We start from the raw sequence: 115,343 nt of genomic DNA on the forward strand, positions 1-115,343 counted from the left end.
GATGTCAACGTCACCGAAGACCACATTGGGAGACTTGCCGCCGAGCTCCATCGAGCAGGGAACAAGGTTCTCGGCCGCATTTCCAGCGATGCGCCGGCCAGTGGCCGTGCTGCCCGTAAAGACATACTTAGCGACACCGGGATGACGGGTCAGCGCCTCGCCGGCGCTTTTTCCCGTACCCGTCACGATATTGACGACACCGGCCGGGAAGCCCGCATCGTGGATCAATTCAGCAAGCGCCAGCGTCGAGACCGTTGCGTGTTCCGAGGGCTTGATGACGACGGTGTTGCCGATCGCAAGGCTAGGCGCCAGCGTGCCGGTCAAGAGCATCAGCGGCGAGTTCCACGGCGTGATCATGCCGACGACGCCCAAGGGCTCGCGAAGATTGAAGTTCAACGTATCGAGCCGGTTGATCGGGATCGTTTCGCCCTGCAGCTTGTCGGCCATTCCGGCGAAGTAGTAGTAGCTGTCGGGCATGGCGCGCATCTGCGCCCGGGTTTCCTTGAGCAGCTTGCCATTGTCGCGCGTCTCGATTTCAGCGAGCGTATCGGCGTTGGCGCGGACGAGTTCGGCAAGCCGGCGCATCAGCGCGCCGCGATCGGTCTGTGTCATGCGCCGCCAGTCCGGGTTGCGAAAGGCGGCGTTGGCGGCGGCCACGGCGGCCTCGACATCATCAGCATCCGCCGCGGCAAAGTGATACCAGGGCTCACCCGTCGTCGGATCGAAGCTAGGTATGTACTTGCCGTTCTTCGGCGCCACGAACTGCCCGCCGATAAACAGGGGCTGGCGCGAGCCTTCAATGGAACTGACTGTCGTTTTCATGTCATTGTCCTTGGTCTTGGGAGGCCTGAAGCCAGGCACGGGCTTCACCGTCGATCATCGCGACGCGGCCGCCGTCATTGCTATCCATGTAGATGCCAAAGCGTCCCGCCTGCCGCTCACGCACATAGCGCCGCAGCATGGATCGCAGTTCGTGGGTGCCGATCGCGTCGTAAGGCAGATCGTCGAGAGAAAAGAACCGGAGATCACCGGGCACATTTGTCCCCTCACCGGCGAGCCGCGCGCGGTAGACGAGATAGCCAGGATCGCTGTCGGCGACGTCGAAGACGGAGTAGAGGAAGGTCTCCTCCGGCACGAGACTAAGCGCATCGCCACCATCGACGACGAGCTGGCTATCCGCCTTGCGACGCCGCGCCGAGGGCAACACCCATCCCCCCTTGCCGTCCGCGCGCAGCAACAGGCGATCACCCGCTTCGATCAGGTAGCCGATGATCATTCCATGAGAAGCAAGCCAGCCGTTCGGCAGCGGATCCTTGACGCTCGCATAGCGGCCGCGACAGAAACCGAGCGGCGCGGTCGGGCTCGTCCCGAAAGCACGCACCTGGCCGATCAGAACCGCATGGTCGCCGGCATCGACCGTGCTGAAGGTGGTGCAGTCGAACCAGGTCAGGCTATCGGTCAGCACCGGCGCGCCTGTGTGAATGTTGTCGTGCGTCACCGACTGGAATTTGTCTTGCGCCTTGGAGGCAAAGGTACCGGAGACGTCGACCTGTCCCTCGTGCAGTATGTTGACTGCAAAACATCCCGCTCTGGTGAAGGCCTGGTAGCTCGATGCAGACTTCGCGACGCAGACCAGAAGCAACGGCGGATCGAGTGAGACGGAGGTAAAGGAGTTCGCCGTCATGCCGCGAGGCATGCCATCCTCGTCGCGGGTCGTGATAACAGTGACACCGGTCACGAAAGTCCCGAAGGCGCGGCGCAGCGCAATGGGATCTATCGGCGTGTCCGTCGATGCATCTTCGATCACCATGCGTTCGTACCTCCTCTCGATCACATTGAGAGGAGGCTATCGTGGCGATCACGGCTGTTCTTCCGTGACTTCATAGGAAGAGATCGAGAACTTCTTCACCGATCCCTAGCAGGGCAACGGAAGCCAAAAAACAGCATGGCGACCCTATCGCAAGGGGTACTTCAGCGGGATGAGAAATATCAGGCGCGTGCCGAGGAACGGTTGTCGATGACACCGTGCAGGCGAAGGGCGAGTTCGACGGCAAATCGCTTTTCCGGCGTCTCGATATCGATGCCGAAGAGTTCCTGAATCCGCGTCAGGCGGTAGCGCAGCGTGGTGACGTGCAGACCCATCGTATCTGCGCAGGCCTGGCTACGGCACCCCTCCTGCAGATAGATCGACAAGGTCTCGAGATAGGGCGTTCCGTTTTCGCGATCGTGGTCGGCGATCGCGCCGATGCTTTCTTGGACGAAGCCGCGCACATCGCCCGCGTCGCAGGCTGCTACCAGCATCGGAAGGGGACCGAAATCCTGGGCCGATATCGCCCCGTTCAAGCCGAAGGAGCGACCGATCCCGATCATGCGCGTGCAACGCTCCCAGGCGGCAGGATAGTCACCAAGCGTGGAGCAACGATTGCCGACCACTACGATCGGTTCCTCGTCGAAGTAACGACCGAGTTCTTCGGCAATGCGGCGCGTGAGCTTCGCCATACGCTCCTGTCGCTTGCCGGTTTCCGGCGGAACCAGGCAAACCACTCCGCCGTCGATGGCAACAAGGTTCGCTTGCATCGACGCCTGCTGCAGGATGCGTGATAGCGTGTGCTCGACATCGACGGACGCGCCGCCGAACGCCTTGGTCTTTTCCGGGAAATCGACGACGATCATCTGCTGCGGGGCGGCGAAACTGAACCCCAGACGCTGCGCACGCTGGGATATGTCGTTCGCGTTGCGCCAACGCCCTTCGACCACCTCGAAGAAGAGCTCGGTCTGCGTCCGTGTCTCGAAACGGAAGCGAATAAAGCTGCGCATCATCTGCACGCTCAGCGCAAACTTGGCGCTGTCGAGCATCAGGAGGTCGAGTTCGCTGAACTCCCGCAATGTCGGAAAGATGATCAGCGCCCCGACGAGCTGCATATCGACCATCAGCCCCTCGATACGCGCGCTGATCCGGAAACGCTGCTTGCCGTCATCCAGAAACAGGCTCGTTCCCTCGGTCGTCCCCTTCTCGACAGCGTCACGCGCTGCTTTCATCAGCGGCCGGGCAAGGACGGTCGAGGCCGCTTCCTGCCAACCAGCATCGTCGAACAAGGTCACATTCGGCGACTTGCCCGCCATGACCTGGTTCGCGGTGAAATCGACGACGACCGTCGGATTGGGAAGCATCGTTCCAACCATGGCCGAGAGCGACGAAACCGAACCGTCGGTCAGCACATGTTCCAGAAGCGACGTATGCGCCTTCAGTGCGCGCTCCAAACGCTGGGCCGAGACCTTCTGCGCTTCCAGCTGATGTTCGCGCTCGACGGCGACGGCGCCCAGGTGAATAATCGTGCCGAGAAAAGCGAGATCGTCCTCGGTAACATCCGTCACCTGCCTTGCGATGACGCTCAGGACCATCGGCCGGCCTTCCGCATCGCTGCAGTTCATCGGCATGACGAGAACGGTGCGGTAGTCGCGCTCGAAGGCTTCCTTGCGGTAGCCTGGAAACTCGGCGGTTTCGCGCGCGTCGCGGATGTAGACGGGTTCGTTTCGTTGCAGCGCGATCAGGGACGGACTTGTCGCCAGTTCCCATTTGTCGGGCAGCGCCCGCTGGATCAACGTCGGATCGTAGCGCACGATGACATGCGCATAACCATGAGCGGCATCGATGCCCATGATCGACCCCAGAGACCAGTTCGCATGGCGACAGGCGGCCGCAATGAGCTGCTGCAGCACTGTCTGAAGATCGCCGCCACTGTTGATCTGACTGGCGACGTCGCGGAGCGCCAGTATCCGGGACTTCTGATCCAAGTCGTCTCGCCTCTTGACATTCATCAAGCAACCATGCGCGTGCCGAAGGCCAAAGTCTACTCTGCTTCGTTGAAGCCGCTGCGCACATCATCCGACGAAACGTAGGAAGCGTCATTCGGCGATCCCGCTAGGGTGCGAGACAATCCCAACAAACAGCAACGGCACATCCCATGACGATCGGCATTCGAAAATTCTACACTTTCCTGGAAGAAACATTGGTGGAAGGCGGCAAGGCAGCGCCCCGTCCCGTCAATATCGTCGTGGTCGCGGCGGTGATCCACAACCCCTGGGCCGGCCGCGGATTTGTCGAAGACCTCAGGCCAGAAATCATTCGCATTGCCAGTGAGCTCAGCCACGAAATGACGAGCCGGCTGCTTCGGCAAATGGAGCCCGAGCGGATCGAGGCTTGCGGCAAGGCAGCTGCAGTCGGCGTTAACGGTGAAATCGAGCACGCCTCGGCGATGATCCATACGCTGCGCTTCGGCAATCCCTTCCGCGAGGCGATCGGCGGTACGAACTATCTAGAATTCGCGAACACCCGCAACGCAGCGGGCGCGCTGCTTTGCCTGCCGATGATGCACAAGAGCGAGAGCGGCAAACGATCGCATTTCCTGACGGCCAATTTCCAGATCGCCGACGCGCCGGGTCCCGATGAGATCATCGTTGCAATCGGTGCCTCAGACAGCGGCCGCGCCCATGCCCGCATTGCCGACCGCTTCCAGGACATCGCCGAAATGGATGCCGAAAAGGCCGCGCTGCGCGCCAAGGTCTGAAGTGAGCTGACAGGCAAGTTGCGTGGGAGTTTATGATGAGGCTTGATGCGACCGACCTGCGCATTCTCGATGCCATCCAGCGAGACGGCCGCATCACCAAACTTGCGCTCGCCGATAAGGCGGGCCTGTCTCCCACGGCCTGCTGGATGCGGCTGCGCAAGTTCGAAAAGGCTGGCATTATCAGCGGCTATCATGCGCATGTGGCATTGCGGCGGCTGGCCCCGGTTGCAAGCTTATTGGTGGAGCTGACGCTCGCCAACCACCGCCAGGCTGACTTCGACCGGTTTGAACGAGCCGTCCGCGACGTTCCAGAAATCGTCTGCTGCTGGTCGGTTGGCGGCGGCGTCGACTACATCCTGAAAATCGTCGCCGCCGACATCGACGCCTATCAGCGCATGATCGATGCGCTGCTTGACCGCGAGCTCGGCATCGCTCGCTATTTCACCTACATCGTTACCAAGACGGTCAAGGAAGAACCCGTACTTCCCTTGGCTATGCTGGTGGACGAGGCCTAGAACGGGTCGTAGGCACACGCACCATTGATGAAGACAGTGACATGTCAACGCCGTTTGAGAACGCCCACCTCGCCGAGCGCGGGGCAAAGCGCGGCCGCGGCCCTGTCTATTGATCATGATGGACACCCCGACGTTACGATCCCCAGTGGTCGGCACGCAGGAATAGGTGCAATCACCTCTCTGGAGATGCCGGGGAATTTTATATTGTAGAAAATTACCAATCTGTTTTACTGCGGCTCGCTGCTTGGCTTTTCGGGGGATATTGCCGATGGAATGCACCCGCAGGGATATTATGCTTGGTGGTCTAGCCCTGCTAAGCGCCGGCGCAATCCAAAAACCGGTCTTCGCTGCGGCGACGTCCTATTTTTCCGGCTCTGCAGTCGACAATGGCGTGACCTACCGAAGCACGAATTTCGCCAAGATCGACAGGAAATGGCAGCGTCAGGTCGTCAAATATTTCAGCACCGAGCCGATCGGCACGGTCGTTGTCGATACAAGGCACCATTTTCTCTATCTGATCATGGAGAACAAGACTGCCATCCGTTATGGCGTCGGCGTCGGGCGCGAGGGCTTCAAATGGTATGGCCGCGCTACGATCGACCGCAAATCGCTCTGGCCGCGCTGGACACCGCCGCCGGAAATGCGCGAACGTCACCCCGAACTGCCTGAGTTCGTTGACGGGGGCTCGCCGAAGAACCCGCTTGGCCCGCGCGCCATGTACCTGCTTCGTGATGGTATCGACACCGGCTATCGCTTCCACGGGACGTTGGAGCCGGGTAGTATCGGCAAGGATGCCTCCAGCGGCTGCATTCGCATGTTCAACGAAGATGCGATTGATCTTTATCAGCGCTGCCCGATCGGCACCGCCGTTCAGGTCCTGCCACACATTGCCGACAAGGCCCCCGAGGTCAGTCAAGCAACTCCGGTCGCAACCCCCGTCGAATGAGGAACACCGCCCTGATGCCCGCTATGCCTGGCTATATGAGGCTGCTTTCTGCTGCGGCCATTCTCCTGACGCTGACCGCCTGCAACACCACCGAGATTGCTGCGGTCGAAGAACCAGCCGCGGTGCCGATGACCGGAAGAACCGACGATCCGGCTCCCGGCTTCGAGACTGTCTCGGCCGGCAGCGAGGAGGATTTCATCCTCAATGTCGGCCGCCGAACCTATTTCACGCAGGATTCGGCCGCGCTCGACCCCGTCGCCAAGGCAACTCTGGACAAGCAGGCGACCTGGCTCAACAGCAATCCGCGCTGGCTGGTCAAGCTGCAGGGCTTCTCCGACGACAGCGGCTCCGCCTCGAAGATGGCGGATCTATCGCAGCAGCGCGCCGATGTCGCGATGGCCTATCTTGCCTCGAAGGGCGTTGACCCCAGCCGCATGTGGGCCAAGGGCTATGGCAACGACCGCGAGGTGCGCGACTGCGCGGAGCGTTCCTGCAAGGTGCAGAATCGGCGCGTGGTCTCAAATCTTCGCACAGAACGGGACACACTCTGAAAGGCGGGTGTCCAGGAGGTGTCGCCTTATTAACTACCTTAGTAGAGAGGCAAAGGTACTACCGGCAAACCCCCACGGCTCATTCCCGGAGCGAGAGGCGTCCTGATCACTAATACGGCGACACACATTCCTGGCGTGGTCCATAATAGGGCTGGAAGGTGTTGTCGTAGGCTCTGTATGACCGATACCGGTCAAAGCACCATTCGACATGCGCTGATGGCGCGTTGGAATAGACCCTGCGGGGAGGTGAGGCGATCGCACCACCGATAACCACTCCAACTCCGAAAGCAGCGAGAGGGTACCACCACCCGTCACTGTGTCGACGATACCCGTCCCGACGGTAACGGTAACCCTGGTGGCCATTGTAATAGCCGTATCGCGGGCCCACATCGTAACGATAGCCATTGTACCCCCGTGAGCGCGGCGGGCCACCGTAGTGACCTGGCTTGTGGTGGACAAACTCGACGGACTGAGAGAGAGACTTGCCGCCCGTAACAGGAGACATAGGCACGGCCTGAGCCGAGACCGCCGACAATGCCGTAGCGGCTGCTACGAATATTGTACCTATTGTTTTCATGACTTCACCCAAAAGCTTCCTGCTAAGAGATGTCTGTGATTAGTACGCGCCACTAACGGGCTGCGCGTGGAATTCAGGCTGACTTCCGATGGTGAACAGAGCGAAGCCGCTTACCCAATCACTTAGCGCCAAGAATATCGCGTGCCATAGGACCTCAGTCCTATGGCCGCCCCGCAAAGGTCCTATATGCCGCTCGAGCCGGTCGGCTCTACGAGGGTGGAGGCGATCTCGCTTGGTTGCGCCGAATTCGGGCGGGATCCGGAGATTTCAGTGCGGAGCCTACGCCCGCATATCGACAACGTCGCGACGGGATTGTCCTCACTTCGTGGGTTTCTCGTACATGTATTCGCGCTCGCTTCGTGAAGTGCTCGGTGCCGTTACATAGTATCGGGAACTATATGCAAATCTGCGCTCCCTCAATCAGAAGTACTATAACTTTAGTGATAGGAAACCATCCAATTCTCTATTTGAGGACGTTGCGCCACTTGGTGACTTCGGCGCACAACGTGGAGCCAATCTCCAGCCCTGACGAGGGAGCGATCCTGGCGGTGCATGTCGACCCGTCGAGCCTGCACAAGCTGACCCGTGGTGGCCCTGACTGGACACATAGTTCCCCCGGTAGAGGCACTCGGCCCATCGACGATGATCCCTGACGGCGAGGCGGCGGTGCTCGTCGATGTCGGCAGCGGTTGTTGCAGGCGCCGCTCGGCGGCCGGGCTGCAAGCGTATCCGCGGTGAGCCGCCACTGAACTTTGGAGTTAAACGAAGCTTCGCCAGACCATCGTCTGAAAGGCCCGCAGACTAGGGTCGCCCCCCCATGCGACTGAAGTCTGGCCATGGAACGGCCAGAGGGTAGCGACTGGCTGGTTGGTGACAAACGCCTGTCAGAAAAAGTCGTCGGCCGACTGGAGCAGTCTCATCTCGTCGAAGAGAGCTTCGTGCGTGGCGAGCCGTTGCTGACGATCGTTGGACAGGCGATCAAGGTTCGGCCGCAAAAGTGTTCTCGCGTGCGATTGCTGCCAGCCGAATGAAAGGTGGCCTCCATGCAGAACTTGTCTCCCTCGGAGAAGAGATTGGTTGCAGCTCCAACACGCGTATGAGATGAAGCGTGGCAGCGAAATAGCTTGTCCTGCAGGAACATCCTCGCGATCGGAGCGATGATAGCGGCGATGCGGGTTGAAGCAACCAATAGCCCGGCTCCTTCGAAGCCCCCATTCGCGGGTAATGCCTCATCGGGCCAGTCGTGAAATGGCGCGCAGACGCTGCCTCAGAAGTCAGTACAGCATCCGAGCTCGGCGTTGCGCTCAGCCGAGGCGCGGGCAACCAGGCCTATTGGCAAATGCCACGGTCACGAACCGCCCACGTCGCTCACCGTCAACAACGATCTGTCGGCGTGTTACCGCCTGGATTTCAGGATCTCGTACACCAAGTCGCGATGCGCGACGAAGCGCCTGCCGTTCGCTACAACCCGGCCGCTCATATTCCTCGTCGTAGTATCGGCGGTCTCGGTCTTGATCGCGGAACTGCATGTCCGATCGCCCATCCGGACCGATATAGAGATCCAATGATTGCGCCGATGACGTCGATGAAAGGAGAAAGGGCGCCCACTGCCAGCAGGCCCGCTGCCAGAAAATTGTGAAGGGACTTTCGCATGTCCGCCTCCTCAGTAAAGTTCAATTGACCATTGAGAACTGAACGATGAAGGACCGGTAAGGTTCCCGATATCTCTGGCGCTTCGTTCCCCGTCGCAAAGACTGGGAACGCAAATCTCGTCGACCGCGTGAGCAGCCGCTCCGGTCAACGCCTTTCTTCCGCCTTTTCCCGCGCTAAATCCTAGATGCAACAACAGCGCCGGCAGGAAATGAACAATTCCTCAGACAACTCAAATCGGACCGATGAGCAAAATGCCGCCTCCGGCGCCGAACCAGAACACCTTGGAGTGTCCGTTGAGGCAGGTCTCAGCTCCAATGACGACAGAACAGAAAACGGGTCTTCTCCGCAACGAGGTGCGGATATCACGGCGCCGCATCCTTTGGCGTTCACGGAAAGCAAGCTCGCGCTTCGCCATCTCGCATCTGCATTTCGACGTGATCTCGGCACGATCGGACGACATTTCGAGACAGTTTCATCCGCGCTGATCAACACGATCAAATCGGCAGCGAGCGCTCTGGGCGCACGAATGCCGCACGGTATGAAGTTGAAGGCGGCGACCACGCTGTCTTCCGTGACCAGAGGCATACCCGGTGCGATAGGCGCCATCACCACGCCGGTATGGTTTCGTTCCCTGCGAGCTCCGCTACGGTCATGGAAGGTCGGTATTGCGACGGTGCTGCTGAGCGTCTTGATCTTGGCGATCGGAACGATGACGTGGGCACTGAAGGACGTGCCCTGGAGAGAAATCGCCGATGGCTCTCTGAAGCCGATTGTGGTCCTTGAAGCCGCTGACGGCAATCCGATCGTAAGGCAAGGCCCCTTCCAGGGTCGCTACGCCCGATACGAGGAATTCCCCGTACATTTGCTCGATGCAGTGCTTTCAACCGAAGATCGCCGGTTCATGGATCACTACGGCGTCGACGCTAGAGGGATCATGCGGGCGATACTCAGAAACTTCCAGGCCGGCACGGTCGTCCAGGGCGGCAGCACCATTACCCAGCAGCTCATCAAACTGCAGTATCTTGAAAGCGATCGTACGCTGAAGCGCAAACTGCAGGAGTTGGTCGTCGCATTCTGGCTCGAGTGGAAGCTGGGCAAGCGCGAGATCCTGACGCGGTACCTGAATTCCGTTTACCTTGGGGCAGGCGCGACGGGAATGCCGGCGGCGGCGCGGATCTACTTCAACAAGGATATCGCCGCACTCAGCGTGCAGGAGGCCGCCATGCTTGCCGGTCTCCTGAAGGCGCCGAGCCAATTGAATCCGATCGACAATTTTGACGCCGCACGTGAACGGACGGCAACGGTCCTGGACGCGATGGTGACAAACGGAAAGTTGGGGTCAGAGGACGCGATCGCCGCGAAAGCAGAATTTGCTGAGTTGCACCCAACCAGCCCGACCCCGCGCCTGGGCAGCTGGTTCGCAGACTGGATCTCACCCCAGGCCGGCGAAATTGCGGGAGCCTCTCCAGGTTTGACAACAGTGCGCACGACGCTGGTACCCCACCTTCAACAGCTCGCCGAGGAGGTGGTGGCCCGCAATCTTGACAAGGACGGGAAAGCGGTAGGTGCGTCGCAGGCAGCGCTTGTGGCGATGACGCCGGATGGAGCGGTGGTCGCCATGGTCGGTGGACGAGACTACAAGATCAGCCAGTTCAATCGCGCCGTCTCCGCCAAGCGGCAGCCCGGCTCAACATTCAAGCTATTCGTCTTTTATGCAGCCCTCAAGAACGGGCTTACCCTGGGTGATAGGGTCTTCGATGGTCCGATTGAAATCGACGGTTGGTCGCCGCAAAACTCGACCGGCCGCTACCGCGGTTGGGTGACACTTGCCGAAGCCTTCGCCCGATCCTTGAATGGCGCGACCGTCGCGCTGGCGCAGGACGTGGGCGTCGAGAATGTTATCGCCGCCGCGAGGGACCTTGGTATCGACGCTCCACTTAATCCGGTGCCGGCATTGGCGCTTGGATCATCCGAAGTCAATTTGCTTGATCTGACGGGCGCCTATGCCTCGATCCGTCTTGGCAAATCTCCTGTCGAACCTTGGGGCGTCATCGACTTTCAGGCGTCCGGCCAAACCAGGGCCTTCCGCGTCGGGCCGCTGGTTCCGGCAACTATCGATCTCGCCTCCTACCAACAGGACTTGGTGAGCCTACTGCAGCTCGTGGTCGAGCGCGGCACTGGCCAAGACGCTTCGCCGGGCGCATTTGCTGCCGGAAAGACGGGCACCAGCCAGAACAACCGCGATGCCTGGTTTGTAGGTTTTACGGAGGATCTCGTTGCGGGCGTCTGGGTCGGCAACGATGACGATACACCAATGAAGGGCGTGACCGGTGGAGCGCTTCCGGCACGCATCTGGCGGGACTTCATGCATGCGGCTATGTCGCAACCGGCACAGCCGATTGATCCGGAGACCGGGCTCATGACAAGCCAAAGAACGCCTGCGGCATCCTGCAACATCAGAGCTTGCGCCCGGAGTTATCGATCGTTTCGGGCTTCCGATTGCACCTACCAACCCTATCGGGGAGAGCGACGGCTGTGTGAGAGGTAACGGCCAGGTTGCCACTTGGCCTGGACCCATTCTGTACCAAATACGCTCTACGCAACCCAGACCCGATCCTGACATCGACACCCCTCACCTTCCTGCCCTGGAAATTGCGGTTCTGCTGTTCGAGCGTCCAAACGGGCGCGAGCCGAACGCCAAGGCCCGCCGAGCCGGGCAGGCCATTGGCGTTAAAGTTGAAGGTCAGACATAAAGCGTCGCATCTGAGCGGCAAATCGCTGGCATCGGGCTGGACTCTGTCAGGCACCATCGAAGGATACTCGCGCGCTGTTGCGAAGTCAGTGCTCAACGGGTCGCTGTGGGCGCGCATTCGCAGTCACATGAAATCATTTGCTACTGCCACTTCGGGACTACGCTAAGCGCAGCAACGGCTGCCTCTACCATCAGATCAACCTTGATCGAGTGATCGCCAAGAGTGCGCTGGCACCCAATGCTGCAACTAGGCTTGGGTGCTCGGCAGAACGGTGTCGGCAATCAGATGTGGAGCTCACCAGGTTGCTCCGGTTGAAACCGAGGCGAGACGTCGTAAATGGGTCCTGTTATGCAGATACATTTTGCGATGTTCTGAGATTTGCTCGGCCCGCGCGCAATTCCATCCGGTGACCCTCCCTCACTTTACGCGTCCCCCTCCAAGCATGTCACCCGCGAGTCCCTAAGGACGAGTTCCGGCCCCACCGCTTCGCGATCTATCGCGAGATCAGCCAAATCCGCCTGCGACACCCTTCCACTTCCAGCTCTATTTGTCGGTCGATCCGAACAACAACATCGCCAACACTTGACGCATCCGCACACTGCAATACCTTCCGTGAAGGGGGGAACAAGTATGCTCAATGAAACAGTTGATCAAAGTAACGTCGAGGACGTCATTGAGCCTGGCACCCGCTGGCTTGTGCCACAAAGCGTCGCGATAGAGATCCTTCATCCTTCGTTGCTTACAGCGCTCGAGCAACGAGGCGATACGAATGACTTTCAGGGCTTTATCACGCGGATCTACGACATGCCGCACGATATTGCGAATGGCTCCTTTCACATTGCCGTCAATCTGACAACGTCTGAGGCCGTGGGGGTGCACACCGTCAGTATGGTACTGGGCGAGAAGTATCGCGAAGAAATCGAGCTTGCGATCGGACCAATCTGGCTCGATGCCGGCGGAGAAAACGAGGCGGCGGCGGAACTCTACGAAATTCTGAAAGATGTCGGACGCCTCGCCTGAACTCCATCATGAAATGTGAGCGGTCCCGCGGAACTCGCAGAGTGCGCGCATCTCGTGTCCGCGTCGCCGGATAGTCTGGCTGATCACAACAATCACTTGATCGCTCACTTGCCAGCTTTGTGGTGCCTGCTGCCTGTGCTGCGGCACTTCGCATCTCTCAAGATACACAACCACCACTAGCCGATTGTCGTCGTAGCATTGGCGAACGCTTGAACAAACCACCCTTGCGTGACGAACAAGACTGACACATGGGCCTGAGAGAGTTGAAATGAAAGGCGCTGTTTTCGCGCACGTAGACGCAAAAAATCTGCTCCTGCGCGAGCCCGCGCTATGAAACGCTGACGTGAGCAAGCAGCAGCCCGCCGCGAAATATGAAATGGAAAAGGGCGGACATTGCCGCCCTTGTTATTACTATGCGGCTTTGGAGCGCGCCGAGGTCCTGTTAATCGATGTGACGGCCAAATTGGTGAGCTTGTTGTTGGTCGCCTTCTCCTGGTCGAGGATCTCGCTCAAAAGTTTGTGCGCCTCATCATGGCCGAGGTCCTTTGCCCATTCGCGAAGCGAACCATAGCGGGCGATCTCATAGTGTTCGACAGCTTGGCAAGCAGCCAGAAGACCGGCGTCAAGTGCCGTCCCTTCAGCCTCTTTCATCAAGCCGTCGGCCTCCTTGATCAGACCTTCGATGGCATCGCATTTTTCGCCGGATGCCGTCTTGCCGATTGACTTGAAGACCTGCTCCAACTTCTTAATCTGCTCTTTCGTTTCCGAAAGGTGGTCCTCGGCTGCCTTCTTCAGTTCGGCGCTGTTTGCGGCCTTGGCGACCTTTGGAAGCGCCTTGGTGATGGCGTTCTCGGCAAAATAGACGTCCTGCAGCGTGTGTTCGAAAATATCAGCCAGCGATTTCATAAACGTTCTCCCTTGATTGTATGCAGGGGAGAAAGCATCCAAATGCGAAATCGTTCCAGTTCGCCGGTCTAAAATGCTGTGCGCCAGGGCGACGGGGGGCAAACCGGAGCAATGCCAGAACGCCGAGCCCCAGTTGTCCACCACGACAACTGGGGCTCGGCGAATATCGGCTAAGGTCTACCTGGTTGGCCAACCGGCCTGTTAATCCACGGTCGGGGGAGGAAGCGTGTCGCGGATCTGGTCTATCTTGCCAACCTCGGGTCCAACTCCAAGAATATCCTTGGCTTCGTCAAGCACCTCATCGGTAACGATGCCATCCTTCGTGAAGCTGGCCAGCGCATCGCGCAATGCCTCGTCGCTGAGAGCCGGGTCACTTGGGATGGCGTCGACGCCGTTCTCCGCTTCGAACTCGGCGTAGGCCATCGCGTACGCAGAAACCGCAGCCATACGCGGATCGTTCGAGTTGATATAGGCGTGATAGTTGCGGTTCAGCGAGCGTAGCCCCGGAGTGCCGACGCCGGCACCGACCGGTTCCGCCTTGGCCAGCTTGTCCGCTTTGGCAGGTTTTCTTGTTGTCTCGGGTGATTTGTCGCGTGTGAAGAACGACTTCAACGTCGACTTGTCGCTGGCTTTGCTGGACCGGGCGTCCTTGTTTGCGCGCGCGGCTTCCGATTTCCCATGGCTGGAACCTGAGCCCCCGCCGTGGCTGCCGCCATTTCCGTTGCCGCTCCCACCACCTCCACCGCCACCGGAATTGCCATGGCCGTCCTTGGCAAGGGCAGTGCCCGGCGCGCCGACCATCCCGCCCACCGGAAGAGTTACGGCCAAACTCAGCGCCACGACGCCACGAGCGATTGCTTTGTTGAAAACCATTAGAATTCCTCCTAGGATCGCCGCGGCACAGGGGGTTGACAAAGGCCGGGCTTGTAGACGGTCCGAACTTATCTTGGGCAAAAGTGAGCGGATATGCCCCCCGGACCATTGCTGCAGCCGATCGGACCTTGGTCCTATCCGGCAGACAGCCAAAGGTCTGACAAGCATTGAGAACCGATCCACAGCATTGACCGGCCTGTCCAAGCGGTTAGGCTATCGTGGGTTTGTTGTCCTACAACGACGCTGGCAACCCAGCGGTCGATCCCGGGAAGTCTCTTGCGCGCCAACCAACTCATCAAAAATTGGAACTCCCGATCGCTGGCGAGTCAGTTCCTGCTGATAGGTGGCCTCGTTGCAATCTCTGCAATGGTGCTGGTCGGTGCGTTTGTTTCACGCATTATCGAGGAGGCGGTCACGCGGAACTCCGCCGCAACCACGGCTCTTTATGTGGACAGTGTGATCGCACCGCTATTGCCCGATATGCAACGGACACAGGTGCTTGACGGTGCAGTTGCGCGCGCACTCGACGAAACGCTTGGCCAAGGAGCACTGGGGGACCGCCTTTTGTCCTTCCGGCTGTGGCGGGCAGACGGGACGGTCCTCTATTCCAGCGACGAGGCTCAAGTTGGAAAAAGGCTCGAACTCAGCGACGAGCTTCGAACGGCGTTTTCGGGCAGCATGGTGGCGCTGTTCGATCAATCAGGGGAGCAGCCCGACAGACGCCCAGCCGACATGCCGGTCCTTGAGATCTATAATCCGGTGCTGCAACCGTGGTCGGGAGCCGTCGTCGCCGTCTCGGAGTTTCATGAAGTCTCCTACGACTTTCAACACGGCCTGAAGCAAGCGCGGTTCTATACCTGGCTGGCGGTCGCGGCATTTACCCTCGCCTTTTTCGTGGTCCTTTCCGCGATCGTGCTGCGAGGCAGCCGGACGATCGAAAGCCAGCGCCACGCGCTCAAGGAGCGGATCGCGGAGCTTTCGACGCTTCTTGAGCAGAACGAAGGGTTGCGCGCGAGACTTCAGCGCGCCTCGCAACGCACGACTGCGCTCAACGAAAGCCATCTGCGTCGCATCGGCGCTGATCTGCACGATGGGCCGGCTCAGTTGCTGGCCTTCGCTTCCCTGCGGCTCGACAGCGGTGCTTTCACCAACCCGAAATCGGCACGCGCCGCACGCGAGCGCGTCATAGGCGAAATCAAGGAAAGTCTGGACGAGGCGATGCAGGAGATCCGGACGATCTGCAGCGGCCTCGTCCTGCCGCAGATTGAGACCGCGACCCTGCCCGAGATCTTGAAGCGGGTGGTTCACGCTCATCAACAGCGAACGGGGACGATGGTGCAGCTGTCGATTGTCGACCCACCGGCTGATATCTCGCTTTCGGCAAAGATCTGCATATACCGGTTCGTACAGGAAGCCCTCAACAACGCCTATCGTCATGCCAGAGGCGCCGGACAACGCGTCTTACAATCGGTGACGGGTGACTACGTGACGATCGAAGTCGGCGACAATGGACCCGGCTTCGACCCCGATCGCGTCGAGCCAACCGGACTTGGTCTTGAGGGATTGAGAGAGCGCATCGAGAGTTTGGGCGGAACCTTCGAGATTATGGTCTCTACCTCCGGCACTCTCGTTCGTATGACAATCAGCACCGAGGAGACAAAAGCGGCATGACGACAGCGATACGCGTGGCCGTGGTCGACGACCATCCCTTGTTTCGAGAGGGTGTGACAAGGAGTCTGCTGGAGATCGGTGGCTTCGAGATCGTTGCTGAGGGGAGTTCCAGGGACGAAGCCCTGCTTATTGCCGAGAACCTGCGTCCGGACGTCTTGCTACTGGACATCTCGATGCCCGGGGGCGGTTTGAACGCAATCCTCCCGATCCTCGAGTTGTCGCCATCACAGAAAATTATAATGCTGACCGTTTCCGAGACCAGCGACGATGTTACCGCGGCCCTTGACCGAGGCGCGCTCGGATATGTCCTTAAGGGGGTCGGCGGTCGAGCGCTTGCGGAAATCATTCGCGGCGTCGCGACGGGCGAAAGCTACGTCACTCCCGCACTCTCGGCCAAACTCCTTTCCAACCGGGCACGCGCGACAACAAACCTGACGGCCCTGGTCGCCAGCCTGACCCCGCGCGAACACGAAGTGCTGCAGTTTGTCGCCGCAGGCATGAGCAACAAGCACGTCGCCCGGAAGCTCGACCTTCAGGAAAAAACAGTAAAGCACCATATGACGCAGATCATGGCCAAACTCGGTGTCACAAACCGGACTGAGGCCGCCATGCTACTGCGCGACGCGGCCGATTGGCGTCCTCTCACGGAGTGAGGGACTTAATTCGTTTCATGTCGGCCAGCGTCGCCCTTCGGTTGATGATCATGCGCCCACGTGCATCCTTCATGATGTAGCGGCCGTCACTGATCTCCTCGCTCATGCCATCGGCATGACGCACGCCGATCCTGGCAGCACCGCCGCCGAGAGCGGCTCCCCCACCCTTGGCGCCCGCCGAACTGCCACGAGCATTGCCCCCGCTCGATTTTTCATTTCCGGATCTGCCCCCTCCGTTACCTCCGCCATTTCCTCCGCTATTGCCTCCACCGTTTCCACCACCGTTGCCCCCACCGTTACCGTTGCCACCGCCGTTGCCGTTGTTGTCCCCGCTCTTGGCGAAGGCCTCCTGGGGAACAAGCTGAAGAAGCGAACCAGCGGGCTGGAGCTTATAAGGAAACGCAAGGGTAGACAGACAAACAGCCGTCGAACAGGCTGCGGCAAGTAACTTCCGACGCGTAGACATGGCACTTCCTCAGATCAGAATTTCACCCGGCCTTCGACAGGTTGTCGCGATTGTGCGATCTCCGCTATCTGACCAACCCCCGAATATGCCCGTCCCAAATACCCGCCTCGATAAACCAGGGCAATGAAGGCACGACGTTTCAAGGCTCCCCCGACCAATGCAATCCAGCAGGCAGTTGCCCCGATCCATCCGTGCTTCCGGCCCGATCCTTCATGTCGAGGGCTGACATCAACCGTTCTTCAATAAGGCGGCAGAGGATTTCAAACTCGCGGATCGTTTCTTGCCGCGGCGGTTTTTCGGCATGCAGTCTGTGCAGTTCCATCACTGCCACGCTATAGGCTTGCCATACGTCGAGAAAGGACTCCAAATCATGGATTTTGCTTGCTGGCGCTTGTCGAACCGGCAGACAAAGAAATTGGCGCAGTGATTTCTTGATCGACATGTTCGCGACACCAGCCCAGCAGTGTACTCAGCGTGCGTAAGAAGCGGGTTGCTGTCAAAGCGGACTGAAGTCGGATGATAGATAGGACCAAAGTCCGCCAGCGCGGTACGCCCGACATTTTCGCAATATAGGTTGCGCGTCGACACCGGATTGTCTGGACGGCGTCATCGTCTGGGTTCCCTAGGGTCGATCGACATTCAGCCGCTGGTGCCATGCCGGCATCTGGGAGCAGGTGTTCGAGACGCTGACGGCCGATCGGGACAATCAATATCTGATGATCGACAGCACAATCGTGCGTGCTCATCAGCAGGCAGCATCAGGAAAAGGGGGGCCAAAGATAAGGCGCTGGGGCGTTCCCGAGGCGGGCTGACCACCAAAATCCACATGCTGGCCGATGCCTTGGGCAGGCCGCTGCGTTTTATCGTTACCGCTGGCCAGGTCGGCGACATCACCCAAGCACGGGCACTTCTGGAGGGACAGAGCGGTGATGCTGTGCTGGCCGACAAAGCCTATGACAGCAACGCTTTGCGGCAAATCATTGCCAGCATCGGAGCCGAAGCGGTCATCCCGTCAAACCGCTCGCGCAAGATCATCATCCCCCAAGACGAAGCCGCCTATACACATCGCAACCGCATCGAGCGGTGCCTCAACCGAATGAAGCACTTCCGCCGCTTTGGCACCCGATACGACCGCAGAACAATCCACTTCGAAGGTTTCCTCTATCTCCTCGCCGCTATGCTTTGGCTGAGGTGAATGTCGATTCGTCCTAAGCCACGAGAACTCCGCAGTCGTTCCCGTCGATACATTATGCGATCAAAGTGGCCCCGAGCGAGAAGGAGCGCGGTGGCCTGCTACTCTCATCCCTGCTGGCTATGCCTTACTACCCGAAACACCGCCGCCGATCCCGCCACGACGAGGAAGACGCGAACGATATGATGCAGGACGACGAAAGGCACTTCAATGCCCAGCGACAGAGCGATGATGCTCATCTCCGCGACGCCGCCAGGTGAGTAAGCCAGCACCAGAGCGATGAAGCGGACCTCGGTGAAGTAGGCAAGAATGCCTGCAAACGCCAGCGAAACGCAAAGCAGCAAGAGCGTTGAGCCGATCGACAGGCTGATGACCTTCACGATCTCTTTCGGCGACGCCATGGCGAAGCGGCAGCCGACCGTCGCTCCGATCACGATCTGCGCTGCCGCCAGCGCAGCGCTCGGCATCTGGAAGGTCGTCACGCCTGAAAAATGCAGGAGCGCACTGACCACCATCGGTCCCATCAGGTAGCGGGCGGGAAAGCGCAGGCGGATGCCGATCGCGACGCCGATAACCGCGGCTGCCGCAACCCATGCAAGATCGGCGAAGGCGAGGTTTGACAGCGGCACATAACTCGCCCCGCTGCGGCTGATCGGCGACCCGGTGAAGGTCTGGATCAGAAACGGCAAAGTGAGGACCACCAGGAAGATCCGTGACGCGTGGATAAGGGCGATCGTCTTTTCGTCGCCGCCGCGCTCAGACCCCAAGGTCACCATCTCCACCAAGCCACCGGGCATTGCCGAGAAAAATGCCGTGGGGTGATCGAGCCCGGCTACCTTGCGAAAGTAGACATACACCATCGCGCCTGCTGCCGTGATGAAGACGGCAAGTCCGCTGAGCGAAACAAGCCACAGGCCGAGATGCTCGAACACAGCGGGCGAGAACGACGTTCCGAGCATCGCACCGATCAATGCCGTCATCGGCGGCCTGGCAAAGGCCGGCATCGACAGTGGCAGGCGCAAAAGCGCGCCAAGACCCGTGGCAATCATCGCGCCCAGCAGCCAGGCGAGCGGCATATGGAAATGCCACATCACCCAGCCGCCGGCGGCCGCAATCGATAGTGTCAGAGCAAAACGGAGGGCGGCCGCACGCTTTCTACGCATGGTCAGCCATGACTTGCGATGCACTCCGAATGGGTGACGCGCGGCGCGCCGTCGAAGAAGGCGCCGACAAGCGCCCGCCACGCCTGAAAATCATCGGAGTTACGGAAATCGACCATGTGGTTCTCGACCGTCTCCCACTTCACCACGAACCGGTAGACCGCCGGAGTTTCGATGACCCGATGTAGCGAGAGACCGTGGCAACCCTTGGCACGAAGGAACAGGGGCGCGGCCCTGCCGACGCCCTCTTCAAACGCCGGCTCTGTGCCCGGCTTGACCGTGATTTCGGCAACTTCGAGGATCATTTTTTTCCTCCCGCCTGATGCCCGTGCTCGGCGTCGATCGCCCTCTCCTCGCCGGTCTCGATCATCGTGCGCGTCGCATCGATGGAAGCATAAATCCAGAAGATGCGCATGGGCTCGCTCGAAGAGGCGTTGATGAAGCGGTGCGGAACATTGGCGGGGATCCAGGTCGTATCATTCGGTCCCAGTTCGTGCCTGACACCGTCGATCTCGGCAATGGCATTGCCGTCCAGCACCATGACGCTCTCTTCGCAATTGTGCTTGTGCAGACCAATCGCGGCGCCCGGATCGAACGCCGTGATCCCGTTGATCATGCTGGTCGATCCGCATTTGCGTGTAACAAGCGGCGTGGTACGCGCACCGCCGCCACGGTCGTTGGTTTTCAGGTCGCGCGGGCGCAGGATCGCAGGCTGTGCAGGTGAGGACATCGGTTTCATTCCTTATTTTGCGGCGATCGCCGGACCGATCCAGATGGTCTTGATGTTTACGAATTCACGGATGCCGTAGACGCCGAGTTCGCGGCCATATCCCGACCGCTTGATACCGCCAAAGGGATAGCGCGGATCGGACGCCACCATGCCGTTGATGAAGACGGCGCCCGCATCAAGATCGCGCGCAAGCGCCCGGGCACGCGCGACGTCCTTGCTCCAGATTGCCGAACCGAGCCCGAATTCCGTCTGGTTGGCGAGACGGATCGCTTCTTCGGCATTTTTCACGCGGATGATGGCGGCGACCGGTCCGAAGGTCTCCTCCCGGAAGGCAGTCATCTTCGGCGTCACATGGTCGAGAACGGTCGGCGGATAGTAGAAGCCGTCGCCGTCGATCGGCGCCCCTCCCATCCTCAAGGTCGCGCCGGCCGCAATGGTCTTTTCCACCTGGGCATGGAGCCCGCTCATCAGATTGGCCCGCGCCATCGGACCGATATTGGTGTCCCGCTCCATCGGATCGCCGATCTTGAGCTTGGCAACACCGGCGCAGAACAGTTCGACGAAGCGGTCGGCGATACCGTCTTCGACGATGAACCGCTTGGCATTGACGCAGGACTGACCGACGTTGATGTACCGCGCCTTGACCGCAACGGCTGCCGCCTCCTCGAGGTCGGCATCGGCAAGAACGATGAACGGGTCGGACCCTCCAAGTTCCAGCACCTGCTTCTTCAAGGCCTTGCCAGCCTGCGCGGCGACGATTGCGCCGACTTCTGTCGACCCCGTCAGCGTCACGGCGGCGATGCGGTCATCTCCGATCAGGCTTGCAACCTTCTGCGGCTCGATCAGCAGCGTCCGAAACAGGCCGTCAGGGCACCCGGCCTCCATCATCACCTCCTCGATCGCCAGCGCGCATCGAGGAACATTGTTTGCGTGCTTCAGGATTGCACCGTTGCCGGCCGCAAAGGCGGGCGCCGCGAACCGGAAGAACTGCCAGAACGGATAGTTCCACGGCATGATGGCGAGCACGACACCGAGCGGATCGAAGGCGACGACGCTTTCGGATGCATTGGACTGCAAATGTTCGTCGGCCAGGTAGCGCGGAGCGTGCTCGGCATAGAAGTCGCAATTATAGGCGCATTTCTCGATTTCGGCCTCCGCCTCGACGATCGGCTTGCCCATTTCAAGCGTGATCATTTCGGCATAACGGGACTTGTTGGCGCGAAGGGCCTTCGCCATTCCATGCAGCAGCCCGACACGGTCCTGGACAGAGACCTTCCGCCAGGCTTTCTGCGCCGTTGCGGCGGCGGAAAGAGCAGCATCGACAAAGGCGTCGTCATGCGGTTCGTAGCGCGCGAGCTCGCTTCCGTTCGTCGGATTGATCGCCGTAATCATGCAGGTCTCCTGTCTTGCCATATGGGATTGGCGCTAGCCGCCATGTGTTCTTTCCAGCGACCCAGGAAACCGACGCTGTCGATCGTGGTTATCGATGGGATGTACTCGAAGCCGATCGCGCCTTCGTAGGCGTGGTCCACAAGCGCGTCGAGGACGGATCTGAAGTCGATGCCGCCGGTTCCCGGCTCATGCCTGCCGGGATGATCGGCGATATGAACGTGGCCGATGCGGTGGCTGTTTGTCGCGATCCAGGCCTCAAGCCCGATGCCGGTCGCCTGAGCGTGGTAGGTATCGACCAAAAGCGCGATGTTCCCCGGCCCGAACATGTCCTGAATGGTCGCGGCCTGCGCGAGCGTCGACATGGCATAGCCAGGAACCGCAGCCACGCTGATCGCCTCGATCAACACCTTGACCGATGTGCCTGCCGAGCGCTCCACCGCGTAATCAAGGTTGCCATGGTAGGTGTCGGCGACGGCAGCTTTGTCAGACGTCGAGGGAACACCCGCCATCGGGTGCAAAAAAGGGCATCCGACTGCGACGGCATAGTCGAGCGCCCGGTTGAATTCTTCGCGAAAGTCCGGCTCGCGCCCGGGCATGGCCGCAAGCCCCTTCTCGCCCTTGGCCGCGTCACCGATGGCCGCTGCAATCTGCGAAATGACGAGGCCACGGCGCGCAAGTTCCGCCCGCATCTCTGCCGCCGGTATCGCAAACGGCTGTGGATGCTCGATCGCGGTGAACCCGGCAGCCGCGGCAGCTGCAATCCGTTCGAACAGCGGCAACTCGGTAAACAGGTAGCCGATATGAGCGGACCATCGGTTTGCCACCATCACGCCGCCTCGCCTTCTGACCGCGCACCAGGGAATACGGCTCCGACCCGCTCGCCTTCCTTCACGAGGTCGGAGATGACGTTGGCGGTGATCGGAACGCCGGTCTTCAGACGCTCCTCCTCCCGCCTCTGTTCCGGCTCGCCCGGCATCATGATCTCGTTGACGCCAGCGGCCTTGGGAAGCGTCTTGATACGCTCGTAGAACTCGTCCATGCGCGCCTCGAAATCATCGAGTGACAGGAACAGGTCTGGCTTGATCGCAAAAAACAGATGGCCGACATTCTGCGGCTCGCTGTGATCGAAGTAGAGGCTCTTGACGTCGCCGCCGAAGTTCGCGCCGGTCAGGACGCCTGACATCAAGTCCATCAGCGTGGCGAGCACAGAACCCTTCACGCCCCCGAAGGGAAGGCAGACGCCTTCGAAGGCCTTGGCCGCGTCGGTGGTCGGATTGCCTTCGACATCGAGCGCGAGGCCCTCGGGAATGGCCTCTCCCTTCATGGCCGCCAGGCGGATCTTGCCACGGGCGATAACGGTCATCGCCATGTCCATGACGTAAGGCGCATGCCTGCCGCCCGGGATGCCTGCCGCAATCGGGCTCGCACCGAGAAACGTGGTGCGGCCGCCCCACATCGGGATGGCGGGCGACGAATTGGTGAAGATCATCGAGATATAGCCGGCTTCGATGGCCTGAAGCGCGTAGAGCGCGCCCATGCCGAAGTGGGTGCTGCGGTGAACGCCGACGAGGCCGATGCCATTCCGGCTGGCGAGCGAGACCGCCTCATCCATTGCCCGGTGCGAAGCGATGAAGCCCATGCCATTGTCGCCGTCGACGATAGACACAGCGCCGGCAACCTTCGCAACCGTCACGTTCGGCCGCGGATTGACGAGACCGCGCTGCAGTCGCTCGACATACATCGGGATACGCGAGACCCCGTGGGAATCGATGCCGCGCAGGTTCGCCTTCACGAGATCCGCAGCAATGATGGCCGCGTCAGCATCGGTCATGCCTGTGCTGGCGAAGATCTTTGTCGCGAAGGCTGCGAGTTCGTCCGCTTGGAAATATTTGACTGTCGACATGGCAAGCTTCCTGAATGTTGACTGGCGATGTTTGCTCAGGCGTGGGGGACGATTTCGCGTTCGTGGCGCGCTGCACGCCAGCGAAGGACGGTCGGGATGACCACGAGGGTTGCGGCAATGACCAGCAGCGCCAGCGATATCGGGTGGGTGAAGAAGACGCTTGCGTCGCCTTGGCTGATCGTCAGCGCACGGCGGAACTGCTGTTCGGCAAGCGGTCCGAGGATCAGGCCGACGATGCACGGCGCAACCGGCACGTCGAGGACCCGCATGCCGAAGCCGATGACCCCGATGATCCAGAGGATCGCGACATCGACGATATTGTTGTTGAGCGTGTAGGCCCCCATCGTCGCAAACAGCAGAATGCCGGAGTAGAGCCACGGACGGGGGATGTTCAAGAGCTTCACCCAGACGCCGGCGAGCGGAAGATTGAGCATCAGCAGCATGACGTTGCCGATGTAGAGGCTGGCGATAAGACCCCAGACGAGATCAGGATTGTTGTCGAACAAGAGCGGTCCGGGCTGGATGCCGTATTGCTGAAAAGCGGCCAGCATGATCGCAGCCGTCGCCGAGGTCGGCAGCCCCAGTGCTAGCAGCGGCGCGAGAACGCCGGCTGCCGAAGCGTTGTTGGCAGCCTCCGGCCCGGCCACAGCTTCGATGGCGCCGTGCCCAAACTCCTCCGGGTTCTTGGAAAGGCGCTTTTCCGTCAGATAGGACAGAAAGGTCGGTATTTCGCTGCCGCCCGCCGGAAGCGCGCCAATCGGAAAGCCGAGCGCGGTCCCGCGCAGCCACGGTTTCCAGGAACGCCGCCAGTCTTCGCGGCTCATCCACTTGGAACCTTTAAGCTGGTAGATCTCCTCGGTCTCGAAACAGTGGCGCGCAACGGTGTAGAGCGTCTCGCCGACGGCAAACAGCCCAACAGCGACCACGACGACGTCGATGCCATCCAGAAGTTCGGAGATGCCCAGCGTGAAGCGTGCCTGCCCGGTCTGCAGGTCGATGCCGACGAGCCCGAGCGCCAGACCGAAGAGAAGGCTGGCAAGGCCGCGCGAGAGCGAGTTGCCAAGCACCGCTGTTACCGTGGTAAGGGCCAGCACCATCAGCGCGAAATATTCGGTCGGCCCGAACAGCAGCGCCATCTTGACCATCAGCGGTGCAACGAAGGTCAGCGCGATGGTGGCGATCGTTCCTGCCACGAACGAGCCGATCGCCGCCGTCGCCAGGGCCTGCGCGCCTCGCCCTTTTCTAGCCATCGCATGACCGTCTAGCGCCGTCACGATCGAAGCGGATTCACCCGGCGTGTTGAGGAGGATCGAGGTGGTGGAGCCGCCGTACATCGCACCGTAGTAAATGCCGGCGAACATGATGAATGCGCTGGTCGGCTCAAGCCCGTAGGTGACGGGCAGCAACAGGGCCACCGTCAGGGCCGGTCCGATACCCGGCAGGACACCGATGGCCGTGCCGAGGGTCACGCCGACGAGCGACCAGAACAGATTGTAAGGCGTTACCGCGACGGCAAAGCCATGAAAGAGTGCTGCTATTGTATCCATGATCAGTCCGCCCTTCGGGCATGGGGTCGCGTTGATGTGGTTCCGCCGGGATCAAACCGCGGCCGTCACACCGTCCCGCCCAAAGCGATGATGAGATCCTCGATGTAGCTGCCGATCGGCAGATCGAGATCGAGCCCGTAATCGAAAACCACGTAGGTGATCGAACTCAGCATGATGCCGATCACGACGTTCCAGACATGGGTCCGGCTGCCGAACGCCATGGCTGATACGGCAAAGAGAAACGTGCCGGAAATGATCCAGCCGAAGCGCTCCAGGATCACCAATTGCGCCGCGAAGGCGGCGGCAACGATGATGACGGCCTTCCAGTCGAGTTCCGGAAACTCCTCGATGTCGAAGCGATGGATGACGGCCTCATAAAGCAACTGGGATCCGACGAGGGTAAGGCCGCCCGCAATCAATGCCGGGAAAAGTCCCGGCCCGATCACCGCTTGAGCCGCAATGGGAGGCGTCATCCAGGTTTCAATCGCGAGGAACAGCCCGAGGCCTAACGAAGCAAGCCCGAGGATCGTTTCGCCGATACGGAAACTGGCCGATTTCAACATGATGATGCCTCCCAATGCACTGGTCTCTAGAGCAGTCCGACTTCCTTCAGAGCGCTTTCGACGCGCTTCTGCTCTTCGGCCAGAAACGCACCGAACTCCTTGGCGGGCAGGTAGGTATCGATCCACCCGCGCTTCTGGAGGGCGGCCTTCCACTCGTCCGTCTTCACGAGAGCTGCAATCGCCTCGTCCAGGCCCAGGCGGTCCGCGTCGGAAAGCTTGGGATGCGCCATGATCCCGCGCCAGTTCATGACGGCAAGGTCGACGCCCGCTTCCTTCAACGTCGGCACATCGACGCCCGGGATCCTGGTGTCGCCGGTCACCGCAAGCGCGCGAAGCTCCCCAGCCTCGACCTGGGCACGAAACTCCTCGTAGCCGCTGATGCCGACCGTCGCATGCCCGCCGAGCGTGGACGCCAGCACTTCGCCGCCACCGGCGTGCACGACGTAGTTGATCTTCTTGGGATCGACCCCGACGGCCTTGGCGATCAGGCCTGCCGCTACGTGGTCGATGCCGCCGATCGAACCGCCGGCCCAGGACACCTTGCCGGGGTCCGCCTTCAGGCGGGCGACAAGATCGTCCAAGGTCTTGATGTCGGAACTTGCGGGTACGACGATAGCGTCCGCCTCTCCCATCAATCGGGCAACCGGAACCGTCTGGTCGAGTGTGACGGCCGACTTTGTCGTCAGAACGCCACCGACGAGCGCGAAGCCGATCACCATCGCGCTCGGATGGCGGGGCTTGGACGTGACGAACTGCGCCAGGCCGACAGTACCGCCACCGCCCGCGACGTTCTGCACCTCGACCGGGCCGGTCAGTTTCTGGCCCTGAAGAATGCCCTGGATTGTGCGGGCAAGTTGGTCGTAGCCGCTGCCGGGGCTGCTCGGCGCCATGATATGGAGAGACTTGAGCTGGTCTGCGGCCAAGGCCGGAACGGTCGTTTGGTGGACAAGCATTGCCGTTGCCGCCGCAGCGAGCAAGGTCGAGAAAACGCGTCTGGTCACAGTCGTCATGGAAGATCCTCCAATCCATGGTTTGTACTATTCGATCCCAGGGACTGCCGATCAGCCCCCTCCTCCAGGATCACCGGAGCACATGCCGGCCAGCCCCTTTCGGGAATTGATGCGCAGCCGCTAGGCCGCGGTGCTGGCGGTCGCTCCAGCCCGGATCGCCTCGACGACCTTCATTGTGAATGCATCGGTATCGAGCGTTCCGCCGACGTCGCGGGTGCGCATGACGGGGCGACTCAGGACCGCCTCCACCGCGTTTTCGATGACCGCAGATGCGCGCAGAAGCGTGGGGTCGTTCCTCCGCCGGCCAAGCCATTCCAACATCATGGCCGCCGACAAGATGAGCGACGTCGGGTTGGCGATGTTCTTGCCGGCGATATCGGGGGCCGAACCGTGTTGGGCCTGGGCCACGCAAATGTTCTCGCCGGCATTGATCGAACCGCCGAGCCCCAGGCTACCGGAAAGTTCGGAAGCCTCGTCGGACAGGATATCGCCGAACATGTTTGTCGTGACGATCACGTCGAACCTGTCCGGGGAGCGAATGAGATGGGCAGCGGCAGCGTCGACGATGAGCTCGTCCAGAGTAACATCGGGGTAGGCCTCGGCGACTTTCCGCACTTCCCGCAGAAACAGGCCATCCGAGAGCTTGACGACATTGGCCTTGTGCACGGCCGTCACTTTCTTGCGGCGGCCCCGTGCGATCTCGAATGCGGCCTTTGCCACGCGCGACGACGCCTTGGCGGTTACCTTGCGGATGGAAAACGCCATGTCAGGGTCGGGCATGAACTCGCCCGAGCCGGCAAACATGTTCCGGTCGGAATAAAAGCCCTCGGTGTTCTCGCGAACGATGACGAGATCCATCGGTTTGCGCAGGATGGTCAACCCTTCCCTCGAGCGGCAAGGGCGCACATTGGCAAACAACTCGAACTTCGTCCTGAGTTCGCCCGACGGATTGATGCCGCCCTTGTCACGCGCTGGATACTCGTAGTGCGAAACCGGACCGAGAATGACGCCGTCGGCCTTCGGCACTTCGGCGAGCACAGCTTCGGGCAGCGTTGTGCCCACCTCTGCCAGGGACTTCAGTCCGATGTCGAACGCCTTGAAGTCGAAGTTCAGCCCAAGCACCTCGCCGGTGGTCTTGAGCACGTTCAAAGTCGCAGCAGTGATCTCTGGTCCGATCCCATCGCCCGGCAGCACGAGTAGCTTGAGCATCATTTTTTCCTCACCCGTTCAGGAGGCAATTGAGGGCACATGAGATCGTTCGCCGGCCGGTGCACCAACGTTGGAAAGCAGCGATCAAGTTGGAGCCCTCCAGACCAATCCTGGTCTTTTTCTCCTCATAAATACCAAGTACCGAAGCCCATGGTATTTTGCAAGCCAAAAAAACCAGATTCTCTTGGCGAAATCGTTGGCCTGTGGCATAGGTGAATGAAATCGGGAGTTTAGCCGTGCAGACCACGCCGTTGATTGCCAATCTCGCAGACCAGATCGTCGCCCATATCCGCACAGACGGGCTCGCTGAAGGTGATCGCCTTATCGAACGGAAGCTCGCCGAACAGTTCCGCGTCTCGCGGTCGCCGGTCAGAAACGCCATGAAATTGCTGCACGACATCGGCGTGTTGAAGCAAAGCGAGGGCGGCGGCTACATCATTGCCGATGTTCTGGCGGCCGAGAAACACTCTCTGGAATCGGCGGCCGCGGAAGACGATGAGCATATCTATCTCACGATTGCCGACGACCGCCTGCACGGAAGGCTCCCGGAAAGGATCACGGAAAGCGAGTTTCTCCGACGCTATGGCCTGACCAAAGGTCGTCTCTCCAAGATCCTGCTGCGAATGGCCAACGAAGGATGGATCGAACGGCTTCCGGGCAACGGCTGGGCTTTCCTGCCTGTGCTGACGTCGCTTCAGGCCTATGAAGACAGCTATCGCTTTCGATTGCTGATCGAGCCGGCGGCCCTTCTGGAGCCAACCTTTAAACTCAACCGACCGGCCCTCCTTCGCTGCCGGGATGAGCAGCAGTGGCTGGTCGACGGCGGAATCTGGACGGTATCCGATGCGAAGCTGTTCGAGCTGAACAGTGGCATGCATGAGGCGATCATCGAATGCTGTCAGAACAGCTTCTTCATTGACTCATTGCGTCGTCTCGACCGCCTGCGTCGCCTTATCGATTATCGGCAGATGCTGGAGCGAAAGAGCGCCCGCGAGCGCAGCCGCGAGCATTTGCACTTGCTCGACCTTATTCTCGCCGGAAGAAATGAGGAGGCTTCCCGCTTCATGGCACAGCACCTTGAAGACCTCAGCCGATTGAAAACGGTTGCACGGGAACAGAGGGAATAGAGCTCCTCCCGACACCTTTTCGTTCTTCAGTCAACGTCCTCTGCGCCGACCGGGAGCGCATCAGCATCATCGCAAGCGAAGTGAGCTGAGGTAGCGAAGCTGGCTTTGATGCCTTGCTCGCCGACCCCTCCTTGCTGGGTAATGCGCCCGTTGCGGGCAGGTGTCCTTCTTCAGTCCGCGCCCCTGCCCGATGAACAGCCCTAGCATTTCCGATTGTGCCCTGCCGCCCACACGAGATTGGGAGCTCAGGCCATCCGCCGCCTGCTTTACGAAGATGCTGAACGGCGCCGGCCGGCCTGTTATGAGCGCTCGCATTTTTTGCCACGAAACGCCCATTCGCGCGGTTTCGCATCAACCACCGGACCGAGCCGAGCCCATGCCTACCCATCCCGAGCCGCTTCCGCTCGCCGCCCCCTCGAGTCCGAAATTCTCAGTGCTGGCGCATGCGTGATTGCCGCCAGGGCCGTCGCTGGATAAGGTTCTGCGGTAAAACGCAGAACACTCAAGCTGACAAGGATGACTATGGCAACCGGTACTGTTAAATTCTTCAACCAGGACAAGGGTTTTGGTTTCATCACGCCCGATAACGGTGGACAGGACGTTTTTGTCCATGTCTCGGCGCTTGATGGCGCAACCTCACTGCGCGACGGCCAAAAGGTCAGCTACGAGCTTGGCCAGGACCGCAAGACCGGAAAATCGAAGGCCGAAAACGTTCGGTCAGCCTGAACATCGTATCCTACACCTCGGGAATTCGCTTCTTTACGTTCCCTACCTGCCCGGCCGCGCGAGCGGCCGGGCCTTGGGACACCTCTTCGCAGGTTCTCAATCTCGTAAGTAAAGGTTGGGCGGGCCTGACACGTCCCAGCCAACCGCATCAGTCTAGTGGCTGCGATGAATCGAAGTCGGGGACTAGGAAGCGTCCGTGCCTGGTGCTCCGGCGCGGTCGGCCCCGTTCCCGCCAGGGCTGAAAGCGGACATTGTTTCCGCTTCGCGCCCTTATAATGGTCGTCGCGCCGCCGGCCGCCGTTGTGGCAACGCGGTTCGCAGTTGCGCCAAGCCGCCATTCCGCCCCGTGCGAGTGATTAGATCACGAATTCCTCCTCATACGTCTGTGGCTCCGGAACGACCGTAACCTCCACCGGAACGATCCAATTGGCCGCGTAGCTCTCGCAGTCGGAACGCTGCAGGTCGGGCTGCACGCACCCCGCCCCATCGATCGCGCGACATCGCAGTTTATATGGCCCCACTTCTTCAGGGGTCCACGTGTACTCCCACAAGCGCCATGCAAAGGGACGCTCTGTTTCGAGAAGCTTTCCCTCGCGCCAACCCCTACCATCTCCGGTGCAGACCTCCACCTGCCGGATAGCAGCCTCGCCGCTCCAGGCGGCTCCGAAAATCCGATACGGTTGGCCGGCGATGAGACGCGCCCCCTGCACGGGTCGCGCGATCTGCGCTTTGACCTCCATCTCCGCGAGAGGGACCAGCCTGGGTTCCCCGAGGTTGCGCTCCCAACGGAAGTAGTCCCGCGCCTGCCAGTAGCCAAGGAACGGTTGTTCCAGAACCGTGATATGCGTGATCCACTTGACCCAAGCCATGCCGTACCAGCCACCCACGACCGCGCGTAGCGGGTAGCCGTGATCGCGCGTAAGCGGCTCCTCGTTCATCGAATAGGCAAGGATCGTGCTGTCCGCGATGGCCTTCTCAAGCGGTAAACTGCGGGCAAAAGCGATGGGGCCGGGAGAAGCCGTCTTCCTGTTCGTGTCGACGACGCCGCTGTCTGCGCCCACGAGCAGAACCTCACGTGCGGTTCGCTTAACGCCCGCCATTTCCAAAATCTCGCGCAGAAAAACGCCTGTCCACGTGGCGTTGCCGACGGCACCGTTCTGCCACTGCAACCCCTCCTTCGGGGGCACATAGTAGACGCGGCCGTTCCCTGCGCACTCGACGACGGCGGTAGAAGTCGTGCTCCGCATCGCCTTGATGCTGTCGAGGTCAAGTTCGATCGGCCGCTCCACCGCCCCGCCAACGTGTAATCTCCAGTCTCGCGCATCGAGGTCCGGCGCGGGGAAATGGTTTCGCACGAAGAACAGCCCCGTTGGGATCAGCCAATCGGAGAGCGATGCAAACGGAAACTCGGTGTTCTGTGGGGATTTCTGTCGAACGATCAGACTGGGTTGCTCTTGTGTCGACATAGTCCTGGTCTCCCCTTCCAAGAGCACACACAACGCGGCACTCGCTCGCGCGAATTCCGGTTCGATGACACCGCCCCTCGTAGTGCGTCTCGCGTTCCGCCTTCGGCCGCACTCTAGCACATACCGCGCGGTCCTCGGATCGACCTCGAACGGAACCAAAGGGCGCGAATGCTGCTATAGGCCCACGTCTCTTTTGCGCCCACTTGTCGTTCAAGCACTACCGCTGGCGAAGACCAGCAACCTATTGTTGGTAGGCATCTCGATCGTCTCGCGGAGAGTAAGTCCAACGGCCTCACCAACTTGTTCAAGATCAGCGATATCACGCACACCCCAAGATGGGTTGCGCTCCTTTAGAGCCGCATCGAAAGCAGCGTTCGAGGGGGCGTTGTGTGCCCCCTTGCACATGAATGGGCCGTAGAGAAGAAGAAGCCCACCAGCGTGAAGCAAACGGCCAGCTCCTGCGAACAATCCTAAGCTTGCCGCCCATGGCGCGATATGGATCATATTGATCGACACGATGGCGTCAAAATGCCCCGCTTGTTCGACGCCCCATTGTCCTGAGCACACATCAATATCCCGCGGTGCCAGCACATTCTTCAGCCCTGCGTATCTGATCCAGCTAGACGTGCTGGTGCGGGCGTCGGCATCCGGATCGCTCGGCTGCCAGGTGAGGTTGGGCATTGCTTCCGCAAAACACACGGCGTGCTCGCCGGTCCCGCATCCAATCTCCAGCACGGCGCCACCTGCAGGAAGGATACGTTTCAGGACCGCTAGGATCGGCGCCGAATTCCGCGCAGCGGAAGGTGAGAACATGCGCTGGTCGGCGCTTACGTCGCGCTGTTCCAGCGCAACAGGCGAACGGTCCTTCTGCTCTGGGGGCATTGGCCTTGAATCCCCTTTGGGCGATGTCCCCCATCTTATAACTGAAATGATGGGACTGAAACCAAGGAGTTCGGGCTAAAGAATGATGTCGTCAGCACGCGCGTACACCTCGGAGAATGTGACATTCTCGTGAAAGATGCATTCTGCATCGCCTGCTCCGGTCAACAAGGAATAACCGGTCCTAAGCGAACAGGTTGTCGAACGACCGGGATGGGTTTACCTTACCCGTCCTGATGACGGTGCCAACAAGTCCTATCGGGGGTTGGATCGACATGCTCGCCCAGGATGTGATGACGACAGTTGTCGTCAAGCTTTCACCAGACAACAGTGTCAGGCAAGCAGCACAGATCATGCTCGACAATCACGTTAGCGGTCTCCCGGTCGTTGACGATGACGGGCATTTGGTGGGCCTGATCACGGAAGGCGACCTGATCCGCCGGATTGAGCTTGGCGGCGGTGTGCCTGTTATAGATGCCTCCCTAACGACCGAAGTCAGGGCTAACGCCTATCTGCGGCGGTCGTCGTGGAGGGTTGGCGACGCGATGACCGCTGATCCCGTAACGGTCAATGAAGACGCGTCCGTTTCGCGGGTGGCGGCGCTGATGCAGGAACGCGGCATCAAGCGCATTCCCGTCCTTCGAAACGACGTTCTTGTCGGCATCATCAGCCGCGCCGATCTGTTGCAGGCAATCCTGTCAGCAAGACATGACGAGACCGCATTGGGCGACGATGCGATCCGCCGCAGCATTCTGGTGCGACTCGGAGAGAACACGGGCCTTGAAGGGCTGGATGTCACAGTCGCGGTCAGCGATGGCGTCGTGCACCTGTGGGGCAACGTCGAAGCACCCGAATGCCGAAGGGCCGCACGCATACTCGCAGAAAACATTCGCGGCGTCAGAGGCGTGGTCGAGCACTTCCCGGAACCGTATCCGCACTAGCACTGTACCTTCCCTTCCTATCCTCAATGCATCTTCGGGGTCTACCAAGCTGGAGGAACATGGAAATGGCAAAGACGATGAAAGCGGCTGTCGTACGGCAGTTTCGCGCTCCGCTCGTTATCGAGGAGATGACAGTTCCAACGCCCGCACCGGGGCAGATACTGGTCAAGTACGAAGCGACGGGCGTGTGCCATACGGATCTGCATGCGGCAAACGGCGACTGGCCGGTAAAGCCGTCGCCACCCTTCGTACCCGGGCACGAAGGTGTCGGCTTCGTCGCGGCCACAGGCACCGGCGTGAAGAGGGTCAAGGAGGGTGACAGGGTCGGCGTCCCCTGGCTGCACTCCGCGTGTGGCTATTGTCCCTATTGCAGAACCGGCTGGGAGACCCTTTGTGGCTCGCAGACCAACACCGGATACTCCGTCAACGGTACGTTTGCAGAGTTTGGATTGGCCGACCCTGATTTTGTCGGCAGCCTTCCTAGGAGCCTGGAATTCGGCGCTGCCGCGCCCGTCCTCTGCGCGGGGGTGACCGTCTACAAGGGGCTGAAAGAGACGGAAGTTCGCCCGGGCGAATGGGTGGCCGTCTCAGGCATCGGAGGGCTTGGCCACATGGCAGTGCAGTATGCCAAGGCCATGGGCATGAACGTTGTCGCCGCCGATATTTTTGAAGAGAAACTGGCCCTGGCCAAGCAGCTTGGCGCTGACATCACCGTCAACGGCAAGGCGGAGGATGCCATCGAGCAGGTAACGCGCGCCACGAATGGCGGCGTTCATGGGGTCCTTGTGACCGCGGTGTCTCCCATCGCCATGGAACAGGCCTTCGGCTTCCTGCGGTCGAAGGGAACAATGGCACTTGTCGGCCTGCCTCCGGGAATGATGTCTCTGCCTGTGTTCGAGACGGTGCTCAAGCGCATCACCGTGCGTGGATCGATCGTCGGCACCCGCCAGGACCTGGAGGAATCCCTGCTTTTTGCGGCGGAAGGAAAGGTGAAACCTCATTTTTCCTGGGAGAGCCTCGAGAACATCAACGACATCTTCCATCGGATGGAAGCAGGCAAGATCGACGGTCGCATCGTTCTGCGACTGCACTAACGCGTCACAGTCAGCCGAAAGTCCAAGCAAAGTCTTGTCGATCAGGAGGGTCAGATGGTCACGCCAGACACAGCATCGATGAACGAGGCAGCATCCGCAAAACCGGCAAAGCCACTAACGGCAGACGAACTTCGCCTGATGGATGCCTATTGGCGGGCCTCGAACTATCTTTCGGTCGGCCAGATCTATCTGCTCGACAATCCGCTCCTGAGGAAGCCCCTGAAGCGAGAAGACATAAAACCACGCCTGCTCGGCCACTGGGGGACTTCGCCCGGCCTCAACATGCTCTACGTGCATCTCAACCGGATCATCAAGCGCGACGATCTCAACATGATCTACGTGATCGGTCCGGGACATGGCGGGCCGTCACTTGTGGCCCATGCCTATCTGGAGGGGACTTACAGCGAGTTCTATCCCAACGTCAGCCAGGATAGCGAAGGCCTGCAGCGGCTCTTCAAGCAGTTCAGCTTTCCCGGCGGCATTCCGAGCCATGTGGCGCCGGAAACGCCGGGCAGCCTCCATGAGGGCGGCGAGCTCGGCTACGCGCTCAGCCATGCCTATGGCGCAGCTTTCGACAATCCCGACCTCATCGTTGCCTGTGTCGTCGGTGACGGCGAGGCCGAGACCGGTCCACTGGCGACGGGATGGCAAAGCAACAAGTTCCTGAACCCCGCTCGCGACGGCTGCGTCCTGCCGATCCTGCATCTGAATGGCTACAAGATCGCCAACCCGTGCTTCCTCGCCCGCATCCCGCATGACGAGCTCCGCAAATTCTTCGAAGGCATGGGCTACAAGCCATATTTCGTCGAAGGCGATGACCCGGCGAGCGTTCACCAGCAGCTGGCAGGCGTGCTCGACACGGCCATGGCCGAGATCCGGCTGATCTGGGATGACGCTCGAAAAAGAGGGAATGTGAAACGACCTGCCTGGCCGATGATCGTCTTCCGCACACCGAAGGGGTGGACCTGCCCGGAAGAAATCGACGGCAAGAAATGCGAGGGCTACTGGCGATCGCATCAGGTTCCGATGGGCGAGATGAGCAAGCCGGAACACATTCGAATCCTGGAACAATGGATGAAAAGCTATCGCCCGGACGAACTCTTCACCGACGAAGGGCGACTGAGGCCGGAACTTGCCGCGCTTGCACCCTCGGGACACCGCCGGATGAGCGACAACCCGCATGCCAACGGTGGCTTGCTGCTGCGCGATCTGAAGATGCCGGCCTTCCGCGACTATGGCGTCGATGTCCCGCAACCCGGCGCGACCACGGTGGAGGCCGCCCGCGTCATGGGCACGTTCCTAAGAGACGTGATGAAGGCCAACATGGACAGCCGCAACTTCCGCCTGTTCAGTCCCGACGAAAACAATTCCAACCGCTGGCAGGACGTGCTCGAGGTCACCAACCGGTGCTACATGGCCGAGATCTACCCCGAGGATGATCATCTCTCTCCGGATGGCCGTATCATGGAGGTGCTCAGCGAGCACCAGTGCCAGGGCTGGCTCGAAGGCTACCTGCTCACCGGGCGCCACGGGTTCTTCTCCTGCTACGAGGCCTTCATCCACATCATCGATTCGATGTTCAACCAGCATGCCAAGTGGCTGAAGGTCTGCAACGAGATCCCGTGGCGCCGGCCGGTGGCGTCGCTGAACTATTTCCTGAGCTCACATGTGTGGCGTCAGGATCACAACGGCTTCAGCCATCAGGACCCCGGCTTCATCGATCACGTCGTCAACAAGAAGGCAGAAGTCGTGCGTGTCTATCTGCCGCCGGATGCCAATACGCTGCTTTCCGTCACGGATCATTGCCTGCGCAGCCGCAATTACATCAACGTCGTCGTGGCGGGCAAGCAACCAGGGCCGCAATGGCTGACGATGGAACAGGCTGTGCGCCATTGCGCCATGGGCGTCAGCATCTGGGATTGGGCGAGCAACGACGAAGGCAGCGAGCCGGATGTCGTCATGGCCTGCTGCGGCGACGTCCCGACGCTCGAGACCTTGGCGGCGGTGCAATTACTGCGCGAGCACCTGCCGGAAGTGAAGGTGCGTGTCGTCAATGTCGTCAACCTGATGAAGCTACAGCCTGCCGAAGAGCACCCCCATGGCCTTTCAGACCGGGATTTCGATGGCATCTTCACCCGGAACAAGCCGATCATCTTTGCCTTCCATGGTTACCCATGGCTGATCCATCGCCTCACCTATCGCAGGACCAACCACGGCAACCTGCATGTGCGCGGCTACAAGGAGGAAGGCACGACAACGACGCCGTTCGACATGGTCGTCCTCAACGAGCTCGATCGTTTCCACCTGGTCAGCGATGTCATCGACCGCCTGCCGCAACTCGGCGCCCGCGCCGCCTATTTCAAGCAGGCCATTCAGGCCAAGCTGTTCGAGCACCGCGACTACATCGAGAAACATGGCGACGACATGCCGTCGATCACCGGCTGGAAATGGGGCGTCAAAGCTTCGGGACAAACAAAGGCATCGACGTCGACGGAAGGTGACAATGTCTAGTTTTGATTGAAGGGTCGGTTTGATGGTTCATCCGGTTGGCAAGAGTGGTGTCAGCGCAAGCCGCGAGGCAGGTGCGCTGCCGAATGTCTCCCTCCTGTCGAACGGTCGATACAGCGTCCTTCTTACGGAGGCCGGCTCTGGATATGGATCCTGGCGCGGCCTCGACATCACCCGTTGGCGAGAAGACGGTACGCGCGACTGTTGGGGCCAGTTTTGCTACATCCGAGACCTTGACAGCAACGAAGTCTGGACAATCGGGCGACAACCGATCCGTCATCCAGCGGCTGCCTACCAACATTCTTTTCACGTCGATCGCGCCGAATACCACTGTCATTACGGGGACATAGACATCCGGTGGGAGGTTTGCGTCGCGCCCGATTGCGATGCGGAGGTTCGCGTGCTCTTCCTGCGCAACACCGGAAGCAAAACGAAAAGGATCGAGCTGACAAGCTACTCCGAAATATGCCTCAACAGCCGACGCGCCGACAGCGCACACCCGGCATTTGCCAAGCTTTTCATTGAAACCCGCTTCGACACTGAGAAAACAGCATTGTTCGCGCGGCGCCGACCGCGCAGTGGGGCGGAGAAGCCGATCTGGGCGGTGCACGTATCGGCTTCAAGCGACGAAACCCATCGCAGGGTGGAGTACGACAGCGATCGATACAGATTTCTCGGCCGGCAGAGGGCACCGACAAATCCAGACGCCCTGGTGCCGGGAAAACACCTATCAGGTACGACTGGCCCCGTACTCGACCCTATTTTCAGCTTGCGCCGAGTGGTCGTTCTCGCTCCGGCCGAAATGCAACAGGTTGCGTTTACAACTGGGGCTGCGGAGGATGAGGAAACGGCAGCAACGATAGCAAAGCGGTTCGCCGACATCGGTGCCGCTCGTCGCGCCTTGTCTGACGCCACTGCCAGCCGCGCCGATGACGGCGGCCTTCCATCCCCCTCCCCCGAAGAGGCAACCCTCTACAATCGGCTGGCGGGGCAATTGTTGTTTTCGCACTCGGGCCCTCATGACATGACCGCTCAGGTGCATACCGATGACAGCAGCTTCCAGTTATCGGGCATCTCGGGACACTTCCCTATTCTGCTCCTGCGCATGGACAAACAGGGTGAATCCTCCCTGCTAGATACCGCCGTCAACGCCCACGCGTTCATCACCGGTCGCGGATTTCCCTTCGATCTTGCCATCCTCGACGAGACGGGGGCGAGTGCAATATTGCCACTGAGCACGAAGGCATCTGTCCATATGAAAGCGACGCTGGGCAAAGCCGGAGGTATCCATGTGCTGGACACCAACAACGTGGGGGATGCCATCGCGGCCAGGGCTCGTGCGGTACTATGTTGTGGTCGCGGGTCGCTTGCTGAGCAACTCGCTCCAGCGCCCGCGATCGCTTTGCCGATCTGGAAACCGACGAAAACGCCCCTTGCCGGCGTGGGTGCAAAACGTCGAGCGGGGCCAGACGGCCTGCACTTTTGGAATGGTCGCGGAGGTTTCTCGAAAGACGGGCGCGAATACGTAATCGCGACAGGCGGCGATCGCGCGACACCGATGCCGTGGTGCAACGTCATTGCCAATCCCGCATTCGGCTGCATGACGAGCGACAGCGGTCTTGGCTACACCTGGGCAGGCAACAGTCAGTTGAACAGACTGACGCCCTGGTCAAACGATCCGGTTTCAGATCAGCCCGGCGAAATTGTCTACTTGCGCGACGAGTCGACAGCGACGTTGTGGACGCCGACGACTTTGCCTCTCGGGCAGGCCTCAGCGACGACAGTGCGGCATGGGCAGGGTTACACGCGATACGAGAGCGATCTGGGGCTCCTTCATCATGAACTGACCGTCCATGTGCCGGTTGCAGCCACGGTCAAGATCGTCCGCCTCTCCTTGCGCAACGATGGAAGATATGCACGCAATCTCACCGCCACCTATTTCGTTGAATGGGTGCTCGGCATCTTGCGGGAAGACGGGCACGCTCTGATCGAATGTGAATTCGACATCGAAAGCAGTGCCATCGTCGCTGCGCGCCGCGGGGCGGGAGAATTTTCCGGAGACCTGGCATTTGTGGCATCGAGTGCGCCGGTGCGATCCTTCACATGCGACCGGCTCGGGTTTCTTGGCAGAGAGGGGTCAATTTCTCAGCCGGCGGGATTGGTAGGCCTGGAGCTCGACGGGCGCCTCGGATCCCCGCTCGACCCGTGCGCCGCCCTCATGGTCGACGTTTCAATCTCACCGGCATCAACCGTCGAACTGGTCTTCGTGCTGGGACAGGCAAAAGATCACGAAGAGATCCGCAGGCTCGTCCGAGAACACGCCGAACCGGGGAGTGCAAAGCGTTCGCTGGCAGAGGCTTCCCGCCAATGGGACCAGTTGCTGAACTCCGTCACGGTTCGTACGCCCGACAAGGCCTTTGACCTCATGATGAACCGCTGGCTGCTCTATCAGGTGCTGTCTTGCCGCATCTGGGCTCGAACAGGGTTCTACCAGTCCGGCGGCGCCTACGGATTTCGCGACCAACTCCAGGATGTCGCCGCCCTCGTCCATAGCGCGCCTGAAGAAACGCGCGCTCACATCCTTCGCGCGGCCGCCCGCCAGTTCACCGAAGGAGACGTTCAGCATTGGTGGCATCCACCATCGGGCGCGGGCGTGCGCACCCGCATGACCGACGATCTGTATTTTCTGCCATACGTCGTCCATCGTTACGTGACGATCTCTGGCGATTACAAGCTCCTGAACGAGCTGGTTCCTTTCATCGTATCCCCAACCCTTAATAACCAGGAGGAGGAACGCTTCGAGGTCCCCGGGGTCAGCCAAGAGCGCGGCACCGTCTATGATCACTGCTGCCGGGCGCTCGATCAAGGTTTGAGACTGGGCCGCCACGGGCTTCCACTCATGGGAACGGGCGACTGGAACGACGGCATGAACCGGGTCGGCGCCGAGGGCAAAGGTGAGAGTGTGTGGAACGGGTGGTTCTTCCTGACCGTGCTCGGATCATTTGCCGCGATCGCGAAAGTCATGGGAGACAAAGATCGGGTCGCCTGGTGTACTGGCGCAGCCGAGGCATTGCGCGTGTCGTTGGAGCGCCATGCCTGGGACGGATCCTGGTACCGCCGTGCCTACTTCGACGACGGCACTCCCCTTGGTTCATCCCTCAACGACGAATGCCAGATTGACGCCATACCTCAGGCGTGGGCGGTCATCTCGGGCGCCGCCGATACTGAACGCGCCTCTACGGCAATGCGAGCGGTTTGGGAAAGGCTCGTTCGCACCGAGAGCAAGCTAATTCAGCTTTTCGATCCGCCGTTTGACAAGGGCTCGCTGCAGCCTGGATACATAAAAGGTTATGTGCCCGGCATTCGGGAGAATGGCGGCCAATATACCCACGCAGCCACTTGGGTGGCCCTTGCAACCGCGTTGCTTGGGGACGGCGATCGCGCGTTTCAGCTCTGGAGCATGCTCAATCCCATCAACCATTCCCTTTCACCTGAAGACGCCGAGCGCTACATGGTCGAACCCTATGTTGTCAGCGCCGACGTGTACGGTGCACCGCCTCATACCGGCCGTGGCGGCTGGACGTGGTACACCGGATCGGCCGCCTGGATGTATCGTGTAGGGCTGGAAGCTATTCTCGGCATTCGCCGTCAGGGGAATCGGCTTTTCGTGAAACCGTGCATACCGACGGAATGGTCGACATACGAAGTCGACTTCCGACACGGGAGGTCGATTTACCGGATCAAGGTACGCAATGATGCCAAATCAGGACAGGGCTCCTATGCGCTGACCCTCGACGGCAAGAGTGTCGGTGATCTGAGTGTTCCACTCGTGGACGACGGACGAGATCACAACATACATCTCGTGGTTGGCTGACCATGTCGCAAGCGCAGTCGACAGATGAAGAACTGAGCCGGATACCGACCGAGCAGGATCTCGCCCGGCTGCAATTCACGACACTGCTCTATTATCTGCACTGCACCAACCCCGACAACGGGCTCGTTCGCGACAAGACGGAAGAAGACGCACCCGCAAGCATTGCCGCTATCGGCATGGCGCTTGCCACAATCCCCGTGCTTGTCGAGCGGGGCATTGTCATCCGCAAATTCGCGGCAAAAATTGCCCGCAGGCGACTGCAATTTCTCCTGGAATGTCCGCAGGGGCCGGAGCCTGACGCCACCGGCTACAAGGGTTTCTTCTATCATTTCCTCGATATCGATACTGGCCGGCGCGTTTGGGAATGCGAACTGTCGACGATCGACTCAGCGTTTCTTTTCGCAGGGGCACTGACGGTGGCCGCCTACTTCGACGCCGATGCGCCGGAAGAGGCGGAAATTCGTCGGCTGGGAAACGAACTTTATGAACGCGCCGACTGGAATTGGGCCCGCGATCACGGACTCACGCTGACCCATGGCTGGCGACCGGAAAACGGCTTTATTCCCTATCGCTGGCGCGGGTATGACGAAGGCCTGTTGCTCTACATCCTAGGCCTTGGATCGCCCACTCATCCGCTGCCACCGGAATCCTACTCCGCCTATACCGAGAGCTACGACTGGCGGAACCTCTATGGGCGGGAACTACTCTATTCGGGACCGCTGTTCACCCACCAGCTTTCGCATATGTGGATCGACTTCCGCGGCATCCGTGACGAATTCATGCGCGAACGTGACAGCGACTATTTCCAAAACAGCCGGCACGCGACCTACGTCCAACAGCAATATGCCATCCACAACCCGCTGAACTTCGCCGGATACGGCGAATTCTGCTGGGGCTTCACGGCTAGCGACGGACCAGGATGGGTCAAGCGCACCGTCGACGGCGTCGAAAGGGAATTCTTCGACTACCTTGCCCGCGGTGCACCCTTCGGACCGGACGACGGAACGGTGTCTCCATGGGCCGTCGTCGCATCGTTACCGTTTGCTCCGGAGATCGTCATTCCAACGGTTTGGAACTTTGCCCGCATGAATCTCGGCATGACGCGCCTCTACGGATTCAAACCGTCGTTCAACCGGAGCTATGCCGTGGAAGGTGCCGAGGCGGGATGGTGGGTCAGCCCCCACCACTTCGGCATCGACCAGGGGCCCGTGGTGCTGATGATCGAAAACTACAGGACCGGGCTGTTGTGGAATATCATGCGCCGATCAGAGCCCCTGGTGAGGGGGCTGCGCCGCGCCGGCTTTTCCGGCGGTTGGCTGTAAGCGCTCCGCGTCGTTCAATCCAGGGCCGGGAGCGGCCTTCTGATGAAAGGAAATCGCCATGAGGAAGGGCTTGTTCTCCAATCAAAGTGCCGGATTGTACAGACGGGATCTCCTGATTATTGCCGGAACTGCCGCTGCTGCGCTGTCCAGTTCCAGTCATGCAGCGCAAGCGGCGGCGAGCGAACATGCCGTCAGGATCGTGGAGATCAAGCCGGACGAGGACGTCTTTGCCTATGTCAGCAGGACCAAGGGCAGCTTCGATCAGAAGACCTATCAGCAGGTCATCGGCGCTGCGAACGAATTCAAGGAAGGCGACCAGACAATTGGAGTTGGCGCCGAAGACGACGCGACACGGCGCTATGCGCGCAGCCTTCTGACAAGGACGACAATCAGCAATCTCCATCAGCACCCATTGTTCGAGGACGATCTGCAGCGTTTGATTTGGGAGACGACCGACAAGGCCCAGTTCGAGCAGATCAAAGAGTGGACTTTGGGTGACCTGAAGGAATTTCTCCTCAAAGAGCCGGAGGAAAGCATCAAAGCCATCATGAACGGCCTCACCAGCGACGCGATCGGATGCGTGCCGAAACTGATGAGCAACGAAGAACTGATCACCGTCAGTCAGAAGATTTTCAACGTCATGCCGGGCACCAAGCTGGGGGCCAAGGGCTACATGGGTGCGCGTATCCAGCCGAATTCGCCAACCGACCACCCAGACGACATTATGTGGCAGGTCTTCGACGCATTTTCCTATGCAACGGGCGACATCGTCATCGGCACCAACCCGGTGGACAGCACTGTTGACAGCGTCGTCACGGTGGAGCGTGCGCTCAAGGACATCGTGGACACCTTTAAACTGGGCGATGTCATCCCGTGGTGCGTGCTTGCTCACATCGACGTCCAGAGCGAGGTGAGCGAAAGGTTCCCGGGAACGGTTTCCACGATGTTCCAGAGCCTCGCCGGAACGGATGACTGCAACAAGATCTTCGATATTACCAATGAGAAGATCCTCAAATACGCACAGGCGAAGGCCGGAGAGCGTTACGGTCTTTATTTTGAAACAGGGCAAGGTTCGGAATTCACCAACAGTGTCGCCAACGGTGTCGACATGGTGGTGCTTGAGTCTCGGAAGTATGGTTTCAGCCGAGCGGTCGGCATCGAACTCGCAAAGGTCCAACCCGAAGGTGCCTGGCTCCATGTCAATGATGTTGCCGGCTTTATTGGACCGGAGGTCTTCAAGAGCCGCGAACAACTCGTGCGGTGCTGTCTGGAGGACATGGTCATGGGTAAGCTCCATGGGCTGACCATCGGCCTCGATGTTTGCACCACGCTGCACATGACGGTGAGCCTGGACGATCTCGATTGGTGCCAGGACCAGATCATGCCCGCCAACCCCGCCTATCTGATTGCTTTGCCGACCAAGAACGACCCCATGCTGAGCTATCTCACGACTGCATTCCAGGATCATGTGCGCGTGAGGGACAAATTTGGCTTCAAGGTCAACGACGCGATGTGGGATTTCTACAAGCGCATCGGGGTCGTTGGCGAGGACGGGCGTTTCACCAGGTATTACGGAGATCCTCTGTGGGTCTATTACCAATATCGCCTCGCCAAGGGTGATGGCAGGCCCCAGGACGCGATCTACGATGAAGGTCGTGAGAAGGTCCGGGAAGTCGAAGCGAGGGGCGTCGACCTGGCCATGGGGCATGGGGAGAAGATCTGGGACCTCAATCCGGCTCTCGCCGCTAAAGTCAGGGGCCTTTATGACGACGCCAAAGTCTCTCTTTGGGCCGAACTTACACCGGGGTTTATCGCGGCCGTCCCCAACGTCGTTCCCGTTCGCACCCTTTCCAAGGATCGGAACGACTACATCGCGCACCCGACCACCGGTGAGACGCTGAGCCCGGAGTCGATTGGGGAGATTGAACGGATAAGGGCCTCCTGGGGAAACGATATGCCCAAGGGCCAGATCGTCATCTCCGACGGCCTTAACGCCAAGGCCATCATGGACGACGGGCATCTTGCACCTTACCTGGAGGAAGTGCGCAAGCTGCTTTCGGACGCCGGTGTCACCATGAGCGAAGACAACATCCTCGTGACCAGTGGAAGAGTGCGGGCCGGATATCGCATCGGCGAAACGCTCTTTGAGAAGTCGGACCCAGACAGTCTGAGGGGGATTCTCCATATTATCGGTGAGCGACCGGGCACAACGCACCACGCATACTCGGTCTACATCACGGTCGCCAAGGGCAAGCGATGGTCGCAGAAGGGTATCGACCACGATGCCACGAGACTTGTGAGCAATGTAGCTGACACCGCGCTGCACCCGCGAGACGCTGCCAGGGAAACCCTGACGATCATCAGGGAGATCGTTGGTAAACAGGTTAACAATAGCAGGAGATATGGGTAGGCAGCCGCCATCGCACGGCGCGCCGTGCGATCCGCAAAAGGTTGACGGGCAATGGCCCTGATTGGAGGTTTGGTGCCCGCTTTCTAGGGCCCCATCCTCGCAGCTGGCGTTTTCGCGAAGGAAAACGGCATGGAGACCCAGCAAGCGTCACTCAAAGTGACGGCGGCTCGCTTCTTGCGATCCGTGCGAATTCTATTGCGCTCCGAGGTAGGTGGGAGGGCGAAGCTGATGTTCGCCGGGCTCGTGGCATTGTTGTTCGGCTTGAACGGTCTCAATGTCGTCAACAACTATGTCGGCCGAAACTTCATGACCGCCATCGCGGAGCGCCAGACCGATGAGTTCGTCCGACAGGCGGTCTATTATATCTGCGTTTTCGCTATCCTTACCATTGTCGGAGTCATCGCCCGCTTCACCGAAGAGCGACTGGCCTTGCTTTGGCGTGAATTCCTCACGCGCCGCGCCGTGAACCTCTATCTTGAAGAGGGGACGTATTATCGCCTCGACATATCCGGGCAACTCGCTCATCCGGACCAGCGCATTGCCGAGGATATCCGCGCCTTCACCGTCACGACGCTTTCCTACGTCATCATGCTGTTCAGCAGCGCTTTGACGGTGGTGAGCTTCTCCGGCGTGCTCTGGTCCATAAGTCCCTTGCTGTTTGGCGTGGCCGTCCTCTACGCGGCATCCGGTTCCTACATGACGATCGTCCTGGGTCGACCGCTCATTGATCTGAACTACGACCGGCTCGACAAGGAGGCCAACTTCCGCTCCAGCCTCATTCACGTTCGTGAAAACGCCGAATCCGTTCTTGTGACGCGCGGCGAGGATCGGCAGAGAACCCGCTTGCTGCACCGCATTGACGATCTGGTCGCCAACATTCGCAGTATCATCGCCGTCAACCGGAACCTGGGCTTCTTCACCAACGGCTACAACTGGATGATCCAGATTATTCCGGACCTCATCATAGCCCCGGCCTTCATGCGAGGCGAAATCGAGTTTGGCGTCATCACCCAGGCGGGCGCAGCCTTTGCGATGCTCGTCGGCGCATTTTCATTGATCATTCGCCAGTTCAACTCGATCTCGAATTTTGCCGCAGTCGTTTCTCGTCTGAGTTCATTGCTGGAAGCGATTGAACGAACCCATACAAGCGATGAATCGCGCATTGAACTCGAAGAACAGAAGGGACAATTCGCATTTGAGCGGGTGACACTGCGGTTGCCGGATGGATCGCCTCTTCTGAATGACCTTTCGATAAGCATACCTGCTGGTAGCCGGGTGCTGGTTACGGGAGCCAGCCCGGCCGTCGGGGTAGCCTTGTTCAGGGCGGCTGCGGGGATCCCGGTGGCGGGAGCCGGTCGGATCATTCGACCGGGCCCGGAAGACCTCATGTTTCTCCCGCAGCGACCCTACCTGACGCCTGGCTCGCTGCGACAAATTCTGCTTCCTCCGGGGGAAGTCAGCGCGACCTCCGATGCCCGGCTCCGGCAGGTCCTGCGAGAACTTGGCTTGGAGGAACTCGCCGGCGATGTCGAAGGGCTGGGCAAAGAACAAAATAGAGAAATCTCGCTGGGCGACCAACAGCTCCTGGCCATCGCCAAGGTCCTCCTGTCGAAACCACAGTTCGTCTTTATGGATCGCGTCGAGTCAATGCTGCGGCAAGACCAGTTCGACAGGGTGCTGCATCTCTTTTCCGCAAAGTCGATCACGTGCGTCAACAACGGTGAACGATCCAATAAACGCAACCTCTACGACGCCGTGCTGGAATGCCACGAGGACGGTCAGTGGGCTTGGAAAGCCATCCGCTTGTGACCACCGGCAGTCCCAGCAAGGGGCAGCTACTGCGCATACGCCAACCGCGCCGACTATCGACGGAGCGGCCGACAGCAGTTACCGAGACCGATGGATCGGCCGGCTCTTACCTGACTTGACCCGGTTTCTTAGCGGCCCCGACCGCCTCCGCCACGCCCGCCGCCGCCACCCCGGAAGGCTGCCCCACCACCACGCCCACCACCGCCACCACTGAAGGCTGGTCCGCCTCCGCGACCGCCGCCCCCTTGGAAACCTCCGCGGTTGCCGCCCTGAAAACCGCCGCCGCGATAGCTGCCGCGGTCAAAGTTCTGGAAGTTGCCGCCAGGCTGCTGATAGAGCCGGCCATAGTTGCGGCTCAGCTCGTTCTGGTTGCCAAATTGTCGTCCGGCCCGATCAAATGAAAGATGATCCGGTGCCCGTTGCCGAACCTGCTGATTGCGGCGTGGCGCGGGCCTCGTCTCAGCCCGGTTCTGGATGCGTTGCGCCGCTTGCGGCCGGTTGGATGCTGCGCGCTGAGCGGCGTTGCGAACGCTTTCTGCGTCAGGCCGCTGAACGGGCTGCCAACCGTCCGGTGAGTGCTTCTGCCATTGCCCGTCCTGGCGGCGATAGACGTTGCCGTCGCGGCCGGCATAGACGTCACCACCCTTGCTACCGACGATGAAGCCTTTTTCGCCTTCGGTGTTGCGCCAGCGCAGACCGCCAGCACTCCCGGTCGTTCCTCCGCTTATGCGCGCGAATTCGCCGCCGTGCTTGACGGACACACTGCCCCACGAACCGTAGACATTCTGTCCGCCACGCGCGACCATGGCGTTGCCGGTGCTTGGATTGTAGGCGGAGATAAAGCCTCGTTCGCCACCAGGTCCTGCCACCGCGCCGGCACGGAACCGGGTTCCAGTCACTGGATTATAAGCCGCACCAAACGCCAAACCTCTTTCGGGGCCGTAGGCGTAACCGTAGCGTCCAAACGTTCCGTAAGCCGGATTGTAGGAAGCGCCGAAGCCGTAGCTTATCGGAGGCGGGTAATAGGGCCAATCGTCGTCGTAGTAGTCCCAATAGGGCGGATAATACCATCCCGACCCCCAAACGACCGTGTCCCAGGCGAGATAAGTATAGAGATAGCCGAGAGTGTACCCGTACCAGATGGCGTCGGGCTCGGTGTCATAGACCCGGACATAGGTCGCGTTATAGAACGGAGACGATGATGGGATCGTATAGATCTCGTCCGCAACGGAGCGCGCAACGGCAAACGGACCGGTCGGTGTGTCACCGACGAACCAGATGCCATCCTTGAGGACGAAGTATTTGTCCGCAACCTTGATGACCTGCTCATTCGCATTGACGGCATAAAACAAGGACGTGCCTTCAATCGCTTCGAATTTCGGCTCGCCATTATAGCGTACATTGACCTTCAATGACCCATCGGTGGAAACGCGCGCGAGCTTCGGAATGCTTGCCCTCAGGCGCGCCATCGCGCTCTCGGACGTGCCAGGTATCGAGGCGCGCACTGCCGAATAGGACGCGTCGTCCGGTATGTTCCGGAAATCGTCCGGCAGGTCTGGAGTAGCAAAGGTCCAGGGTCCTTTGAGCGATGCCGATGAAAACCATCTGCCAGAGATAAGGGTGTACCAGTTCTTGCTGCTACGATGGAAGAAGACCGAACTGGTGGTATTGGAGACCCAGTCAAGTCCGGTACCCGCCACCGGTTCGAGCACAGGCTTTCCTTCAAATAGCAAAAGCTCCGCGGGTTTCTGGGAATAGAAAACCTTCGGGATCCCGTCCTCGTTGAAGCGTGTTGGTGGGAGCGAGGTCTTTACCTCTTTCCAGTTTTCGCTCTCGGGAAGTTTGGAAAACACATCCGGAACCGTTTCCGTCGCAACCCAATCTGCCTCCAATGTCTTTGAGGTGAGCCAGTTCTTGTCGCTTCGCAAAAAGTAGTCGCCCGACTGATCCACCTTGAAGAGATCCCAGTTCGTATTGACCACGAACGATAGGCCGTCAACACCCTTGACGGGAGCCAGGACGACCGCACCGTCAGTCTGCAACAGGATCGCCGGTGTCTCACTGATAAAGATTGGCGGCGGGTCGGACTTGATATCCGGCACGTCTGCGAGCCGCTCGAAATCGCCAAGGCTCGCTGCCAGGCGCTGCTGCGACACCACGATTGGCTCGGTCGGAATAAGCTTTCCGACATCGAGTGCGAGATCTGCAAGTTGCTTGCGGTCCAGTGCGGAGAATTCGAGCCGTGTCGCTTTCATATCTGTCAGCGTGACGTTTTCATTCGCATCGTCAGCCACGGTCTTGGCTGAAAGCCCGATGACCCCGTAGACCGGCTTCGCGTCGGCGGAGGATTTCAGTTCGGTCGCGAGCAGCGCCTCGAGCTCCCGGAAACCTTTCCACGAGGTTATCTGCGGCTGAAACAGCGTGATCGTCGCACCCGTGTCGGTGGTAAAGACCCGCGGCCACGCTGGGGCCGTGGAGTCGGACTGATTGAGATACTTCCCCGCAACAAAACCGTTGGTGCCAGAATAGCCGACGGCGCACCAGGAGGCTTCCGCATCGCACTCCTTGATATCGACCTCATCGCCCTGAGGAAGAACGCGCATCGATTGAAATCCGGTGCCCGGACCAACCCTGAAATTCACGTTTGCCGTGAGGATCGCGGGATCCGCAAACGCAGAGGAAGAGAAGAACGAAGCGATTGTTAGATACGAGAGTATCTTACGCATGATCACACTCCTTAATCGGTGTGCGAGGGTCTCAAGCCCTCTCCGCGATTAGCCCCACGGAAAGCGGCCGGTAGGTCAGGCGCGCATCGAGCTGGCAACTGGCTCCACCCCTCCACTTTAGGATAATTGCATATTCGATGCCGAGTGCAACTGGGCCAACCGGCATCATCCAACCAAGCCGCGCCAAGGCGGGTATCATTACAGTCGATACATTATGCGATCCCAGACGTACAAACCGGAAACAAACCCGGCACCGGATCGTCATACCGTGCCTGACAGTGTCTGAATTCCGTATTGCACAATCCTGTCGCAACTGGTTCAAACTATCCGGCGGACGTCGCTCCCCGGCGCTGATCATCTGATGATACACCTGAGGCCTGCGTTTCGCTCAAGCTTGCGATCGAGGACTTCTCCGCCCTCCGCTACGTGCGGGACCAGATTGTCGAACACGGTATGTTCACAGAACTCGACCTCCTCGCTGATCCCGACGAACCGCGTGACCTCTACGGCATGCTGCTTCGCTGCGAGAAGAAGCTCGAAGCGGCATAGACTGACGCGAAGCAATCACGTTCCCCGGTTTGTCGACGGTCAAACCGGGGAACGTCAGTAGGCTCTAAGCAGCCTGATAGAGGCCAATTGAGCGCCTTGATGGGATACGAACCAGTCGCTGCCCAATAGTTAATTAAGCGAGCACGTTAATTAACGAAAATGCTATTTCATTTATTAAGATGCATTCGGTCCGTGCTGTGGATGGTTCCGGCGGTACGGGTAAACCCGGCGAAGCAATCTCAACCTGCCTGGCATCGCGCCGTGATGTTGCAAGTCGGAACCGAGCCTGAGCTTGCCACAAGCGCCCTACGGGCATGCACCACGCCCGGCATTTTCACCCGATCGTTTTGCGCGCGTGATTGTCCGTCTAATGCGATGGCCAGCGCAAGCCATTGAGTGTGATCGCATCAAGCGAGCAATCGAAAGATGTGGAAAGCGCCGCCATCGCATTGTTCTTCGAAAGTCGGAATGGAATGTTTCGCAGCAAGCGCCAAAAGCTCCGATTCGCGCGATGAAGCGAATTTCCGAGGTCAATCTGTTGTCTTGCCGTGAATTGAGAGGCGCCAACCTCGCAACAATATCACGTGCCCAGATCTGGACAGTCACCACATAAGTTACAGGAGGAATTTATATTGGCCACCGCGACGTTTCAGCCGAATACTACAGGGTCCGTTGGATTCAATCCACAAATGGCAGCACTTTCCATTTGCGCGCTTTCAGCCATGGCAGCGATATTCTACCTGGGACCTCCCCTGAATTTGCCGTGGAGTGAACCCGCCGTGGAATTCACGTCTGAGGCCGACCCTTCAAAAGGCACGGTTGCCGCAAGCCCGCCGAAGTTCGAGATTGTATACAGCGACGGTGATCGCGGGCTGATGGTCTATGGCGGTTATGTCTATGTCGTGCGACTCGGTGACAAGCTGCCGGATGGCCGTCGCGCGATAGGGTTCGAAAAGCAGGAAGGAAGTTGGTCCGCAATGACACTGTAGGAGGCGTTTCAGGTGCGGGCTCTGTGGATGTTAACGGAACGTTAACGCTCGCATAAGACGCACGGGTCCTGCCCTCCCCGGTGCCATTGCCTGTCATGGCGAACTGGCGCAACCCTTTCGTTAAGGACTTGTAAACCAGTGTTTTTGGGTGGTGCATGATGATGAACGAAACGTTGTACAATGGCTTGCCGGAAATCGAGCATGCCCCTATCCCGCAAGAGAGCGCGCCGATCGGCGAGTATGCCGTCCAGGGCATACCCCTCGTCATCGAGGCCGTCCTCGGCCGTTCGAGATTGACCGTGGCGCAGCTTTCCAAACTGCATCGCGACGATCACATCGATCTCGACGCCAATTTCGGAGACCCGGTGGACCTCAAGGTCAACGGCACGGTCATTGGCCGGGGCGAGATCGTTTTCAACGAATCCAAGACCGCCATCGGCGTCAAGATCGTAGAGATTTCTCACGGCAGGCGCCGGTAACTGACACCAGCCGCTTTCGGCCCGAAAACCTGCCAAGCCCGAATTGCTACTTCTGGTTGTCATGGCGGCATTTGCGGCTGCACTGGAAGGGTACGTCAAATGGGCAAGGGTAGCCCTGCCGGCCTTCTATCGGCGTCGCTCAGGCGGGCACCTCAGTGAGGCACTGCCCGCCGGACGGCATAAGGATCAAGATCTTCGACGTGCGGCTTGAAAAGCGAAGAGAGCGCCGCACGCTGTCCGCACGGCTGCTCGATTGATTGCTCCCGGTGGCCGGCTATTCGGTCCTATCGCAGCGGCAAGGCCACCGGGCGGATCGGCGCCGCGTCGGCCCCGCGGAACTTCAACGAGGCGCCGACAAAGGCGAATTCGTAGACGCGATCTTTCGACAGCCCTTCCAGGTTGACGAGTTCGATGATCGGCGCACCCTGTTGTGCGAGCAGATAGGTGTGCACAGGAACGTAGTTGTTCGCCGTTTCGGCAGGAAACGCCTCGAAGCTGAGATTGTCGGCGCCCACCACCATCGCACCACCGACTTCAACCAGGAACCTGGCCGCGTCGATGCTCAGCCCCGGAGGATTGCTCATATAGGTGGAGGCGTTCTCGTAGAATTGCATGCGGCCGGTGCGGATCAAAACCACGTCACCCTGTTGCAGCTTCACACCTTGACTGTCGAGCGCCTCCTGCAGGTCCTGGCGTGTCACCCGGTAATTATCCGGCAGCATCTGCATACCCTTGGCTGCCGCGACATCGATCATGACGCCACGCGCGATGATCGGCGGCAGCTTTTCAGCGCCTGTGACGGTCCAGCCCTGGTCGCCCAGATGATCGATTGCTGCATAGCCGTTCCAGATCTTGCCGTTCAGACCGAAGTGGTTGAGCGCATCGATATGGGTTCCCATATGGGCATACATCGACACGGCCGAGCCGGTGTAGCTGACGTAGTCATTCATTTCCTTGCCGACTTTCATCGGATCGGAAACCGCGGTGCCATGCGGCGTGTGGGTCATCCACATCTGGTAAGGCGGGTCGCCCGCCGCCTCCCAGCTTGGCATGCCGATGAAATACTCGACAGCGAGATCGTAGGACCTGCCGCCGTCGACGCGCGCCAGGATGGCGGCACGGGATTCCGGTGTGATCAGGTTGAGGCGCCCGATTTCATCCTTCGGGCCCCATGGGCTCTTGCCAACTTCCTGCGCGATGGCCGCGCTGCCGAGGAGACCGGCGATGAGGGAGGCGGCCAAAGCGCGGTTGATAATTCTGGTGTCGAACATGATGAACTCCTTATTCTCGCTTGCCCAGGTATCGGGAAGCTGAGTTCACCCTATTGGTAGCTTCGAAGCGAATAATCTGCCATAATCTGAAAACATAATTTACAATGGAGAAAATATGGATCTGCTGGCAGCCATGCGCTCGTTCCGTCGCGTCGTCGAGTTGCAGAGCTTCAGCAAAGCTGCTGAAGAGCAGGGACAATCGAATGCGTCGATCAGCAAGCAGATCCGACAGCTGGAGACCCGTCTGGGCACGGTACTGATCGTTCGCACGACACGTCGCATGAGCCTCTCGGAAAACGGGCGCAGCTACTTCGCGGAATGTTGCCGGCTGCTCGATGAGCTAGACCACCTGGAGCGCACGACGTCTGGGGAGGCCGGCGAAATCAATGGCCGGCTTCGTATCAATGCACCATTGTCCTTCGGACTGACCGTTCTGGCGCCGATGCTCGCCCGCTTCATGATGCATCATCCGAAGCTGAAGGTTGACATGACGCTTGATGATCACCTCCTTGACGTCGTCTCAGAGGGGTTCGACGTCTCAATTCGCGTGCGCGCAGCGCTCACGGATTCATCGCTGATCGCCAAGCGGCTGGGAGACGTCGAACAATTCATCTGCGCAGCCCCCGCCTATCTCTCGGCGAGCGGCACACCGACAGTTGTCGGCGATCTCAAGAACCACCATTGCCTGGCGTACCGCCTCGCCGACCAACCCGGCAGCTGGGTGCTGGAAGGTCCCGATGGCGCCACGAGCATAGACGTGCCCGCACGCTTCGTGGCCGACAATAGCCTGATGCTGTGCGAGATGATCCAGTCCGGCATCGGCATTGGCGTCCTGCCATCCTTTATCGCCAACCCGTTTCTCGGGAACGGCAAGCTCCTGCGGATCTTGCCACAGCACAAGCTGGCCCGGCGTAGCATCTTCGCTGTCTACCCCACCAACCGCCTGCTTCTGCCCAAAGTGAAGCTCTTCACCGATTTTCTCGCAAGCGAGCTTCGGCAAGCAGGGTTCTAACCGTATTTGCCCGCCTAACGACGCGCGCGTTCCCAGCCACCGGCTAAGCACAACCCGTCGCGGGTGAGCCACGAGATTGCCTGTCGCGCGCCCGACATCTGTCGATCACGCAATTTTGCGTCGCAGCGCCTCGCCTGCGCCGTGCTTCGGTCGATAATGAGCAGAAACCAACCGAAAGATCGGCGATGCATGGCGCGATGTTGAGGCTATTGCAAACTGCGCTGCTGCTGGTGCTCATGCCTGCAGGCGTACCAGCGGCCGAGCTACCACGATCGGGCAACCTGGTGTTCGACCGCGTCATCGCGCTGGTGAACTCCGAGTTTCACGACGAAAGCGCGCTGGACCGCTTCAACGAAACGGCTAAGAAAGAGATCGAAGACGTGGGGCAGGCACTGCCTCCACACGCCTCGACCGCACGCGTGGATGCAGCCATCGACGGAGCACTTGCGAGCCTGCAGGCCTCACACAACGGCCGCTTCAAACCGGACACGATCGCCTATTTCGAGTTAAGCGACATCTTTCGCTTCGCGATCCGCAACGACCTGTCGCGGTTGTTTCCGCCCGAAGGAGAGGTCAGTTATCCCGGCATCGGCCTGGTAACGCGCATGATAGGCGACAAGCGGTTCGTGAGCGATGTCTATGACGGTTCACCGGCCGCAAAGGCTGGAGTGATGATGGGCGATGAGATCCTTTCCGTCGATGGCTTGCCTTATCGTGAGATCGGCTCTTTTCAGGGAAAGGTCGGGCAGTCGGTCGATATTCGCCTGCGCCGCAAGGCCGATGTGGCGCCGACAAATGTCAAAGTCGCTGTCGAACGGCTGCGGCCGCTGCCGACGTTCGAAAAAGCGATTGAGAACAGTATCGCCGTGCGCGAACACGGCGGGAGAAAGATCGGCTATGTCCGTTTCTGGACCTTGTCGACGCGTGACGGGCTGGACATCGTCGCCAGCGAGCTTTCCGACGGCCGCCTGAGTGGTGTCGACGGCGTGGTCGTGGATCTTCGCGGGCGCTGGGGCGGCGGTGCTGCGGATGCGGCCGAACTCTTCGTCGGCGACACGCCATCGTTCCGGTTGATCCCGCGGCATGGGCGGGCCACGCTCGCGAATGTTCGCTGGCGCGGTCCGGTGGTCGCGTTGATCGACGAGGGAACGCGCAGCGGCCTTGAGCTTTTTGCCTATGCCTTGCGGATCAATAGCATTCCGCTTGTGGGCCAGCGCACCGCCGGCGCCCTGTTGGCGGGCCGCGCCTACATTCTGCCCGATGACAGCCTGCTGGAAATTGCCGTTTCGGATGCAGTGATCGACGACAATGTCCGCCTCGAAGGAAACGGGATAACTCCGGACATTCCTGTCGACCTACCGCTTGCCTATGCCGCCGGCCGCGATCCGCAACGGGAAGCCGCGGTCTCGGAAATGCTTCGCCTTCTTGCCGACGGCAACTCGGACCGCATCGTCATGCCAGGTGGACCGCCGCTAACACCGTGATGACGGGCATCATACTCGCCTTTTGCGCAGCCGATCAGGCCGCCGCATCCGTCCGCACGATTTCCCGACCGAGCCTGACGACATCTTCTACGAGCAGTTTCAAGTCACGACGTTTGGTGCGGTGATTGTTGATCGCGACCCGCAGACAATGCTCGCCGTGCACCGTGGTGTCGGAGAGAACTGCCGTCCCCTCGTCCTGCAGGCGCAACATGATCTCGGTATTGATCGCCTTCAGTTCGTCGGCGTGTTTGCCCTCGCAACGGTAACGGAAGCAGACGATGTTGATGTTGGTCGGCGCGACCAGTTCCAGTGAAGGCTCCACCTCGATCAAGTCGCTAAGATACCGTCCCTGGGCTATGTTCTGGTCGACGAGCCGGCCGAACTTGCCAATGCCGTGCTCCTTCACCGCCATCCAGATTTTCAAAGCCCTGAAGCCGCGTGTCGTCTGCAGGCCATAGTCATAGAGCCAAGGCGCTGATGCCAGACCGCGCGCGGTTGCGACCAGATATTCCGGCGTCACCGCGAAGGTCCCGCGATGGGCTCCGGCATCCTGCACCAGCACGCAGCCAGCCTCGAATGGCGCGTGCAGCCACTTGTGTGGATCGAGCGCCACCGAATTGGCCTTCTCGATCCCGGCGACGCGATAACGGTTTTCAGGCGCAATGGCGATCAGAGCGCCGATGCAGCCATCGACATGCAGCCAGAGGTCCTCCGCTGCCGCGACGGAGGCGAGTGCCTGCAAATCGTCGATCGCGCCGGTGTTGACCGTGCCGGCTGTCGCAATCACGCAGGCAGGCTTGAACCCGGCCGCGCGATCCTCTCGTATCGCACGCCTGAGCGCATCCACATCGATACGCAGTTCGGCATCGGTCGGAATGCGCCGGAGAGCCTGGTTTCCGAGGCCAAGCGTCTCCACCCCCTTGCGATGACAGCTGTGCATCTGGTCGGAACCGTAATACCGCAATGGCTGCTGGATTGCCGCGACTCCCAACTCCCGGACATCGACGCCGGCTTTGGCATTGCGGGCGACAGCAAGGCCAATGATGTTGGCGACCGATCCGCCGCTGACCAGCGTGCCGCTCGCCGAGGCTGGAAAACCCATCATCTGCTTGCACCAATCGACGACCTGCTGGTCCACGAGCGCGGCCGCATGGTTGCCGCCGCCGAGGTTGGAGCCTTGAATGGCTGCAAGGAAGTCACCGAGCGCGCCGGTGAAATTGCTCGATCCCATGTACCAGGACCAGAAACGCGGATGGATATTGCCCATGGGATAGCCAAGGACGTTCGTGGCCACCTCGCGGTAGACGTCTTCGGTCGGCGTCGGCGCCAGTGGCAGCGCTGTGGCAAACGATGCGCGCACCTCTTCCGGCATTTCCTGCCAGACACGACGGTCGCGAACGCCGCTGACATAATCGATGGCGTCATCGACGATCCGATGTGACAATGCCCGCAGTTCACCCCAATCTTGTGGATCAAGCGTGTCTTCTTCGAAGAGTTCGTGTTCTGTCGGAGCTGCAGCCATTCGGTCCTCCCACGCTGCGGATCTTCATTCCGGGAACGGCGGGGCGCGCCTTAGCTCCGTGTTCCTGTGACAATCGTTGCGGTAGAACGTAGCTCGACCTTGTTGGCGCGCATGGACCGCCGGGCCAGATCAAGAACCTCATTTTTGATCGTCTCACGCGTCGCGGCGTCGGCTTGAGCCAGCCCAGCGACCACGGGCGCTGCAATTTCGGTCATGAAGGTCCAGTAGCGTTCCGGCGTCTCGTGCACCATCGTCGTCGAGATTTCCTGTTCGTCGACATCCAGCAGACCGGCATCGGCGAAGGCCGCCGCCATCATGCCTCCGGCGGCACAGCGAAAAAGACCGGGGGCTCCCGGCATCGGCGCCGGCAGTGTCACGTGCCGCGCAATCGTCGCCATGATTGTTGTCGCCCAGGGGTTCTTTTCAGGCGCGCTCCAAACGGCCGTACAAACGCGCGCGCCGGGCTTCGCCACCCGGGCGAACTGGCGTGCCGCCGCCCCGACATCCGGGAAGAACATGAACCCGAACCGGCACAATACGGCGTCGAAAGAATTGTCAGCAAACGGCAGGGCACTGGCGTCGCATATCTCGGTCGTGAAATTGCTAAGGCCGCGATGTCGGGCATTCCCGGCAGCCACGTCGAGCATGCGCTCGGAAAGGTCCGTTACCGTGACGCGTCCATTCGGGATCAGGGCGGCAGCGGTTAGCCCGGGTTCACCTGTTCCGGCCGCGACATCAAGGACATGGTCACCATCCCGAAGCTTGGCCTTGTGGATCATTGCGTCGCCGAACGGAGCGAGCCAGCTCAGAACCAACGCATCCCACTTCTTCCAACCGGTCGAGAACCGGTCCCAGATATCTTTCTGCTGCTCACGGATCTGGTCGAGATTGCTGGACATGCACGTTCCTCCCGTGGATGCGCTCCCTGTCTCGTCCATCGGAACTATGAACTCTCTGGATCAGGATACAATCAATTTCGCGCCTTTTGGTGCGCCCTCTGCGCCGACGTCCGGCCCCCTATCGAACCGGGATTCGCAGTTCGAATGCTGTTATCTTGGCAACAGGGTCCCCATAAATTACCTTCTGCTGATTTGCATAACGACAATCGGCGCTAGGGAGACCGGGCTCGGCAGGCTATATTTGCCCCGTGGAGATCGTGACGGAGAGATTCGCATCGATGCCGAAGCCTAAGAATGACAAGAACAATGGTCGGGTAGAGGCCAACGACGAACAACCCCTTAGCGCCCAGTTGCGGATGATGCATGCAGCCTTCATGGCTTCGCCACTCCGAAACAGGATCATCTGGCTCGCCCTTGGCATCCTGGCCGTCATCGTCACCACCGCCTTCGGCCAGATCATCCTCAATCGCTGGTACAAGCCCTTCTACGACACGCTGGAACGGCGTGACCTGCAGGCTTTCCTGCACCAGCTCGTGATTTTCGCCCAGATCGCCGGGGCACTGCTCGTCCTCAATGTTCTGCAGACCTGGCTTGGCCAGCTTGTCCGGCTGAAGCTACGGGAAGGCCTTACACTCGACCTCATCAACGAATGGATGAAGCCGGCGCGTGCGTTTCGCTTGGCCAATGCCGGTGCCATCGGCATCAACCCCGACCAGCGCATCCACGAGGATGCCCGCCACCTCTCTGACCTCTCGGCAGGGCTGACGATCGGGCTGATCCAATCCGGCATCCTGCTCGCCGGCTTCATTGGCGTGCTCTGGTCGTTGTCGGACGGGTTCGTCTTTCATATCTCGGGCATGGCCATCAACATCCCCGGCTACATGGTCTGGGCAGCCATTCTCTACGCCGGTACGGCATCGTGGCTGAGCTGGCTTGTCGGGCGTCCATTGGTGAAGCTTAACGGCGAACACTACGCCCGCGAGGCGTCGCTGCGCTTCTCGTTGATGCGCATCAACGAACATATCGAGGCCGTCTCGCTTTCATCGGGCGAGGCAAACGAAAAACGCCGGTTGCAGGCGGATCTGGCTTCGGTTCTCGAGATCAGCCAAAGCCTGCTGCTTGCCGTCACGCGATTGACCTGGGTGACGGCCGGCTATGGCTGGATCACCGTTGTCGCACCAATCGTCATCGCCTCGCCCGTCTATTTTGCCGGCGACCTCAGCTTCGGCGGCCTGATGATGGCCGTGGGCGCCTTCAACCAGGTGCACGCGTCGCTGCGCTGGTTTGTCGACAACATCGGCGCCATTGCCGACTGGCGCGCTACGTTGATGCGCGTCGCCGCCTTCCGCTCAGCGCTGCTCGTCGTCGACGACCGGCATGAAGGCGACAAGCGCATCGAGTTCGTCACCTCAGACGGTCCGCAGATGACGTTCGACCACATCGAAATCGTCTCGGCTGCCGGCTGCATCAAGCTTTCCGAGCCGAACGTCACGATCAATCCCGGCGAGCGGGTTCTCGTCACCGGCGCGCCGGAAGTGGAAAAGGCGCCGTTCTTCCGCGCCATTGCCGGCCTATGGCCCTTTGGGCACGGACGCATCGCGCTGCCGATCGATGACGGCCTGGTCTTCGTTCCACGCTCGCCCTATTTTGCCCCAGGCACGCTTGAAGAGGTGCTCGCCTATCCCAAGACGCCCGACAGCTTCAGGAACGGCGAACTTAGCGGCGTGCTCTCCAAGGTCGGTCTTGGCCGCCTTGCCGACCGCCTCGATCAGGACATGCGCAAGAAGCTCAATCTGAGCGAAGTGGAAATGCGCCTGCTGGCGATCGCGCGCCTGGGACTGCACAAGCCACGATGGCTGATTATCGACGAGGCCCTGGATACGCTGGAGGACGACAGCTATCGCAAGGTCATGACCTTCCTCGACCAGGAAATCGGCAAGGCGGCAATCGTCAATATCGGCCGCAAGGAGCGTGCAAACGGCTTCTTCACGCGCGTACTGGAACTGGAGAAGGACGCCGCCGGTGGTTCGCTGCGCCTGATCAGGCCAAAGAGCCTGCGCCCTACCAACCCGCAATTGGTCGATTGACTTCGCTGCTCTTAATGCCGCCTGTCAACTTAGGAGCGCATCCCATTGATTAAAAAGAAACAGCGCCTGCTTGCGAGGCGCTGTTTCCGTATGCACTTCGTCGCGGATCTTAGCGCGCGCGCAGCTTCATGTGACGATTGACGTCCTTGTAGAGCAGGTAGCGGAACTTGCCGGGGCCGCCGGCGTAGCAGGCCTGCGGGCAAAAGGCGCGAAGCCACATGTAGTCACCAGCCTCGACTTCCACCCAGTCCTGATTGAGGCGATAGACCGCTTTGCCTTCAAGCACGTAGAGGCCATGCTCCATGACGTGGGTTTCGGCAAAGGGAATAATCGCGCCTGGCTCGAAGGTGACGATCGTCATGTGCATGTCATGGCGAAGATCCGTCGGATCGACGAAGCGCGTCGTCGCCCATTTGCCTTCGGTGCCGGGCATGGGATTGGGCGTGATATCGGCCTCGTTGGTGAAGAAGGCTTCGGGAGCAGGAAGGCCATCGACATATTCGTAGGCCTTGCGGACCCAATGGAAGCGAACGGGCGCTTCACTTCTGTTATGCGCCGCCCAGTTGCTGGCCGGCGGGATGAAGGCGAAGCCGCCCGGCAGCATGCGGTGTTCCTTGCCGTCGAGCGTAACGGTCAGTTCGCCCTCGACGACGAACAGCGCGCCCTCGGCGCCCTCGTCGAGTTCCGGCCGGTCGCTGCCGCCGCCAGGAGCGATTTCCATGATGTATTGCGAAAATGTTTCAGCAAAACCGGACAACGGACGCGACAATATCCACAGGCGGGTCTTGTCCCAGAACGGCAGATAGCTGGTGACGATGTCCATCATCGTCCCCTTTGGAATCACCGCATAGGCTTCGGTGAAGACCGCACGGTCGGTCAGGAGCTGCGTTTGTGCCGGAGCGCCGCCATGGGGCGCATAGTAGTTACGACCAGTCATTTCCGTCCTTCAGTTCTCAAGCGGGCACCGCCTCCTCACAAGAGCGGCGCGGTTGGGTTCATTGCCAGTGGTTTGTCAAAGCAGGGCTGCGCGCAGATCGCGCGGCTGATCCTTCTCCTCATCGAGATCCAGTTCCGCCTCGACGTGGTGCAGATGTTCGGCCATCTCGCGGATCGCGGCATCCACATCCCGCGCCGCGATGCGGTCGACGACCGCCATATGCTCGTCCGGCCCGCAATTGTGCAGGTGGTTCGAGCGGTACATCGCAGTGATCAGCGACGTGCGCGAAACAAGGTCGCGCAAGATACCGAACAGGAAGGCCGAGCCGGAAAGTTCTGCCAAAAGCAGGTGAAATCCCCCGGAAAGGCGAACGATTGCAGAGAGATCGCCTGCCCTGCCCGCAACCCGCTCTTCATCGATATGCGAGCGCATGCGCTCGATGTCCTCAACCGAGGCACGCTCGCAAAGACGCTCGACCACGCGCTGCTCGATCGCCCGTCTGGTAACAAAGACGTCGCGTGCCTCGTCCACCGAAGGCTCCGACACGAAAGCGCCCCGGTTGGGCATGATCGTCACCAGGCCATCGCGTTCGAGCGCGGTCAGCGCCTGGCGGATACGGGCTCGACTGACAGAGAAAATCTCGGCAAGCTGCTCCTCCTTGAGCCGCGTGCCGGGGCGCAACCGCCGCTCGGCGATGGCGAGCCAGATCTTCTCACAAATGATAGCCGTCGGCGCTCCGGCGGTTTCGTCCGCATTGTACATGAAATCTCCCTTAGCCGTTCGCGTACTCTGGCCGGCCAGCGTTCAAAGTCAATTCCACTCACTGCAGTTTGATATTGACTACAAAATTGTAGACAATATTGTGTACCGTAACTTGATATGCTGTGGCAACCACTTAAACAACGGCCATCGACCGGTTTGACAACCGACCGCGCCTGACCCCGAGAGCTCACTCATGGACTTCGACTTCACCCAACTGCCCGCCCAGGACCGCTACCGGCTGCTGACGAATTTCATCGGTCCGCGGCCGATCGCCCTCGTCTCGACGCTCTCGCCGAACGGTCAGGACAATGCCGCGCCGATGAGCTTCTTCAACGTCTTCTCGCACGATCCGCCGATCGTGATCCTCGGCATCCAGACACGCCCCGATGGCGTGGAGAAGGATACAGTCAGCAACATCCGCCGCACCAACGAGTTCGTCGTCAACATGGTGGACATGGCAATCTCCGACCAGATGCTCGTCTGCGGCCTCCCCTTCGAACCGGACGTCGACGAAGTGGAGATGGCAGGGCTGACCGCGGCCGACGGCGTCAAGGTCGGCGCCCGCCGCATCGTCGAATCGCCCTGCTCGATGGAATGCCGCGTCGAACGGCTGATCGAATACGACCGCCGGGTCATCGTGCTGGGCGAAGTCGTGCATATGCACGTGCGCAAGGACTGCCTCGATGACAAGGGCCACTACGTCGATCCGTCGAGCTACCAGCCGATCGCGCGGCTTCACGCCAACAACTACATCACCTCCGACCGACAGTTCGAGATGCGGGCACCCGACATCGCTTCCTTTACCGCCCTCAAAGCGAAAACGGCCTGATCCATGCGCATCCTTCTCGTCAATCCGAACTCCACCGCCTCGATGACCGAACAGGCGCACCGCAGTGCCGAGCGCGTGGTAGCCGCCACCACCCGGGTCGAGTCCGTCAATCCGACCACGAGCCCAGCCAGTATCGAAGGCCATGCGGACGAGGCCATGGCGGTGCCGGCGATGCTCGCCGAGATCCGCGCTGGCGAGGCGCGCGGGGTCGATGCCTATGTGATTGCCTGCTTCGACGATCCCGGCCTTGGCGCTGCGCGTGAAATCGCCCGCGGACCGGTCATCGGCATCTGCCAGGCCGCCATCCAGGTGGCAATGAACATCGCCACACGCTTTTCCATCATCACCACCCTGCCGCGCTCCGTGCCGATCATCGAGGATCTGGTCGACGCCTATGGCGCCGGCCATCGGTGCCGCAAGGTGCGTTCGGTCGATATGCCGGTGCTGGCGCTGGAGGAAGATCTGGCCCACACGGAAGAGATGCTGGTGCGCGAAATCCTGCGCGCCAAGCAGGAGGATGGCGCCGAGGCGATCATTCTCGGCTGCGCCGGCATGTCCGAACTGTGCGACCGGCTGAAGGCGAGAACCGGCATGCCGGTGATCGATGGCGTCACCGCTGCCGTCAAGCTCGCCGAAGCCCTGGTTGGGGCCGGCTATTCCACCTCGAAGGTCGGCGCCTATGATTACCCACGGGTCAAGTCAGCCGTAGTCGCCCGCCCTGTGGATGCTGTCGCTTAACAAACGGCAGCAAACCTCTGAAAACAAAAAGCTCCGGAGGAAAATCCCTCCGGAGCTTTTCTCGTTCTGTCTATGGCGGTCGGCTTAAGCGGCCTGCGTCGCCTTTGTCGTTGCAGCAGCAGCTTCCTCGACGCGGTGGCATGCTGCGCGCGAGCCGTCGGCAAAGCTTCGCATCGCCGGGCGCTCGCTCTTGCAGCGGGCGTCGGCGAGCGGACAACGCGGATGGAAGGTGCAGCCCGACGGCGGGTTGAGCGGGCTCGGCACTTCGCTTGCCGTAATGCTGCGCCGGCGCTTCGGCTCAGCGATGTCAGGGATCGTTTCCAGCAGCAGCCGCGTGTAGGGATGCCGCGGATTGGCAAACAGCGTCTCGGTGTCCGCCTCCTCGACGATACGGCCGAGATACATCACCGCGATCCGGTCCGACATATGACGGACCACACTCATGTCGTGGCTGATGAAAAGGTAGGTGAGCCCCATCTCGTCCTGCAGCTTGCGCATCAGGTTGAGGATCTGCGCCTGCACCGAGACGTCGAGCGCCGAAGTCGGCTCGTCGCAGACGAGGAACTCCGGTTCTCCGGCAAGCGCGCGTGCAATCGAGATGCGCTGGCGCTGGCCGCCGGAAAACTCATGCGGAAACTTCGAACCATCCGAAGGCGCAAGGCCGACGATCCGCAGCAGCTCGCCAACGCGTTCCATCACCTCGGCGTCCGAATTGCGCAGCTTCAGTTCGCGAAGCGGCTCGGCGATGATGTTCTTCACCCGCCAGCGCGGATTGAGGCTGGCGAAGGGATCCTGGAAGATCATCTGGGCCGAGAGTGGTTCACCCGAGCGGCCTGGCGCAAAACGAACCTCGCCCTCGGAAGCGCGGTAGAGGCCGGTGACAAGACGAGCCACCGTCGACTTGCCGCAGCCGGATTCTCCGACGAGACTCAGGCAACCGCCCATCGGCACGGTGAAGCTGATGTCGTCCACCGCCCGTACGAACTGGCGCGGCTTGCGCTCCAGTACCCGGTTCAGCCACGGGGCTGACACATCGAAATTGCACGTCAGATCATTGACGGTCAGGGCGTCACTCATAGAACTCCTCCTGCATTGAGCCAGCAAGCACTGACGCCGTGGCCGACCGGGGTCGGCTCCGGACGATCTTCACGGCAGCGCCGCCCCGCTTCGGGACAACGCGGATTGAAGGCACATCCGCGCGGGATGGCGTTGAGACGTGGCATTGAGCCGTCGATCTGGTTCAGCCGCTCGACGCGCCGGCCGAGCGCCGGGATCGATCCCATCAGCCCGCGGGTATAGGGATGGCGCGCATTGCGCAGCACTTCCTCCACCGGGCCGATCTCGACCAAGCGGCCCGCATACATCACCGCAACACGGTCGGCGGTCTCGGCAATGACGCCCATGTCGTGGGTCACGAGCATGACCGACGTGCCGTGATCATCGCAGAGGCGACGGAGCAAGGAGGTGATCTGCGCCTGGATCGAGACGTCGAGCGCCGTGGTCGGCTCATCGGCGATGATCAGCTTCGGCTCGGCCGCGAGTGCAAGAGCAATGACCACGCGCTGGCGCATCCCGCCCGAAAACTGGTGCGGATAGTGATCGAAGCGGGCCTCCGGAGCCGGGATGCCGACCTCCTTCAACAGGTGGATAGCGCGATCCTTCGCCCCCTGCTTCGACAGCTTCAGGTGAAGACGGATCGTCTCGACCAATTGTGCGCCGACGGTAAAGAGCGGGTTCAGCGACGTCAGCGGATCCTGGAAGATCGCGCCGATCTGACGGCCGCGCACGCTCTGCATGTCTTTGTCGGAAAGCTGGTCGATGCGGCGGCCCGAAAGCCAGACCTCACCGCCGGAAATCCGCCCCGGCGGTTCGAGCAGGCCTTGGACCGCAAGACCGGTCATCGACTTGCCCGCACCGGATTCGCCAACCACGCCCAGGATCTCACCTGGGCGAATGCTGAGCGAAACGTCAGACAGTGCCGCAACGGTACCATGCCGTCCGGGAAACTCGACGCACAGTCCGCGTACGTCGAGGACCGGCGATGTAACAGGTTCACTCATGCCGGAGATCCTCCAAGGGATAGCTGGGTGGGAAGATTTCGCTGATGGGTGGGTGCGCCCAGCTGCGCTCCGGGTATTTCGCAATCAGCCTGTCAAATTGCTGCTGTGCCTGGTGGCGGGCCGCATCCATGTCGAAGCCGGCTACCTTGCCTTCGTGCATCGAGAGGCGGCCGTCGACGAAGACCGTCTTGGTGACACGCCCGGATCCACCGACGACCAGTGTCGTGATCGGGTCGATCGCTGGCGCCATATGATGATCCATCAGATCGAAGACGGCGATATCGGCGCGGGCACCCGCTTCGAGGCGCCCGAGATCGCTGCGTCCCAGGGCCTTCGCGCCGCCGAGGGTGGCGGCGTCGAAGAGATCGGCACAGCTGACGGCCGCGGTATCACCCTCGACGACACGGCAGGTGATGAGCCCGATCAGCAGGTTCATCAGCATATCCGGTGGCGTCGTATCGGTGCCCATGGCGATGTTGATGCCGCGCTCCTTGACCGAGCGGAAAGAGTTGAGCGTGCTGCCGCCGCGGGCCGACACCATCGGGCAATGCACGATGCTGACGCCATTGTCGGCATAGAGCGTGAGATCGGTGGCCGTTGCCTGCGTGGCATGCGGCGCGATCAGCCGCGAACTCAGGAAGCCGAGGCTCGCCATCCACTCCGGCGCCGTCTTGCCATGAAGGCGGCGGACGGTATCGACCTCCATCGTGCCTTGCGCGGCGTGAAGCCGGATCGAGCAGTCGAGATCGCGCGCAGCGTCGGCTGTTCTCCTCAGCAGCGTATCGGTGCAGGTCTCGACCCTGTCAGGAGCCAGAAGCCCTCGCACCAGGCCGCCATGACGGCCATCGTGATCACGGATAAACCCGATGGCGTCGTTGAGGCCTTGCAGTCCCCTCGCCTCATCGAAGACGGCCTCGAGCTGTCCAGGCGCCTCCAGAACCATGCCGCCCGAGCGGTAGGCCGGGCTCAGATAGACGCGAAGGCCGAGATCGCCGGCGGCGTCCGAGGCGGCGGCGAACTCTTCCACCGTCTCGCCCCATTCGCGGTAGAACAGCGATGCGATCGGTGCGGCCGTCGTGATGCCGTTCAGCAGCAGCTGGGCGAAGGAGAAGCGCTTCTGGAACGCCAGCTCCTCCTGGCTGTACATCTCATAGGGACCACGCTCGACATAGGAGCGCGGCCACACGCGGCCCTTGGCCCAACCGGGCTGATGGTCGACAGCCAGGATCGTCGTGTCGAGGTCGGACAGGGCATCGAGATCGATCAGGCCGGGGCTGATCATCGCAGCCCCAAAATCGATCCGGCGGGCGACTTCGCCTTCGAACCGCGGGCCGACATAGGTGAGGCCTCCGCCTTCGATAACGACCTCGCCGTTCGGGATCAGGCGATGGCTGCCGTCACGATGACCGAGTACCCATTGCGCCGTCAGAAGCGTGCGGCCGTCGGCGCGCGCGCCGAGTTTCAAATCCTTGAGATCGATCATGGGATGGCGACCTCCGCGACGCCATTGCGGGCGATGACGCGGCCGCGCTTGACCACAAGCGGACGCGGCGCAACTTCGACAACGGCATGGGCGAGCGTTTCGCCGGCAAGCAGGGTGAAGTCGGCGTCGCAACCGACGTCGAGGCCGTAGCCGGCGATGTCCATGACATCGGCACCGCCGGTCGAGCAGACGTAAAGCGCATGCTCCAGATCGACGTCGCGCCGCAGGCCGTTCTTCATGCCGAGAATGCGTGCGCGGTCCATCATGTCGGGCTGGCCCCACGGGCCCCAGGTGTCGCGAATGCCATCGCAACCGGCCGCGACCTTCACGCCAGCGTCCTTGAGGCGCATGATCGACGGGACCGTCGAGGACGGCGAACCGGTCGTGACAATGCGCACGTCGAGCTCGGCGATCTGTTCGATCAGGCCAGCGACACGCAGATAGTCCGGAGCGCCGAGTGCAAAGGCGTGGCTGATCGCCACCTTGCCCTGCATGCCGAGCGCGCGAATACGCTCGAACATCATCTCCATGCTGAAGGCGCCGAGTTCGCCGGCTTCGTGCAGGTGGATATCGATCGGTTTTCCGTGTTTTTCCGCCAGACCGAAGACCGCATCAAGATGCCCCTTCGGGTCACGGTCGATGCCACAAGGGTCAATACCACCAAGGACTTCCGCGCCATTGCTCAGAGCCTTGTCGAGAAGCTCCACAGTACCGGGGCGCGTCACCAGACCCGATTGCGGGAAGGCGACGATCTCGATGTCGATGACGCCGTCGAGCGCCTCGCGCGTTTCGATGATGCCTTCCATCAGCGCCAAGCCGTGGGTGGTATCGATATCCACATGGCTGCGGATATGGCTGGCGCCGTTTGCCGCGAGCTGGATCGCCTGGCGCATCGACTGGCGATGCGGATCGATACCGATCTCCAATCGCTTCTCGCGCTCGAAATCGATGCGCTCGCGCAGAGTCGCCACCTTGGCGTTTTCGTGCCAGGGCATGCCCCAGACGGACTTATCGAGATGGGTATGGGCTTCGACCAGGCCGGGAATGGCGATGTGGCCAAGGCCATCCTCGACCGCCACGCCCTCGGCCTGAAGGTTTTGGCCGATCGCTTCAATCTTGCCGTCGCGGATCAGGATATCCGTCGGTGTGCCGCCGCTCGGACGGACGTTACGGATCAGAAGATTGGACATCATTCACCTCAGTTTCGGATTGAGAGCGTCGCGCAGCCAGTCACCCAGAAGGTTGACCGAGACGACGAGAAGGCAAAGCTGCAGGACCGGGAACAGAACGACCCACCAGACGCCGGAGAACAGGAACTGGTTGCCCAGCCGGATCAGCGTTCCAAGGCTCGGCTGGCTCGGCGGCATGCCGATGCCGAGGAAGGAGAGTGTCGCTTCCGTCAGGATCGCCATGCCGAAGTTCAACGTGGCGGCGACCATGATCGGCGTCAGCGTGTTCGGCAGGATATGGTTGAGCATGATGCGCCGCGCCGGCGTCTTCAGGAGGCGGGCCGCCTGCACATACTCCTTGCCGCGCTCGACGATGGTCTGGGCGCGCACCGTGCGGGCATACTGCACCCAGGCGCTGAGCGTGATCGCCAGCACGAGAACCGCTGCCGAGCCGACGTCGCGCAGTTCGGGCGGCAGCATCTGGCGAGCAACTGCACTGACGAGAATGGCGATCAGGATCGTCGGGATCGACAGCAGCACGTCGCCGATACGCATCAGGATGTTGTCGACGATGCCGCCGAAATAACCGGCGACGAGACCGAGGCTGAGACCGACGGTCAGCGACAGGATCACCGAACAGACCCCGATCAGGATCGAGATGCGCGAACCGTAGAGGATGGCCGACAGCATGTCGCGGCCCTGGGTGTCGGTGCCGAGGATGAACGGCCACTGGCCATCAGCCTGCCAGATCGGCGGCAGTTCCGAGTTCCACAGGTCAAGCTGTGCCGGATCGAACGGGTTCTGCGGCGAGATCAACGGTGCGGCAAGCGCCGCGAGAATGAGGATCGTGAGGATCAGCGCGCCGGCGATTGCCGACGGGCTGCGGGTAAAGGACCACCAGAGATCGCTCTGGCGCCAGCGTGCGAGCCGGCCGATCTTGGCTGTCGGGGGTGTTTCCTGAGCCTGGTCAGTCATGGGGGCGGCCTCAGCGTGTGGCATCGCGAAGACGGGGATCGATGACCGCATAGGCGATATCGACCAGCGTGTTCAGCGTGACGAAGATGAAGGAGACGATGCACAGGTAACCTGCCATCACCGGAATATCGAGGAAGGTCACCGCCTGGATGAACAGCATGCCCATGCCCGGCCACTGAAACACGGTTTCGGTGATCAGTGCGAAGGCGATCAGCGAGCCGACATTCATTGCCGTCATGGTGACGACCGGCATCAGACAGTTGCGAAGCGCGTGGCGGAAATAGATCCGCCACCGCGGCACGCCACGGGCGCGGGCGAATTTGACGAAGTCCGAACGCAGCACTTCCATCATCTCGGCCCGAACGAGCCGCATGACGAGGGTGATCTGGTAGAGAGCCAGTGCAAAGGACGGCAGCAGCAGGGAAGCGCGTCCCGATGCGGTCAGCAAGCCCGTGCTCCACCAGCCGATCTGCACGACGTCGCCGCGGCCGAAGGCCGGCACCAGACCAAGCGAGACGGCAAAGACGAGGATCAGCAGGATGCCGACGACGAAGCTTGGAAGCGAGACGCCGATGATGCTGACGAATTGCAGGCCCTCCGAATACCAGCGGCCGCGATGGATTGCCGTGAGAACACCGAGCGGAATGCCGATCAGGAGCGACAGGGCCGTGGCCACCAGTGCGAGCTCGATGGTCGCCGGGAACCGTTCGGCGATCAGCGTCATCACGTCCTGGCCGTTTCGATAGCTGATGCCGAAATCACCCTGTGCCGCATTGACGACGAAGCGCACATACTGGGTGACGAATGGATCGTTCAGGCCGAGCTTTTCACGCAGTTCGAGACGATCGGCCTGCGACATCTGTTCGTTGGCCATCAGTTCGACCGGGTCGCCGGCGAAACGAAAGATCATGAAGGCCATCAGCGCGACGGCAAGCATGACCAGCACGGCATTGGCCAGCCGCTTGATCAGAAAGACAATCATTGGGTTTCCCGCTCAGTGAGAAACCCCGACAGAGCAAGCTCTGCCGGGGCAATGTGGGCTCAATCGCCGATACGGGTCAGCCAGTGGCGCGGCTTGTTGTCGGCGCGGATGGTGACGTCGGTCACTTCCTTGGACATCGCCCAGGCCATCGGCTGCTGATGCAACGGGATCATGATGACCTGATCCTTGGCAAACTTCAGCGCTTCGGTCTCGATGGCTAGGCGCTTGTCGCGATCCATTTCAACGGCGGCCTTCTTCACCATGGCGTCGAGTTCGGGATAGGACCAGCCGCCGTAGTTGGCGACGCCGGCCGCACCCTCGCGGGACGAAAGCACCTGGATCAGCAGCGAGTAGGCATCGAGCGTCGGCTCGTTGGCCCAGCCGATCATGTAGGCGTCGGACTTGCCGCCGGCGCGCTTGGGAGCCTGAACGGCGCGCGGACCGATATCGAGCGTCGGCTTCAGGCCAACGCGCGACAGCATGGACACGAGCGCGCTGCAGACGTCTTCCTCGTTGACGCTCTCGTCGTTCATGCAGACGAGCGTGAACTCGGTTCCGACGGCGCCGGCTTCTTCGAGAAGCTTCTTCGACAGTTCAGGATCGTAGGCGGTCGGCACATCGAGCTCGGCGCTGTAGCCCGGGATCTCCGGCGCGACCATGGTGCCGGCGATGTGCGACTTGCCGCGCATGACGCGCTTGAAGATCAACTGACGGTCGATCGCATGATCGATCGCCTGGCGGACCTTGATGTCGTTGAAGAAGTTGTCACGGCCGTCGTTGAGCTTCTCCTTGCGGTTGAAGACGAGGTGGATCGTGCGCAGGTCGGAGCGCTCGACAACCTTGATGTTCGGGTCACTCTTCAGCCGGTCTAGGTCCTGGACAGGTGCGCCGTCGGTGAGGTCAATCTCGCCAGACAGGAGTGCAGCGACGCGGGTCGCAGCCGAGGTGATCGGGGTGAATTCGATGCGGTCGAGATTGTGCTTCGGCGTATCCCACCAGCCGTTGTTCTTGACCAGCACTGTCTTGCTGTCGGGCACGCGCGATTCGACGATGAAAGGGCCAGTGCCGTTGGTGTGATAGGTGGTGTAGCCTTCGACCTTGCCGCCGACATCGGTCGGCAGTTCGGACTTGTTCTCGACCAGCCAGTCCTTGTCGAACATGAAGATGTTGGTCATGTCGTTGAGGAACAGCGGGCTCGGGGAGTTCACTTCGATGTCGACCGTGTAGTCGTCCACCTTCGTGGTGGAGACATAGGCCGGAATGTTGCCGCGCAGCGGCGATGTCGGGTGACTGACACGGGCCATCGAGGCGACGACGTCATCGGCGGTGAAATCGGCGCCGTTCTGGAATTTTACGCCCTTGCGCAGATGGAAGCGCCAGACCTTTTCGGAGACCAGTTCCCACTTGGTGGCAAGTGCCGGCTCGACGACGAACTCGGGCGTGTAGCGGGTCAGGCCTTCATAGACGTGATTGAGGAAGGCGAGGTTCGACGTGCTGCCGTAGGAATACGGATCAAGCGAGAAGATATCCCGCGGGCTGCCCCAGCGCAGCGTTTCGGCCTGTGCCGTGGAGGCGAGAAAGGCGAATGCCAACCCCGCGAGGAGATGCTTTCTCAGTTTCATGTGGTTCCCTCTGTTTTTCCCATTCGTCGCCGTGCCGATCCGGTCGGTCCACGATCCTTCGATCGCTGGAGGCTGACGACGCTAGATTTGAAGTTGTTGGCGCTAATGTCAACTATTTTGTCGACAATTATGTTGGCAAGAATTGGCAAACTTAATTTTCAGGGGGAAAACCACACGAAATCAGTGGCTTTGAACCGCCGCCAGCTTGCAATCCTGGCGTGAGCAGCCGGACGATTGCTCAGTTACTGAAGCAGATCCATGCCTTGGGAGACACGATCAACCGATTTCAGCGGGTTCAAGACGAACCGTATGCGGGCCGAAGTCCGTTGGGCTTCGGCTGCAACATTGCTCCTCGCACACCAAAACAGCCCGCCCCGCCACGGTCGAAAGACCGGATGGGACGGGCTGCATTTTCGCTGGCAGCAAGGGATCTATCGCGAAACGAGGCGGATCAGCTCTCGCGGAATGCCCGGCTGACCTGGTCCATCAGCGGCTTGATGAAGTACGACGCAACACTGCGCTCGCCGGTGGTAATGAACGTTTCGACCGGCATGCCCGGCATCAGCGCGACGTTGCCAAGCCTCTCTATCTCTTCAGGCGTGATCGCGATGCGCGCGACGTAGAAGCTCGCACCGGTTCGCTGGTCGACCGACACGTCAGCCGACACCCGTTCGATAGCACCGGAGATCTCCGGCGTCGTCTTCTGGCTGAAGGCGGAGAAACGCAGGATCGCCTTCTGCCCGGAATAGATCTGGTCGATGTCCTGCGGCGCAACCCTGGCCTCGACGACGAGCTTGTCGATATCCGGCACGATCATCATGATCGGCTCGCCGGGAGCGACCACACCGCCAACGGTATGAACGGCGAGCTGGTGAACGATGCCGTTCTGCGGCGCGACGATATCGACCCGCTTCAGCTGATCTTCCGCCGCCACCTTGCGCTCGACATACTCGCCGATCCGGGCGTCCATTTCCCGCAAATCCGTTCCGACCTCTTCGGCCCATTGCTCGTCGACCTGGATGATCTGCAGCGATGTCTCGGCGATCTTCTCGTGCACGCCAGCCACCCCCGCGAGCAGCCTGCCCATCTCGCCGTCGATATCGGTTGCCTGGCGCTCGAGCGTGCTGAGCCGGCTCTTTTCCATCAACCCCTTGTCGTGCAGAAACGTGTAGCGACCGAGTTCCTCGTTGATGAGAACCCGCTCGCGGCTGCTGGCAGTGCGCTCGGCCTCCATTCCGCGGATCTCCTCGTTCAACTGCTGGACGCGCCGCTCCAGTTGCCGCTTCTTGCTCTCGCGCACATCCCGGCGGCTTTCATAGAGCCGCTGTTCGGCATGCATCATCGCCGCCACTTCGGGATCTCCGGCGCGCGACAGCAATGTCTCTGGGAAGGCAACATTCTCCGAATGGTCGCGCTCGCTTTCAAGCCGCGCCTTTCGAGCTGCGAACTGGTCGAGGCTCTTGAGGATGATCGCCAGATTGGCCCTGGTCATCGTCGCGTCGATACGCATGACGACATCCCCCGCCTTGACCCGGTCGCCGTCGCGCACCATCAGCTCGCTGACGACGCCGCCAACCGGGTGCTGAACCTTCTTCAGGCTGCTCTCGACCACGACTGAGCCTTGAGCGATAACCGCTCCGACGATTTCCGTGCCGATCGCCCAACCGCCGAAGAGCCCAACCAATATGGCAAATCCGAGGGCGCCCACAATCAGATGGGTGCGGATCGAACGTCTGAGTGTCTGCCAATCGTCCATGTTCATGCCTTTGCTGCTTCTGCGGATTGCACCACCTTGAGCGCACCCGGATTGGCGGATGCCTGCCTCAGGACCTTCGAGAGAACTTCGTCCTTCGGTCCAAAGGCCTGCTGGCGGCCGGCGGCAAGCATCAACACCTTGTCGACCGCAAGCAGCGCACTCGGGCGGTGAGCGATGACGACGACGATGCCGCCGCGCTCGCGGATACCGAGGATCGCCGACGTCAGCGCCTCCTCACCTTCGGAATCGAGGTTCGAATTCGGCTCGTCGAGAATGACGACGAACGGGTCGCGGTAGAGCGCACGCGCAAGCGCGATGCGTTGCTTTTGACCGGCGGAAAGCGGGCGGCCATTTTCACCGACTTCGGTGGAATAGCCCTCGGGCAGACTGACGATCAGATCGTGCACTCGGGCTGCGCGGGCGGCCGCGATGATGGCGTCGGGCTCAGCATCCGGATCGAACGAAGCGATATTCTCGGCGATGGTGCCGTCGAGCAATTCGATCGACTGCGGCATGTAACCGATATGGCGGGCAAGCGCCGCCGCCGGCCATTGGTCGGGCGTCGCGCCATCGAGGCGGATTGCACCGCGCGCCGGCCGCCAGATGCCGACGAGCAGTCGCGCAAGCGAGCTCTTGCCGGAGCCGCTGGCGCCGATGACGCCGAGCCCAGTGCCTGCCTCCAGCGTGAAGGTGACGTCCTGCAAGACAGCCTCGGTTGTTTCCGGTGGAAGGGCGCTGACGCGGTCGACGGAAAGAGCGTGACGGGGCGCAGGCAGATCCATGCGATCGGCTGCATCCGGCAAAAGCGGCAGCGTCTTCTGCAGCCGGCGTCGGCTTTGGCGCGCGCCAATGAAACCCTTCCAGTTGGCGATCGCCAGATCCACCGGCGCCAGCGCCCGGGCAGACAGGATCGAGCCGGCGATGATGATCCCGGGCGTCGCCTGCTCGTTGATGACGAGCCAGGCGCCGACCGCAAGAATGCCGGACTGCAGCATCATGCGCAGCACCTTGCTCAACACGCCGAAGCCCGAGGAGACATCGCTTGCCCGGCGCTGCTCGCGGGTGAAAGCACGGTTCTCCTCCTGCCAGCGGCTCCTCAGATGCGGCCCCATGCCCATGACCGAGATCACGTCGGCGTTACGGCGGCCGCTCTCGGCCATGCGATTGCGCTTGGAGGAATGGCGGGCAGCCTCTTCGACCGGCCGTTGTGAAACGAGTTCCGTCAGCAAGGTGATGGCGGCCAGGATGATGGCGCCGGCGAGCGCGGTGACACCCAGCCAGAAATGGAAGGCGAAGCAGATGGCAATATAGAAGGGCAGCCAAGGCAGATCGAAGAGCGCTGTCGGCCCGCTGCCGGACAGAAAGGCCCGGATGGTATCGAGATCGCGCAGCGGCTGAGCATAGCGAGCGCTGATCGGTGCCTGCATCTGCAGCCCGACGATCGCATCGTAGATCCTTGGCGAAAGGGCCTGGTCGAGCCGATCGGCGATGCGTACCAGCAGCCTGCCCCGTAGCGCGTCGAACAACCCTTGAAAAGCGTAGAGCACGACGACGATGGCGAGAAGGGCGACCAGCGTCGGCAGGCTCCGGCTCGGGAGCACACGATCGTACACTTCCATCATGAAGAGCGATCCGGTGAGGTAGAGCACATTGACGACGGCACTCATCAGGCCGATGCCGACGAAGGCGCTGGCGCAACCGGCGAATACGCCCTTGAACTGGCTGGAATTTCTATTGGATGAACTGTCGCGCATGGTCCCTGATCCGTTGAGATCGCGGCGGTAACAGGCAGGCATCACAAAGCGATGACATGCTTGAGATGGCTGAAGCCGATGCCGCGCAAAAAAAAGGGCGCACCGGAAGGTGCGCCCCTCGCTTTGGTTAGGCGAAGCGGAAGTCGTCGATGACGAAGTTTTCCGTTTTCACACCATTGAAGGTGATGGAGGAGCCGTCATCGAACGCGATCTGGGCACCAGCGTCACCGTCGGTGAATGCGCCAGAAGACAGGAGCGCCTGGTAGTCGGCAAACACATCCTTCGACAGCACGACCACATCCTGCCCTTCAGCGCCGGCCTGGAAGTCCAGCACCACGTCGCGACCGTCGCCGGCCGCAAACAAGAAGGTGTCGGCACCCGCACCACCCGTCAGCACGTCATTGCCCGTACCGCCGTTCAGCGTGTCGTTGCCCGCACCCCCGTTCAGCTGATCGTTGCCGGAGCCACCGCTGAGCACGTCATTGCCGGCCCCGCCCATCAGGACATCGTTGCCGGCCCCGCCTTCGACCACGTCGTTGCCGTCGCCGGCGACCACCCGGTCATTACCTGCACCGGCATCGACCATGTCGTTGCCATCGCCTGCGAGCACCGTGTCGTTGCCGCTGCCGGCTTCGATCATGTCCTTGCCGTCGGTGGCGACCAGCGTGTCGTTGCCGTCGGTGCCTTCGACGACGTTGTACTCCGTGTAGCCGTCGATCTTGATCGTGGCCGTGCCGGTCGATTCCCCACCCTGGGCGTCACGCACCGTGTAGGTGACGGTAACCGTGGCAGCCTGCTCGTCTTCCAGCGCCTGGAAGGCGGAGGACGGATCGGCGACGAGCTTGCCATCGATGATCGAGAAGGCGGCAGCAGCCTGAGCATTCGTCAGCGCCAAGCCAGTGACGGCCGTGACCGCGAAGCCGACGAGCGTCAGCCGGTCGCCCTCGACATCCGTATCGTTGCCAACGAGGTCGAATGTAGCGGTCTCGTTCTCGGCAACAGTTCCTGTGTCGGCGACCGTCACCGGTGCATCGTTCACCGGCTTGATCGTGACGCTGACGGTGCTTTCGCTGCTTCCTCCCTTGCCGTCGGACACGACGACGGTGAAGCTGTCCGTTCCGTTGACATTGGCGTTCGGCGTATAGGTCCAGGCGCCGGACCTGCCGTCGACTGTAACGCTGCCATTGGCCGACCCCGCCCCCGTCTTGACGGCGTAGGCAAGTGTGTCGCCATCGACATCCGTCGCCGTGACCGTGCCGCTGACCGACGTGTCTTCGTTCGTCTCGACGGCAACGGGCGACGCAACGGGTGCATCGTTGACCGGCTTGACGGTGAAGGTGGCGCTTGCCTCGCTGGACCCGCCGCGACCATCGGAAATCTGATAGCGGAAGGAGGCTTCGCCGTTGAAGTTGGCGGAAGGCGTGAAGCGGATGCCGCCCTCCTCGACGGTGGCTGCACCACCGACGACCGAGGTGACGCTGGTCACCTTCAGCTGATCGAGATCGGCATCGCTGTCGTTGGCGAGCAGGCTCGCAAACGGGATGACGAAGGACGGTGCGTCTTCATCGATCGCGGCGAGCGTGTCGCCAACGGCAACCGGGCCACGGTTGACGAGGCCATTGGCGATGGCTGTCCGGTTCATGACCGTGCCGTCGGCAAAGGTGAGGAGTTCGACGCCGCCGCCTGCCAGCTGGCCCTTCAGGGTCAGCTTTTCGCCATTGGCGAACTCGACCTCAACGGCTTCGCCGTATTTGTGCAGGACCGCCTCGCCGCGGGCGATGTCGTGCAGGACGAGAACGTCGCTGTCGCCCGACGCCGTAGCCGTTTCGACGATCTCGTCGGAGCCTTCGCCACGCCCGTAGACGTAGGTATCGGAACCGTCGCCGCCGATCAGCACGTCGTTGCCGGCGCCACCTTCGATCACGTCGTCACCGAGACCGCCGGCGATGATGTCGGCTCCCTCGCCGCCCATCAGCACGTCGTTGCCCTTGCCACCGGCAAGCGCGTCACGTCCGGCGCCGCCCAACAGCGTATCGTCGCCGTCGCCGCCATCGAGGCGATCGTCGCCGCCGTTGCCGATGAGCGTGTCGTTGCCGCCAAGGCCATAGATCGTCTCGCCGACTTCACCACCGACCAGCATGTCACGGGCATTGGTGCCGTTGATCACCTGGCCGCCTTCGAGGCCCGACTTCAAATCGACGACCGTCAGATCGTCGAAGGACAGCCCGGCATTGCCCCAGGAATAGAGACCGAAGGTACCGGCATCGAGACCACGGTCGCCGACCGGATAGGCGAACAGCGCCTCATCGTTGAGGAAGGCGGTGATCTTGTCGCCGACGACTTCGACGCGCAGCTTCATCGCCTGGCCCGGCTCATACTTGCCCGGAACCTGCGCAAGGATTTCCTCGACCCCGTTCTTCATGCGCACGAGGTTGAAGATGCTGCCGGCGCCATTGCCGGGGCTGCGATCGAGGATGCCATCGGCATCGAGCTCGAGCTTGTAGTAGTTCTTGTTGTCCTTGTAGCGGAACAGGAAGCCGAGGCCGTCCTTATCCGGCGTCTGGATCGTCGCCTCGACGGCATAGTCGGTCCAGGCAAGGGCTGCCGGATCCTTGAACAGGGCGTAGGTGCCGAGACGAAGCACGTTGACACCGTCGCCAAGCGGGCTCCATCCGCGCTTCCACAGATCCGATGCCGTTGCGCCGCTCCATGTCAGCTCGCGGCTCGCAAGCCCGGTCGTCTGCACCAGCTTGCCGTCGGCAAGCAGCCATTCGGAGGCCTTTCCATCCGGTCCGATCCCGCCAAGCTCGCCCTCATCGACGATGTTGAAGCGCGACAGGGACTGCGGCGACGAGAAGTCTTCTGCAACCAGAATCTTGCTGCGGTCGACGACGGTGATGTCGACACGGTCGGTCGAAACCGAGCCGTCCACCGCCGTCACCTTGAGCAGCAACTTGTTGACGCCGGTGTCGAGATTGACGTTGGCGGTCTTGCCATTGGCGATGACGTTGCCGGCAAGGTCGGTCCAGACATAGTCGACCAGCTGCTTCGGGCCGAACGAGCCGGAGGCATCGAGCTTGACCAAAACCTTACCGTCGCCGTCGATGTCGTAGGTTCGCTGGTCGATGCCGGCTTTTGCCGTCGTGTCCGCCCTGGTGACGACGATGTCGTCGAAGACCGAAGCGCGCTGACCGCTGGAATAGAGGCCGACGGTGCCGCCGGTCAGCGGTGCATTGGCATCGGTGACCGGTCCGGCAAAGACATTCTTGTCACCGAGGAAGATGTTGATGACGCCGCCGGTGACCGCAACCGTCAGCGGAATTTCCATGTTGTAGGGCGAACCTTCATTCACCGATGCAAGGATGGTCTCTACGCCATTGGCAACCTTGACCAATTGACGACGATTGGTCTCGCCATCGAGCGTGAAGCGGTAGTGGTTGTTGGCATCCTTGTAGTAGAAGAGAACGCCGATCGTGTCGTTGTCGAGCTGCGTCAGCGATGCCTCGAAGACGTAATCCGTCCAGGTGGACGAGCCTTCGCCGACGAAGACCAGCTTGTTGCGGGCGGCATCGCTCTGATCGAAGAGTGCTGCTTCAGGTGCCGCAAGGCCGGTTGCTCCGGTCGGGCGTGAGAAGACCGTTCCCTTGAGCAGGAAGTTGCCGGTGTTGCCGTTGGCAGCCCCGATATCGGTCGCCCAGCCATTGGCGTTGCCGTCATTGAAGGTCTCGACCAGCAGCGTGCGGTCGCCGCGGACGATGACGTCTACCGTGTCGCTCGTCTTGACGCCGTTGAAGTCGGTCGTGGTCAGCGTCAGCTTGTGCTTGCCAAGTTCGAGTTCGGCCCTGGCGTCCTTGCCTTCAGCCACCACATCGCCGTTTTCGTTGGTCCAGACCCAGCTCTTGACGCTGGCCGGCAGCAGCGACTTGGCGCCTGAAAGCGCGACATTGGCGGACGAGGCGCCGGCCAAGGCATCGGCGATGATGTCGTCGCCGGCTTCGGCCATGGCACGGGCCTTGCCGCCGCTGACGTCGATGTTCTCAAAAACTTCCTGGTGGCCGCGGTAATAGCCGGTCAGGCCATCACGATCGAGTTCCGGCTTGGTGCGGAAGCCGTCGAGGTAGTCGTCAAAGCCGGTGAAATAGGTTTCGGTGGAAATGCGGTTGTTGTCGGGGTCGATGGTGATCAGCCGGATGGCGCCGTTGCCGCCATTGTTGCCCTTGGCCTCGTTGCCGTTGCCGGTGATCTCGCGCGACACGCCATTCTGGTAGTTGACCAGGAACTGGAACACCGGCTCGCCGTACTGGTTGTAGGTGATGTCGGTCTCGGCGCCATCGCCGAAGATGTGACCGGAGAAAGTCATGACGATGTTGGGGTAGCGGGCGAGCAGTTCGCGCGAAACATATTCGCCGTCATTGGCGCCGCGCTGGTCGGTGCGCATGCCGTAGTCGTAGCCGGCACCTTCGTCATAGAGCGGAAGGGCCAGATTGTCCTGCCGGCCGGCATAGCTCGTCAGCGAGTGGGTGGCGAGCATGACGCGATAATCGGGATGGGCCTCGATGACGTCACCTGCCCAACGGATCACGTCGTCGCGGGGACCGAATTCGAGCGAGATCGACAGCCACTTGGTGCCATCGGGCGCGGTGAACGTGCTGTAGGTGTTGCGGGCGCTCATCAGTTCCTGATCATAGGCGCCGCCGAAGGTGCCCGGATTGGTCGCCGTCTGTTTGTCCGGCGAGAAGCGCTGATCGAGATGGATCGACGAGTGGTCTGCGGCATTGCCGCCGTTCGCCTGGTCATGGTTGCCCGGCAGAAGCGCGTAGGGGATCTTGCCGTCGAGCTTGCGAAGGGCCGCTTCAGCGATGTCCCACTGGCCGGAAAGGTTGTTCTGGGTGATGTCGCCGACATGGGTCATGAAGACGATGTTGTGGCTCTGGCGATTGTCGACCAGCCACTGCGTCATGTCGCCGAAGAAATGCTTGATTCCATCGTTGGAGGTGTAGTCCTGCGTGTCCGGGAACACGGCGATCGTATAGGCGTTCGCACCGGCGACGCGGACGCGGAAATCGTCGGTGACAACGTGACCGGCAGTGTCGATTGCCGTGACGCGGATGTCGGAATGGCCGAGGGCAGCAAAATCCAGCACCAACTTGTTGCCATTGGTCAGAACGGCATTGAGTACTTCGCCCTTGCTGTTCTGCACTGTGAAGGTCAGGTTTTCGCCCGAGAAATGCTGCGACAGGTCAATCGTCACATTGGCCGCATCCGGCGTGACCATCATATCCTTGATGGCCAAGGTCTTGACGACGGAGCCTGGATTGGGGTTCGTCGTGTCCTGGCCAACGGCCGGAATACCCGCCGATCCCGGCGTCGTCGTCGACACGGTCGTGCCTTGGCCGCTGAGGGAACCCTGACCGAATGCCGGCGTGGTCGAGCCCTCGCCGAAACGAAACTCAGTGCCGTTGGACGACAGCGCATCGCCCTTCAGTGCATCGGGAACGATGCCTTCCGGCTTGGCATTGCCGAGCGCCGAGAGCTCCGAACCGGTCAGAACCTTTTCGATGAAGAGGAAATTGCTGAGGTAGCCGGAGGAGGTTTCACCGTCTTCGTCCGCGAAGATCAGGAAGCCCTTGGCCTTGTCGATGGTGAAGCGGGCGGCAAGCGAACCCGTCATCTTCTGTTCGGCGACAAAGTCACCGTTGATATATTTCTTCATCGAGACGCCGCCGCTGGCGTCCTTGTCGATCGTGAGACCAATGCGGTTCCAGGCATCGAGCTTGGCAGAGCCGCGATAGTCGCTGTTGATGCCGAGGCCGAAGCTTTCGCCGCCGACCTTGCCGAAGATATCGCCGTCAGACGTGTTGGTGACATCCGTCTGCAGGAACGGGATCCAGCCGCTGGAGCCGGCGGACGGGAAATAGACGTCGTAAACGAGGCTATAGGACGAAACATTACCTGTGCCGCCGGGCGATACGAGAATGCCCTGCTGGGCCTGCACGCGGGGAATATTAAGGAGCCAATCGGAGGAAGATTGGATCGGCGTCGCAATCGAATTGGGGGAGGAAGTCATGTCGGCTTTCTCTCTAAAGGTGAACGGGATCGGCTCTTGGCCGTGCGTCACCGTTAGCCGCCACGCTTACCGCGCAGATGACAGTTGCTTAACAAAACGTAAAACGGCCATAGCGTTTTCCGATGGCTGCCATCGGTTTCGTCCGTCGCCGGATGGCCTGGCAGACTGGCGAGGCGAAGTGTCATGTGCCTGTCAGCTTTTCCGACAATGATGCCGGCGCGGATCCAACAGGCTCCCGCGTGACAACAGAACCGGAAGCAATGTCGATTACCCAATTGAAAGCGTTTCACATCGTCGCCCTGTCCGGCGGCTTCTCCCAAGCCGCCCGCGACATGGCGATCAGCCAGTCGACCCTGTCGCAGCACGTGCGGGAATTGGAGGCGGATTGCGGCCAGAACCTGCTCGATCGAAAGGCCCGCGGCGTCAGCCTCAGCGCGCATGGCGAGCGCCTCTTCGAGATCACCTCGCGGCTGTTCCAGGCGGAAAAGGAGGCGAATGCTTTTCTGCGGGGAGAAGCCGGTCTGAATGGCGGGCATCTGCGCGTTGCGGCCGACGGCCCCATCCTGGCGCTGCCGATCCTCTCGCGGTTGAAGAACGATCGGCCGAAACTGACCTTTTCGCTTGCTGTCGACAACTCCGCCCGCGTCATCGACCAGATCATCGACTATCGCGCAGACGTGGCGATCACCGCGCAGATCCCCAATGATCCGCGTCTGCACGGCGTGCACTTCCTGAGCATGCGGCTCGGCCTGTGCGTGCCGTCATCCCATCCGTTGGCAGCGCGCGACGGCGTCACGATGAAGGACCTCGAAGGCCTCTCCTTCGTCATGCGCGAGCGCGGCTCGCGCACCCGCGAAATCTTCGAGAAGAACCTTGGCGACCACGGCATCTCAATCCATCAGCTGGTCGAGATCTCCTCGCGCGAAGGCGTGCGCGAGGCCATCGCCAATGGTGTTGGCTTCGGGGTGGTCGCCGACCTCGAGTTCGGCCACGATGCCAGGCTTTCCTTCGTACCGATCGACGACGCCAAAGAGGTCATCGACGAATACGCGATCTGCCTCGCCGAGCGTCGCCATCTGCCGCTGATCCGCGGTTTCATCGACGAGGCTAGCCGACTGCTGCCCGACGCCGGAGAGACGTTCCATCTGCCGGCGCATCGCGGGAAAACCATGGGTAAAACAAATGCATCGGCATCATTGCTAACGCAATAGGTTAGCCGACACCGAACCCCTAACGTAACGTCAGCCTCAGAGCTTCGCGGCAGTGCCGAAGCCTGTCAGGAAGGATGTCAGATTGTCGGACAGCGCATCGCAGAGGTAGCCACCTTCCTGAATGATGGCCGTCGGCAGACCCAGGCCGGCGACCGCCTCACCAATCCTTGCAAAGCCTGGCGTCGACACGGACAGGCCGCCGAAGGGGTCGCCCTCGAAGGCATCGAGGCCGAGCGCGACGACGAGCGCGTCCGGCGCGTAGGCACGGATGCGGCGGAAGGCGACATCGAGAGCTGCCAGGAACTCGGCGTCGCCGGACTTGCGCTCGAGCGGGAGGTTGAGATTGTAACCGAGGCCCGGCCCCTCGCCGCGCTCGTCGGCATGCCCCCAGAAGAACGGATAGAACCGCACGGGATCCGCGTGGATCGACACCGTCAGCACATCGGATCGCTGGTAGAAGATGCCCTGCGTACCGTTGCCGTGGTGCAGGTCGATGTCGAGGACCACGACGCGGGCCGCGTTTGAGAGGAAGCGTTGCGCGGCGACGGCGGAATTGTTGAGGAAGCAGAAGCCGCCGGCAACATCGGCAAAGGCATGATGACCGGGGGGCCGGCAGAGTGCATAGGCGGCGCGGTCACCCGACATGACCGCGTCTGCCGCATCGACCGCGCTCCAGGCGCTCCAGCGCACGCTATCCCAGGTTTCTCCCGAGATCGGGCACGCGGTGTCGGCCATGTGATAGCCGGCCTGCCCTACGGCCGACGCCGGGTACCGGCCATTGCGGGCGAGCGGATGGATGTTCGGGATCACCTCGTCCGAGGCCTCGGCGATCTTCTGCCAGCGGGCGTAGATATGCTCCAGGAAGTCGAGATATTCCGGCGTGTGCACGGCAGCGATCGGACCGAGACCGTGATCGCCGGGCCGAAGGATGGTGCACCCGGCATCGCGGGCGCCTGTGAGCAATCGCTCGACCCGTTCGGGCTGCTCCGGGTTCGGCTGCGGTGCGCCGCTCGAAAGGAAAGCCTTCGGATCGTGTCGCTTCTGTTCCTGTGCGTAGAAGGCTTTCATGCTCTCTCCATTTCCTGCGTCTTCAGGCTTTCATTTTCCGGCGAGTGCTGCGAAGGCCTCGCCATAGGCAGCGTGCGCGCGATCTTTCGTCTGCCAGGTGATGCCGAGCCGCTCGTAAAGGCGCTGCGCGGCCATGTTCTCAACGTCGACTTCCAGCCGCAGATAGTCCCCGCCCCTCGCCTTCGACCAGGCCGCAACATCCCGCAGCAAGCGCTCGCCGATCCCGAGGCCGCGAAAACGATCGTCGACATAGAGATCCTGCACGAAGACCCCCGGCCTCCCGCGCCAGGTCGAGAAGATCGGAAAGAACAGGCAAAGGCCGGCAAAACCTCCATCCACCTCGGCAATCAGACTGCCAAAGGCGGCGTCTGGGCCGAAGCCGAAATGGCGATAGTCGTCAGCCGTGCAGGTCACCTTGCCCGCCATGTCGAGCCCGCGGCCCATGGCCAGGATCGCGCGATGTATCGTGTCCGCGTCGCCGATTTCACCGATGCGAATCCGGATATCCGCAGTCAAGCTCTGGGTTGTCGTCACAGTCTTCCCCTTAGATGCTGACGGCCAAAGGCCGTAGGCGAGCTTGCCCGCGCCTCGGCGTCAGAATGCCACCTGATCTCCACCCTTGAGGTCGAGAAGTTCACGTGCTTCCTTAGGGGTGGCAACCTCCAGCGACAAGGCGTCGAGCACGGTGCGAATACGGTGAACCTGTTCGGCATTGCTGGTCGCAAGCTGCCCGCGGCCATTGTAGAGGCTGTCTTCCAGCCCCACCCGGACATTACCGCCCATCGCCGCTGCCATGGTGATCATCGGCATCTGGTGTCGGCCAGCGGCCAGCACCGAGAAGGAGTAGTCGTCGCCGAAGAGCTTGTCGGCGATGCGCTTCATATGCGTCAGGTTCTCCGGATCGGCGCCGATACCGCCCAGGATTCCGAAGACGAACTGGATGAACAGATGGCCGGAAACCAGCCCACGATCACGGAAATGTGCCAGCGAGTAGAGGTGACCGACATCGTAGCATTCGAACTCGAAGCGCGTCCCGCATCTATGACCAAGCCGGGTGAGGATGAACTCCATGTCGGCGAAGGTGTTCTTGAAGATCGAGCTTCGCGTCGCCTCCAGCAGTTCCGGCTCCCAGGCGTGCTTCCATTCCGTAGGCTTGTCCAGCGCCGGGAACAGGGCGAAGTTCATTGAGCCCATGTTCAGCGAACACATCTCCGGCTCGGCGCGCAAGGACGCCGCCAGGCGATCCTCCAGTGCCATCAGCGACGAGCCGCCGGTGGAGATGTTAATGACGGCGTCGGTCGATTGTTTGATGCGTGGCAGGAACTGCATGAACAGCGAAGGGTCTGCCGACGGACGACCGTCCACCGGGTTTCTTGCGTGAAGATGCAGGATCGAGGCGCCGGCCTCGGCCGCCGCTATCGCCTCCGAGGCGATCTGGTCCGGGGTAACAGGTAGATGGGGCGACATGGTCGGCGTATGCACCGAGCCCGTCACCGCGCAGGTGATGATGACCTTCCTGCGCGACGTCTTGGTTTTCGTCATGGTGTCGATCTCAGCGGTTGACGGGAAGGTTAAGCTCGGCGGCGAGCTGTTCGAGCACGTCGCCGAGGATGGCGACGATCTCGCCGATCTGCTCCCGCGTGATGATCATGGGCGGGCAGACCAGGAAATGGTCGCCCTCGACGCCGCCGCGGGTGCGGCGTGAATAGATGATCAGCCCGCGCTCGTAGGCGAGATCGACGACCCGTTGATGCGCGTTCAATTCCCTAGGCAAAGGCTTCATCGTCTCACGGTCCGAGACGAACTCCGCGGCAAGCAGCAGCCCCTTGCCCCTGACGTCACCGATGAACGGGAAGCGCTCGGAAAGCGCAACGAGTTCGGCCTTGAGGGCGTCGCCCATGACAGCCGCATTGTCGACGAGCCCGAGGCGGTCGATTTCGTCCAGCACAGCAAGACCGGCAGCGCAGGCAAGCGGATTGCCGGCATAGGTGAAGCCATGCTGGAATCCACCGGCGTCAAGCACCGGCTGGACCAGCCTCGAGGGTGCTGCCATGGCGCCGAGCGGGCAGTAGCCGGAGGCAAAGCCCTTCGACAGCGCGATCAGGTCAGGCTTGCAGTCCCAATGGTCGCCGCCGAGGAATTTACCGGTGCGGCCGGCCCCACTCATGACCTCGTCATGGATCAGGAGGATGCCGTACTTGTCACAGATTTCGCGGATGCGCCGATAGTAGCTGTCGGGCGCCACCAGCGCACCGGTCGAGGCGCCGCCGATCGGCTCCATGATGAAGGCAAGCACGCTGTCAGGGCCTTCGGACTGGATACTGTCTTCCAGCATGTCGGCATATTTGATCCCGCGCTGTTCCATCGTCAGGTTGTCACGATCGAGATAGGCGGTCGGTGCCGGGACCTTCGGCATTTCGCGCATCATCGGGGAAAACGGATCGGAGAGCGCCGCATAGCCGGTGACCGCCAGCGCGCCGAGCGTGCCACCGTGGTAGGACGGAAAGCGCGAAATCACCTTCCAGCGATCCTTCTGGCCGGTGGCGACCGCCCATTGGCGGGCGAGTTTCAAGCAGGATTCGACCGCCTCCGACCCGCCGGAGACGAAGAAGATCTTGTCCATGCCTTCGGGCAGCTTTTCGGCGGCGCGGCGTGCCAACTCTTCGGCCGGTTCGTTTTCGAAGTGAAGGCGATAGGCGAAGGTGACGCGATCCATCTGCCGCTTCATCGCCTCGAGTACATTGCGATTGCCATGGCCGATATTGACCACCATCGCACCGCTGGAGCCGTCGATCACCCGGCGGCCATCCTGGTCCCAGAGATAGATCCCCTCTGCCCGGTCGACCAACGGCCGACGCAGACGCGACTGGTAGAACAGGTGTGAAGCGGGCCGTTCGTTGGAAGCTGTCGTCTTGAGCATGTGCGGTCTCTGTCAGCGTTTGAGGTAACGGTTGAGAACATTGGCGGTGACGCGTTCGACCATCTCGTCGCCGCGTTTCAGGGCTGCCACCCATTCGCAGCTGCCGGCGTGGAACACCTCGCCCTTGCCGCGTGGGAAATTGACGATCATGCCGCAGCCGCGCTTGACCTTGTCGACGGCCGCCTCGCCGGCATCGCCGATCAGCGTTTCCGCGACGAACTTGGCGTCGGCGTCAGAGAGGAACTGATCGTCGGCGGGTATGTCGGCGCTTTCTTCCTTCAGCGACGACATGCCGAGCGCCAGGATTTCCAGCCCATCGGGGGCGCCGCTGTCTTCCGTCGGTTCCGGCAAGCCGCCGCGGATGATGTAGTCGAGGCCATCGACCTCATAGCCGAAGGCATGGCCCTCCGCGCCGAGGATGTCGCCGTAGTAAATACCGGTTCCGGCAAAAGCCCAATGCTCCGGCCGATAGACCGGAAAGCCTCGGGCGCCGCGGGGGGCGCAACCGCCCCAGCCGACATAAAGCCCGCGTGTGGCAATCAGCCCGAAGGTCGAAGAACCGGGACGACCGATTTTTCTGTCCTCCCAGGAGCCGGTCATGCGCGTTGGATCGTCAGATCGACAGGCCGGGTCCTCAGCGCGCGCACGATACTTGTAGCACACCTGCCTCTTGCCGCCGTCCTCCAGGCGCGTCTGCCACATGAAGTTGCCGGCAAAGCGGGCTGCGTGACCGCCGCGCTCGACATAACTGTCGACTGCGTCGCGCATCTCCCAGGTCCAGTATTCGTCGTGACCGACGAAGACGACGCAGTCGTAGCCGTCGAGGATTTCCGGATTGAAATGCAGCTCGTGCTGGCTGGCGAGATCGACGGCATAACCCTCGCGCTCGGCCCAGCGGAAGAAGTGGCTGTCATAGCTCGCCCAGCCGGAGGAAGCATATTTCTTGGAATAGCCGTTGGCATAGGCCCATTCCATATGCGGGTAACGCGGGGCGACCGCCATCGGCGAATAGATCTCAAGCGGCACCCGCGGTGCATCGGCCGGCAGTTGCACAAAGCCGCGGCAGAACGGCCGCTCGATGCTGACGGTGGTCGCGTACTGGTCGCGGTTCGGACCGGTGATACCCTGGTAGTGGTTGGATCCGCCCCAGGTGTTGTAGGAGGTCCAGGATCCGGTCGCCGCCACCTGCAGCACGCGGCCCGGCTTGCGACCGGCCTCGGGGCGGACGATGAAGAGGTGCTGGCAGCGAATGGACGCCCCGTCACGACCTTCGGCCGTCAGGGTGATGCGGTAGGCGCCAGAGGGCCAGCTCTCGTCCACCTGGAATTCAAGTGTCGTCTCCCAGCCGCAGCCGACGACGGAACATTGATCCGGCGTATCCTGCCAGCGGGCGGCGATGCCCAGCCGTTTCATGACGGCCGTTTCGACGGCGCCGTCGCGCACGATCTCCAGCGCGAACTGGGGCGCGGTCGAGCTCACCTGAAGCCGGACGGTTGCACCCGGCGGGTAGGCGTAGGCGTCGGTGTAGCACCAGATCTCGCCGCGCTCGCCGTCCATCCCGGGGTATTCGTAGTAGTGGCCGAGCACCGCTTCGCGGCGCTGCTCCGGCGTCAGCCCGAAATCGGGGAATTGGTTGCTGCTTGTCTTCATCGCATCCATCACGCCGCAAGATACTTTTTCAGGAAGGTTCGCGTGCGCTCCTGTTTCGGCTCGCGGAAGATTTCGCTCGGGGGTCCCTGTTCAACGACGACACCGCCATCCATGAACAGCACACGGTCGGCGACCTCGCCGGCAAAGCGCATCTCATGCGTCACGATCAGCATCGTCATGTGCTCGGCGGCGAGTTGCTTCATCACCGCGTTGACCTCATCGACCAGCTCGGGATCAAGCGCCGAGGTCGCCTCGTCGAAGAGCATGACCTTCGGCTGCATCGCGAGCGCTCGGGCGATGGCGACACGTTGCTTCTGGCCGCCGGAAAGCCGCGACGGATAGGCATCGACCTTCTCCGCCAACCCGACCTTCGACAGAAGTTCCACCGCCAGTTCGCGGGCCGCCGCCTTCGTCATGCCCTTCAGGATGATGGGTCCCATCGTGACGTTCTCGATCACTGTCAGATGGGGGAACAGGTTGAAGTGCTGGAACACCATGCCCATCTGCTGGCGCACCGCGTTGATGTGCCGCTCGAAGGCCTGGCCGCGCAGATCCTGGTTGACCTTTACGCCGTCAAGCCAGATCTCGCCGCCGTTCAAGGTTTCGAGGTGATTGATCGAACGCAGAAGCGTGCTCTTGCCGGAGCCGCTGGGGCCGATGATGGCAACGATCTGGCCGCGGGCGACCGACAGATCGATGCCCTTCAGCACCTGGAGTTCACCATAGGCCTTGCGGGCCCCCTTGACTTCGACCATGGGTCGCTGGGCGGTCATCGTGATACCTCCACGTTCTGTTCGACCCGGCGCAGACCCGCTTCGAGCACGAGGTTTAGCATGTAATAGAGGGCGGCGACCGTGATGTAGAATTCGAACGGTCGGAAGGTCTCGCTAATGGCGAGCTGCGCGGCATGCACCAGCTCGGCAATACCGATGATCGACACCAGCGAAGATTCCTTCAAGAGCACGATCAGGTTGTTGCCCATCGCCGGAATCGTGTTGCGCACGGCCTGCGGCACGATGAAATAGCGCAGCGTCTGAAAGCGGCCGAAGCCGAGACTGCGCGCGCCTTCCGTCTGGCCGACATCCACCGCGACGATGCCGGCGCGCAGGATGTCAGCGTTATAGACCGCGAAGTGCAGGCCGAGGCCGATGATGCCGGCGACGAGCGCCGGGATCTTGAAACCGAGCTGCCCCAGCCCGTAATAGATCAGGAACAGCTGCAAAAGCAGGGGCGTGCCCATGAACAGCCACATGAATGCGCGCACCGGCAATGCGATCGTCTTGGGTGCATAGAGGACAACCAGGGCGAAAACCACCCCGAAGACAAAGCTGATCACGGCGGCCGTGACGGTGAGGACGACGGTCCACCAGACCCCCATCCAGAGGATTTCGGCATAGGGCGGAACGACGCTGAAATCGAGACCTTGCATGCGTTTCTCCCCCTCAAGCTATGGCGTAGCGACGGTCGATGAGATCGACGATCCGCGCGACGACATAGACGATGAGCATGTAGAGCACGGCGGCGACGCCGAAGATCTCGAACGGCTTGTAGGTCGAGCCGATGTAGCGCTGTGCCGTGTAGGTGAGCTCGACGACCGAGATCGTCGAGACCAGCGCCGAACCCTTGACCAGAGCGACCGCATTGACGCCGAGAGGCCGGATCATCAATCGTGCCGCCTGCGGCAACACGACCTTGCGCATCGTCTGGAACCGGCTGAAGCCGATCGAGCGGGCAGCCTCGGTCTGACCGCGGTCAACAGACAGGATCGCGCCGCGGATGGCTTCCGCCATATAGGCGCCGATGTTGAGCCCGAGACCGATCACGCCTGCGGCAAACGGCTCGAGATTGATGCCGATCTGCGGTCCACCGAAATAGAGGACGAACAGCTGGATCAGGCACGGCGTGCCGCGAAACAGGCTGACATAGGCAGAACCAAAGATGCGCAAAGGCAAAGAGCGCGACATCTTTGCCGCCGCCACGAGAAAGGCGACGATGAGCCCGAGGGCCAGCGAAAGCGCCGATATCTCGATCGTGATCCACGCCGCTTCCACGAAGAACGGGAAGACGCGCTGCACCAGCGAAAAGTCCATGAGGAAACTCCGGGGGGAGGATGCGACGGTCTCCGGCCGCGACCGTCAGCGGGCGGCCGGAAACGAGGCTAGGCTAGGATCAGCGAATGTCGCTGCCGACCCATTCCATGGCGATCTTCTCGTAGGAGCCGTCCGCCAGCATACCTTCGAGCGCCTTCTGCATGGCAGCCTTCAGTTCCGGATTGTTCTTGCGGATGGCAATGCCGATGGCGACGCTGCCGCCTTCGATATCAGGGGTTTCGAGACGACGGACCTTTTCGCCGGTTTCCTTGACGGCGACCATGACGGGAATGTTGTCGACGACAATCGCATCGACCCGGCCGCTTTTGAGTTCCATCATCAGCTCGGGCAGGCCCTTGTAGGTGCGCACGTCCCAGCCGCCCTGTTCGCGGGCCCATTTTTCGTGGGTTTCGCCGAGGGTGACGCCGAGCGTCTTGCCCTTGAGGTCTTCAAGCTTATCAACAGCAGAGTCTTCCGAAACGAAGACGGCGCGGCCGGCGTGATAATATGGGCCGACGAAATCGACGACCTTCTCGCGCTCCGGCGTGATGGTCATTGAGCCGACGACCGTGTCGTATTTGTTGGCAAGAAGGCCGGCAATGATGCCGTCCCATGCCGTCGTCACCAGCGTGCCCTTGACGCCGACACGTTCGGCAATCGCCTTGCCGATCGAAGCATCGAAGCCAACGACCTCGTTCTGTTCGTTGACGAAGTTGAAGGGCGGGTACTGTCCGCTCATCGCGATCTTGAGTTCGCCTGCCGACTTCACGGCTTCAAGATCATCGGCGCGCGCCGAAACGGCCGAGAAGGTTGCGGCAATGGTCAGCGTAGCGGCCAAAAGGCCGGAGAAAATGGTCTTCATGAAATGTTCCTTGCTCCTCTGGACGAATGCGCCTTCTCGTGCGCTTGGGACGGGCATCGAGGCGCCTTCCGAATTTCATGATTGCCTTTGCATCAGCATTGCGCAAATAGATAATGGGAATAGAAGGCATAGATTTCAGGAATGGTAACACCACGATCCGAACGGCTCGTCTGGGAGCTCGACTGGAACCTTTTGCGCACCTTCGTGGTGATCGCGGAGGTCAAAAGCATCACGCGTGCGGCGGAGCGTCTGAACCTGAAACAACCGAGCGTCAGCAATGCGTTGAAGCGGCTGGAGGACCGGGTTGGGCGCAGGCTCGTGGAGCGCGATGCGACCCGATTCGACCTCACGGAAGTCGGACAACTTCTCTACGAGCAGGCGGTCGAGGTCTTCGGCACCATATCGCAGCTGCCGCAACTGGTGCGCGGCGTCAGCGACGACGTGACCGGGCACGTGACGATCGCCGTCGCCAGCCACGTGATCTCGCCGATCTTCGATCGGGCGCTGATGGAGTTTCACCGCGACTATCCGCGTGCGACGCTCAACATCTCGGTGGCCGCAAGCGGCGAAGTCACCCGCCAGGTGCGGGAGAAGCGCGCATCCTTCGGCCTCTGCCTCGTCAGCGTGCGCGACCCGGCGCTGGACTATCTGCTGGTCTTCCGTGAGTTCTTCGGCTTCTTCTGCGGTCCGCACCACCGGCTGTTCGGCAAACAGGGGCTGAAACTCGCCGACCTCAAGGGCGAGACCTCGGTGTCGTTCCACACCGATCACATCGCCGACGCCTTGCGGCCGGTGGCACTTCTGCGCAGCGAGGCCAAACTGAATGCCAACGTCGTCGGCGTCTCCTCCAGTCTCGAAGAGGTCCGCCGGATGATCATCGCCGGCCTTGGCGTTGGCCCCTTGCCGCTGCACGTGGCGCGTCGCGATGTCGCCGATGGTGCGCTCTGGCGGCTGCCTCCTTACGAGGCGCCCCCTGCCATCGACATCTTCCTGCTGACAAACCCCGACAAGGCGTTGAACCGCGCGGAAAAGGCGCTTCTTGCCGGCCTACAGACGCTCATCACCGAAACCCCGGTCGAAGAACGGATCTATGCGGACTAAGGGCGCGCGGGATCGCGACAGATCACGCTGGAAGCAGCGCCTCCGCGCGGGCGCGGGCCGCCGGCTCCAGCGTCATGGCGGTGCGCGCCGAAAGATCGAAGCGAACCGTCACGGTTCGGTTGACGGCATGAACGACATCGTCGAGCGTCCCTGACATGATCTGCTCGAAGGTTACCGAGGAGCGGCCGAGCTTGACGACCCGCGAGCGGATGGTGATCAGCGTGCCGGCTTTGGTTTCGTGCTTGTATTCCGTTTCCGACCGGACATCGGCCCACCCCCTGGCCTTCTCGCCTTCAACTTCCAGCCCAGCGATATGACCGAGCAACTGGAAGCTGGCATCATCGAACATCGCCGCATAATGGCGCACGTTCATGTGCCCCATCGTGTCACACATCCACGGATGGGCAACGCCGACATAGGTGGTCAAAGGCTGGCTCGACATGCTGGACCTCGCGGAAGGATATGCGTGAAGATTCGCCCGAGAGATAGCGGATGACGAAGCCGCCTGTCCATCGGCGCCGCGATCGACGCATTTGCCGCGGGCACAGATGCGTTTCGAAATATCGGTGGGTAAGCGGGGAGCGGCGGAGCACGCCCACTAGGCGCTTGCCCGTGACGTCCCTAGGCTGCCGACCAAATTTGTAAGGAGGCGTGATCGTGAAAGTCTATTTGGCGGGCCCTGAAGTGTTCCTGAGCAATGCCGTGGAAATCCAGGCCGAGAAAGCAGCGCTGGCACGCGCGGCCGGCTTTACGCCGCTGGTACCGGGCGACCTGGAAATCCCGCCGGCCGAGACCAAGCATGCCCGCGGCCGCGCGATCTACGGTGTCGACGAAGGCATGATGCTGGCCAGCGACATGATCATCGCCAACCTGACGCCATTTCGCGGCATCAGCGCCGATGTCGGCACCGTTTTCGAGCTTGGCTTCATGTGCGGCCGCGGCCGGCACGTCTATGCCTATACCAACACCGCGCGCAGCTATTACGACCGTATCCTGCACGGCCACTACGGCGGCAAGGCCGCCGCGCGGGCGGATGGCCGCATGGCCGGGCCGGACGGGGTCAGCATCGAGGATTTCGACATGGCCGACAATCTGATGCTCGATGGCGGCATCCTGGCGCGCGGCGGAACCTTCGTGAAGCGCGAAGTGGCGGAAGCCGACCGTCTGACAGACCTTGAGGCCTTCAAGGAATGCCTGGCGATTGCCGCCAAGCAACACCTCGCTTAGGCGATCACTTCCGTCAATCGACCGGGCAAGGCCAATTGCTGGGCATTGTCAGCCCTTGCGGCAACTTGGTCGCGCTGTCGCCGCATGTCAGGTTGATCTGTTCCTGCTCAAGCCCGGTCGCGGCCGACAGATCCACGCCTTCGATCCGCGTCAGGAACATGAAGGCATCGGTGAAATCGAGCGGGCCTTCAAAGGTAGAACCGCTGAAAGTGGCACGCGACAGATTGGCCATCGGGAAGCGCGTGCCCGTGATCACTGCTTTGTCGAAATTGGCGCGCCCGAGCTCGGCCTTCTCGAAGTCGGCTCCGGTCAACTTGGCGCCGCTGAAATTGGTTCGCTGCAGTTCGGAACTGTTGAAGGAGGCGCCCTCCGCCGAGATTCCGGCAAAACTGCTGCGGTAGGCTTCGACCTTGGCAAAATTCGCCTTGTCAGCCCTGGCTCCGGCCAGGGACGAGCGGACCAGCGTCGCCTTCTCCAGGTTTGCTGCCGTGAGATTGGCGCCCCTCAGATCCGTAAGCGTGAAGTCGGTGTTGGCCAGGTTGCCGCCTTCGAGATCGATGCCGCCGAGCATCAGCTGCTTCTTGTTGCAGTCGCTCCAGTCGGCCCCCGGCGCAGACGGTCCTTTGCAATTGGCCGCATAAGCGAGATCAGCCAGACCGAGCGTGAAAAGCAATGCAGACAGTCCGAGGATCGATCGCTTGCCATAAGCGCGAACAGCGCGCTTGAGCCCGGCCGTGCCGCCCCTCTCACCCTCTGCGGTTGCGACGAATGAACGATTGGGCTCTGATTGGGGGATATGCATGGCGCTGCTCCGCGGTCCTTCGGCTGGACCGGTTCTGTTGCATTTCTCGTTTACGCACCTCGGCGGCGAAAACAACCGCTGCAGGAGGGCATCACAGCTTAAGCGTATGACATTGTTGCCCTTCGCGCAAATGACAGCCGCGCGATGTGGCAAACAAGATCTGATACATTCGATGCCGTCGCAGCAACCTTTGCGTCGAAGTCACCACTTGGTTGGCCGCGGTTGCTCGATCGTGAAGGCAGCGCCTCAGGCAGCGTTTACGCCAAACCAGGCAAACGCTGCCACAGCCAAGAGTGCAATCCAACCGGGATGCCGTCCCTTGGTGCCGACGAGAACGAGCAAGCCACCGCCGACGTTGGCAAAGACAATGGCCGTGACGACAAGCACAGTTGTTGAAGCAGCCTGGGGCGCAAAGGCGAGCTGCAGCAATATGCCGGCGAAAGCCCAGCCAAACACTGTTGCCAGACGCCACGTTGCCCAGAGTATCCCGATAGTCCGCTTCGCAAGCGGCGCTGGTGATGTCGCCGAAACGAAGCTGCCGTTGCGCAGAGGGCGAAAGATCATCACTTCTCCGAGGATGGAGTGGACCAGGCCTGTAACAAGGGCGAGCAGGCCAGCCACAGCGAACATCATTTGCAGAATGCCTCCATGAAGGTGTCGCGTTCATCGATGAGATACGCCAGACGGTGGACAGCATGGACTTTGCGTCAAAAGCCAACAATGAACGATTGATCGTCAAGCACCTGCTGCCAGCGGATGTCGGCGGCCAGCGACGATATGCCATGCAGAACAGGATCAGAGCTTGCCTTACCGTTGATATACATGCAATATCCATACAATCTGTTTTGAGGTGATGCCATGACTGTGGGTGCAACGGAGACGACGTGGCTGCCGGCGATCCGGAAGGCTAATGGACCGCTCTATATCGCCATCGCCGACGCGATCGCCGCCGACATTGCCGAGGGGCGCCTGCCGGAGGGTACACGATTGCCGCCCCAGCGCGCGCTCGCCGGCGCACTTGGCATCGACTTCACCACGGTTAGCCGGGCCTACAACGAGGCGCGTCACCGTGGATTGGTCGAGGGCCGCGTCGGCCAAGGCACTTATGTCAAAGCGCGACGGATGAAGGGCTTGCAGCCGGCAGCCGACGGCCTGGTCGACATGAGCATGAACCTGCCGCCGTTGTTCGACGATGCCGCACTGACGATGCGACTGTGGAGCGACATCGCCAGCCTGCAACGCGAACACGGGCTCGATCTCTTGATGCGCTATCAGGCTGCAGGGGGCGCGCTGCACAACCGGGCCGTTGGCGCTACCTGGCTGCGGCCGCGCCTTGGAAACATCCCGGCCGAGCGAGTGCTGATCTGCGCGGGCGCGCAGAGCGCTCTGGTTGCCACCATCAGCAGCCTTGCCAAGCCCGGCGACACGATCGCGGCCGAGGCCATCGCCTATCCCGGACTACGGGCGCTCGCCGCTCACCTTGGGATCAAAGTCGTCGGTATCCCAATCGACGAAAATGGCATGATACCGGAAGAGCTTGAGACAATCTGCGAATCCAGTAAATTAACAGCGCTCTACTGCAATCCAACTCTCCATAATCCGACCACGGCAACATTGCCGGCGGCGCGGCGCAAGGCAATCGTCGCCATTGCACGCAACCATGGCGTCGCGATCATCGAGGATGACGCCTATGGAGCTATACCGGTCGCCGGTCCACCACCATTGGCATCGCTTGCGCCTGATATCGTCTATCACATCGCGGGCCTTGCCAAGTGCCTGTCGCCCGCGCTCAGGATTGCCTATCTCGTCGTGCCGGATCGCCAGAGCGGCATCCGCCTCGAAGGTGCGATCCGCGCAACGAGCGGCATGGCGCCGCCCTTCAATGGCGCCGTTGCGACGCGCTGGATCGAGGATGGCACGGCCGCCGAGGTCCTTGCCGCCATTCGCCGCGAGGTGACGATCCGGCAGGAAATGGTGTCGCGCCTGCTGCCGCGGGACATCGTGCAGACGGACCCCGAGGGCTTCCATTTGTGGCTGCATCTGCCGCCTCCGTGGACACGCGGCGACTTTGCCAACCGCCTCAGGGCATCGGGCATCAGCGTCGTTACCAGCGATGCGTTTGCAATCGGCTTGGCGCCGGAGGCTGTGCGCCTCGGCCTCGGCGCGGCACGAACGCACGAGGAGCTGCACCGCAGTCTGCTGGCGATCGCCGATCTGCTGCAGCAATCACCGGCCGCATCAAGCCTCGTCGTTTGAAGGTATCGCAAGCAATCGGCGAAATTGTCGCAGCAATGTATGCATACAATAAATTGACAAATGCGGGTTTCAGGCGCCTTAATGCACGCAGGCCTGAGGCGGCACGGACCATTTGGCAGCCGCACCCGGGCAAATCGGCCGGCGCACCGGCAAAGCGCTGCGCCGCGGACGCCTGAAAGGAACGCACATGTCTTCGGATCACGACTGGCCTCCCATTCCTCCCATGCAGACAGGCTTGCGTGGCCGTTGTCCGCGTTGCGGCCAGGGACATCTGTTCGAAGGCTTCCTGAAGATGCGCAAGAAGTGCGAGGTCTGCGATCTCGATTACAGCTTCGCGGACCCTGCCGACGGCCCCGCCTTCTTCGTCATCTGCTTCGGTTGCGTGCCGAGCGTGCTGCTCGGCGTCTGGCTGGAGGTGCAATACAGCGCACCTCTCTGGATGCACCTTCTGGTGACCGGACCGTTCATGTTACTGACCTGCATTCCGCCGCTTCGACCATTGAAAGGCTGGCTGGTCTCAAGCCAGTTCTTCTACAAGGCGGAGGAAGGAAAGCTCGTGCGCAGACAGGTCGAGCCGCCGCTGGCGCCAACGCAGTAGGCGTACTGCCGGGCATTCGGTTCCAATTCGTCAGCCTCCTGGCCGGGCTGAATACCGACATGGCGCGGGCAATGCTCACGCCATGTTTCACTTGCCCCCAATCAGGCTGTGCAATGCCGCTTGGCCCTTTCAGGCTATGACCCGATTTCGCGGCAGTGGATCTTCACCACGAAACGGCTTTGGCGGCATCCGAAGGTGCCGCGCACCCTTCCGCCCCGCCCCTCAATCGCAAATCACTGCACAGCCGGTGTCGGTTCGCCGAGCGAAAGCATCAGGCGGTTCGCCCAGTTGAAGAATGCGGCGCCGTGGATGACGTCGGCGATCTCAAGTTCGTCAAGGCCGGCGGCAGATAGGCGCTCGATATGATCGTCGCCAAAGGTGGGTGGCGTCGCCGTCAGCGCCACCGAGGCAGCAACGATCGCGTTCCAACGTTCGCCGAGATCGGTTTCAACACCTTCATCCAGCAATTTCTGCACGTCGTCACCCCGCTTGGAATGATGCGAAGCGAAGCGCGAGTGCACGGACGCACAGAAGATGCAGCCATTCGACCGTGATGCGGCCGTTGCCGCAAGCTCGCGCTCGGCGCGTGGCAGGCCAGTGCGGGTGTTGTAAAAGATATCCTTGTCCGTCTTCGTGCGGGCTTCGAGAACCGCAGGATCCCGAACGAGCAGGCGGAAATAGGGTGACTTGGCGCGCGACGCCTCCACGAGGCCGGCAAGATGCGCCTCCGTCAGATCGTCTTCCGCAAGCGGTTCAAGCCAAGGTGTCCAGCCGATCTCGGCCTGTGTGAATGCCACCGGGCGACTTTCGATCGCGGGCGTGATGATGTGGTCGGTCATGACAAACTCCTTATGAGGCTCAGGCGGCTGCGCGCCGGGCAGATGCGGCAAGCAGACCGAGGCCGGCGATCACGCGGATCTGGAACGCGACGAATGAAACGAGCTGCGACAGCGTCACGATGCCGTCAGTCGTCCAGCCCGCATCGAGGAGCGCCTGCAGAGCCTTGGGGCTTGCGTCGCGCAGGTGGAAGACGAGCAGATGGGTATGTTCGAGCGCTGCGGCGAGCTTTTCGCCAAGCGCGTCTCGGCCGGCGTCTGAGACGCGGTAGATGGGACCGGATGCGTCCTCAATGCTCAACGGACCGGCCGGGTATCGCCCGTATGGCCCGACGGCCTGGGCTGCGCCGATCTCGGCCTTCAACACCTCTACCAACCAACGGTTCTTTTCGCTCTCCTCCAACGGACTGACATAAAATTCGAAGATGTCCGGTTGCCGGTGTAGTCCAGCAACGAAGCTGGCGATGGCCTGGCGCTCGACCAGCGAAACATCGCCGAGAGTGGCGGGCTCGAAAAGAGCGAGATAGCTCTTCTGCGCCTGCTCGCGCGTCTCCGGCCGCTGGGTGCGAATACGATCGAGCGATGAGCCCGGCTTGATGCCGGCGAGCAGGTCAATGATATCGGGTGTCGATGTGGTCACGTGAAGTCTCCTTCCTTGAATTGAGCGGCGCCGCTGGCGTCCAAACTGTCAGCCGACGGCTCCGAGCCGTCGGGGGGCAAATTTCTCTTCCGGTGCCCACCCGAGCGCCGGCGCGACCTTGCTCGCGATCAGCTCTATGGAGCGCAGGATCAGCGGGTGTGGCGGATCGATGGAGTGAACCTGGAAGACGAGGTCTGTGACCCGATCGAGTGTCGTATCCGCACGCAGGCTTTCGATCACGTCATCGGGTGTGCCCACATGGACGTCGAAGGCCGCGATCAGATCGGCGAGCGAGCTGCCCGTCGGCTTGTGACCTGATGCAATCAAGCGCTCCGCGCCACGGCGCAAACCAATCTCGGCCAGGCGCAACGCCTCGTCGCGGCTGTCAGCCACGAAGAGGCTGCGGGATCCCAGAATTTTCGGGGTGCGACCTGCCGGCAACGCCGCGAGATAGGCATCTATGATCGGGTTCTGCAGTTCGCCGAGCGAGGCAGTCGGGCGGTCGGCGGACCGAGGCTGGGTGCGCGACAACATCAAGCCGTCGCCGGCGCGCCCTGCCCGCTCGCCGCCCGCGACAGAGAACGTCGCCTGCCAGATCCGGTCAAGCAGTTGCGGTGCAGTCGGATAAAGCTGGTCGCCGCCCGCAAGGCTGCGCCCGGCCCACGCGTCGAGAACGACGCGCAGGTGCCGGCTGAAAATATCGCCGCGCTCTGCACTCTCAAGGCCGAACGCCGTGAAGGACGACGGTGTGCCGCCGGTGCCGAAGCCGATCTCGACACGCCCGCAAGAGAGAAGGTCGAGGACCGCCGCGTCCTCGGCAACCCGGATCGGGTTTTCGAGTGGCAGGGTGATGACGCCGGTGCCGAGCCGGATACGCGAGGTCTGCGCGGCGACATGCGCCAGGAAGACGAGCGGCGCCGGCAGGCCACCCTCGTCGGCATGGAAGTGATGCTGGGCCACCCAGGCGGTATCGAAGCCGAAACGCTCGGCGGTGGCGATCTGCTCTGCCGCATAGTGATAGCGCGCGCCGGCGGGGACGTCGTCGAGGAGACGTGTAAAGAACCCGAGGCGCTTGCGTGGCGTCGTCTTTGTCATTTTTTGTCCTGTCATTCATTCCCGCGTCGTCAGACGAGGGCTGCTCTTTTTTGTCCGGGGATAGCGTTGATGAGTTCGCGGGTGTAGTCGCTGCCCGGGCGCTCGAAGACGTCCTCGACCGTTCCGCCATCGACCAGCCGGCCGTCCTTCAGCACGGACACCGTGTCCGAGATCTGCCGCACGACTGCGAGGTCGTGGGACACGAACAGGTAGGTCAGCCCGAGATCGCGCTGGAGTTCATCGAGAAGATCGAGGATGCGGGCCTGCACCGTCACATCGAGGGCGGAGACCGCTTCGTCGAGAACCACGACGTCAGGATCGAGCACCAGCGCTCGGGCGATCGCCACGCGTTGTCGCTGGCCGCCCGAAAGCGCATGCGGGCGCCGGTCAAGCGCGGTTTCAGGCAGACCGACGCGTCTGAGGATCGCCCTTACCTTTTCCTCGCGCGCTGGCCGGGCCAGCTTGGCAAAATTCAGAAGCGGTTCGGCAACGATGTCGAACACCGTCTGACGCGGATCGAGCGAGCCATACGGATTTTGATAGACCAGCTGGATCTTGCGTCGGAACTGGCGCAGCGTCTCCCCGCGAAGCGTCGAGAGATCGGTGCCATCGATCTCGATGCGACCCGCGGTCGGCTTCTGAAACCCGACAATCGCCCGGATGGTGGTGGTCTTGCCGGAGCCGGATTCGCCGACGATGGCATGGGTTGTGCCTCGACGGACCCGGAAGCTTAAGTCATCGACGGCACGAAACGATTTGCCGTTACCATCCGTCCGCACGAAGTCCTGCACAAGGCCATCGACAATGATGACGTCATCGCCGGATGCCTGAGGCTTTTCGCGCGCGGTCGCCGGCGCTTTGCGCGCAACGGCCGAGAACGACGGCGCATCGGCCAACAGCTGTCGGGTGTAGGCAGACCGCGGTGCGGCAAGCACCACCTTGGTCGCTCCCGCTTCCTGAACACGCCCGTCTTGCAGGACGACGAGCCGGTCGGCGCGATCAGCGGCCACGCCGAGATCATGGGTTACGAGCAGGACCGACGTGCCGAATTCGGTACGCAATTCGTCGATCAGGTCGAGGATGCGCTTCTGAACCGTGACGTCGAGCGCGCTTGTCGGTTCATCGGCGATGATGAGCTGCGGCTTCAACGCAACGGCGATCGCAATCAGCACGCGCTGGCGCATACCACCCGAAAGCTCGTGCGGATATTGTCGCGCCCGGAGTGCGGGCTCGCTCAACCCGACGCGCTCCAGAAGCAAAATCACCTGAGCCTCCAGGTCCCGACCGCTTGCGACACCATGGATTCGGAGGATTTCACCGACCTGCGCGCCGATCGTCTTGACGGGATTGAGCGAGCTTGCCGGATCCTGCGGCACCAGACTGATCTTTGCCCCACGCACCGCATCGAGTTGGCGATCCGACCAGCGCGAGATGTCCGTGCCGTTGAGCCTGATGCTGCCGCCATCGATGCGACCATTGGTATGGAGCAAGCCGATGATCGACTGCGCCGTCGTTGTCTTGCCGGAGCCGGACTCGCCGACCAGCGCTACGACCTCACCGGGATCGATCCGGAACGAGACGTCGTGCACGACGCGGCGATGCGCAACGCCGTCATGATAGCCGATCGACAGGTTCTCGACCTCGAGCACCGGCGGGTGGGGAACGTTGGAGCCGCTCATGCTGCCACCTTGCCGAAGGATTGGCTGACGCGGTTTGCAGCCAGAACCACCAGAACGACGATGACCCCGGGTGCCGTGGTCAGCCACCAGGCCGTCGAGATGTAGTTGCGGCCTTCGGCAATCAGCAAGCCCCACTCCGGCGTCGGTGGCGGAGCGCCATAGCCCAGGAACCCGAGCGTCGAGATCTGCAGCACGGCCGACCCGAACTGCAATGCCGCAATAGCCAGAACCGAGGTCAGGGAGTTCGGCAGCACGTGCCGCCAGAGGACCGCAGCGAATGTGCCGCCGCTGCCAAAAGCTGCCTCGACATAGTCGCTGCGCCGGACGCGAACGACCTCCGAACGCGACAGACGGGCAAAGCGCGCAACCGAGGTCACGCCAACGGCAATGGCCGCATTGACCGTACCGAAGCCGAGCAGGATGATGATGCTGAGCGAAAGCATGAGCGGCGGTATCGACAGCAAGACATCGACGAGACGCATGATCGCATCGTCAACCCGGCGCCGGACCGATCCTGCTATGACCCCAATGGTGGTGCCGACGACAAGACCGAGCGCCACAGCGACAAAAGCACCGGTCAGCGAATGCACCGCGCCGTAGACAATGCGGGCGTAAAGATCGCGCCCGAGCGCATCGGTACCAAGCAGATGGCTGGCATCGGGCCGGCGCAACTGTTCGCCACCGACCCCTTCGAGCGGATTGTAGCTGGTGAAAAGCCACGGAGCGACGGCCCAAAGGAAGGCGATGGCAAGAACCAGCCAGGACAATGCGAGGCCCACTGGCAACCGTCGGACGAAATGGGGGAGCGAGAAGCGCCCGCCCGCCCGCTGTCCATGCCTAGACGCGATGGCGTCGTCCTGGATCGTATCGAACGTGGTCATGCGGTGGCTCCTGCTTTTGTACGAAGGCGGGGATCGAGCACAGGAAAGAGCAGATCCACGATGAGATTGATGGTGACGAAGGCGAGTGCCGAGAACACAACGATTGCCTGAAGCACGGCGGCATCCTGACTGCCGACGGCCCTTCCCGTGAGGCCGCCGATGCCATTGAGGCCGAAGACCGTTTCGGTAACGACCGCCCCGGCGATGAGTTCGCCGAAGAGCACGCCGGCGATCGTCAGCGTCGGCAGCAGCGCGTTCTTCGCCACGTGCCGCCACAGCACCCACTGGCGGGTCGCCCCCTTGGCGCGGGCAACAGCGACGAAGGGCCGTGTCAGCACGTCATCGATGTTGCGCACCAGGACCTGGGCAAGCGGGGCGGAGATCGGCACGGCAAGCGTGATGACCGGCAGAATCAGTTCCTGCCACGGAGCAGGATTGATGACCGGCACGAGCTTCAGCCGGAACGAGAAGATCTGGATCAGCATGATGCCTAACCAGAAGGTCGGGATCGAGATGAAGAGCGACGGCACGGACTGGATCGCGCCGCGCAGCCATGCGAAAGGCGTGAGGCTCGACACGAAGGCGATGACGACGGCAAAGACCGCGGCCAGCAGGAAGCCGAGCGATGCAAGTTTCAGTGTCGCCGGCAGATGAGCGGCAAGCATCGTGCTGACGGGCACGCCCACCTGAACGGAATAGCCGAAATTGCCGGTCAGAAACCGCCCAATCGTCTGGATGTACTGCACCCAGATGGCGCTATCGGCTGCATAGGACGCGCGGATGTCGGCGATCTGCTGCGGGTTGAGCCCAAGTTCCGGGTTTTGGAATTTGATGAGGATGGCATCCCCCGGCATCGCCTGCAGCAGCACGAAGGAAATGGTGAAGGCCGCCCATAGGACGAACAACGCCTGCCCCAGGCGATTGAGCAAATATCCGGACATATGCCGTTCCTCTGCTTGGTGTCATTGCGAAGACCGGCCACGGCAATGCGCGTGGCCGGTTGAACGGCATCAATGTTCAGCTAGCCAGGTGCTGTAGAAGCTCGGGCGGCCGACCGCCTCGAAGGCGATGCCCTGGACGTAAGGCGCACCGGCGAAGGCCTGCGGCTCCTCGAAGATCGGGATCGCATAGGCTTGGTCAATGACGTAGTCCTGAACCTCGCCGGCAATTGCAAACCGCTTCTCACGATCGGGTTCTGCGGTGAGCGCCTCGAGCAGGCCGTTCAGCTTGTCGTCGGCAAAACTCTGGACCTTATCGCTCTGCCCGCCCTTCTGGCGCAGCACGTCTCGGTTCTTCGGGTAGTACTGGCTCTTGATCACGTCAGGATCGGCGCGGCCAACCATCGCCGGAGAAACCGGTGTCTTGAGCGGATCGAGATCGTCGACGACCCGGCTGCCGCTGTCGCCCGCAAGTACTGTCAGCTTGACGCCGAGCTTGCCCCATTGCTGTGCAACGAGCTGCAAGGTTTCCTTGTTCTGCGGCTGTGGCAGAGATTCGTACGCCGTCAGCACCAATTCCTTGCCGTCTTTCTGCCGCAGGCCATTGGCGCCGACCGTCCAGCCGGCCTCTTCGAGAAGTGCCTTTGCCTTTTCCGGATCGAAGGCGAGTTTGGCAGAAATGTCGCGGTAACCGAGCGCCGTCGAGGCGATGATCGATGTCGCCTGCGGGTAATTGGCGGAAAACAGCGTCGTGACGATTTCCTTGGCGTCGGTCGCGTGCAACAGCGCCTTGCGGACCCTGACGTCTGCGACCAGTGGATTGTCGGGACGGAAGACCACGCTGTTGTTCACGCCGCGCGTCGAGGGCGCGTAGATCTGGTAATCCTGGGCCTCGACCTGCTTTTCGTCATAGGCCTGCACCTGGCGGATGAAATCGGCCTGACCGGCAAGCAGCGCGCCGATGCGCACGCTGTCTTCGCCGGTGATGATGTACTTGATGCCATCGAGATAGGCCCTGCCCTGATGCTCCAGCTTTGCCGGACCCCAGGCGTATTCTTCACGCGCCTTCAGGTTCAGCTCCTTGCCGATCGTTTCGCTGTCGACGACAAACGGACCTGAGCCGATGATCTTGGTGGCGTCGCCCAGCTGTTCGAAAGGAAGCGCCAGCGTGCTTGCGGCGACAAGGCCGGAGCCTATGACCGAGGTGCCCTGCAGGAAGCCCGGTGACGGCTTCTTGAAGTAGAACTTGACCGTCTGGGGATCGACGACCTCGCTGCGCTCGTAGTTGTTGATCACCTCCGACACCGGCTGTTTCAGCGCCTTGTTGCCGAGCCCGAAGACATCGTAATTCTTGGCGACGGCTGCCGCATCGAGTGGCGTGCCGTCGGAGAAGGTGACGCCCGGGCGGATCTTGAACGTGTACTCGGTCGCGTCAGCGTTGACCGTCCAGGATTCCGCAATCCAGGGCTCGATTTCGAGCGTCTTCGGATTCTGATAGGTGAGCTTGTCGGTGATCTGATTGAGGATGCCACCGTTCGGATAAAAGCCGCCGGCCGGCGGATAGAGATTGGTATGGGCCTGCTGCTCGAGATAGATCAGCGTTCCGCCCTTGACCGGGTCGCTAGCAAAAGCGCCAGGCAGGAAAAGGCCGGAGGCGGAGATTGCCGCCAGCGTCAGCGCAAGCCGTTTCAGTTTCGTCGTCATGGGAGCCTTCCTTCAAATGTCTGAAGGCTATCGTACGAGGAAGTGTCGGATCATCAACTAAATCTAGTGAATTAATATGCTATATGTTCCGAGCGAATGGAAAGAAGCATCTCCGTCTCCGAGCCGATGGAGATATTTCTCCCGAGGCCGTCTCACTGCCTTCTTTTGCTGGTCTCAAGCGACATGCGGATCAGGGCGTTGAAAGACCGTCTGTTATCGTGGGCGAAACGCTTCACGTGCCATTGACAATTCGGCCCCTATTCATTGAAAACTTTGCCAATTCCTTCCAAGCCCGAGATTGAGATATTCATGACAAATAACAAGGTTCTTGTCGTCGGCGGCGCCGGCTATATCGGCTCGCACACCTGCCTTCAGCTGGCCTCCAAGGGTTTTGAACCCGTGGTCTACGACAACCTGTCGAACGGCCATGAGGAGTTCGTCAAATGGGGCGTTCTGGAAAAGGGCGACATCCGCGACCGCCAACGGCTTGACGAGGTGCTTGCGCGGCACAAGCCGCGGGCGATCCTGCACTTCGCCGCGATGATCGAAGTCGGCGAATCCGTCAAGGATCCGGTCTCCTTCTACGACAACAATGTCATCGGGACCTTGACCCTGCTGTCGGCCGCACTTTCGGCTGGCATCGAGGCTTTCGTGTTTTCGTCCACCTGCGCCACCTATGGCCTGCCGGAAAGCGTGCCGATCGACGAGCAGCACCGCCAGGCCCCGATCAACCCCTATGGCCGCACCAAATGGGTTTGCGAGCAGGCATTGAAGGACTACGGGCAGTACAAGGGACTGCGCTCGGTCATCCTGCGTTACTTCAATGCCGCTGGTGCCGACCCCGAAGGGCGGATCGGCGAGTGGCACGAGCCTGAGACCCACGCGATCCCGCTCGCGATTGATGCCGCCCTCGGTCGCCGCGATGGCTTCAAGGTCTTCGGCACCGACTACGACACCCGCGACGGGACCTGCGTGCGCGACTACATCCACGTGCTCGACCTTGCCGACGCCCATGTGCGCGCCGTGGAATACCTGCTTGAGGGCGGCGACAGCGTCGAGCTCAATCTTGGCACCGGCACCGGCACGACGGTCAAGGAACTGCTGAACGCCATTACCGAGGTCTCCGGCCGCACCTTCGGCATCGACTATGTCGATCGTCGGGAAGGCGATTCGACCACGCTCGTCGCCAACAACGACAAGGCCCGCGAAGTGCTCGGCTGGGAGCCGCAGTATGACCTGGCGGCGATCACGCGCACGGCCTGGAACTGGCATTCCCGCCGCAACCAAGGCGCCTGAGATCAGGCACCTCGACGAACCGCATCCTGGCCTAGACAGCTAGGATGCCGGACGTACCCGGTTCAGGGGCAATCTGGAGCGGGTACGTCGCGTGAGCGGACGCTCGATGATGAAATACGCGGCAATGCCGGCCAGCGTGCCGGTCACGAGCGCGACAAGCAGTGTCAGCGCTGAGTTCAAGCCGACCATCGCCGCGGTCTTGACGACGACCGATATCGCGAAGGTGTGCCACAGGTAGATCGAATAGGAGGCATCTCCGAGCAAGGTCGGCAATGTCCATTTTCGGAACCAACCGTCGGATTCAAGCGCAAGGGTGCCGGTGACCAGCATGACTGCCAGCGGGCCCAATATCCTTTCGTCAAACGGCAGGCGCAGGACGGCAAGGCCCGCGAGCCCCAGGAATGAACCGACGACAAGCACGATGCCGACACGTGGGCCGGCAATCCGGCCCCGCAGCCAAAACTCGGCGACAATCATGCCAGCCACGAACTCGAGGATGACGGGGCGCGTATAGGTCAAAAACAGCGCGTTCTCCGTATCGATGGCAAGCCCAAGCAGGACCAGCGAAACGAACACCACCGCCATCGCCGGCAGCCGACGATGCCTGGGTAGCATCAGGGAGGCGGCGAAGACGACATAGAAGAACATCTCGAAATTCAGCGTCCAGCCCTGCACGAGCACCGGCCAGATTTCGCCGCTGCTCGGCGAGCGTGTCGGGATGAACAGCAGGGACGCGACAACGTGTTCGACCGACAAGACGAGGTTCGGGAAAAGGCCGGCAATACCGCCCCCGATCATCACCATCGTCGCAAGCCAATAAATCGGCGCGATCCGACGAAGTCGTTCCTTAAGGAAAGCAAGTGGTCTTGTCGGACGACGATCGCTGATCACCCACATGATGAAGCCACTGATGACGAAGAAGACATCGACGCCGGCAGCCCCGATCGCGAAGTGGTGGCCCGTCCGCTCGGCCGCGTGAAAGAGCACGACACCGAGCGCGGCAAGCGCGCGCAGATATTGTATGCCGTGGATCGTTTTCATCGGCGTAGCGGTCATCAGAGCCTCAGCTGCGGGTGGTTGCTTGCCAGCACCCTGGCCTCGGCGAGCCGACGCTCGCTGACGACCTGCCGGCCCTGCCTGATCGTCAGCTTTCCGGCTGCAAAGTAGAGCAGGAAAGAGCCGACGTGGTAGGGATTCATGATGTCGATTTCGACGAAGGCCCGCACGAGCAGCAGCATCACCACGCCGAACAGAACGGAGGATTCCACGTGGTGGTCATAGGTGAGCAGCCGCTTGATATGGCCGAAGACGGTCACCAGGAGCACGGTGCAAAGCAGCACGAGCCCGATCGCGCCGGTCTCCACCATCGCCTCGATGAAGGTGTTGTGGAAGTGGAAGCCCGAGCGGGTCGCGATGAAGAATTCTTCCCACAACCGCTCCGGTTCGGAAAAACCCTGGACCCAATAGGCCTGGTAACCCACACCGACGACAGGTGAAGAGAGCGCAGCCTCAATGCCCTGCCGCCAGAGATAGGTTCGCCCGGTCAGCGTGGAGTCCTTGCCGAAGAGGCCGAGAATGAGGTCGACGCCGCCACCGTAGACCGCGGCAATGGCAGTGACCCCGCCCACGACGATGGCGGCGAGAAACAGCCCCTTGCGATGGCTGGGCGACAGCATGCCCACGGCGCGCATGCCGAGCCAGCAACAGACGATAGCGACGGCCGTCAGAACCGATGTCGCCGATTGCGAGGCAAACAGCGAATAGGCCGATATCAGCCCGACGGCTCCTGCGGCTCCGAGCCAAAACCCGCGCTCCCCAAGCGCAACAGGCGCGATGAAGGCAAAGTAGATCCCGAGAGACGCATAGAACCCGAGCTGGTTCTTCGAAGCAAAGGCACCGACGAAACTATAGGTGCCGTCAAGCGGATCCAAGTGGTAGACGCCAAACAGCAACGAATAGACGAGCACGATACCGACCCCCGCCAGCGCGCCGCGCACGAGCGTGCGGATGTCGATCGTGCGCATGACGATCAGGGCGCAGACGACATGGGAGAGGTACTGCACCCCCGTCCTTGCCGTCATCCCCGGCGCTGCCGACCAGAACACCGACAGGCAGGCAAAGACCGCAAAGGCGAGGATCCAGATACATCTGCCGTAATTGCCGAGCACCCTTCGATAATCGACGAGGACCAGTGGCAGCCACAGCGCGTAATAGACCAGGATTGACGCCTGCCCGAACCGCGCGGAATAGGCGAAGACGAAGAACGATATTGCCAGCGCAAACGTACCGTAGGCCTGGTTTTCACCCGGAGAAACGAGGCTTGCCTTGGAAATTTTCATCGTGATCCTTCAAAGCATTTCTCGATTAATAGGCATCCGAGAAACGCTCTATTTTGTTCTCAAGCGCTTCCTGATGGTCCCGCGCTCCGCACTTCTCCCCGAAGCGCGCTAACGCATCGCGACGTTGGCTTCGATCTTGATCACGTCGCCCGGCTGAACCGGCGTCTTCTCATCGGCCGCAATCTCGACAGCCTTGCCTTCCTTCTCGCGGACGATCGAATAGCTGATCACAGCCTCCGACCCGTTGTCCTTGGTCTGCGCCGCCTCGGCCGATTGCAGCAGCGCCTCGGTCATCAGGTCACGGCTGGTCCCGAGCTTGATCGCCAAGGTGTCGAGTTCGGCATCGGTGTTCTGCAGGTCCTGGGCGAGCTGGGCGTCCCAGTCGTTGCGCAGGTTGGTGTCATCCTGCGTCGCCTTGCTGACGTCCTGTTTCGCCTTCAGAGACGCGGTGTCGATATCGAGGACGGCCCCTTGCAACTCGGCGACGCGCTGCTCAAGAGCGAGCTTTCGCGCAGCCAGTGCCAGTCCCTTTTCGGCAAGGCCTTCGATCTTGTCCCTGTCCTCGATCACCAGGTCCAATTGGCGGTTCTGGGTCTCGGACTTTTTCGCCAGCGCCTCGATCTCGTTTTCGAGCAGGGATTTGAGATCGGCCAGCGATGCCAGCTGACGCTTCTGCCTCTTGTCGCGCGATACCATCAGTGCCGTCTCGCTTTCGAGCAGGCCGGCGACGTCGGCGGCGTCCTTTAATTCCTTCGGCAGTTCGATCTTGTCCTTGCCGGCGATCTCCGCCTGCAGGCGCGCGCGCCGGATCAGGAGCCGGTTGCGCTCGGAGACCTGCACGCTCGAATCTCCGCGGGCATTGATGTAGTCGCGGGCGAAACGCTGGCCGCTTTCGGAACGTCTCAAGCCGCCACCGAGGCTGACGGCCTTCAACACCGTCAGGTTCGGCGCATAGGGGTACTCACCGGGCTTCTGAATCTCGCCTGACAGATAGACCGGGCGATACTGGGCAAGTTCGACCGAGGCCGATGGCCGGTCGCGCAGACCGAACAGCGTCTGCATCTTGACGCCGATCGCCTCGCTCATCTCGGCAGTCGTCTTGCCTGCTGCCGGCAAGTCGCCAATGAAGGGGATGGAGACCATGCCGGATGCACCGACGGTATAGTCGCCGCTGACCACGGACCAGTCGCGCACCGCGCCTTCGGCGGTTTGCCATTCGGCAACGCGGATCTTCAGCTTGTCCATGACGCCGAGATGGTATTCGTCGGCATGAGCCGGCAGCGTGCCGAACACGGTTATGGCCGCAAGCATGGCGGCCTTGAGAGAATATGGCTTTCGCAGGGAGATCAGGGATCTCCCGTTGGCAATTTGATGTGTCATTGCGGTTTCCCGGTTGCTGGTCGCGCGCTCCGGCGTCCAACGACCGAGGTCGTCAGGCTCCGTGGCGCAGCGTTGGTCAGTAGCTGCCGCGAGAAAAGCAGACTGCGGGGATCGTCTTGAAGACGATGGAGACGTCGCGGATCAGCGACCAGTTCTGCACATAGTGCGTGTCGAAGGCGACGCGTGTTGCATAGGAAACGTCATTCCTGCCGCTGATCTGCCAGAGGCCGGTCAGGCCCGGCCGAGACTGCAGATAGAAGACGGCTGCGGCGTCGTAGAGTTCGAGTTCGTCTTCCACGACAGGTCGCGGGCCGACGATGCTCATTTCACCGCGGATGATGTTGATCAACTGCGGCAGTTCATCGAGGCTGAGCTTGCGCAGCACGCTGCCGACGACGGTCACCCGTGGATCGTCCTGTAGTTTGCGTGTCGCTCGCCATTCCTCGTAGGCGGCCGGATTGTTGCGAAGATGATCCTGCAAAAGCCGATCGCCGTCTGCCCGCATCGTGCGGAACTTCAGGCAGCGGAATGAGCGGCCGTTGTGGCCGATACGGCGGTGGCCGTAGAAAACGGATCCGCCATCCGAAAACTTGACGAGCGTCATCAAGAGCAGGAAGAGCGGACTGAGAAAGACAAGAGCGAGTGAAGCGGTGAAGACGTCGAAGCCGCGCTTCGAAATTCCTCCCACCGGACGATATGCTCCTGACTCTGCGGTACTGAAAAACGGCGAATTGGCCGATCGAGTCGCAGACTTCATAGAGAAGACTCCATTTACGTTGGCGATTGGTCGGTCCCCTTGGGGCGCACTCGTATCCAAGAATGAGTGTATGGTTAGGATTTGCTTTTTAAAGGCGAAAAGATGACCGGCAGCGTACGCACCTCCCGCAGACGTATATCATCAATCGCGAATATGTAATATTTCCTCGTGAACGAAGATCATCTATTCATGGATGACCAAGTGTATTCCTGAAGATGCCGATGTAATTTCCGGATGTATCGACATTACTCATGAAATAATCGACCGTACCTTGATATCAGGATGTTTGCTTTCATCTTGTATCGGAAATTTTGCCCTCTCGGTAAATTGAAATCCGTCAATTTGGTCGACGCATCTTGCGATGCAGCAATATTTTGCACTGCACGCACATAGCCGTCACCAATGCGAAGCTTGTAACAAAAGTTGATAGTGAAAGCGGATCGAAGGCCAACCTCGAGACGAACGAAACAAGGCGAAACCCACAGTGGGTGGAAACGGGAGATTCGGCCCGGTCGTTGCCAACCCCAATTCGGCCGGTGAAAATCGATTCCCTCTGCCTCTCCCGAAAGCCAAATCAAAAGCCAAATCAACGGAATTTGATTGGCACCGGCCTGTTCTAAAGGCGACATAAACATTTTCGGGGCTATAGCGGCTTATATTGCATCTGCGGCTATTGTCGGTTGAACCGGGGCGTAACCGCCAATATATTGAAACTCTGTGGTGGGAAGGGCTTTGGCTCCAATGGAGACACCAACAACAGATCCGAAAGCTAGGTAGCGCGATGTTCGCACCCCGCGTTTTTGCCAGCATGATTGGCGCCTTGACGGTCTTTGCCATCGTCACCTACCTGCTGAACGGCTCACTGACCTCGACCCTGATCCAGACCCTGATCTGCGCCGTGCTGATGCAGGTCGGCTATTTCCTGGCTGTCGTTTTCCTCGTTTGGAAGAAGGCGCGCGAACGCGACCGGCAGGCAGCCGAGAACGCCCGCACAGCGACGGACGAAAAACAGACTGGCAAGGTTTCAACCGGGCGATTGAACAGGCCCGGCCACTTCAATCCCTGACGCGCAAAAGGCGGCTTCCATTTGCCGCCGATGATACCGTCGACAAAAAAGTCAACGTTTTGACGCGGTTGCGACACGATCCCGTTGCATCTTGCGGCGCGTCGGCAAAGCAACAGCGATGCCGACCATGCCCGACGTAACGCTGGAGGCCACAATGACCGCAGCTGCAACGATGGACGTCTGTGTCATCATCGCCGCAAAAAATGCCGCCGAAACGATTGCAAGGGCCGTCGCTTCGGCGCTTGCCGAGCCCGAAACCGCCGAGGTAATCGTGATCGACGATGGTTCGACAGACACGACCGCATCGTCTGCCTTGTCGGCTGCCGATGACACAGGACGTCTGAACGTCGTTCGCTTCGAGAACAATCGCGGCCCGGCTGCTGCACGAAACCACGCGATCTCAATCAGCCGCTCGCCGATCCTCGCCATCCTCGATGCCGACGATTTCTTTCTGCCCGGCAGGCTCACCCGGCTTCTCGATGTGCCCGACTGGGATTTCGTTGCCGACAACATCGCCTTCATGGACGAGACGGCCGCCGCCAGCGCCGCGGCCGACGTCGGCCGGTTCCAGCCGGAACCACGCCTTCTCGACCTCAACGGCTTCGTCGAGGGCAATATCTCGCACCGCGGCGTGAGGCGTGGCGAGATCGGCTTTCTGAAACCGCTGATGCGGCGTGATTTTCTATCGACGCATCAGCTCGCCTACAACGAGGCCCTTCGTCTCGGCGAAGACTACGACCTCTACCTGCGAGCGCTTGCCAAAGGCGCGCGTTACAAAATCATCCACAGCTGTGGCTACGCGGCGATCGTGCGTGGCAATTCGCTCAGCGGCAGCCATCGCACCGAGGATCTGAAGAGGCTTTACGAGGCCGACCGGGGCATTCTCGCCGACAACCGATTGAGCCCCGAGGCGGCCGCCGTCATTCGCCGGCACGAACGCCATATTCGCGGGCGCTACGAGCACCGGCGTTTCCTCGATCTGAAACGCGAAGGCGGCCCGATCGCCGCCATCACCTATCTGCTCGGCAAGCCGGGGGCAATTCCTGCGGTTGCCGGTGGCATCTTTGCCGACAAGACCGAACGCATACGACCGACCGAGGCGCTTGCCGAACGCGGCAACTCGAACCGGTTGCGCTATCTGTTGCCGGCCTCGGCCGAATTGAGTTGATCGCCTTCAACGGCGCCCGTCGCGGGCGCCGTTGAATTTCTCCTAGAGATAATCGCGACGAACGGTTTCGAGAACGCCGCGGAAGCGCGCCTTGCGCTCGGCAAGGACGCGGTCTTCGCTCAGTTGCGGCTCGGCCCTGCTCGCCTGCCACAGGGCCAACGTCGAGGGAGCAGCCAGAAACTGCTTGGCGGCTCCACGCAGGAAGGTCTGCCTCGGCGGCGGCGTGCCGACGACGAGGTCGCCGTCGATCTGGCGCCGGTTCGGGTCTTCACCGTCGGTTTCAGCGATATCGAATCCCATGCCCCAAAACCTAGTGCCCTTGATCATCGCTTCAGCGCGGCTTGAAACCGGGACATGGCGCGGGCGATAGGTGACGCCGACCGTCTGCGCCCAGTCGTTCCACTTGAAGCTGTTGATGCTGTCGGATGTCGAAACCGCCACCCACGGAACCCGAAAGGCATCCGCAAGGATTGCACCGTGCATCGATTCCGCCACGATCAGCTCGGATTGGGCGATCTCCCGGATGACGGCTCCTGCCTCGCCGCGCGGGTCGATATAGTGCAGGCCAACCGTGCCGCAGGTCGTCGGCCACATGCCGGCGATCGCGCTTTCCCAATGGGGAACGAAACTGCGCTTGTGGATCTTCGGCAGGTTCCGGAATTCCGGCATCTCGGCAACCATCACGGCCGGATCGATGATGCCAAGTTCGGGCGAGACTCCGACCTTCTCGGCGGTTAGCGGCCCGCGTACACAGCGGACGTCCCACTCCGCCTTGTCGCGCATATCCGGAAGCGTGCCATAGCCGAAGCCACTGCCGAGCACGAGTTTTCGCATACCGTCGGGCAGTAACGCTCGGTTGAGCACCGTACCGACGCCGACGAGCAGGATGTCGTCATGGCTGTCGCGGAAACCAGGCAAGAGGAAATCCCAGAGCCAAAGATTGAGGTCGTCTCCGAAATTGCCGTGATGTGATTCCCAATAATAGGGCTTCATGAGCGGTCCCTTCTCTCAAATGAAAATGTGTCCGGCACCGCAAGCGGCGTCTCTGTTCCCTCCTGAGGGATGCTGTCTTCGTGATCAGCGTTGCGGTGATAGTTTGCCGACGGCCAGTTGGAGGGCGCTTTGCAGCAATTTCGGATCGCGCCACACCCAGCGCGCCAGGAGCCTGAACTGCGGCGATTGCTTGCGGCGCAGCCGCCGCGCCTGGCTCCACAGCGCCTGTCGGCGGGCCGTGTGCTGGTAGGAGCGGATCGAAGCGATTTCCTGTGGGCGGCGCGAAAACCGGCCCTCGAGCGTTTCAAGCGCCACGAAGGTGTTGAACTGCTGCTGCAAGAATTCCGGCGAATCGTTGTCGATCGAATGGAAGATGTTGATGCCTTCGCCGCGCTCGGCACCGGCCGCATCGCAAAGCACAACGCGCCTGGCCGCAAGCACGCAGTCGCAGAAGAACAGCACATCTTCGGCGGCCAGCCGCAAGGCTGCATCGAAGCGGATATTTTCGAACAGCGCGCGCCCGATCACCATGCAGGACAGATGCAGGAAGCTCCAGTTTCTCAGCATCACCTGTGAAAGATCGGGAATTTCCACCACCAGCGGGGTCTGCTGCAGGCGAATGCAGGTGTCGCTCTTCAGGAGATCGGCAACGCCGAAATGATAGTAGAATGCATCGCCGCCCGAGATCGATGCCCAGTAGCAATCGGCATCGTAGCGCGTCAGGCTTTGATAGGCATTCTTCAGGTGATCCGGCGTCCAGATGTCGTCGGAATCGAGGAACGCCACGTATTCCGCATCGTGAGGAACATGGTCGAGCCCGGTGTTGCGTGCACCGCCCGGCCCCTGGTTGGGCTGGCGTATAATGGTGATGCGCGCGCGCAGGTCTTCACCAAGCGGAGCCAGTTCCTCATCGACCGAATAGGGCGACTGATCGTCGACAACCAAGACGTGAAAGTCCTGGAATGTCTGGGCGAACACGGACTTGAGCGCCCGCCGAAGAATGCCCGGCTCCTTCTGGTAGTAAGGGATAATAATCGTAAGCTTTGCCATCTTTTCGCCCCTGCGGTTTCTCTACAAAGAGTCTTGCGTGGTCACCTCCCACCGGGTCGCGGCCGTATGTCTATCGCCTGTCCTTTGCCTCTTATTCTTTCAAAGGACTCACGGGATGTTCGCCATGCCCTCCACCGTCAATGCCAAATCCGTCACCCGTAACGTCGGCTGGAGCGTGCTCTCAAAGACAGGCACATTCGGGCTGAAATTTGTCACCGTGCCTATTCTGGCGCGCATCCTGACGCCTGAAGAGTTCGGAACGGTCGCGGTCGCGCTCACTGTCGTGCAGTTTCTGGCGATGATCGGCGGTGCCGGTCTCGCCTCCGCGCTGATCATTCAACGCGAGGAGGAAATGGAACTTGTCCACTCGGCCTTCTGGGCGAATCTGGCGATTTCCGTGGCCATGGCGCTTGGCCTTTTCGTCTTTGCCGCCCCACTCGCAACGCTGCTCGGCGCGCCTGACGCCACCTACCTTCTGCAGATCATGAGTCTGCTTATCCCGCTTCAGCTTGGCGGGGATGTCGCCTATGCGCTTCTCGCCCGGCGCATGAATTTCAGCAAGGATGCGGCCTGGAGCATGATTTCGGAAACGGTTGGCGCACTCGTCGCCGTTATCATGGCGCTTGCGGGCTTCGGTATCTGGTCGCTCTTGGGACAGCTCTTCGTATCGGCATTGATCCGCCTTGCGGGGCTCTATGCCGTTTCCGGCTACATTCCGAAGCTGGTCTTTTCGTTCCGGCGCGTATGGACATTAAGCCGATTCAGCCTCGGCATGATGGGCTCGGAATTCGCCAACTTCATCACCTTCCAGTCGCCGATGGTGGTGATTTCCCGCTATCTCGGTCTTTCCGATGCGGGCGCCTATTCCGCCGCCAACCGCTTTTCCAGCATTCCCAACCAGATCGTGCTTTCAGCCGTCATGGGTGTGCTTTTCCCAGCCTTCAGCCACATGGGCGAGGATCGCCAGCGCCGCTCCCAGGCGCTCATGCTGAGCACGCAGGTGACCACGGTGCTGCTTGCACCGATGATGTTCGGGCTGTGGGCACTCGCCGAGCCAGCGATGCTCGTGCTCTTCGGCAGCCAATGGGCGGCGGCATGGCCGGTTCTCGGCCTTCTGGCCCTGTCCAAGGGCATCCTCACGCCGTGCAGCACTTACGTGCCATACCTCAAGGGCATCGGCCAGGGGGCGGTTCTGTTCTGGTGGGCAGTGATCCGGGCGATCGTCACCACCGGCGCAGTCGCCTATGGCGCTATCAACGGCTCGCTGATCGAGGCGATGATCGCCCTTTGCATCGTCAACGTCCTGACGCTCGTCGGATATTCCTGGGTGGTCTTCCGGGCTGACGGCATGCCGTTCTTCAGAGGTTTCTTCGTCTCGACCAGACCAATGTTTGCAGCCTTTGCCATGGCGCTTACGGTGCGCCTCCTCCTTGAGCGCTTCGGTTCGCACGTTCCCAATGCCATCATGCAGGTGCTCGTCGGCGCCGCCATCGGCGGTGGCATCTACCTCATTCTGATGGTTCTGACGGAGCGCAAACTGCTGGTGAAGCTTCAGCAAATGATCCGTCAG

General features: G+C 61.1%; 96 protein-coding genes and 1 pseudogene (2 of these 97 only partly in view). 36 read left to right on the forward strand and 61 right to left on the reverse strand.

Going from position 1 to position 115,343, the window contains the following annotated elements:
- The 3 genes from AC1Q80_RS14475 to AC1Q80_RS14485 form a co-directional block, all read right to left on the reverse strand.
- On the reverse strand, window positions 1–822 hold the 5' portion of the coding sequence (locus tag AC1Q80_RS14475; RefSeq protein ID WP_492360850.1) for an aldehyde dehydrogenase. The gene continues 693 nt to the left of window position 1, outside the view; only the first 822 of its 1,515 coding nucleotides appear in the window; it begins with the start codon at window positions 820–822; its stop codon lies beyond the left edge, outside the window.
- A gap of 1 nt (window position 823) precedes the next feature.
- Window positions 824–1,810: a flavin reductase gene (locus tag AC1Q80_RS14480; RefSeq protein ID WP_492360851.1), complete on the reverse strand. Its 987-nt coding sequence runs from the start codon at window positions 1,808–1,810 to the stop codon at window positions 824–826.
- A gap of 179 nt (window positions 1,811–1,989) precedes the next feature.
- Window positions 1,990–3,795 carry a helix-turn-helix domain-containing protein gene (locus AC1Q80_RS14485; RefSeq protein ID WP_173422106.1) on the reverse strand — a complete coding sequence of 602 codons (1,806 nt, stop codon included), beginning with the start codon at window positions 3,793–3,795 and terminating at the stop codon, window positions 1,990–1,992.
- A gap of 170 nt (window positions 3,796–3,965) precedes the next feature.
- Between AC1Q80_RS14485 and AC1Q80_RS14490 the strand changes: the two genes are divergently transcribed.
- The 4 genes from AC1Q80_RS14490 to AC1Q80_RS14505 all read left to right on the forward strand — a co-directional run bounded on the left by AC1Q80_RS14490 (window position 3,966) and on the right by AC1Q80_RS14505 (window position 6,580).
- A complete protein-coding gene (locus AC1Q80_RS14490) occupies window positions 3,966–4,568 on the forward strand; it encodes an amino acid synthesis family protein (protein ID WP_173422107.1) in 603 nt (200 codons plus the stop codon).
- 35 nt (window positions 4,569–4,603) lie between these two features.
- Window positions 4,604–5,083, forward strand: coding sequence for an Lrp/AsnC family transcriptional regulator (locus tag AC1Q80_RS14495; RefSeq protein ID WP_492361068.1), 480 nt, complete (start codon window positions 4,604–4,606; stop codon window positions 5,081–5,083).
- A gap of 268 nt (window positions 5,084–5,351) precedes the next feature.
- Window positions 5,352–6,029 (forward strand): L,D-transpeptidase, encoded by a 678-nt coding sequence (locus tag AC1Q80_RS14500; RefSeq protein WP_492360852.1) that lies wholly within the window; start codon window positions 5,352–5,354, stop codon window positions 6,027–6,029.
- Complete coding sequence (locus tag AC1Q80_RS14505; protein WP_492360853.1) at window positions 6,026–6,580, forward strand: OmpA family protein; 555 nt, start codon at window positions 6,026–6,028, stop codon at window positions 6,578–6,580. Before AC1Q80_RS14500 ends, AC1Q80_RS14505 begins: the two co-directional genes overlap by 4 nt.
- Window positions 6,581–6,689: 109 nt before the next feature.
- Here AC1Q80_RS14505 and AC1Q80_RS14510 read toward each other — a convergent pair whose 3' ends face one another.
- On the reverse strand, window positions 6,690–7,157 hold the full coding sequence (locus AC1Q80_RS14510; protein WP_492361069.1) for a BA14K family protein: 468 nt from the start codon (window positions 7,155–7,157) through the stop codon (window positions 6,690–6,692).
- A gap of 836 nt (window positions 7,158–7,993) precedes the next feature.
- Here AC1Q80_RS14510 and AC1Q80_RS14515 point away from each other — a divergent pair.
- The 3 genes from AC1Q80_RS14515 (at window position 7,994) to AC1Q80_RS14525 (ending at window position 12,583) form a co-directional block, all read left to right on the forward strand.
- Entirely contained in the window at window positions 7,994–8,188 is a 195-nt protein-coding gene (locus AC1Q80_RS14515) for a hypothetical protein (RefSeq protein ID WP_492360854.1), read from the forward strand.
- Window positions 8,189–9,519: 1,331 nt separating this feature from the next.
- Window positions 9,520–11,358, forward strand: a complete 1,839-nt coding sequence (locus tag AC1Q80_RS14520; protein ID WP_492361070.1) for a PBP1A family penicillin-binding protein — start codon at window positions 9,520–9,522, stop codon at window positions 11,356–11,358.
- Window positions 11,359–12,193: 835 nt separating this feature from the next.
- The gene (locus AC1Q80_RS14525; RefSeq protein WP_492360855.1) at window positions 12,194–12,583 is read left to right on the forward strand and encodes a hypothetical protein; all 390 of its coding nucleotides are present in this window, start codon (window positions 12,194–12,196) and stop codon (window positions 12,581–12,583) included.
- Window positions 12,584–12,994: 411 nt separating this feature from the next.
- Here the strand turns inward: AC1Q80_RS14525 and AC1Q80_RS14530 are convergent, their stop codons facing one another.
- Both AC1Q80_RS14530 and AC1Q80_RS14535 read right to left on the reverse strand, forming a co-directional pair.
- Window positions 12,995–13,489 carry a YciE/YciF ferroxidase family protein gene (locus tag AC1Q80_RS14530; RefSeq protein ID WP_492361071.1) on the reverse strand — a complete coding sequence of 165 codons (495 nt, stop codon included), beginning with the start codon at window positions 13,487–13,489 and terminating at the stop codon, window positions 12,995–12,997.
- Between the two features lie 201 nt (window positions 13,490–13,690).
- Complete coding sequence (locus AC1Q80_RS14535) at window positions 13,691–14,362, reverse strand: hypothetical protein (protein ID WP_492360856.1); 672 nt, start codon at window positions 14,360–14,362, stop codon at window positions 13,691–13,693.
- A 276-nt stretch (window positions 14,363–14,638) separates the two neighbouring features.
- On the opposite strand from AC1Q80_RS14535, the gene AC1Q80_RS14540 reads away from it, so the two are divergent.
- Both AC1Q80_RS14540 and AC1Q80_RS14545 read left to right on the forward strand, forming a co-directional pair.
- The gene (locus AC1Q80_RS14540; protein WP_492360857.1) at window positions 14,639–16,033 is read left to right on the forward strand and encodes a sensor histidine kinase; all 1,395 of its coding nucleotides are present in this window, start codon (window positions 14,639–14,641) and stop codon (window positions 16,031–16,033) included.
- The gene (locus AC1Q80_RS14545; RefSeq protein ID WP_173422115.1) at window positions 16,030–16,686 is read left to right on the forward strand and encodes a LuxR C-terminal-related transcriptional regulator; all 657 of its coding nucleotides are present in this window, start codon (window positions 16,030–16,032) and stop codon (window positions 16,684–16,686) included. Before AC1Q80_RS14540 ends, AC1Q80_RS14545 begins: the two co-directional genes overlap by 4 nt.
- On the opposite strand, the gene AC1Q80_RS14550 is transcribed toward AC1Q80_RS14545, so the two are convergent.
- Both AC1Q80_RS14550 and AC1Q80_RS14555 read right to left on the reverse strand, forming a co-directional pair.
- On the reverse strand, window positions 16,676–17,152 hold the full coding sequence (locus tag AC1Q80_RS14550) for a hypothetical protein (protein WP_492360858.1): 477 nt from the start codon (window positions 17,150–17,152) through the stop codon (window positions 16,676–16,678). The genes AC1Q80_RS14545 and AC1Q80_RS14550 overlap by 11 nt on opposite strands.
- A gap of 139 nt (window positions 17,153–17,291) precedes the next feature.
- On the reverse strand, window positions 17,292–17,594 hold the full coding sequence (locus tag AC1Q80_RS14555) for a hypothetical protein (protein ID WP_492360859.1): 303 nt from the start codon (window positions 17,592–17,594) through the stop codon (window positions 17,292–17,294).
- 207 nt (window positions 17,595–17,801) lie between these two features.
- Here AC1Q80_RS14555 and AC1Q80_RS14560 point away from each other — a divergent pair, with 207 nt between their 5' ends.
- Window positions 17,802–18,347 (forward strand): IS5 family transposase, encoded by a 546-nt coding sequence (locus tag AC1Q80_RS14560; RefSeq protein ID WP_492361072.1) that lies wholly within the window; start codon window positions 17,802–17,804, stop codon window positions 18,345–18,347.
- A 104-nt stretch (window positions 18,348–18,451) separates the two neighbouring features.
- On the opposite strand, the gene AC1Q80_RS14565 is transcribed toward AC1Q80_RS14560, so the two are convergent.
- The 10 genes from AC1Q80_RS14565 to AC1Q80_RS14610 all read right to left on the reverse strand — a co-directional run bounded on the left by AC1Q80_RS14565 (window position 18,452) and on the right by AC1Q80_RS14610 (window position 27,861).
- On the reverse strand, window positions 18,452–19,507 hold the full coding sequence (locus tag AC1Q80_RS14565; RefSeq protein ID WP_492360860.1) for an AbrB family transcriptional regulator: 1,056 nt from the start codon (window positions 19,505–19,507) through the stop codon (window positions 18,452–18,454).
- Between the two features lie 2 nt (window positions 19,508–19,509).
- Window positions 19,510–19,809 carry an antibiotic biosynthesis monooxygenase family protein gene (locus tag AC1Q80_RS14570; RefSeq protein WP_492360861.1) on the reverse strand — a complete coding sequence of 100 codons (300 nt, stop codon included), beginning with the start codon at window positions 19,807–19,809 and terminating at the stop codon, window positions 19,510–19,512.
- Window positions 19,806–20,234: a cupin domain-containing protein gene (locus AC1Q80_RS14575; RefSeq protein WP_492360862.1), complete on the reverse strand. Its 429-nt coding sequence runs from the start codon at window positions 20,232–20,234 to the stop codon at window positions 19,806–19,808. Before AC1Q80_RS14575 ends, AC1Q80_RS14570 begins: the two co-directional genes overlap by 4 nt.
- A gap of 12 nt (window positions 20,235–20,246) precedes the next feature.
- The gene (locus AC1Q80_RS14580) at window positions 20,247–21,626 is read right to left on the reverse strand and encodes an NAD-dependent succinate-semialdehyde dehydrogenase (protein ID WP_492360863.1); all 1,380 of its coding nucleotides are present in this window, start codon (window positions 21,624–21,626) and stop codon (window positions 20,247–20,249) included.
- Window positions 21,623–22,453 carry a hydroxypyruvate isomerase family protein gene (locus AC1Q80_RS14585; RefSeq protein WP_492361073.1) on the reverse strand — a complete coding sequence of 277 codons (831 nt, stop codon included), beginning with the start codon at window positions 22,451–22,453 and terminating at the stop codon, window positions 21,623–21,625. The genes AC1Q80_RS14580 and AC1Q80_RS14585 overlap by 4 nt, the downstream gene beginning before the upstream one ends.
- Complete coding sequence (locus AC1Q80_RS14590; RefSeq protein WP_492360864.1) at window positions 22,453–23,529, reverse strand: Ldh family oxidoreductase; 1,077 nt, start codon at window positions 23,527–23,529, stop codon at window positions 22,453–22,455. The genes AC1Q80_RS14585 and AC1Q80_RS14590 overlap by 1 nt, the downstream gene beginning before the upstream one ends.
- A 35-nt stretch (window positions 23,530–23,564) precedes the next feature.
- Window positions 23,565–25,076, reverse strand: coding sequence for a tripartite tricarboxylate transporter permease (locus AC1Q80_RS14595; protein WP_492360865.1), 1,512 nt, complete (start codon window positions 25,074–25,076; stop codon window positions 23,565–23,567).
- 65 nt (window positions 25,077–25,141) lie between these two features.
- On the reverse strand, window positions 25,142–25,639 hold the full coding sequence (locus AC1Q80_RS14600) for a tripartite tricarboxylate transporter TctB family protein (protein WP_492360866.1): 498 nt from the start codon (window positions 25,637–25,639) through the stop codon (window positions 25,142–25,144).
- A 26-nt stretch (window positions 25,640–25,665) separates the two neighbouring features.
- Window positions 25,666–26,649 (reverse strand): Bug family tripartite tricarboxylate transporter substrate binding protein, encoded by a 984-nt coding sequence (locus AC1Q80_RS14605; protein ID WP_492360867.1) that lies wholly within the window; start codon window positions 26,647–26,649, stop codon window positions 25,666–25,668.
- Window positions 26,650–26,769: 120 nt separating this feature from the next.
- A complete protein-coding gene (locus tag AC1Q80_RS14610) occupies window positions 26,770–27,861 on the reverse strand; it encodes an isocitrate/isopropylmalate dehydrogenase family protein (RefSeq protein WP_492360868.1) in 1,092 nt (363 codons plus the stop codon).
- 233 nt (window positions 27,862–28,094) lie between these two features.
- On the opposite strand from AC1Q80_RS14610, the gene AC1Q80_RS14615 reads away from it, so the two are divergent.
- Window positions 28,095–28,985, forward strand: a complete 891-nt coding sequence (locus tag AC1Q80_RS14615; protein ID WP_492360869.1) for a GntR family transcriptional regulator — start codon at window positions 28,095–28,097, stop codon at window positions 28,983–28,985.
- Between the two features lie 522 nt (window positions 28,986–29,507).
- Entirely contained in the window at window positions 29,508–29,711 is a 204-nt protein-coding gene (locus AC1Q80_RS14620; RefSeq protein ID WP_173422118.1) for a cold-shock protein, read from the forward strand.
- A gap of 356 nt (window positions 29,712–30,067) precedes the next feature.
- Here the strand turns inward: AC1Q80_RS14620 and AC1Q80_RS14625 are convergent, their stop codons facing one another.
- Window positions 30,068–31,177, reverse strand: coding sequence for a sulfite oxidase (locus AC1Q80_RS14625; protein ID WP_492360870.1), 1,110 nt, complete (start codon window positions 31,175–31,177; stop codon window positions 30,068–30,070).
- 210 nt (window positions 31,178–31,387) lie between these two features.
- On the reverse strand, window positions 31,388–32,059 hold the full coding sequence (locus tag AC1Q80_RS14630) for a DUF938 domain-containing protein (protein WP_492360871.1): 672 nt from the start codon (window positions 32,057–32,059) through the stop codon (window positions 31,388–31,390).
- Window positions 32,060–32,331: 272 nt separating this feature from the next.
- Between AC1Q80_RS14630 and AC1Q80_RS14635 the strand changes: the two genes are divergently transcribed.
- From AC1Q80_RS14635 to AC1Q80_RS14665, 7 genes are all read left to right on the forward strand, one after another.
- A complete protein-coding gene (locus AC1Q80_RS14635) occupies window positions 32,332–32,997 on the forward strand; it encodes a CBS domain-containing protein (protein WP_492361074.1) in 666 nt (221 codons plus the stop codon).
- Between the two features lie 65 nt (window positions 32,998–33,062).
- Window positions 33,063–34,091: an alcohol dehydrogenase AdhP gene (gene adhP, locus AC1Q80_RS14640; RefSeq protein ID WP_492360872.1), complete on the forward strand. Its 1,029-nt coding sequence runs from the start codon at window positions 33,063–33,065 to the stop codon at window positions 34,089–34,091.
- 54 nt (window positions 34,092–34,145) lie between these two features.
- Window positions 34,146–36,602, forward strand: a complete 2,457-nt coding sequence (locus AC1Q80_RS14645; RefSeq protein ID WP_492360873.1) for a phosphoketolase family protein — start codon at window positions 34,146–34,148, stop codon at window positions 36,600–36,602.
- 22 nt (window positions 36,603–36,624) lie between these two features.
- A complete protein-coding gene (locus AC1Q80_RS14650) occupies window positions 36,625–40,473 on the forward strand; it encodes a GH36-type glycosyl hydrolase domain-containing protein (protein WP_492360874.1) in 3,849 nt (1,282 codons plus the stop codon).
- 2 nt (window positions 40,474–40,475) lie between these two features.
- Entirely contained in the window at window positions 40,476–41,795 is a 1,320-nt protein-coding gene (locus AC1Q80_RS14655; RefSeq protein ID WP_492360875.1) for a glucoamylase family protein, read from the forward strand.
- 58 nt (window positions 41,796–41,853) lie between these two features.
- Window positions 41,854–44,205, forward strand: a complete 2,352-nt coding sequence (locus AC1Q80_RS14660) for an ethanolamine ammonia-lyase (protein ID WP_492360876.1) — start codon at window positions 41,854–41,856, stop codon at window positions 44,203–44,205.
- Between the two features lie 129 nt (window positions 44,206–44,334).
- Window positions 44,335–46,014 (forward strand): ABC transporter ATP-binding protein/permease, encoded by a 1,680-nt coding sequence (locus AC1Q80_RS14665; RefSeq protein WP_492360877.1) that lies wholly within the window; start codon window positions 44,335–44,337, stop codon window positions 46,012–46,014.
- A 128-nt stretch (window positions 46,015–46,142) separates the two neighbouring features.
- Here the strand turns inward: AC1Q80_RS14665 and AC1Q80_RS14670 are convergent, their stop codons facing one another.
- The gene (locus AC1Q80_RS14670; protein ID WP_492361075.1) at window positions 46,143–48,740 is read right to left on the reverse strand and encodes an SH3 domain-containing protein; all 2,598 of its coding nucleotides are present in this window, start codon (window positions 48,738–48,740) and stop codon (window positions 46,143–46,145) included.
- Between the two features lie 384 nt (window positions 48,741–49,124).
- On the opposite strand from AC1Q80_RS14670, the pseudogene AC1Q80_RS14675 reads away from it, so the two are divergent.
- The 3 genes and pseudogenes from AC1Q80_RS14675 to AC1Q80_RS14685 all read left to right on the forward strand — a co-directional run.
- Window positions 49,125–49,289: pseudogene (locus AC1Q80_RS14675) on the forward strand (ornithine cyclodeaminase); the annotation flags it as partial.
- Window positions 49,290–49,921: 632 nt separating this feature from the next.
- Complete coding sequence (locus AC1Q80_RS14680) at window positions 49,922–50,278, forward strand: hypothetical protein (protein WP_492360878.1); 357 nt, start codon at window positions 49,922–49,924, stop codon at window positions 50,276–50,278.
- 155 nt (window positions 50,279–50,433) lie between these two features.
- The gene (locus AC1Q80_RS14685) at window positions 50,434–50,757 is read left to right on the forward strand and encodes a FliM/FliN family flagellar motor switch protein (RefSeq protein ID WP_492360879.1); all 324 of its coding nucleotides are present in this window, start codon (window positions 50,434–50,436) and stop codon (window positions 50,755–50,757) included.
- A gap of 284 nt (window positions 50,758–51,041) precedes the next feature.
- Here AC1Q80_RS14685 and AC1Q80_RS14690 read toward each other — a convergent pair whose 3' ends face one another.
- A complete protein-coding gene (locus tag AC1Q80_RS14690) occupies window positions 51,042–52,028 on the reverse strand; it encodes a cyclase family protein (protein WP_492360880.1) in 987 nt (328 codons plus the stop codon).
- Window positions 52,029–52,143: 115 nt separating this feature from the next.
- Between AC1Q80_RS14690 and AC1Q80_RS14695 the strand changes: the two genes are divergently transcribed.
- Together AC1Q80_RS14695 and AC1Q80_RS14700 are read left to right on the forward strand one after the other, a co-directional pair.
- Window positions 52,144–53,040, forward strand: a complete 897-nt coding sequence (locus tag AC1Q80_RS14695) for a LysR family transcriptional regulator (protein WP_173422129.1) — start codon at window positions 52,144–52,146, stop codon at window positions 53,038–53,040.
- A 185-nt stretch (window positions 53,041–53,225) separates the two neighbouring features.
- A complete protein-coding gene (locus tag AC1Q80_RS14700; RefSeq protein ID WP_492360881.1) occupies window positions 53,226–54,524 on the forward strand; it encodes a S41 family peptidase in 1,299 nt (432 codons plus the stop codon).
- 34 nt (window positions 54,525–54,558) lie between these two features.
- Here AC1Q80_RS14700 and AC1Q80_RS14705 read toward each other — a convergent pair whose 3' ends face one another.
- Window positions 54,559–56,046, reverse strand: a complete 1,488-nt coding sequence (locus AC1Q80_RS14705) for a pyridoxal phosphate-dependent decarboxylase family protein (protein WP_492360882.1) — start codon at window positions 56,044–56,046, stop codon at window positions 54,559–54,561.
- 50 nt (window positions 56,047–56,096) lie between these two features.
- Window positions 56,097–56,945 carry a class I SAM-dependent methyltransferase gene (locus AC1Q80_RS14710; protein ID WP_492360883.1) on the reverse strand — a complete coding sequence of 283 codons (849 nt, stop codon included), beginning with the start codon at window positions 56,943–56,945 and terminating at the stop codon, window positions 56,097–56,099.
- Window positions 56,946–57,223: 278 nt separating this feature from the next.
- Here AC1Q80_RS14710 and AC1Q80_RS14715 point away from each other — a divergent pair, with 278 nt between their 5' ends.
- A complete protein-coding gene (locus tag AC1Q80_RS14715) occupies window positions 57,224–59,032 on the forward strand; it encodes an ABC transporter ATP-binding protein/permease (RefSeq protein ID WP_173422133.1) in 1,809 nt (602 codons plus the stop codon).
- Between the two features lie 109 nt (window positions 59,033–59,141).
- On the opposite strand, the gene AC1Q80_RS14720 is transcribed toward AC1Q80_RS14715, so the two are convergent.
- Together AC1Q80_RS14720 and AC1Q80_RS14725 are read right to left on the reverse strand one after the other, a co-directional pair.
- Window positions 59,142–59,969 (reverse strand): bifunctional allantoicase/(S)-ureidoglycine aminohydrolase, encoded by an 828-nt coding sequence (locus AC1Q80_RS14720; RefSeq protein ID WP_173422134.1) that lies wholly within the window; start codon window positions 59,967–59,969, stop codon window positions 59,142–59,144.
- Between the two features lie 75 nt (window positions 59,970–60,044).
- Window positions 60,045–60,731, reverse strand: a complete 687-nt coding sequence (locus AC1Q80_RS14725) for a GntR family transcriptional regulator (RefSeq protein WP_173422135.1) — start codon at window positions 60,729–60,731, stop codon at window positions 60,045–60,047.
- Window positions 60,732–60,924: 193 nt separating this feature from the next.
- Between AC1Q80_RS14725 and AC1Q80_RS14730 the strand changes: the two genes are divergently transcribed.
- Together AC1Q80_RS14730 and AC1Q80_RS14735 are read left to right on the forward strand one after the other, a co-directional pair.
- Window positions 60,925–61,560, forward strand: a complete 636-nt coding sequence (locus AC1Q80_RS14730; RefSeq protein WP_492360884.1) for a flavin reductase family protein — start codon at window positions 60,925–60,927, stop codon at window positions 61,558–61,560.
- 3 nt (window positions 61,561–61,563) lie between these two features.
- The gene (locus tag AC1Q80_RS14735) at window positions 61,564–62,298 is read left to right on the forward strand and encodes an aspartate/glutamate racemase family protein (RefSeq protein ID WP_173422137.1); all 735 of its coding nucleotides are present in this window, start codon (window positions 61,564–61,566) and stop codon (window positions 62,296–62,298) included.
- Between the two features lie 84 nt (window positions 62,299–62,382).
- Here the strand turns inward: AC1Q80_RS14735 and AC1Q80_RS14740 are convergent, their stop codons facing one another.
- From AC1Q80_RS14740 to AC1Q80_RS14785, 10 genes are all read right to left on the reverse strand, one after another.
- Window positions 62,383–63,375, reverse strand: coding sequence for an ABC transporter ATP-binding protein (locus AC1Q80_RS14740; protein ID WP_492360885.1), 993 nt, complete (start codon window positions 63,373–63,375; stop codon window positions 62,383–62,385).
- A complete protein-coding gene (locus tag AC1Q80_RS14745) occupies window positions 63,372–64,358 on the reverse strand; it encodes an ABC transporter ATP-binding protein (RefSeq protein ID WP_176356346.1) in 987 nt (328 codons plus the stop codon). The genes AC1Q80_RS14740 and AC1Q80_RS14745 overlap by 4 nt, the downstream gene beginning before the upstream one ends.
- Entirely contained in the window at window positions 64,351–65,841 is a 1,491-nt protein-coding gene (locus AC1Q80_RS14750) for an amidohydrolase family protein (protein WP_492360886.1), read from the reverse strand. The genes AC1Q80_RS14745 and AC1Q80_RS14750 overlap by 8 nt, the downstream gene beginning before the upstream one ends.
- A complete protein-coding gene (locus tag AC1Q80_RS14755) occupies window positions 65,838–67,031 on the reverse strand; it encodes an amidohydrolase family protein (protein ID WP_492361076.1) in 1,194 nt (397 codons plus the stop codon). Before AC1Q80_RS14755 ends, AC1Q80_RS14750 begins: the two co-directional genes overlap by 4 nt.
- A 3-nt stretch (window positions 67,032–67,034) precedes the next feature.
- Complete coding sequence (locus AC1Q80_RS14760; protein ID WP_492360887.1) at window positions 67,035–67,985, reverse strand: ABC transporter permease; 951 nt, start codon at window positions 67,983–67,985, stop codon at window positions 67,035–67,037.
- 10 nt (window positions 67,986–67,995) lie between these two features.
- Entirely contained in the window at window positions 67,996–68,967 is a 972-nt protein-coding gene (locus AC1Q80_RS14765; protein WP_173422142.1) for an ABC transporter permease, read from the reverse strand.
- A gap of 59 nt (window positions 68,968–69,026) precedes the next feature.
- Window positions 69,027–70,589, reverse strand: a complete 1,563-nt coding sequence (locus tag AC1Q80_RS14770) for an ABC transporter substrate-binding protein (RefSeq protein ID WP_492360888.1) — start codon at window positions 70,587–70,589, stop codon at window positions 69,027–69,029.
- 451 nt (window positions 70,590–71,040) lie between these two features.
- Window positions 71,041–72,345: an HlyD family type I secretion periplasmic adaptor subunit gene (locus AC1Q80_RS14775; RefSeq protein ID WP_209792569.1), complete on the reverse strand. Its 1,305-nt coding sequence runs from the start codon at window positions 72,343–72,345 to the stop codon at window positions 71,041–71,043.
- A gap of 2 nt (window positions 72,346–72,347) precedes the next feature.
- Complete coding sequence (locus tag AC1Q80_RS14780) at window positions 72,348–74,099, reverse strand: type I secretion system permease/ATPase (RefSeq protein ID WP_492360889.1); 1,752 nt, start codon at window positions 74,097–74,099, stop codon at window positions 72,348–72,350.
- A 127-nt stretch (window positions 74,100–74,226) separates the two neighbouring features.
- Window positions 74,227–80,166, reverse strand: coding sequence for a cadherin-like domain-containing protein (locus AC1Q80_RS14785; protein WP_492360890.1), 5,940 nt, complete (start codon window positions 80,164–80,166; stop codon window positions 74,227–74,229).
- A 260-nt stretch (window positions 80,167–80,426) separates the two neighbouring features.
- Here AC1Q80_RS14785 and AC1Q80_RS14790 point away from each other — a divergent pair, with 260 nt between their 5' ends.
- On the forward strand, window positions 80,427–81,377 hold the full coding sequence (locus AC1Q80_RS14790; protein WP_492360891.1) for a LysR substrate-binding domain-containing protein: 951 nt from the start codon (window positions 80,427–80,429) through the stop codon (window positions 81,375–81,377).
- A 36-nt stretch (window positions 81,378–81,413) separates the two neighbouring features.
- On the opposite strand, the gene AC1Q80_RS14795 is transcribed toward AC1Q80_RS14790, so the two are convergent.
- The 9 genes from AC1Q80_RS14795 to AC1Q80_RS14835 form a co-directional block, all read right to left on the reverse strand.
- The gene (locus tag AC1Q80_RS14795) at window positions 81,414–82,445 is read right to left on the reverse strand and encodes a histone deacetylase family protein (protein WP_492360892.1); all 1,032 of its coding nucleotides are present in this window, start codon (window positions 82,443–82,445) and stop codon (window positions 81,414–81,416) included.
- Window positions 82,446–82,475: 30 nt separating this feature from the next.
- A complete protein-coding gene (locus AC1Q80_RS14800) occupies window positions 82,476–82,889 on the reverse strand; it encodes a GNAT family N-acetyltransferase (protein WP_209792566.1) in 414 nt (137 codons plus the stop codon).
- A gap of 150 nt (window positions 82,890–83,039) precedes the next feature.
- Window positions 83,040–83,987 (reverse strand): 3,5-dioxohexanoate:acetyl-CoA acetone transferase, encoded by a 948-nt coding sequence (gene kce / locus AC1Q80_RS14805; protein ID WP_492360893.1) that lies wholly within the window; start codon window positions 83,985–83,987, stop codon window positions 83,040–83,042.
- Between the two features lie 10 nt (window positions 83,988–83,997).
- A complete protein-coding gene (locus tag AC1Q80_RS14810) occupies window positions 83,998–85,365 on the reverse strand; it encodes an aminotransferase family protein (protein ID WP_492360894.1) in 1,368 nt (455 codons plus the stop codon).
- A 12-nt stretch (window positions 85,366–85,377) separates the two neighbouring features.
- Window positions 85,378–87,015, reverse strand: coding sequence for a N,N-dimethylformamidase beta subunit family domain-containing protein (locus tag AC1Q80_RS14815; RefSeq protein WP_492360895.1), 1,638 nt, complete (start codon window positions 87,013–87,015; stop codon window positions 85,378–85,380).
- An 8-nt stretch (window positions 87,016–87,023) separates the two neighbouring features.
- The gene (locus tag AC1Q80_RS14820) at window positions 87,024–87,788 is read right to left on the reverse strand and encodes an amino acid ABC transporter ATP-binding protein (RefSeq protein WP_327795892.1); all 765 of its coding nucleotides are present in this window, start codon (window positions 87,786–87,788) and stop codon (window positions 87,024–87,026) included.
- Window positions 87,785–88,444, reverse strand: a complete 660-nt coding sequence (locus AC1Q80_RS14825) for an amino acid ABC transporter permease (protein WP_173422150.1) — start codon at window positions 88,442–88,444, stop codon at window positions 87,785–87,787. The genes AC1Q80_RS14820 and AC1Q80_RS14825 overlap by 4 nt, the downstream gene beginning before the upstream one ends.
- Window positions 88,445–88,457: 13 nt before the next feature.
- The gene (locus AC1Q80_RS14830; protein WP_209792489.1) at window positions 88,458–89,105 is read right to left on the reverse strand and encodes an amino acid ABC transporter permease; all 648 of its coding nucleotides are present in this window, start codon (window positions 89,103–89,105) and stop codon (window positions 88,458–88,460) included.
- Between the two features lie 79 nt (window positions 89,106–89,184).
- Complete coding sequence (locus AC1Q80_RS14835; RefSeq protein WP_173422152.1) at window positions 89,185–89,967, reverse strand: ABC transporter substrate-binding protein; 783 nt, start codon at window positions 89,965–89,967, stop codon at window positions 89,185–89,187.
- A gap of 141 nt (window positions 89,968–90,108) precedes the next feature.
- On the opposite strand from AC1Q80_RS14835, the gene AC1Q80_RS14840 reads away from it, so the two are divergent.
- Window positions 90,109–91,068: a LysR family transcriptional regulator gene (locus tag AC1Q80_RS14840; RefSeq protein WP_492360896.1), complete on the forward strand. Its 960-nt coding sequence runs from the start codon at window positions 90,109–90,111 to the stop codon at window positions 91,066–91,068.
- Window positions 91,069–91,090: 22 nt separating this feature from the next.
- Here AC1Q80_RS14840 and AC1Q80_RS14845 read toward each other — a convergent pair whose 3' ends face one another.
- A complete protein-coding gene (locus tag AC1Q80_RS14845) occupies window positions 91,091–91,510 on the reverse strand; it encodes an acyl-CoA thioesterase (protein ID WP_173422154.1) in 420 nt (139 codons plus the stop codon).
- 209 nt (window positions 91,511–91,719) lie between these two features.
- Here AC1Q80_RS14845 and AC1Q80_RS14850 point away from each other — a divergent pair, with 209 nt between their 5' ends.
- Complete coding sequence (locus tag AC1Q80_RS14850; protein ID WP_209792482.1) at window positions 91,720–92,295, forward strand: nucleoside 2-deoxyribosyltransferase; 576 nt, start codon at window positions 91,720–91,722, stop codon at window positions 92,293–92,295.
- Window positions 92,296–92,308: 13 nt separating this feature from the next.
- On the opposite strand, the gene AC1Q80_RS14855 is transcribed toward AC1Q80_RS14850, so the two are convergent.
- Together AC1Q80_RS14855 and AC1Q80_RS14860 are read right to left on the reverse strand one after the other, a co-directional pair.
- Window positions 92,309–93,097 carry a pentapeptide repeat-containing protein gene (locus AC1Q80_RS14855; RefSeq protein WP_492360897.1) on the reverse strand — a complete coding sequence of 263 codons (789 nt, stop codon included), beginning with the start codon at window positions 93,095–93,097 and terminating at the stop codon, window positions 92,309–92,311.
- A 246-nt stretch (window positions 93,098–93,343) separates the two neighbouring features.
- Window positions 93,344–93,730, reverse strand: coding sequence for a hypothetical protein (locus AC1Q80_RS14860; protein ID WP_492360898.1), 387 nt, complete (start codon window positions 93,728–93,730; stop codon window positions 93,344–93,346).
- A gap of 225 nt (window positions 93,731–93,955) precedes the next feature.
- On the opposite strand from AC1Q80_RS14860, the gene AC1Q80_RS14865 reads away from it, so the two are divergent.
- Complete coding sequence (locus tag AC1Q80_RS14865; protein ID WP_492360899.1) at window positions 93,956–95,353, forward strand: aminotransferase-like domain-containing protein; 1,398 nt, start codon at window positions 93,956–93,958, stop codon at window positions 95,351–95,353.
- A gap of 187 nt (window positions 95,354–95,540) precedes the next feature.
- Complete coding sequence (locus tag AC1Q80_RS14870; RefSeq protein WP_053252046.1) at window positions 95,541–95,951, forward strand: DUF983 domain-containing protein; 411 nt, start codon at window positions 95,541–95,543, stop codon at window positions 95,949–95,951.
- 233 nt (window positions 95,952–96,184) lie between these two features.
- On the opposite strand, the gene AC1Q80_RS14875 is transcribed toward AC1Q80_RS14870, so the two are convergent.
- The 7 genes from AC1Q80_RS14875 to AC1Q80_RS14905 form a co-directional block, all read right to left on the reverse strand.
- Window positions 96,185–96,790 (reverse strand): alkylhydroperoxidase domain protein, encoded by a 606-nt coding sequence (locus tag AC1Q80_RS14875; protein WP_209792474.1) that lies wholly within the window; start codon window positions 96,788–96,790, stop codon window positions 96,185–96,187.
- A gap of 19 nt (window positions 96,791–96,809) precedes the next feature.
- Window positions 96,810–97,427: a CMD domain protein gene (locus tag AC1Q80_RS14880; RefSeq protein WP_492360900.1), complete on the reverse strand. Its 618-nt coding sequence runs from the start codon at window positions 97,425–97,427 to the stop codon at window positions 96,810–96,812.
- Between the two features lie 48 nt (window positions 97,428–97,475).
- On the reverse strand, window positions 97,476–98,522 hold the full coding sequence (locus AC1Q80_RS14885) for a putative FMN-dependent luciferase-like monooxygenase (RefSeq protein ID WP_492360901.1): 1,047 nt from the start codon (window positions 98,520–98,522) through the stop codon (window positions 97,476–97,478).
- Window positions 98,523–98,551: 29 nt separating this feature from the next.
- Complete coding sequence (locus tag AC1Q80_RS14890) at window positions 98,552–100,201, reverse strand: dipeptide ABC transporter ATP-binding protein (protein WP_492360902.1); 1,650 nt, start codon at window positions 100,199–100,201, stop codon at window positions 98,552–98,554.
- Window positions 100,198–101,082, reverse strand: coding sequence for an ABC transporter permease (locus AC1Q80_RS14895; protein ID WP_492360903.1), 885 nt, complete (start codon window positions 101,080–101,082; stop codon window positions 100,198–100,200). Before AC1Q80_RS14895 ends, AC1Q80_RS14890 begins: the two co-directional genes overlap by 4 nt.
- The gene (locus tag AC1Q80_RS14900) at window positions 101,079–102,023 is read right to left on the reverse strand and encodes an ABC transporter permease (RefSeq protein WP_492360904.1); all 945 of its coding nucleotides are present in this window, start codon (window positions 102,021–102,023) and stop codon (window positions 101,079–101,081) included. Before AC1Q80_RS14900 ends, AC1Q80_RS14895 begins: the two co-directional genes overlap by 4 nt.
- A gap of 69 nt (window positions 102,024–102,092) precedes the next feature.
- Complete coding sequence (locus tag AC1Q80_RS14905) at window positions 102,093–103,724, reverse strand: TIGR04028 family ABC transporter substrate-binding protein (RefSeq protein ID WP_492360905.1); 1,632 nt, start codon at window positions 103,722–103,724, stop codon at window positions 102,093–102,095.
- Window positions 103,725–104,033: 309 nt separating this feature from the next.
- Here AC1Q80_RS14905 and galE point away from each other — a divergent pair, with 309 nt between their 5' ends.
- A complete protein-coding gene (galE, locus tag AC1Q80_RS14910; protein WP_077498969.1) occupies window positions 104,034–105,020 on the forward strand; it encodes a UDP-glucose 4-epimerase GalE in 987 nt (328 codons plus the stop codon).
- Between the two features lie 39 nt (window positions 105,021–105,059).
- Here galE and AC1Q80_RS14915 read toward each other — a convergent pair whose 3' ends face one another.
- From AC1Q80_RS14915 to AC1Q80_RS14930, 4 genes are all read right to left on the reverse strand, one after another.
- A complete protein-coding gene (locus AC1Q80_RS14915; RefSeq protein ID WP_492361077.1) occupies window positions 105,060–106,061 on the reverse strand; it encodes an acyltransferase family protein in 1,002 nt (333 codons plus the stop codon).
- Window positions 106,062–106,075: 14 nt separating this feature from the next.
- Window positions 106,076–107,359: an O-antigen ligase family protein gene (locus AC1Q80_RS14920; RefSeq protein ID WP_492360906.1), complete on the reverse strand. Its 1,284-nt coding sequence runs from the start codon at window positions 107,357–107,359 to the stop codon at window positions 106,076–106,078.
- A gap of 108 nt (window positions 107,360–107,467) precedes the next feature.
- Window positions 107,468–108,670, reverse strand: a complete 1,203-nt coding sequence (locus tag AC1Q80_RS14925) for a polysaccharide biosynthesis/export family protein (protein ID WP_492361078.1) — start codon at window positions 108,668–108,670, stop codon at window positions 107,468–107,470.
- A gap of 145 nt (window positions 108,671–108,815) precedes the next feature.
- Window positions 108,816–109,496: a sugar transferase gene (locus AC1Q80_RS14930; RefSeq protein WP_173422169.1), complete on the reverse strand. Its 681-nt coding sequence runs from the start codon at window positions 109,494–109,496 to the stop codon at window positions 108,816–108,818.
- Between the two features lie 781 nt (window positions 109,497–110,277).
- Here AC1Q80_RS14930 and AC1Q80_RS14935 point away from each other — a divergent pair.
- Window positions 110,278–110,562 carry an exopolysaccharide production repressor protein gene (locus AC1Q80_RS14935; protein ID WP_492360907.1) on the forward strand — a complete coding sequence of 95 codons (285 nt, stop codon included), beginning with the start codon at window positions 110,278–110,280 and terminating at the stop codon, window positions 110,560–110,562.
- A 154-nt stretch (window positions 110,563–110,716) separates the two neighbouring features.
- A complete protein-coding gene (locus AC1Q80_RS14940; protein WP_492360908.1) occupies window positions 110,717–111,730 on the forward strand; it encodes a glycosyltransferase family 2 protein in 1,014 nt (337 codons plus the stop codon).
- 42 nt (window positions 111,731–111,772) lie between these two features.
- On the opposite strand, the gene AC1Q80_RS14945 is transcribed toward AC1Q80_RS14940, so the two are convergent.
- Window positions 111,773–112,723 carry a polysaccharide pyruvyl transferase family protein gene (locus AC1Q80_RS14945; RefSeq protein WP_492360909.1) on the reverse strand — a complete coding sequence of 317 codons (951 nt, stop codon included), beginning with the start codon at window positions 112,721–112,723 and terminating at the stop codon, window positions 111,773–111,775.
- An 84-nt stretch (window positions 112,724–112,807) separates the two neighbouring features.
- Window positions 112,808–113,773, reverse strand: a complete 966-nt coding sequence (locus AC1Q80_RS14950) for a glycosyltransferase family 2 protein (protein ID WP_492360910.1) — start codon at window positions 113,771–113,773, stop codon at window positions 112,808–112,810.
- Between the two features lie 124 nt (window positions 113,774–113,897).
- On the opposite strand from AC1Q80_RS14950, the gene AC1Q80_RS14955 reads away from it, so the two are divergent.
- Window positions 113,898–115,343: the 5' portion of a lipopolysaccharide biosynthesis protein gene (locus AC1Q80_RS14955; protein ID WP_492360911.1), read on the forward strand. Its footprint extends 39 nt past the window's final position; only the first 1,446 of its 1,485 coding nucleotides appear in the window; the start codon lies at window positions 113,898–113,900; its stop codon lies beyond the right edge, outside the window.

This window comes from Ensifer sp. GW823-FHT05D09, assembly GCF_058795755.1.

What these genes read in the sequence shown, in the direction of transcription:
- adhP (WP_492360872.1), top strand. Translation starts at nt 33,063, where the DNA reads ATGGCAAAGACGATGAAAGCGGCTGTCGTACGGCAGTTTCGCGCTCCG.
- AC1Q80_RS14835 (WP_173422152.1), bottom strand. Translation starts at nt 89,967, where the DNA reads ATGAAGACCATTTTCTCCGGCCTTTTGGCCGCTACGCTGACCATTGCC.
- AC1Q80_RS14545 (WP_173422115.1), top strand. Translation starts at nt 16,030, where the DNA reads ATGACGACAGCGATACGCGTGGCCGTGGTCGACGACCATCCCTTGTTT.
- AC1Q80_RS14525 (WP_492360855.1), top strand. Translation starts at nt 12,194, where the DNA reads ATGCTCAATGAAACAGTTGATCAAAGTAACGTCGAGGACGTCATTGAG.
- AC1Q80_RS14570 (WP_492360861.1), bottom strand. Translation starts at nt 19,809, where the DNA reads ATGATCCTCGAAGTTGCCGAAATCACGGTCAAGCCGGGCACAGAGCCG.
- AC1Q80_RS14745 (WP_176356346.1), bottom strand. Translation starts at nt 64,358, where the DNA reads ATGAGTGAACCTGTTACATCGCCGGTCCTCGACGTACGCGGACTGTGC.
- AC1Q80_RS14535 (WP_492360856.1), bottom strand. Translation starts at nt 14,362, where the DNA reads ATGGTTTTCAACAAAGCAATCGCTCGTGGCGTCGTGGCGCTGAGTTTG.
- AC1Q80_RS14845 (WP_173422154.1), bottom strand. Translation starts at nt 91,510, where the DNA reads ATGTCGAGCCAGCCTTTGACCACCTATGTCGGCGTTGCCCATCCGTGG.
- AC1Q80_RS14695 (WP_173422129.1), top strand. Translation starts at nt 52,144, where the DNA reads ATGGATCTGCTGGCAGCCATGCGCTCGTTCCGTCGCGTCGTCGAGTTG.
- kce (WP_492360893.1), bottom strand. Translation starts at nt 83,987, where the DNA reads ATGACGAAAACCAAGACGTCGCGCAGGAAGGTCATCATCACCTGCGCG.
- AC1Q80_RS14655 (WP_492360875.1), top strand. Translation starts at nt 40,476, where the DNA reads ATGTCGCAAGCGCAGTCGACAGATGAAGAACTGAGCCGGATACCGACC.
- AC1Q80_RS14760 (WP_492360887.1), bottom strand. Translation starts at nt 67,985, where the DNA reads ATGACTGACCAGGCTCAGGAAACACCCCCGACAGCCAAGATCGGCCGG.
- AC1Q80_RS14735 (WP_173422137.1), top strand. Translation starts at nt 61,564, where the DNA reads ATGCGCATCCTTCTCGTCAATCCGAACTCCACCGCCTCGATGACCGAA.
- AC1Q80_RS14550 (WP_492360858.1), bottom strand. Translation starts at nt 17,152, where the DNA reads ATGTCTACGCGTCGGAAGTTACTTGCCGCAGCCTGTTCGACGGCTGTT.
- AC1Q80_RS14900 (WP_492360904.1), bottom strand. Translation starts at nt 102,023, where the DNA reads ATGTCCGGATATTTGCTCAATCGCCTGGGGCAGGCGTTGTTCGTCCTA.
- AC1Q80_RS14610 (WP_492360868.1), bottom strand. Translation starts at nt 27,861, where the DNA reads ATGATGCTCAAGCTACTCGTGCTGCCGGGCGATGGGATCGGACCAGAG.
- AC1Q80_RS14660 (WP_492360876.1), top strand. Translation starts at nt 41,854, where the DNA reads ATGAGGAAGGGCTTGTTCTCCAATCAAAGTGCCGGATTGTACAGACGG.
- AC1Q80_RS14480 (WP_492360851.1), bottom strand. Translation starts at nt 1,810, where the DNA reads ATGGTGATCGAAGATGCATCGACGGACACGCCGATAGATCCCATTGCG.
- AC1Q80_RS14530 (WP_492361071.1), bottom strand. Translation starts at nt 13,489, where the DNA reads ATGAAATCGCTGGCTGATATTTTCGAACACACGCTGCAGGACGTCTAT.
- AC1Q80_RS14520 (WP_492361070.1), top strand. Translation starts at nt 9,520, where the DNA reads ATGACGTGGGCACTGAAGGACGTGCCCTGGAGAGAAATCGCCGATGGC.
- galE (WP_077498969.1), top strand. Translation starts at nt 104,034, where the DNA reads ATGACAAATAACAAGGTTCTTGTCGTCGGCGGCGCCGGCTATATCGGC.
- AC1Q80_RS14515 (WP_492360854.1), top strand. Translation starts at nt 7,994, where the DNA reads ATGGAACGGCCAGAGGGTAGCGACTGGCTGGTTGGTGACAAACGCCTG.
- AC1Q80_RS14590 (WP_492360864.1), bottom strand. Translation starts at nt 23,529, where the DNA reads ATGTCGACAGTCAAATATTTCCAAGCGGACGAACTCGCAGCCTTCGCG.
- AC1Q80_RS14690 (WP_492360880.1), bottom strand. Translation starts at nt 52,028, where the DNA reads ATGTTCGACACCAGAATTATCAACCGCGCTTTGGCCGCCTCCCTCATC.
- AC1Q80_RS14625 (WP_492360870.1), bottom strand. Translation starts at nt 31,177, where the DNA reads ATGTCGACACAAGAGCAACCCAGTCTGATCGTTCGACAGAAATCCCCA.
- AC1Q80_RS14725 (WP_173422135.1), bottom strand. Translation starts at nt 60,731, where the DNA reads ATGTACAATGCGGACGAAACCGCCGGAGCGCCGACGGCTATCATTTGT.
- AC1Q80_RS14925 (WP_492361078.1), bottom strand. Translation starts at nt 108,670, where the DNA reads ATGCTTGCGGCCATAACCGTGTTCGGCACGCTGCCGGCTCATGCCGAC.
- AC1Q80_RS14750 (WP_492360886.1), bottom strand. Translation starts at nt 65,841, where the DNA reads ATGATCGATCTCAAGGATTTGAAACTCGGCGCGCGCGCCGACGGCCGC.
- AC1Q80_RS14710 (WP_492360883.1), bottom strand. Translation starts at nt 56,945, where the DNA reads ATGTCCAGCAATCTCGACCAGATCCGTGAGCAGCAGAAAGATATCTGG.
- AC1Q80_RS14935 (WP_492360907.1), top strand. Translation starts at nt 110,278, where the DNA reads ATGTTCGCACCCCGCGTTTTTGCCAGCATGATTGGCGCCTTGACGGTC.
- AC1Q80_RS14890 (WP_492360902.1), bottom strand. Translation starts at nt 100,201, where the DNA reads ATGAGCGGCTCCAACGTTCCCCACCCGCCGGTGCTCGAGGTCGAGAAC.
- AC1Q80_RS14645 (WP_492360873.1), top strand. Translation starts at nt 34,146, where the DNA reads ATGGTCACGCCAGACACAGCATCGATGAACGAGGCAGCATCCGCAAAA.
- AC1Q80_RS14650 (WP_492360874.1), top strand. Translation starts at nt 36,625, where the DNA reads ATGGTTCATCCGGTTGGCAAGAGTGGTGTCAGCGCAAGCCGCGAGGCA.
- AC1Q80_RS14755 (WP_492361076.1), bottom strand. Translation starts at nt 67,031, where the DNA reads ATGTCCAATCTTCTGATCCGTAACGTCCGTCCGAGCGGCGGCACACCG.
- AC1Q80_RS14895 (WP_492360903.1), bottom strand. Translation starts at nt 101,082, where the DNA reads ATGACCACGTTCGATACGATCCAGGACGACGCCATCGCGTCTAGGCAT.
- AC1Q80_RS14865 (WP_492360899.1), top strand. Translation starts at nt 93,956, where the DNA reads ATGACTGTGGGTGCAACGGAGACGACGTGGCTGCCGGCGATCCGGAAG.
- AC1Q80_RS14715 (WP_173422133.1), top strand. Translation starts at nt 57,224, where the DNA reads ATGCCGAAGCCTAAGAATGACAAGAACAATGGTCGGGTAGAGGCCAAC.
- AC1Q80_RS14795 (WP_492360892.1), bottom strand. Translation starts at nt 82,445, where the DNA reads ATGAAAGCCTTCTACGCACAGGAACAGAAGCGACACGATCCGAAGGCT.
- AC1Q80_RS14775 (WP_209792569.1), bottom strand. Translation starts at nt 72,345, where the DNA reads ATGGACGATTGGCAGACACTCAGACGTTCGATCCGCACCCATCTGATT.
- AC1Q80_RS14600 (WP_492360866.1), bottom strand. Translation starts at nt 25,639, where the DNA reads ATGTTGAAATCGGCCAGTTTCCGTATCGGCGAAACGATCCTCGGGCTT.
- AC1Q80_RS14950 (WP_492360910.1), bottom strand. Translation starts at nt 113,773, where the DNA reads ATGGCAAAGCTTACGATTATTATCCCTTACTACCAGAAGGAGCCGGGC.
- AC1Q80_RS14620 (WP_173422118.1), top strand. Translation starts at nt 29,508, where the DNA reads ATGGCAACCGGTACTGTTAAATTCTTCAACCAGGACAAGGGTTTTGGT.
- AC1Q80_RS14820 (WP_327795892.1), bottom strand. Translation starts at nt 87,788, where the DNA reads ATGACCGCCCAGCGACCCATGGTCGAAGTCAAGGGGGCCCGCAAGGCC.
- AC1Q80_RS14945 (WP_492360909.1), bottom strand. Translation starts at nt 112,723, where the DNA reads ATGAAGCCCTATTATTGGGAATCACATCACGGCAATTTCGGAGACGAC.
- AC1Q80_RS14740 (WP_492360885.1), bottom strand. Translation starts at nt 63,375, where the DNA reads ATGAGTGACGCCCTGACCGTCAATGATCTGACGTGCAATTTCGATGTG.
- AC1Q80_RS14875 (WP_209792474.1), bottom strand. Translation starts at nt 96,790, where the DNA reads ATGACCGACCACATCATCACGCCCGCGATCGAAAGTCGCCCGGTGGCA.
- AC1Q80_RS14780 (WP_492360889.1), bottom strand. Translation starts at nt 74,099, where the DNA reads ATGCGCGACAGTTCATCCAATAGAAATTCCAGCCAGTTCAAGGGCGTA.
- AC1Q80_RS14800 (WP_209792566.1), bottom strand. Translation starts at nt 82,889, where the DNA reads ATGGGCCGCGGGCTCGACATGGCGGGCAAGGTGACCTGCACGGCTGAC.
- AC1Q80_RS14555 (WP_492360859.1), bottom strand. Translation starts at nt 17,594, where the DNA reads ATGTCGATCAAGAAATCACTGCGCCAATTTCTTTGTCTGCCGGTTCGA.
- AC1Q80_RS14825 (WP_173422150.1), bottom strand. Translation starts at nt 88,444, where the DNA reads ATGCAAGGTCTCGATTTCAGCGTCGTTCCGCCCTATGCCGAAATCCTC.
- AC1Q80_RS14730 (WP_492360884.1), top strand. Translation starts at nt 60,925, where the DNA reads ATGGACTTCGACTTCACCCAACTGCCCGCCCAGGACCGCTACCGGCTG.
- AC1Q80_RS14635 (WP_492361074.1), top strand. Translation starts at nt 32,332, where the DNA reads ATGCTCGCCCAGGATGTGATGACGACAGTTGTCGTCAAGCTTTCACCA.
- AC1Q80_RS14830 (WP_209792489.1), bottom strand. Translation starts at nt 89,105, where the DNA reads ATGGACTTTTCGCTGGTGCAGCGCGTCTTCCCGTTCTTCGTGGAAGCG.
- AC1Q80_RS14630 (WP_492360871.1), bottom strand. Translation starts at nt 32,059, where the DNA reads ATGCCCCCAGAGCAGAAGGACCGTTCGCCTGTTGCGCTGGAACAGCGC.
- AC1Q80_RS14940 (WP_492360908.1), top strand. Translation starts at nt 110,717, where the DNA reads ATGACCGCAGCTGCAACGATGGACGTCTGTGTCATCATCGCCGCAAAA.
- AC1Q80_RS14840 (WP_492360896.1), top strand. Translation starts at nt 90,109, where the DNA reads ATGGTAACACCACGATCCGAACGGCTCGTCTGGGAGCTCGACTGGAAC.
- AC1Q80_RS14815 (WP_492360895.1), bottom strand. Translation starts at nt 87,015, where the DNA reads ATGAAGACAAGCAGCAACCAATTCCCCGATTTCGGGCTGACGCCGGAG.
- AC1Q80_RS14810 (WP_492360894.1), bottom strand. Translation starts at nt 85,365, where the DNA reads ATGCTCAAGACGACAGCTTCCAACGAACGGCCCGCTTCACACCTGTTC.
- AC1Q80_RS14920 (WP_492360906.1), bottom strand. Translation starts at nt 107,359, where the DNA reads ATGAAAATTTCCAAGGCAAGCCTCGTTTCTCCGGGTGAAAACCAGGCC.
- AC1Q80_RS14575 (WP_492360862.1), bottom strand. Translation starts at nt 20,234, where the DNA reads ATGTCCTCACCTGCACAGCCTGCGATCCTGCGCCCGCGCGACCTGAAA.
- AC1Q80_RS14665 (WP_492360877.1), top strand. Translation starts at nt 44,335, where the DNA reads ATGGAGACCCAGCAAGCGTCACTCAAAGTGACGGCGGCTCGCTTCTTG.
- AC1Q80_RS14905 (WP_492360905.1), bottom strand. Translation starts at nt 103,724, where the DNA reads ATGACGACGAAACTGAAACGGCTTGCGCTGACGCTGGCGGCAATCTCC.
- AC1Q80_RS14705 (WP_492360882.1), bottom strand. Translation starts at nt 56,046, where the DNA reads ATGGCTGCAGCTCCGACAGAACACGAACTCTTCGAAGAAGACACGCTT.
- AC1Q80_RS14585 (WP_492361073.1), bottom strand. Translation starts at nt 22,453, where the DNA reads ATGGTGGCAAACCGATGGTCCGCTCATATCGGCTACCTGTTTACCGAG.
- AC1Q80_RS14930 (WP_173422169.1), bottom strand. Translation starts at nt 109,496, where the DNA reads ATGAAGTCTGCGACTCGATCGGCCAATTCGCCGTTTTTCAGTACCGCA.
- AC1Q80_RS14770 (WP_492360888.1), bottom strand. Translation starts at nt 70,589, where the DNA reads ATGAAACTGAGAAAGCATCTCCTCGCGGGGTTGGCATTCGCCTTTCTC.
- AC1Q80_RS14495 (WP_492361068.1), top strand. Translation starts at nt 4,604, where the DNA reads ATGAGGCTTGATGCGACCGACCTGCGCATTCTCGATGCCATCCAGCGA.
- AC1Q80_RS14720 (WP_173422134.1), bottom strand. Translation starts at nt 59,969, where the DNA reads ATGACTGGTCGTAACTACTATGCGCCCCATGGCGGCGCTCCGGCACAA.
- AC1Q80_RS14510 (WP_492361069.1), bottom strand. Translation starts at nt 7,157, where the DNA reads ATGAAAACAATAGGTACAATATTCGTAGCAGCCGCTACGGCATTGTCG.
- AC1Q80_RS14785 (WP_492360890.1), bottom strand. Translation starts at nt 80,166, where the DNA reads ATGACTTCCTCCCCCAATTCGATTGCGACGCCGATCCAATCTTCCTCC.
- AC1Q80_RS14870 (WP_053252046.1), top strand. Translation starts at nt 95,541, where the DNA reads ATGTCTTCGGATCACGACTGGCCTCCCATTCCTCCCATGCAGACAGGC.
- AC1Q80_RS14490 (WP_173422107.1), top strand. Translation starts at nt 3,966, where the DNA reads ATGACGATCGGCATTCGAAAATTCTACACTTTCCTGGAAGAAACATTG.
- AC1Q80_RS14500 (WP_492360852.1), top strand. Translation starts at nt 5,352, where the DNA reads ATGGAATGCACCCGCAGGGATATTATGCTTGGTGGTCTAGCCCTGCTA.
- AC1Q80_RS14855 (WP_492360897.1), bottom strand. Translation starts at nt 93,097, where the DNA reads ATGCATATCCCCCAATCAGAGCCCAATCGTTCATTCGTCGCAACCGCA.
- AC1Q80_RS14670 (WP_492361075.1), bottom strand. Translation starts at nt 48,740, where the DNA reads ATGCGTAAGATACTCTCGTATCTAACAATCGCTTCGTTCTTCTCTTCC.
- AC1Q80_RS14595 (WP_492360865.1), bottom strand. Translation starts at nt 25,076, where the DNA reads ATGGATACAATAGCAGCACTCTTTCATGGCTTTGCCGTCGCGGTAACG.
- AC1Q80_RS14685 (WP_492360879.1), top strand. Translation starts at nt 50,434, where the DNA reads ATGATGATGAACGAAACGTTGTACAATGGCTTGCCGGAAATCGAGCAT.
- AC1Q80_RS14765 (WP_173422142.1), bottom strand. Translation starts at nt 68,967, where the DNA reads ATGATTGTCTTTCTGATCAAGCGGCTGGCCAATGCCGTGCTGGTCATG.
- AC1Q80_RS14700 (WP_492360881.1), top strand. Translation starts at nt 53,226, where the DNA reads ATGCATGGCGCGATGTTGAGGCTATTGCAAACTGCGCTGCTGCTGGTG.
- AC1Q80_RS14505 (WP_492360853.1), top strand. Translation starts at nt 6,026, where the DNA reads ATGAGGAACACCGCCCTGATGCCCGCTATGCCTGGCTATATGAGGCTG.
- AC1Q80_RS14885 (WP_492360901.1), bottom strand. Translation starts at nt 98,522, where the DNA reads ATGACAAAGACGACGCCACGCAAGCGCCTCGGGTTCTTTACACGTCTC.
- AC1Q80_RS14565 (WP_492360860.1), bottom strand. Translation starts at nt 19,507, where the DNA reads ATGCGTAGAAAGCGTGCGGCCGCCCTCCGTTTTGCTCTGACACTATCG.
- AC1Q80_RS14790 (WP_492360891.1), top strand. Translation starts at nt 80,427, where the DNA reads ATGTCGATTACCCAATTGAAAGCGTTTCACATCGTCGCCCTGTCCGGC.
- AC1Q80_RS14605 (WP_492360867.1), bottom strand. Translation starts at nt 26,649, where the DNA reads ATGACGACTGTGACCAGACGCGTTTTCTCGACCTTGCTCGCTGCGGCG.
- AC1Q80_RS14580 (WP_492360863.1), bottom strand. Translation starts at nt 21,626, where the DNA reads ATGATTACGGCGATCAATCCGACGAACGGAAGCGAGCTCGCGCGCTAC.
- AC1Q80_RS14915 (WP_492361077.1), bottom strand. Translation starts at nt 106,061, where the DNA reads ATGAAAACGATCCACGGCATACAATATCTGCGCGCGCTTGCCGCGCTC.
- AC1Q80_RS14860 (WP_492360898.1), bottom strand. Translation starts at nt 93,730, where the DNA reads ATGATGTTCGCTGTGGCTGGCCTGCTCGCCCTTGTTACAGGCCTGGTC.